Origin of the sequence: Flavobacterium salilacus subsp. salilacus (assembly GCF_004634195.1) — a bacterium.
In the GTDB taxonomy this organism is placed as follows: domain Bacteria; phylum Bacteroidota; class Bacteroidia; order Flavobacteriales; family Flavobacteriaceae; genus Flavobacterium; species Flavobacterium salilacus.
Window position 1 is genome coordinate 1 of sequence record NZ_SKBP01000008.1, and the last position, 115,343, is coordinate 115,343.

The window sequence follows — 115,343 nt, forward strand, 5'->3', positions numbered from 1 at the left end:
AGACCAATTATTAAAAGAGATAAAATTTATGAGGTTGATGAGATGAGAACATTCATCCAACGAAAGAGTAAACTTATCTGGATAGTATATGCTTTGGAGCGAACATCCAAGAATGTTATAAGTTTCTGTGTCGGAAAGAGAACAAATAAGACTTTACATGCTGTAATAAAAACGTTGGAATTATCTAAGGCAAAGAAAATTTATACTGATGGACTGAGGAATTATAAGTCACTTATTCCTATTGACCTCCATGCTGTTAAACCATTCGGTACAAATCGTATTGAGAGAAAGAACCTAACATTGCGGATTCACCTGAAAAGACTGAATCGCAGGACTATTTGTTTTTCAAGAAGTTTACTTGTTCTAAATGCCGTTTTAAAGATTTATTTCTGGGGTTAAAAAGAAAACTTATTGTATTCATTCTTTTTAGCAGTAATACCTAAAATAGTTGACACTATAGAAATTTATGTCAAAGGAGCGAAAAAAGGTAGAGATAATTTACATACAACTGTCAACTATATTATGAGGTATATGATAAACTAATACAAATCGACACAACAAATTTTTCTATAAAAAATTTTTCTTAATTATTGATTAAATTTCTGAAATAAAAAAGGTTTTAATCTTCATTTTTTAACTTTCGTTGACTAAATGTTGACTAAAACCTTTGTAAGATACTGCAAATTGGCAGTTTTTGTGACCCCGAAGGGATTCGAACCCCCAACCCTCAGAGCCGAAATCTGATATTCTATCCAGTTGAACTACGGAGCCAATTTAAATTTTATGAAGTTAGATGAATCTGATATTAATCGAATTATCCAAAAATCTAATAATCTATTATACCAACGATTTTTTTACTACTGTAGAAATAGTCTTGCCATCGGCTTTACCGGCAAGCTCTTTAGAGGCTATACCCATTACTCTGCCCATATCTGCCATACCGGAAAAACCGTTATCAGCAATAATTTTTTTCACTATTGCCTCAACTTCCGCTTCAGACAACTGCTCCGGCAGGAATTTTTCAATCACGGCAGCCTGTGCCAGTTCCGGTTCGGCAAGATCTTCCCGCCCCTGCTCAACATATATTGCAGCACTGTCTTTACGCTGTTTAACCAGTTTTTGCAGTAATTTTATTTCTTCTTCTTCAGAAATTTCTTCTTTAGCACCACTCTCAGTCTGTGCAAGTAATATGCCCGACTTTATGGCTCTTAATGCTTCAAGTGCCACAGTATCTTTTGCTCTCATGGCATCTTTCAGGGCGGTCATAATATCTGTCTGTAAGCTCATAGGGTACGGTTTTATAATTGTGCCAGCGAAGATAAAAAAATAACCCGAAAATAGCATTATATTTTCGGGTTAAGAATCAAGTTGAGTTAGTTAATCCACATTATCATGAAGGAACGAGTTGTTAGATCGTAACTGTAAATCATCGTTACTATCAGTTCCTAAAGAAAAACGTGATTTGCTGTTATCCGCGCGCGATTCATTTAAATCAATCCCCATTCGCTTATAGGCAGGCTCTTTTTCAATCTCATCAATTTTAGATGAATTGTTATGGAATTTATAATTAAACTCCTTCATTTTCTTCCTGCGCTCTTCGGCTCTTACACGAAGTGTTTCTTCTATAGTCATCTCCACCGGAGAAATTTCTTCATATCCCGATGAAGTTTTAACCCCCTCCGGTTGCTCTGTCTTTCTGAGTGTTAAATTCAATTCCTCACTCACAGGCTCTTCTGCTTTAGCCTCAGGTTTGGATTGTAATAACTCTTTTTCTTTTTCCAGATAATCCTCAAGCGAGTAACGTATTACTCCTGTTTGGTTTACCTCTGTAACAGGCACTACACGCACAGGCTCGTTTACTTTTATATCACGAGTTTCATCTGTAAGCTCAAAAAAGTGCTTTTCTTCCTGATTTGCTTTAGCAACTATCGGGGCAAAAGTAAACTGTATTTGTTCTTCTTTCTTTACAATTACAAATTCCGGGTCGTGCACCTCAATATCTCTTATATCTTTTACCACCTGTGGTTCAACCTCTGTTTTTGGCGAAACTATTTCAAAAAATACATCAAGTCCGTTGATGAACTCCGAAGACGGTATCTCATCCGTTTCCGTCTCCGCTTCAGGCTTTTTTTCGATTACTTCATCTTCAAGAGTGTAAACCACTTTTTCCTGCTCTGCAACAAGCTCTTCTTTAACCTCTTGCTTAGTATCTTCGGCAGCAGGAGCAGAAAAATCAAATGAGGATAATGATGATTTTTGTGATAAATCAGTTACCAGCTTTTGCTCTTCTTCAAGCGCATGGATAATTTTTTTAGGCTCGGTATTCACTATTTCATTTTGCTGCTCTGCATTAAACCCCGTAGCAATAATAGTAACTGCCACAGCTTCGCCTAAAGTTTCATCTTCACCCACACCCATAATAATGTTGGCATTAAAGCCTGCTTCTACCTGTATGTAGTCGTTAACTTCGCCTATCTCATCTATTGTAATCTCATTCGTACCCGAAACAATGAGCAACAATACATTTTTAGCGCCTGTTATCTTATTATCATTAAGCAGCGGAGAGTCGAGCGCACTTACAATGGCATCTTTTGCCCGGTTTTCTCCCGTAGCGGTAGCCGACCCCATTATAGCCGTACCACTGTTGGCAAGAACCGTTTTTGCATCTTTAAGGTCAATATTCTGAGTATAATGGTGCGTAATTACTTCGGCAATACCCCTTGAGGCTGTTGCCAATACTTCATCCGCTTTAGAAAAACCTGCCTTAAAGCCAAGGTTACCATATACCTCTCTTAATTTATTATTATTGATAACGATTAAAGAATCTACTTGTTTTCGTAATCTTTCTACTCCTGCTAACGCCTGCTCGGAGCGAACTTTGCCTTCAAACTGAAAGGGTATTGTAACGATACCAACGGTAAGGATGTCGCGCTCCTTAGAAAGCTGCGCAATTACCGGGGCAGCACCCGTACCGGTACCACCGCCCATACCTGCCGTGATAAATACCATTTTAGTATTCGTATCCAGCATTTTTTCGATATCTTCTATACTCTCCAATGCAGCCTGTTGTCCTACTTCAGGGTTAGCACCCGCACCAAGACCTTCGGTAAGGCTCACGCCAAGCTGTATTTTATTTGGCACAGGGCTGTTTTGCAACGCCTGAGAATCGGTATTACATATTATAAAATCAACACCTTTAATTCCCTGCTTAAACATGTGGTTTATTGCGTTGCTGCCGCCACCGCCTACACCAATTACTTTGATAACGTTTGACTGATTTTTTGGTAAATCAAACGAAATGCTTCCAAAATCTGAATTGCTCATCATATCCATCGGGTTTTTATTCTGCGTTATCTAAAAAATCTTTAATCTTATCTATATACTTATCGAAAAATGAACGTTTTACACGTTTTTCTGTCGATTCAGCCTTATTTATATCTCCTGCTGTTACCTCTTCAAGCCTTTCTTCTACCGCCGGCTCGTGCACCACATTCATTGCAGGCTGTGGAGCGGTTTTTTGTAGCTCTACCAAAGGTGTTGCGCTCTTAGTATTGTTACGAATACTGTTCATTACCAAACCTACTGCTGTAGCATATAACGGGCTTGATATCTCTTCGTCAGAGTTTCCGGCAAGGTGCTCGTTAGGATAGCCTATACGGGTGTCCATACCTGTAATATACTCTACCAGTTGCTTGATATGCTTTAACTGCGAGCCGCCACCGGTAAGCACTATGCCTGCTATCAGTTTTTTGCGGGGGTCTTCGTGTCCGTAGGCTTTTATCTCGGCAAACACCTGCTCTACAATTTCTACCACACGGGCATGTATTATTTTAGAAAGGTTTTTAAGTGATATTTCTTTTGGCTCACGCCCTCTCAGTCCGGGGATAGAAACAATTTCATTATCCTTATTTTCTCCCGGCCATGCCGAACCGAATTTCACTTTAAGCAACTCTGCCTGCTTTTCTATAATAGAGCAGCCTTCTTTAATATCTTCGGTTATTACATTACCGCCAAAAGGTATTACTGCCGTATGGCGGATGATACCGTCTTTAAAAATTGCCAAATCGGTAGTACCGCCACCTATATCAATAAGCGCTACACCGGCTTCTTTCTCCTCCTGGCTCAATACTGCATCTGCCGAAGCAAGCGGTTCAAGCGTAAGCCCCGAAAGGTCTAACCCTGAACTTTTAATGCACCTGCCCACGTTGCGTATGGATGACGCCTGCCCTACCACTACATGAAAGCTGGCTTCGAGCCTGCCGCCATACATACCTATGGGTTCTTTTATTTCGGTTTGCCCGTCTATTTTAAATTCCTGCGGCAATACGTGTATTATTTCTTCACCCGGCAACATTGCCAGTTTATGCACCTGATTGATAAGCAGGTCGATATCCTCCTCGCCTATTACCTCTTCAGGGTTATTTCTGCTGATGTAATCACTGTGCTGTATGCTGCGGATGTGTTGCCCGGCAATACCCACCACCACATCATTTATTTTATAGCCCGAATCGGCCTCGGCATCCTGTACCGCCTCTTGTATGGATTGGATAGTTTGGGTAATATTATTAACAACACCTCTTGCCACACCAAGGCTTTTGGATTTACCAACACCCAAAATTTCTAATTTCCCATATTCATTTTTCTTGCCTATCATCGCAACAATCTTAGTTGTCCCGATATCTAAACCTACTGCAATGCTGTCTTTTTCCATATCCTATTTTTTGGTGCACACAACCTGTTGTGTAAATTTCAGATTTATTGTTTTGTATTGCCCTATCACGCTGTCCTTAGAGGCATCTTGTACAAATGCCATATAGTTTTTAAGCTTTCTCTCTATATTAAACGGTACTCCAAACTCTATTTCATAGCTATAACTCCTGCTCCTCATTTTCAGGCTTCCGTTAGGATTCACTTGAATACCGATAATGTTTTTTTTTAAGAAATCATTGTTGTATAAATACAACAGGAGCTCTTGTAGCTTTTCATTTTCTATTTTATCAAGCTCCCCGGTTACCAGCGGTACGCGCGCTGTATAGCTTTCTGAGAGGGGCATTTGATCTCCATTACGATCTATGTAATATGATTGTGTCCCCCGATACACCCGTGCAATCGGCATTTTCTGCCTTATCACTGCCTTTAGTTTTCCGTCTATTGTGGCGTAAACCTCTGCCTTCTCAATCATTGGATTATCGTCAAGAGACTTTTCCAGCTTATTCAAATCTAATTTATCTTTCCGTACATCCGTAACGTTAGCATAATTTTGTATCAACAACTTATTAACTTTATCACGCGTGATAAAGTTCTCGGTTTCTTCAAATGTTATCCCTATTTCTTTTAGCCACCTTGTCTCATTTCGCTTTCCCGAAAAAGAGTAAAGGAATACTACCACAAGCAGTATGACTACAAGCCTTACGTTATTCCAATTAATTTTTTTCATGCAAAACTTTTTTAATTTCAGGTACTAATTCACCTATATCACCCGCGCCTATGGTAACAATTACCGAGGCATCGGTTTTTTTCAATAAAGGCAGTAAACCTGCCTTACTCACTAACTTTTTGTCAGGGTTCTCTATCATATCCAGCAACCATTGCGAGGTTACTCCTTCAATAGGCAACTCGCGCGCCGGATAAATATCCAAAAGCACTATATTTTCGAATGCCGAAAGGCTCTTGGCAAACCCTTCTGCAAAATCTCTTGTACGGCTGAAAAGGTGTGGCTGAAACACTGCCAACACTTTCTCATCGGGGTATAACTCGGTTACTGCCTGATGTACCGCATCTATCTCGGTAGGGTGGTGTGCATAATCGTCTATATACACCAATCCTTTTTCTTTTATCTGATATGAAAACCTGCGCTTCACTCCTTTAAATGATGCTAATGCTGCTGCTATAGCACTTGTTTCAACTCCGTAGGTGGCTGCCATAGCAAATGCCAGTAAGGCATTACTAAGGTTATGCCTGCCCGGAAGGGCAAATTTTACTTCTTTTACGGTTTCGGCTGGGGTTGTTATATCAAACACATACCAACCGTTTTGTATGCTTATATTGTTGGCAACAAATGTTGCATCATCCTCTATTCCTACCTGTACTGCCTGTAACGGAAGCCCTGTAGGTACAAAAAGGTGTTTTTTATTTTGAACTTTAGCCGCAAACTCCCTGAAAGAGTCTTCTATTGCTGCCGTATCGCCATATATATCCAAATGGTCGGCATCCATACTGGTTACACAGGCAATATTAGGGTGCAGGTGTAAAAAGGAACGGTCGAACTCATCTGCCTCTACTACCGTAACGGTTTTACCGCTACCGATAAGGTTAGAGTTATACCCTTCTACCACGCCGCCTAAAAATGCGGTAACATCTACCCCGCTTTCGTAGAGTATATGCCCCAGTATGCTGGATGTTGTGGTCTTACCATGTGTACCCGCTACTGCAAAGCAAAAAGTGCCTTTGGTAATAATACCCAGTACTTCGGCACGTTTTTTTATTTCGAAGCCATTATCAGTAAAATAATTCCACTGCAAGTGGTGCTTAGGCACTGCGGGTGTTACTACTACCAATGTTGCCCCCTTATCCAGAAAAGATGAACCTATAAGCTCTACCTTATCGTCAAAATGAACAGCGATGCCTTCTGCCTCCAGCGCGTTGGTAAGCTGCGTGGGGGTGCGGTCGTAACCGGCTACATTTTTGCCTATATGTTTAAAGTAGCGCGCTAAGGCACTCATGCCGATACCGCCAATTCCTATAAAATAGACATTATGTATGTTATCTAACTGCATATAGCTTTTTATTAGCTTCTTAGTTTCTAAGCCTCTTTAGTTACTTAGTCCCTCTAACTCCCCAAAGGGGAGAATTATTTAATTAATTTTACTATTTCGTCAACAATATCTTTTGTTGCATTGGGTTTGGCGAGTTTTTTTATATTCTCGCTTAACTTTTGCCTTTTTTCTTCATTTTTGAGTAAGTCTTCAAATACGGGTTGAAATTGTGTGTCTAACTGTGACTCTTTCAACAGCAATGCGCCTTCTTTGTCAACTATTGCCTGTGCGTTTTTCGTCTGGTGGTCTTCGGCAACATTGGGAGAGGGTATAAACACTACCGGTTTACCCACTATGCAAAGCTCTGAAACGGATGATGCTCCTGAACGGGATATTACTATATCGGCTGCTGCATATACCAAATCCATCCTGTCGATATACGAAAGTACCTGCACTCCTTCTTTTTCGCCGTAAGCTTGATATTCTTCAAAATACAGTTTACCGCATTGCCATAGTATCTGTATATCTTGTGCGAGGAGCCATGTAAGCTCTTTGGCTATAAGTTGGTTTATGCGTCTTGAACCCAGGCTGCCGCCTAATACTAATAAGGTCTTCTTTTCAGTATTAAGTCCGTAAGCCTGTATTGCCTCTTTACGTTTTTCTTGTACCGATATGAGGTCTTCCCGCACAGGGTTACCTGTTACTACAATCTTTTCTTTAGGGAAAAACTGTTCAAGCCCCTCATAGGCTACACATATCTTTTGTGCCTTTTTAGCCAGCCACCTGTTGGTAATGCCCGGATATGAATTTTGCTCCTGCAGTACCGCCGGTATGTTAAGCGAAGCTGCTGCCCTGAGCAACGGACCACTGGCAAAGCCTCCGGTACCTATAACCGCATCAGGCTTAAACTGTTTTACTATTTTGCGCGACTTTACAAGGCTGCTCATTAATTTCAGGGGAAACATAGCATTATCCAAAGTCAGCTTGCGCTGAATGCCTGCTATCCAAAGCCCTTTAATTTCATATCCTGCCTGTGGTACTTTTTGCATCTCCATTTTATCTTTTGCGCCTACAAAAAGTATTTCGCAATCAGGAAAACGATGCTTCAATTCATTTGCAATAGCAATAGCAGGATAGATATGCCCTCCTGTACCGCCACCACTTAATATGAATTTTTTATTGCTCATTTTCTACTATCTCTATTATCTTTTATCTCTCGTCTATTATCTATTTCCCCATTACAGCGTGCATGGGGTTCTTTGCTTTATCCTCTATACTGTAAGAAGGTTCTGCAATACCTGCAGCCTCTGCTTCCTCCTGCTGTCTTTCTCTCAGTATATGTTCGTCTATTATTTGTTTCAGGGCTGCTTCGCGTTCTTCTTTCTCTGCCAGTTCCTGCGCCACTTCTTCTTCTTTCTTGGTCACGCTTATAATGATTCCTATGGCTATACAGGTCATCCATACAGAGCTGCCTCCACTGCTTATCAGTGGCAACGTTTGCCCTGTTACAGGCAGTAGCTCTACCGCCACGCCCATATTAATAAGTGCCTGAAATATTATCGGGAAACCAAGCCCCACTATGAGCAGCTTACCGAACAGGCTCTTGGCTTTGTGTGCCGATACCAAAAACCTGAAGAACAGGATCAGGTAGAGGAACAGCACACCCAGCCCGCCCACTAATCCGTATTCTTCGACAATAATGGCGAAGATAAAATCGGATGATGATTGCGGGAGGAAGTTTTTTTGCACACTTTTACCGGGTCCTAAACCGTATATCTGCCCTGTGGCTATGGCTATTTTTGCTTTTTCTATCTGGTAATCATCTTCATTGGGTTCATCGGTAGTAAAGCGTTCTATACGGCTCATCCAGGTATCTACCCTGTTGGGCATTGCTTTTGGGAATGCCATGGCAAACAGTACAAACAGCGTTAGCCCTGTTACGCCTATACCTATTATCATGGCGAGATACCGCATGGGGTACTTGCCTACAAAAACCAGCATGCACACCATTGAAAATATGAGCGCTGCCGTAGAAAAGTTAGCCGGCAGTATAAGTGCCAGTATGATAAATACAGGTATCCACAGTTCTATAAACGATGACTTGAAGGTTACTTTTTTATCTTCTATCTTGGCAAGGTAGCGGGCTACATATACCATGAGTACTATCATTGCCAGTGCCGATGTTTGGAATGTAACTCCAATGAACGGGACTTTTATCCATCGGCTGGCATTGGCTCCGCCTATAACTGTTCCCTGGAAAAAGGTAAATACTAACAGTAACCCTACTATGGGCATTGCTATTTGCGATAATGCCCTGTAGTAATGATAGGGCACTTTGTGCACAAAGTAAATAAGTGCAAAACCAATAAATATATGAACAAGGTGTTTAACCAAATACCCAATGGTAGAGCCCTTACCTATTACATACACAAGATTGGTGCTTGCGCTGAAAACAGGCATGAACGATATAAGGGCCAGTAGTACTACAAACGACCAGATCCCTTTATCTCCCTTTAAGTTTTTGATTAATTCTTTCATTTTAACTTTAACTTATCTTTACTCCTTCGTTTTTTAGATCCTTCCTTCGTCAGGATGACAAAAAACAAAGTGCATAACTTTATAAATTTTGTACGGCAGCTTTAAACTGTCTGCCTCTGTCTTCATAACTTTCAAACAAATCGAAACTTGCACATGCCGGCGACAGTAATACTGTATCGCCTTTTTCGGCAATTCTCTGGGCTACTTTTACAGCCTCGCTCATGCTTGTAGTTTCTACCATTACATCTACCACATTGCCAAATGCATTGATGATTTTTTGGTTATCTACCCCAAGGCATATTATTGCCTTTACTTTTTCATTAACCAACTGCATCAGCTCGTCATAATCGTTGCCTTTATCTACCCCTCCTACAATCCATACGGTAGGTGTTGTCATGCTGTCCAGTGCAAAAAATGTGGCATTGGTGTTGGTAGCCTTACTATCATTAATATATTGTACATTTTGTATTTTAAGTACTTTTTCAAGGCGGTGTTCTACCCCCTGAAAGTTGGAAAGACTCTCTCTTATAGTTTGTTTCCTGATACGCATAAGCTGTGCAACCGCTGTTGCTGCCATGGCGTTCTTTACATTGTGCTTTCCTTCTAATGATAATTCGTTTATTGGCATTTTAAATTCCTCCTCTATTTTGCTTAAAATTGTGTTGTTTTCTATATATATTCCCTCTTTGTTATTGCCCGAAAGCGAAAAGGGTATTTTTTTTGCTTTAATTGTATTCTGTTCCAGCCATTTTGCTATTACCTCGTCATCGGCATCATATATCAGGTAATCCTCTTCTGTCTGGTTCATTGTTATCCTAAACTTTGCCGCTATATACAATTCATACTTATATTCATATCGGTCAAGATGATCGGGGCTTATATTGGTTATTACTGCGATATGCGGTTTATAGCTCTCTATACCGTCAAGCTGAAAACTGCTTAACTCCAGCACATAACTGTCGTGTTTGTTTTCGGCTACCTGCCAGGCAAAGCTTTTACCTATATTACCGGCAAGCCCCACGTGCAACCCGCCTTGTTTTAACAGATGATGCGTTAACATGGTAGTGGTTGTTTTACCATTACTGCCTGTAATGCCTATGGTTGTTACTGTGATGAGCTGTGATGCAAACTCTATTTCGGAGATTACAGGTACACCTTTTTCTTTCAGTAACTTTACTATGGGCGATTTATCCGGTATGCCCGGGCTTTTCATGACCACATCTGCATTCAGTATCAAGGCTTCGGTATGCTTCCCTTCTTCCCAATCCAGTTTATTAAGTGCAAGAACTTCTTTATAACTTTCTTTTATTTTTCCAAAATCGGATACAAAAACTTCATATCCTTTTTTTTTGCCGAGTATCGCAGTACCTACACCGCTTTCTCCGCCCCCCAGTACTACCAGTCTTTTTGCCATACTATCTTAGTTTTAATGATACCAACGAGAATATGGCAAGCATTATGGCTACAATCCAAAAACGGGCTACAATTTTACTTTCATGATACCCCTTTTTTTGGTAGTGATGGTGCAAAGGCGACATCAGGAAAATACGTCGTCCCTCGCCATATTTTTTCTTAGTATATTTAAAATAGCTTACCTGTACTACTACCGATAAATTTTCGGCAAGAAAAATACCGCACAATATGGGTATTAGTAACTCTTTGCGTACCGCTATTGCCAGCACTGCTATTATACCGCCTATGGTAAGGCTACCCGTATCGCCCATAAAAACGGAAGCGGGATAGGTGTTATACCAAAGGAATCCGACCAATGCTCCTACAAAAGCGGAGATGAATACCGTCATTTCTCCTGAATTGGGGATGTACATTATATTCAAATAATTAGAAAATATAATATTACCCGAAACGAAGGCGAATATACCCAACGTAAGTACTGCTATTGCCGAAGTTCCCGCAGCAAGCCCATCGATACCATCCGTAAGGTTAGCACCATTAGATACTGCCGTAATGATAAATATCACTATGGGGATAAATATCAGCCATGCAAAGTCTTTATAATTGTCGCCTGCCCACGAAAGCAAATCGGCATAATCAAATTCATTATTTTTAAAGAACGGAATAGTGGTAGCGGTCGATTTTTCCTCTGTAGGTATTGCCGAAACCATATCATGCTCCGGAGTGGTTGCATAAATATCTACTTTAGAGGTATCAGTACGCACTGTTACGGCAGGATGAAAATAGAGTACATAGCCCACTATAAGCCCCAGTCCTACCTGACCGATAACTTTAAACTTGCCTTTAAGCCCTTCTTTATCTTTTTTAAATTTCTTTATATAATCGTCTATAAAACCTATTGTTCCCATCCACAGGGTAGTAACTATAAGCAGCATTACATATACATTATCCAGCTTGGCAAGCAACAGTACCGGTATAAGGGTAGCTACTATAATAATAAGCCCGCCCATAGTTGGCGTACCTGCTTTTTGCGACTGTCCTTCAAGTCCTAAATCGCGCACTGTTTCGCCTATTTGCTGCCTGCGTAAAAAGTTGATTATCTTTTTACCAAAAACGGTAGAGATGAATAACGACAGCATAACCGCCATACCCGAACGGAATGTGATGTACTGAAAAACACCTGTGCCCGGGATATCTAATTGTTTATCTAAGTATTCAAATAAATAGTACAGCATATGCGATTATTTGTTTAGTTGCGCTAATAATTCTCTTACCGTCTCCATATCGTCAAAATGGGTACGAACCCCTTTTATTTCCTGATAGGTTTCATGCCCTTTTCCGGCTATGAGTATAATGTCGTTGGGTTTTGCAAGCTGGCAGGCTATTTTTATTGCCTGCTTTCTGTCCACAACAGCTATTGTTTTTTTATAATTCTGAGGTTCTACTCCTCTCTCCATATCTTCTATAATCAGCTCCGGCTCTTCACTTCTTGGGTTATCCGATGTAAAAATTGCCTGATCACTCATAGCTGATGCTATGTGTGCCATAATGGGTCGTTTGGTTTTGTCTCTGTCGCCTCCGCAACCTACTACTGTTATAAGCTGCTCGTTTCTGGTACGGATAGTTTCTATTGTTTTCAATACGTTTTCTAAAGCGTCCGGCGTATGGGCATAATCTACTATCGCTGTTATTTTGGTTTCAGAGATAATAAATTGAAATCGTCCTGAAACGCTTTCCAACTCACTCATCAGGCGTAATACTTCCTGACTTTCCAATCCTAAGTTTACCGCAGCACCATATATTGCCAATAGGTTATAGGCATTAAATGTTCCTATGAGTTTTACCCATACTTCCTGCTCATTTATTTTAAGTAACAACCCCGAAAGTTGATTTTCTAATATCTGGGCTTTGTAATCGGCATAGGTTCTTAGCGCATACGTCAGCTTTTTAGCCTTGGTATTTTGCAACATTACCAATCCGTTTTTATCATCTACATTTACTAATGCAAAGGCTGTTTTAGGCAATTCGTCAAAAAATATCTTCTTTACATTACGGTACTCTGCAAAGCTGTTATGGTAGTCCAAATGATCATGCGACAGGTTTGTAAATATACCTCCCGCAAACTCCAGTCCTGCCGTTCTGCTTTGGTGTATGCCATGCGAGCTTACTTCCATAAAGCAGTACTCTACCCCTTCCTGGGTCATTTCATGCAGGTACTTGTTTATAGTGAGCGAATCGGGTGTGGTGTGTGTTGCCTTATATTCGGTGTCTCCCACCATTACCTTTACGGTAGAAAGTAAGCCTGTTTTATAACCTGCATTTTTAAACAGTTGATGCAAAAGTGTGGCTATGGTTGTCTTACCATTAGTACCTGTTACGCCTACCAGTTTCAGGTTTTTAGAGGGTGTTCCGTAAAAATTGGATGCCATGAATGCTAATGCCCTGCCTGAGTTTTTAACCTGTACATAAGTAACGCTTGTACGCTCTGTTTCGGGCAATGTTTCGCATACTACGGCAACAGCGCCCTGGCTTACTGCTTTTTGTATATAATCGTGCCCGTCAGACTGCGTGCCTCTTACAGCGATAAAAACATCATTTTTACTTATAAGTCTGGAATCAAAAGCTATGGTATTTACGGTTATATCGGTTGAGCCTTTTACAGCCTCGATAGCAGTTTTATATAATATGTCTTTTAATACCATCACAACAATTCCAATATTATAGTTTGATTTTTTTTAAGGGGTTGCCCCGGCGGTATCGATTGCTTTTTTACTTTGCCGATGCCTGCAACGTGTACTTTAACCCCCAAATTTCCTAATAGTGCCACGGCATCCATGCCACTCATACCGGCAAGATTGGGCATAACATTTGTTTCTTTTTGAACTTTTTGGTAATAGGAGGCATATAATTGTTCCTGACCTTTTATTTCTTTATCCAATTTTTTTATCTGATTGGTAGAGGGTACATCGGTAAATATTTTTTGCGCTATTCTCTTAAATACCGGTCCTGATACATCGGCTCCGTAATACCCTTTTCGGATACTTGGCTTATGAATAACTACGATACAGGAGTATTGTGGTTCATCTGCCGGAAAATAGCCTACAAATGATGATGAATAATACATCTCGTCGCCTTTACCACCACCATAGTTTACCTGTGCCGTACCTGTTTTGCCTGCCATTGAAAAGTTTGGTGAGTATAATTTTGAGCCTGTTCCGCGCTTTACTACGTTTTCTAATACTCCTCTTACTTTATCTATGGTTTCCTGCGAGCATATCTGAGGTTTTATTACCTCTTTATCAAAATGTTTTATGGTTTTATTCCATTCTTTAATATCTTTTACAAACAGGGGCCTTACCATTTCGCCATCGTTTGCTATAGCATTATAAAATGCAAGTGTTTGTAATGGTGTCATTGAAACGCCATATCCAAAACCCATCCATGGCAGTGATAGTCTTGACCATTTTTTATCATCCGGATTTGGTATATAGGGCTTCCCTTCTCCTATGATGGAAACACCTAAAGGTTTATCCAGACCGAAGTTGCTAATGTGATTTACAAATGCTCTCGGATCGTCTTTATAATTATCATATACTGCCTGTACCAATACGGTATTGGATGAAACTTCAAAACCGCGCGCCAGTGATATCTTACCGTATCCTCCTTTTTTAGAGTCGCGCACTTTACGGTTAAAATACATTATCTCACCGCCATGCGAATCATATACCTGGCTGGTATCTACTTTTTTATCTTCCAGTAATGCAATAAGCCCTGCCAATTTGAAGGTTGAACCCGGCTCTTGCGACTCGCCTACGGCATAGTTTACGGTTTCGTAGTATGAACTGTCTTTGGCACGACCTAAGTTGGATATTGCTTTTACATAGCCTGTTTTGGTTTCCATAACTACTACACAACCATGATCGGCTTCATAGTATTCCAGTTGTTTCAGCAGGGCATGGTGTGCAATATCCTGTATATATACATCTATAGTCGATATTATATCATAACCATCTACGGGCTCTATTTCGTTATCATCGCTTATGGGTTTCCACTGGTTTTTGGCTATCTTTTGCATCATGCGTTTACCGTTTGTACCATTAAGATACTTGGCAAATGCTCCCTCTATACCTACTTCCAAATTTTCTCCTGAGTAGCTTAGCCTTTCATACCCTATGGTACGCTCGGCAATTTTGCCTATAGGATGCTCTCTTACTGTTTTCTGCTCGGTAATGATACCTCCTTTAAATGCACCCAACTCAAATAATGGGAAGTTCTTTATACGTATGTATTCCGTATAGCTTAATCCTTTTGTGATAAGTTGATACCTGTTTTTAATATTGCGGGCTTTGGTTAATTTATCGTAATAATAGGATGAGGGTTTGCCCAGCATTACCGATAGTGAATCGGCAAGAGCAGGAAGGTATTCATCAAAATCTTCTTTTTTTGGTGCAAGGGCGTCAAAGCGAATTGTATAATTGGGTATGGAAGTTGCCAGCAGGCTACCATCTGCCGAATATACATTGCCTCTGTTGGCAGGAATGGTAAAGTTGCGCACTGTGCGCTCGCGGGCAAGCTGACGATAATAGTCGCCCTCTACCCACTGAATATTGGTGAGTTTTACGGCAATAAGTATAGCCATCACAAAAATTGCGAAGGCTACCAGATATATTCTGTAAGATATTTTTTTATCTTCTACTGCCATAATTTACTAAATGTGCTTTTCTCTTCCTCTTTTATTACTTTTATCTTTTTAGGTGGTACCGATGAAGGGTATATCTCTCTTTGCTCCATCTTGCGCGCCACAGTCGATTCCATTTTAAGCTCCATCAGTTCAGAACGTCTGTCAACAAATTCAGAACGAAGTACTTTTACTTCATTTTTAAGTGCTTCAATGCGGTGTATCTTTTGTTCATAATTATGAGCGTTGGCTATCATGAGCATGGCTATTACTACCAAAAAAATGATGAAGCTCCAGTTTTTCATAGAACCTTCATCTACTAAATATTTTGCTTTTAACAGACCGTAAACCCCGCCTTTCATAATTATTTTTTTTCTGCTACTCGCAGCTTTGCACTTCTTGCTCTGTTATTTACAGCTATCTCATCATCTGTCGGAACTATCAGTTTTTCTATACTTTTAAAAGGCACTTCAAAATTTCCAAACATATCGCGCTCAGGCTCTCCTTCAAACATTCCGTTGCGCATATAGCGTTTTACTAATCTATCTTCAAGGGAATGATAAGATATTACACTAAGCCTGCCTCCGGGTTTGAGCACCTCCAACGATTGTAATAAAAATTCTTTAAGTGCTTCTATTTCCTGATTTACCTCTATACGGATAGCCTGGTACATTTGCGCCAATATCTTATTGCTCCTGTGTGCCGGAAGAAATCGGTTAAGGACTGTTTTAAACTCTTCAGAGTTTTTAATCTCTTTTTCTTTTCTTGCTGCAACAATAGTATTTGCTATTCCTCTTGCATTTTTAAGCTCTCCATAATCAAAGAACATTTTTTTCAACTGCTCTTCTTCATATCCGTTAATTACACTATAGGCGCTCACATCGTTTTTCTTACTCATGCGCATATCCAGCTCTGCTTCAAACCGGGTAGAAAAGCCTCGCTCGGCAACATCAAACTGGTGCGATGATACACCTAAATCTGCCAGTATGCCATCAACCTCGGTTACTCCGTGAAAACGCAGATACCTTTTTAAAAATCTGAAATTTTCAGGAATCAACACAAAACGTTCATCGTCTATTACATTAGCCTGCGCATCTTCATCCTGATCAAAAGCAAACAGCTTTCCGTTGGGTCCGAGCCTTTTTATAATCTCTCTTGAGTGACCGCCACCGCCAAAGGTTACATCCACATAAACACCATCGGGTTTTATAGCAAGCCCATCTACAGTTTCTTTCAACAAAACAGGGTTATGATATTCCATCACTATCATCATCATTTAAATTTCCCATCACTTCTTCAGCCAGATCTGCAAAATCAACAACTGAATCATCAATAGACTGTTCGTATTTTTCTTTATCCCATACCTCCACAATATTCACTGCGGAAGAAAGCACAATATCCTTATCAATAGCTGCAAAAGCGACAAGGTCTTTCGGTATCAACAGCCTACCGGCGGCATCTACCTCTATCATCTTTACACCGGCAGTAAACCGCCTGATGAAATCGTTGTTCTTTTTAACAAACCGATTCAGTTTGTTTATTTTTTGCATCATTTTTTCCCACTCTGCCATAGGGTATAATTCCAAACATGGCTGAAACACGGAACGCTTTAAAACAAACCCATTATCAATACCCGCAGACAATTGCTTCTTCAAGGGTGCAGGCATCATGAGCCTTCCCTTTGCATCTACCTTACATTCATATGTTCCTACAATGGTATTCAAGCAGTTAGATTTATTTTAACAACAAAGCAAATATATACATTATTTACCACTTTATTCCACTTTCTACCACATTGTTAATAAGTTTTACCACACTATTCCCACATTGTCTTGCATAGAGGTTACAGCGTTAATGTACAGGCTTTAAAAAATATTCAGGCTACCTGAAAAAGTGTTGAAAAATCACTACATTTTTGTATTAAAACCTGTTATAAAATGCATAATATTTAAAAGTTGTGCAAAAACAGTTAAACACGGCTTTGAAAACCTACTCAAAAAACTTATAAGCATCTATATACAAGACTTTTACAACCCAAATAGAACAAAAAAAGGATGCAAGCATACAAAACACGGTTTGTTAAACATTAAAATCATATATTTGTGCTTCCTGATATAGTTTACAAATCAAGATGCAAAGCACAAAAAAAGAGGGTAAGTACAGTTACTACGAAGCCGGAGAAGGTACACCCATAATAATTTTACATGGTTTGATGGGAGGACTTAGCAACTTTGACGGTGTTGCTGAATATTTCCCCAAATACGGCTACAAAGTAGTTATTCCTGAATTACCTATATATACTCAAAGCCTGTTGAAAACGAATGTGAAAGCATTTGCCAAATGGGTTAAAGATTTTATTACATACAAAGGTTTTGACAGAGTAATTCTGCTGGGTAACTCACTGGGTGGGCACATAGCGTTGTACCATACCAAAATGTATCCTGAAAAAATGCTGGGACTGATTATTACCGGAAGTTCCGGTTTGTATGAAAGTGCTATGGGCGACAGCTACCCGAGAAGGGGCGATTATGACTACATACAAAAAAAGGCGGAAGCTGTATTTTATGACCCTGCCATAGCTACAAAAGAAATTGTGGACGAGGTATATGCAATGGCTAATGACAGGCTGAAGCTGGTTAAAACGCTTACTATTGCCAAAAGCGCAATACGCCATAATATGGCTAAAGATTTGCCGAAAATGCATGTTCCTACCTGTATAATATGGGGCAAAAACGATACCGTTACCCCGCCTGACGTTGCTGAGGAATTTCATAAATTATTGCCCAACTCCAGCCTGTACTGGATAGATAAGTGCGGGCATGCCGCAATGATGGAGAACCCGGAGGAATTTAACATCCTGATGCATGAATGGTTAAAAAAAATGAATCTTACAGGAAGCACTGCCATACAAGAGAGCAAAAGAATGTAATGTGAATAAAACGGTGTACCAAAACACTGTTATTCCTGTATTACAACTATAAACATTTTATAATGAAAGTTAATACCGCTGATTTTATAATAAGCAATTCTGATGTTAGCAAATGTCCGAAAGAGCCATTGCCGGAGTATGCTTTTATAGGGCGGTCTAACGTGGGTAAATCATCCCTCATTAATATGCTTACGGGGCGTAACAGCCTTGCCAAAACATCTGCCAGACCCGGAAAAACTCAACTGATAAACCATTTTAAGATAAATGGCAATTGGTTCTTGGTCGATTTGCCGGGTTATGGTTATGCAAGAGTATCTAAAAAAACCAAAGAAACGTTCCAGAAATTCATTACCAATTATTTTGAAAAAAGAGAACAGTTAGTTTGCGCTTTTGTATTGATAGACATACGCCACGATGCCCAAAAGATAGACTTGGAGTTTATAAATTATTTAGGTGAGCAGGAAGTTCCGTTTTGTGTTGTATTTACAAAAGCCGACAAAATAAGCCCTCGAAAAATAGAAGAGCATGTGAGCGCCTATAGACAACAACTGCTTGAAAACAACTGGGAAGAAATGCCTCCTTATTTTGTAACCTCATCTACACATGGTACAGGGCGCGAGGAAGTTTTACAATATATTGACGATATAAATCAGGGTATATTTAAAAATCAAGGACTTATATAGCCAATTCTTTTTCCATAAAAAAGTTAGTAAATGTTTGCCCGTTATATACTACCTGCTGTTGCCTAACTATAGTATAGCCCCGCTTTAAAAAAAGGGTTGTGCAGTAATGGATGCCGCTACGGTTATTACAGCAAAATCTTTTTCTTTCGCATACTTTTCTATTGCAACAGCAATTTTTGTAGCTATACCCTGCCCCTGATGGTCTTTATGTACAAACAGATGGTCAAAATAACCAGTATCATCTATATCACCAAAACCACAAACTACACCATCGCACTCTGCTATAAGCGTATAATGCTGCGATAGCTTTATATCCCATTTTTCGACATCAATATACTCGGGAGCCCAAGCGTTAAGCTGCTCTTTAGTATAGTCTTTGGCATTAACAGTATGTATTGTTTCTCTAAATAGTGCTACAATATGGTGTATATCTTCGCTTTTGTAATTACGTAGTGTGATATTCATTATAAAAAATATTTTAAAAAAATTAACACTTCATTAACATTTTGTTTTTTAAAAAAGATATATTTTCGAATTAACTATAAAAATATATTAAACAAATGAAAAATTGGTCTGAAAATACATGGAGTTGTTTCTTCTGTTGTATTATGGTAATCGCATTTCTCATTTTTGTATCCCTAAACTAAGTTTTTGTTTCTATTCATCGTAAAATTTATTAAGTCTAAATTTTACGATGAATATAGTATTTTAATTAGTTATCCAATTAATGGATGATTCATTGATGATTATATATTTCTGTTATAATTTTATTCTTATTTATATAAATTAATTTTTTAACTAAAAATTCCATTCAATGAAAATTTTACCTTACTTCAGAAAATCTTTGTTCAGTGTACCCTTAGCTTTATTATTTCTGATTTTCTCATGCTCGAGTCCAAGTACCGACGAAACTGTTAATTATCAAACTGACAATAGTCTTAAACCGAAAACTTCTTCAAATCACTTTATTGGGTTTAGTCTATTAGACTATAAAGACTATCATTCTTTGGGATATATGAAACTCCAAAATGAAATTGTCTTATTCAACATTAACATTCAAGATGGTGTAACTCATGATGGAATTACCAAAATTGATGATATGAATGCAAAAGTGTCTAATATTAATGGAGGTAATTTTGATGCATATGTAAATCTGAAACAAGATTTAAATAAGAATACGACAATTGTTAGTACAACTATTGATGATTATTACAACAATGAACAGTTCACACATGAAATTGAGATTGATGGTCTTGCTGATATAAATACTTTTGTGAGAGATGGCTTTGATAATATTCAGCCTGACTATCAAACATTAGGAGTTCCATGTGTGGCATGCATTGCTATTAGCGCAATTGTAACAATAGCCACAGCTGCATATTGTGTTATACGACATGATACTGCTGCTGAAAACTGTTTGCAAGCCTATAATCTTTGTGTTAATTCAGGAGCTTCCTGCTCATATTCTTTTAATTCGAGTGTATGTGGAGGCACATGTACAATATTAGTAGTTGAAGAGTTAGACCTTTCATATGTGATGCCCTAATTAAATAATCTACTAAAAATAAAAAAGCGGCAGTTGCCGCTTTTTTATTTTTACTTCTCTTTTAGCTCAAGCTTCTCGGCAAAGTAATCGCAAAAATCTTTCATCGTGTCAGTCATTTTTTTGTCTCCTGTAGCCCGCTCAAAAGTATCAGCCATAGAAACCAGAGTTTGGTGAAAAAATATTTTCATTTCATCCACAGGCATATCCTTCGTCCATAAGTCTATACGCATACTCTCTTTCGCTTTACTGTCCCATACGGACAGCATTACAGCTTTGGACTCCTCATTTTCCACACCCCCGTCGCGAGCTGTCCAGTGCAGTTTTTCAGGCACTCTGTTTTCGTCAAGGGTTATATCAAGTTTTATTTCTGATGTTAGTTTCTTAGTATCCGGCATTATTTCTTGGGTTTGTATTTAGATTTTTCAAAAATGGTTTTAGCATCCGTTGCCAAAAGCTCCTGCAAAGTTACATTTTTATTATTTTCCGCATAGGCACGCACTATTTGCCAGCCGAGCCAACGTCCTAACCTTCCGGGTGACTCATTATCAAGCTCTAAATAAAATTTAGAAAAGGGCGCAGGGTTTATAAACCTTGCGGGTAGCTTCGGGTCAGTATCATACAGCATATTTTTTTCTACAAAATAACGCCACATTTCCGATTCGTTTTCTTGTGCCCATTGTAACTGTTTGGGCGTGTAGCCTATTTTATCGGCATCCGGTACATCGGGCAATAGCAAATCTTGCATATACAGTTCTTTACCAAAATATATCATTAGCGACAACAATGTTCTGTCACTTGGTGGTGCTACTTTGCCCGCAGCAAATGATGTTGTAACATCGGGCAGTATTTGCGAAGATGTAAACTGCTGTACCTGATATTTTGGCAAACCTTCATACAGGTAGTTGTCTTTACCCAAATACAGGCTAAGTGGTATCAATAAAAGACCATCTGCATATACTGCTTTGGTTTCTATATCATCAGATACTAATGTTACCACTTTAGACGTTTGAAAATCAGGATAATAATACTTTATATGCTTAAATAATTCTTCCAAATCTTTTTCAATCCCATCAACAGAGGGAAACTTTTTTTGTACCTCTTCATATAATTTTAACTGAAAAGGGTCGCGCATTTTGTTTATCCAAACTTCATCCTCATTTCCCTCAGGAAAAAGATATGGGTAGTCTTCTTTAAGCTGCGGAAGGTCATCCGGTGTACCGCCAAAAAACTTTTTATCAAAACGCTCCGCTGTAACTTTCTCAACAGGCACTTCGGCTATTTCGCTTTCCTTCTTGTCTTCATTTTTACAGGAAACAACAATTACCAAAGCGGTAATTACTAACACAAACTTCTTCATTTTTTGTACTATTATTTGTAATCTTATCAGGGTTGACTCCCTTTAATTTTTGTAATTTTATCACATTAATCGCGCAAATATACATCTCCTAATTTATAAATATATACATAATATGCATACCGATAACGGATTTAAAGCTGAGGCAATAAGCAATTATATTACAAACTGGTTACGCGACTACGCTTCTAACGCAAAAGTAAAAGGTTTTGTTGTAGGAATATCGGGGGGTATCGACTCTGCCGTTACCTCTACCCTTTGTGCCCAAACGGGTTTACCTACGCTTTGTATAGAAATGCCCATTCATCAGGTGCACAGCCATGTACAGCGCGCCAAAGAACATATAGCACAGCTTAAAAAGAAATACAGTAACGTATCGGAAACAGAGGCTGATCTTACCCCTGTTTTCGGAGCATTTTGCAAACAAGTACCGGAATCGGAAAATGAACACCTGAGCAATCTTACCCTTGCCAATACCCGCGCCAGGCTGAGAATGACAACTTTATATTATTTTGCAGGCATAAACAGTGCCTTAGTAGCGGGTACGGGTAATAAAGTTGAAGATTTTGGAGTTGGCTTTTTTACTAAGTATGGCGATGGCGGTGTAGATATAAGCCCGATTGCCGACCTGATGAAAAGCGAAGTAAGGGAGTTGGCAAAACATCTTGGTGTACCGCAAAGTATTATTGATGCGAAACCTACCGATGGGCTATTTGGCGACGACCGTACTGATGAAGACCAGCTTGGGGCGGGTTATGACGAGCTGGAGTGGGCGATGAAGGAAGTTGAAAAAGGTGCTAAAGCCGATGACTTTACAGGCAGGCAAAAAGAGGTTTTTATTATTTATAAAAGATTGAATACGATAAACCAGCATAAAATGAATCCTATACCGGTTTGCGAGATACCTGCTGATTTGAAATAAAATTCTTTCATTCACAATACTTTAAGATTTAATACAATTTTAATTACTAACTTTACTATTAAGTTTTTAACCAAAAAAATTGTAAGGATATGATTAAGATTTGCTTAGCAGATAACCATCCTGTTGTGCATCATGGGATGAAGTCCTATTTTAAAGAAAATTCAGATTTCAGTTTTGTTGGTATAGTAAACAATCTGGACAGCTTACTGGATATGCTCTCTAAAAAAATGATAGACACAGCTATTATAGACCTTGAGTTGGAGGGGCTTACCAGTATTAGTGCTTTAAAATCGCTCGTTGATGAATTTCCTGACACAAAAATAATACTGTTTACAAATCTTGCCGAGCAAATTTATGCTCCTAATGCTCTAAAAACAGGTGTATCGGGATACGTGCATAAAAGTGCAAAAATGGAGGTGTTGGAAAATGCCATCCGTAAGGTAAATGAAGGTGGTGTGGTGTATAGCGATGCCGTTAAAAAAAATATTGCATTGCTGAACAAAGGTAAAAAATCGGAAAGACTGTACCGCAAACTTTCATCGCGTGAAATTGAAGTACTGCGCTACCTGAGCGAAGGAAAGAAAAACAAAGAAATTGCCAAACTGCTGGACCTGAACGAAAAAACCATAAGTACTTATAAACTAAGATTACTCACTAAACTTCACGTTACCAACTTAGTAGATTTGGTTAACAAAGCAAAAACATTGGAAATAGTGTAACTTGCAATTACAACATATCGAGAAAATACTACTCTCGCCTTATAAGGCTAATAAAAAGAACTCCTTATCCTGCTTATCTTTCGGGACAGGTAGTTAATCAGCATATTATAATCTTTTACCGCCATTAATATTTCCATATTATCGGCTTCGGGGCTTACCTGTAGTTTAAGGTCTTGTATCAACTTGCCCAGCAGTAGCCAGCGCAGGTCTATAATATGCTCTGTGGCATAGGTGGCTACTGCCATCGATTTTTCTTTTACAGGTATCTGTTTCTTTTCTTCCCATTCATGCAAATGGTATTTTTCGTCCTGCATATAAATATCCGCTGCTACAGACTGCAATTCGGGCAACAAGGTATTCAGAAAAGCATCCACGCTAAACTCCTCATGTGACAGGTAATAATCTATTACAGCTTTATATAAATCCTTAAAAACGGGGTTGGTAAATTCTATTTCATCTTCCTGTAAGTTCAGGTAAATACGCTCATATACTTTAAAGGTTTTATGCTCCGTTTCTTCATACTCTTTGCCAAACTCATCATACTTAATATATACATCTTCAAAATCCTGTTCGGTACTGCCATATAGGAGCAATATCTCTATAATCTTGCGCTCCAGTACATCTTGTATGTTTATATTTTCGCGGGTTTGTTGCGCTCCTTCATCAACAGGCTGCATGGTTTGCGCCTTCTGTTGTTCCTTGAGCTTCTTACCTGCATCGGTTATATCCTTTTGTACCAACTGTGCCAGCGTACTTGCCAGCACCTGCTCGGATATATCCATAATACGGGCGCACTCCTGTATATATACCTCGCGTTGTATCCTGTCGGGTATCTTGGCAATACTGGTAACCATATCCCGAATAAGTCCTGCTTTTTTTACAGGGTCATTTTTAGCCTCATCTACCAGTAACGATGCTTTAAACTGTATGAAATCTTTAGCATTAGTAGCAAGATATGCCACTAACTCATCATGAGTGCTTTTTTTCGCAAAACTATCCGGGTCTTCCCCTTCGGGAAAGGTGCATACTTTTACATTCATACCCTCTTCCAATATCAGATCGATACCCCTGATGGAGGCACGCAAGCCCGCAGCATCGCCATCAAAAAGAACGGTTATATTTTTGGTAAGCCTGTTGATAAGGCGAATCTGGTCGGGTGTTAATGCCGTACCTGAAGATGCCACTACATTCTCTATCCCTGCCTGATGCATTTGTATTACGTCGGTATAACCTTCTACCAGGTAGCAATTATCTTGCTTGGCTATAGCCTGCTTGGCGTGGTATATACCATATAATACTTTACTCTTGTGGTAAATATCGCTTTCGGGCGAGTTGAGGTATTTCGCTGCTTTCTTATCATTGCCTAATATACGCCCCCCGAAACCAAGCACACGCCCCGACATGCTCTGGATTGGGAACATTACCCTACCCCGAAACCTGTCGATATGCCTGCCGTCTTCTTTTATAATAGTAAGTCCTGTTTTATCTAAAAATTCCTGTTTGTAACCTTTGCCCAACGCTTCTTTGGTAAAAGCATCCCACACTTCGGGGGAATATCCCAATCCGAATTTTTTAATCGTATCTCCTGTAAAGCCACGCTCTTTAAAGTAAGAATATCCTACTGCCTGCCCTTCATCGGTATTAAGCATGGTATTATGAAAATATTTCTGCGCAAATTCCGATACCAAGTACATACTTTCTTTCTCGTTCGCCTGTTCTTTGTCTTGGTCGGTCTGTTCCGTTTCCTCTATTTCTATATTGTATTTATTGGCAAGGTAACGGATGGCTTCGGGGTACGAAAAATGCTCATGCTCCATAAGAAAAGCCACAGCGTTGCCGCCTTTGCCCGAGCTAAAATCTTTCCATATTTGTTTTACGGGCGATACCATAAACGATGGCGACTTTTCGTTACTAAAGGGGCTTAACCCTTTTAGGTTACTGCCTGCCCGTTTGAGTTGTACAAAATCGCCGATAACCTCCTCTACACGGGCGGTTTCAAATACAGTATCTATAGTGTTTTTAGAAATCAAGACTTTCGGGATTTTGCCAACAGGATTAGCAAAGATACGTAGTTTGCGGGAAAAAAAATGATTTAATCGCCCCTCAAACCTTTGTTAGGATTACCCGCCAGATTATCAATAAGTCCGTTAAAAACAAAGTAATGAAATGGCAACACAGAGTACCAATACAACCTGCCCCAAAGTCCTTTGGGGCGAAACACGGCGCGTTGCTGTAGCCTGCCGTCTTCTATTTTAAACTCCAGCCAGGCTTCGCCCGGCAATTTCATTTCGGCATACAGCAGTAATCGTTTCTGTTCGCGGTCGGCAAGCAGCACACGCCAAAAATCGAGTGCATCGCCTGCCTGTATTTTAGATAAATGGGTGCGCCCCCTGCGAATGCCTGTGCCACCGAACATTTTATCGAGAAAGCCTCTTATGCGCCATAAAAAATTACCGTAATACCACCCTGTATTACCCCCCAGTGCCCAAATGCGGTTAAGTACCGCTTCGTCATCATCAATAATGCGGTGCTTTACGTCTTCTAAACAGCCATATTCGGGAATACTTACATAATTGGATAACTTGCCTTTAAAATGGCTGCTCACCATTGCATCTTTCCAACTGGAGGTAATACTGTCGTCTTCTATTTTGGTAAAGGCTTTTTCTACCGCTTCGCGATAGCTTATGGGTTTTACGTCTAAAAGTTCAGGTAGGTCGTTGGGTCTGCCCACAATTTCTATCTTCATACTATCTACAAGTGATACGGCAAGCTTGTAGGAAGTAGAGGTTACAAAATACAGCCAGTAGGATGACAAGCGCGGTGTCATTATAGGGAGTGTGCATATAAAACGCTTTAGCCTGCGAACACTGGCAAAAATGAGCAGCATTTGCTTATATGTGAGTATATCCGGACCGTATATATCATAATTTTTATTGTATAGCTCTTTTCTGCCTGCTGCTTTGGAGAGGTATGCCAATACATCGCGTATGGCTATGGGCTGCGACTTGGTATTGAGCCATCGGGGGGTTATCATTATGGGTAATTTTTCTACTAAATCACGAATGATTTCGAAAGATGCGCTACCGCTGCCTACAATGATACCGGCACGCAGGGTGGTAAGGGCATATTGCCCTGCCTCGAGTGTTTCTTCTACTTGTTTTCTGGATTGGAGGTGCTTGGAGAGCAAATCTTCGTTAACAATACCACTCAGATAAATTACCTGCTGAACCTGAGTAGCGCTGATGTATTTTTTAAAATTGGCGGCACAGGTAAGCTCCAGTTTTTCAAAATCTTCAGAGGCGGACATGGAGTGCATGAGGTAGTAGGCAACGTTAATATCCTGGGGGATGTTTACACTATCATCATACACTAAAAAATCAATTTCTATAAAACTGATAGCAGGGTGGTTTTTAAACTGATCGGGGATACGGCTAAGGTCGCGCACACAACACACAAGCTCATAATCTAATTCCAGCAAAAACGGTATGAGCCGTTTGCCTATATAACCTGTAGTACCTGTAACCAATACCTTCATTTACTGAATTTTAATTTAAATTTAAGAACAAAACAGTAAACAAATTGTTGAACATTTGTTATAAAAATTACAAATTGTTAACTGTTTTCTAACTCGCAGGGTTCTTCTTCCAGCTCTACCTCTATGGTATAATGCGAGAAAGGATATTGTTTAAGTATGGCTTTAATAGCATTTTTTATTTGTATTACCTGATTAAAGGATGTTGTGTTATTTACCCTGACGTGTGCTGCAAAAACGTGATGTTCTCCCTCCAGCGACCAGATGTGTACATGGTGTAATGAGAGTACGTTTTGCACCTGTAATATTTCACTTTTCAACTTTTCGGGGTCTATATCATAGGGGGTGCCCTGCAACATTATTACCAGTGTTTCTTTCATTCGTTTTATCACATTATACAAAATATATACGGTAATGCCCAGCGACAGTAAAGGGTCGAGATAGGGTGCATCTACAAACATCATTACTACAGAGGCTATCAGTACGGCAACCCAGCCCAATACATCTTCTATTAAATGTAAACTTACCACACGTTCGTTAAGCGTTTTACCATCGCTTAGCCTAAAGGCTGCATAACCGTTTACGGCAATGCCCACAATAGCAAACAGGAACATCCCCTCGGCATTAGGCTCTTCGGTACTCATTAATCGCTTTATGGCTTCGATAATAATATATACAGAACCGCCAATAAGTATTATACTATTGATAAACGCACCCATGAGGGAGAAACGGCTGTAGCCGAAAGTAAACTTGTTGTTGGGTTTCTTTTTGGAATGCTCGTTGAGATACCAAGACAACCCGAGCGAAAAACTGTCGCCCAAATCGTGCAAAGCATCTGAGAGTATTGCAACGCTGTTTACATACAGCCCGCCTACAATTTCCAATACGGTAAAACTAAGGTTCAGGAAAAAAGCAACTTTTAGGTTGTTTCCCGACTTGTTAGCATGATCATGAGAGTGGCTGTGCGACATAGTAATTTTTACTGTAAAAATAAGCAGAATTAGTCCTGATATACCTCCAATACAGGCAATGCTGTGTTATTAAAATCCCAAAAGGCAAGGTTTTCGGTAGCCGAACCATCTGTTGCTGTAGATCCGTTAAAAGCAATTAGCTCTGCGCCCCAATAACAAAAACCAATACCTTTGGGCACTTGTGTAGCTATTTGTTTTATTTGCTGCAAATATGCCTTTTGACCGGCAGTTGTGGGGGTATATTGTGGCAACAGTTGGTCTTCGCTGCCTATAATGTTGTTGGTATGGTCGTTCCATTCCAAAGTAAACGGATAGGCTGTTTCGGCAATAACCACATCCTTATTATATTGAGTAGTAAGCTGTGTCATGGTATTTTGAAATGCTGTAAGGTCTTTTCCGTGCCATATAGGATAATAGGACAGCCCTATTATATCATAATCCAGACTTGTTAAAGCGGAATAAAAGTTTTGTGCCCCCTCATATCCCGCATAGTGCAGTATTATTTTACAGTGGGCACTATTATCTCTCACTGCGCTAATACCTTTAGATAATAGGGTTGTAAACTGTGCTGTATTGGTAATACTACCTTCCGAGAAAAGAAAGCCACTATTAATTTCGTTTCCTATTTGTATATAATCGGGTTGTATTGCGGTTACTATTTGTGTGGTATAGTTATATACTTCTTGTTGTAATGTGGTAAAATCTGCATCCTGCCAAGCCATAGGCTTTGTCTGATTGCCCGGGTCTGCCCAAGTATCGGAATAGTGTACTGTGAGCCATACTTTCATTCCTTTACTTTTTACTTCATCGGCAAACGCTTTTACTTCTTCAAATCCTGAATGAGTGTTTTCGGGGTCTTTCCAAAGTCGTATTCTTATGGTGTTTACTCCTGCGTTTTTTAATGTAGTCAACATATCCTCAGGTTGCCCTGCGGCATTAAGAGTTACCGTGCCCGATTGCCGCACTTGCGGTGTTGAAGATGCATCGACACCCTTAATGAAAAAAGATTTATTAACCGTATCAGGTTGCTTTGCGTCATCTGATGAATTACAGGAAACAAATAATAAAAGTGTGAGTATAGGGCACAAATATTTTTTCATGATAAAAAAAGATGGTAACTATACTCTTTTTACACTCCCCAAGATTCAAGACCATAATTCTTAATCTTTAAGCGGCATTTTCTGCTATTAAATCTTTCAATGTCAAAACTCTCTAAGAAGTCAAATAATTCTTTTAGTTCTTCGAAGCTACAAAATTCTAATGCTTTTTTTAATATTCCTTTTTTCCCGCCGTAACAGGGACAAATATAATCGTAGTATTTTTTTGTATCTTGGTAATCAATAATTCTTATTTCCATATTATGAATGAATTTAGTGGTTATAAAAGACTAAAGGGTAAAATAATAACTGTTAGTCGTATTTTAATACTTCAAGATAGAAGTACTATCACAGAGTATATTCAAGGTAAGTTGATGAGCGTTGATGACGAAGGTATTGAGATTGAGCAATGTTTAAATATGTTGGATTATCTTAATAACGTTGAAACCCCAACTTCTATCAGAAAATTTGATTTTAGAGATGTTGATTTTGAAGGTAATTTTCCCGCATAAAAAACCTCAAAGTGTGGAACGCAGATTTAAAGTAAGTGAGGTAACGGTAAAAAGTAAATTCAGAGTTTAAAGGTAACTATAGTCTTTTTACACTAAACTCCTTATTAATTCGGCATTATAGAAACCATTTTCTTTTTTGTCAATATTTTTAAGTCTGAAATATCTTGTTTTGCGGGTTTTTATAAGAATGTTATCTATGTTTTTTATTTTTATTTTTTCGCCTGCCGTAAACATATATTTTATTCTCTCTAAATCGTAGAGATATTGTGATTGTGAATAACAATCTATCAAAATTTGGAAATTAATTACTTTACCCTTAAATGTGTTTGATTCTTTATTATAGGTGTAAACTCCGAACTTAGCTTCATTTGTCTTAGGGATAATATTATTTGTACTTGAAGGGTCAATTATTATTTCTGAGTTATTGCCTGTAAAAGATAAAGTTGTTTCGTTATTCTTAGAATACATAGAGCCTAAAACATCTATGTTTTTTAAGATGTTATATATATTTTCATTCAACGCATAATTTTCTCTTGCTTGCGAAGAGATATTAAACAACGATTCTGAGAAAAAGCCTGTTACAGGCAGATTGTCAACCGTTTTTATATCCCCAGCGTGCATATATGTTTTTGCATACACTTTTTCTAAAATAGTTTTAGTTGTTAAATCGTCAAAACTAAACTCAATGTCAAAATCTATTAACATCACATCAGGGATAGGATGTTGATGTTTAATCTCATCATCTTTACCTAAAAGCTGTGATAATTTATATGTCCCCCAAAAACCCCCTACTGCACATATACCAATCACTAAAAAGTAAAATACTGTCATCTTTAAATTTTTTCTGTTTATCATAATAAGCTATATTATAGGCAAATATAGCCAAATAAAAATCCCAACCGTTTATGATTGGGATGAGTAACTTATTATGGATTACACCAAATAGCTATATATGTATGTTAGTGCAATCTTTTTTAATTATCTATCTTTAAAATTCTTTGCCTTCAATAAAGCCTTATTAAACTCTGATAAAGGTTCTTGCTTTCTTCCTTTTTCAATATTTTCTATTGTCGCGGCTTTTTTATAGGACACTCCGTTGGAAACTTCGCTATCACTTCCAAACGGTAAAGTAATACTTTCTACTTCTGATAAATCTTCTTTTAAGTGAGAAGCAACACTATCTACATCGAAATACCATTCGTTGTTAAACTGTACTTTATTTACAGTCTGTTCATTTAGTAGTTTTTCTTTATCTATTTTCAGCATTCATTAAATCTTTGTACTTGGTTCTTTTATTTGAATTCAAAAGTAAGTAATTAAATCTTTCCCCTCCTTTATAATTTCGAGTGTTGTATCTGAATACAAACTCATCCACGTAACTTTGTAGGTGTTTCCTTTTTACACTATTATACATATCCCTTAAACTGTTCTTCATTATTTTCCACGAATTTTCGATTGTATTAGTATGGATTATAGAGCTGTCATAATCATGTTTATAGCCTTTATCCGAATGTTTTATTGTGTACTGATGATAATGTGTGCTTAACCCATTGTAACCTCTCCAATCGTCAGAAACTAATATACTTCCTCTTACAACATACTTTTTAATTACTGGTTGCATTACTTCGGCTGCTGTGTTTACAGTTACTATTGCGGTTAATTTTCCACCTCTCTCAATCATACCTGTTACCGCCGTTTTGTCTTTCCAGCTTCGTCCTTGACTGTTTTTTACCTTCTTATTGGCGTGTCTGAACTTATTTTTACCACCGTAAAAACTCTCATCACTTTCCACAATTAAGCCTTCCCCACCAATCTCATTATAGTTTTCTATGCCTAAACATTTTCTAATTCTCATTAAAAGATGCCATGCTGATTTTTGACTTATACCTCCTAAATCTTTGGGTAATTGTACAGATGAAATCCCTTTTTTATGGGAGATAACAAGATAAATTGCAGCAAACCATTTTGTTAGCGGTACTTTTGTATTATCAAACATTGTACCTGTCTTTACAGTAAAGTATTTACCTGTGTTTTTACACTTGTATTTACCTCCTTTACACTTATAAACCTTTGAAGTTTCATCAAAAGGGGAAACGGGAACACCTTGCCAGTACAGTTCCTCTAAATGAGTTATACATTTTTCTTCTGTTGAAAATTCCTGTATTACTTCTAAGAGGGAGTTAAAGTCTTTGTTAAACATCGCTTGGTAATTTTTCTTTCTCAAAAATAGAATATTTTTACACTTATTAATAAAATTTAGTGTTAAATAATTCTAATCTTTAGCGACTAACTTCAACAAATGTAAAGCATATAAGCGATGTTGTAAAAAGTATAAATTCTATTATTATCTTTAGAAATCTATTAGGTCTTTTACTTGGATATTTAAGGCTTTTGCCAGCTTGTAAAGGTTGGATATTGAGGTGCTTATTTCTCCGCGTTCAATCCTGCCAACTTGGTTTCTCGGTATGTTAGCATCGTAGGATAATGTAGCCTGTGATAATCCTTTTTCTTCTCGCAGCTTCTTTAACTTATCCCCTAAAAGTCTGAGTATCTCTGTGTTTTCTTCTTTCATCATGGGTAAAGTTGCACCCGTCTTGTAAAATAATTAGACACATATTTGTGTCATGTAAAGAATTTTTACAGATATTTGCTCTTATTAATTGTAAAATCAATCCATTATGAGAAAATTACTTTTGTTACCTCTTTTATTTTTAGTGTTTGCCTGCTCTGATGATGACAGTAATTCAACTGACGGCGGTTCATCTGCAACAGAAATAAACCCGCCTGAATGGGCGCAGGGTACATGGCTGTTTGTAAATAACATCAATAACATGGGTTTAAAATTTACAGTCGATGATGTATGTAATGTAAATTATTCTATTGCTACTTGTCACAAAGAAAATCTTGTTGCCTTTCAAAATGCAGGGGGTTTTACTAAGGTTGAAGAAACGGTTTTATCAACAGAATATATTGCTCACATCACTACGCAAGGTTCTGTCGTTACCTACCATGTAAAGAAAATATCTTCAACTCAAATTGAGTGGGTTTTAAGTGGTTCACAAACTCTGATTTTAACTAAGCAATAATTATGAAAACTTCTATTCTTTTATTTTTGCTATTATTGTGCGGACTGTTATCTTGTGAGCAGCGTTCAAAATCTACATATCCAATAAGTGAATCTAACGCTTATAGTATCTCCAAAAAGCAGTCATTGAATCCAATTCATTATTTTGCAGTGATAGCCAGTGATTTACCAAAGCGTGATAATATTCCAAGCGATATTTATATTTCCGATATTTCGACTACTAATGAAAAAATAACAAACGATTTTGAATATAAGTACTTGGATATTTATGAAAACTCGGTAAGGAAGGATGTAAATTTTATACTTAAAGGTGAAAAACCAAAATTTCTTTACAGAAGGCTTTTTACCTATAACAGCTATAAAACTGCAAGTCTGAGAAGGCAAGAAATTTTAAACGGTGATTATTTGTATTTGGAAATGCAAGAACCTCCAGCAAGAACAACATTAAATCATTAACATAAAGGGATACCTAAAAATAACGTGATGCAAGATTTACCTCTTTGGTTACAGATTATAATCGTTATTCCTCTTATATTTATAGGAGCGTATATAAGAAACTACATTTATAAAAACAAACATAAATTTTAAAACCAATATATTATGACTGAAGAAACAGATAGACTAATCCATTTAGGGGGAACGCAAAAATTACCTTTTGTATTACCCCCTCTTATAAAGGTTGAAAATACTAACATTAGTACCCACCTAAATGATATATTTAAACAATACAAGAAGGAGATACAAGAGGTATTCCCCAAAATTATATCTAACTTAGAATATCTATTATCAAGTGATGCGGTTATAAGTCAATTTAAAAAAGATTTATACGTGTTTTTTACCTCTCACCCTCAGATTGGAGAAAATAACTACGTCGATACTTACTTAAAAAATTCAAAAGAACTTGCACTTCTAATTTATCAAATTCGAGTGAAAGAATAGATTTATCGCTATATTTAAATTCGATTTCTACTCCTAATCTTTTTAGTTCTCTTACCATAAATTCCAACTCTAAACAAGTATCTATAACTACGGTTGCATTATATTCTCTTTTTTTCATATTTTCTATAAATTAATAAACCCTCTCTTTATTGAAAGGGTTTGGTTTTTAAATTAGTTTTTTGTTATATTTGGGAATGTAGTTTTATTCCGTACAAAGTATATTAAGCGAAAAAGTAAAAAAGACAAATGAACTATTTTTTCAAGTAACTTAATAAACGCCATATAGATGAAATTTACATTCAAGACCAAAGAGTTTAAATTTACTATTGAGGGCAAGCTGATTGTCATCTTAGTACTTCTTAAATCTCTTGGGTTTATTTAAAAAACAAGCGGGTGAAAGTCCCGCTATTTTGTTGGTGTAATTTAGTATATAGTTACCAAAAAGATATTGTAATAAAAATAGTGATTATATCTATTATATCTGAAACATTGTAAAAATAAAAAAAGTGCCCTCTTGCGAAAGCACTCTTTTCTTCAAAGTACAAAACTAACCCTTAATTTTTAATTGATATCAAATCGTATGCCAAGTGACAAATTATTTTGATCAATATCATTATTTTGGAAAATAGGCTGTAAATCATATTTTGCATACAAACTTATTTCTCCGTAGCCCACATAAGCGCTAACGCCATATACAAAATCGCTCACATTAAAATCACCTTTTTCTTTATCTTTTTGCCTGTTTCCGTTTTCTCTATATTTCAATATTTGTTTTTCTTTTACATTTACTCCGGCATAGCCCCCAAAACCTACCCTGAAACTATCGTGGGTGGGGTAATATACTTTATCATCAGTTGTACGTTTTTTAGTAAAATCAAGTTCGAGGTGTACAGGCACTACAAGATTTACATAACGCAGTCGAGACACTTTAAGATCAAGTCCTGAATCGGTAAGGTAAGTTTTGCCTCCCTCGGTCACAAATTTCTTATCATCATCGGGGCGAAGGTTGTTATATTGTAATGAAAGTCCGTACTTGGCATGAAGCAGGTTATTTTCTTTTAACAGCCTTGTGTTCCATGACACACCCCACTCATAAAAATCAGAACGCCATTTATAATTATCTGTATCTACCTCTCCGTCAACCACCACTCGGTTAACTCCAAGAGCGAATACAAATTGTGATGTAGTTCGTTTTGGTTCATATTTTTTTACAATGGTATCAGATTTAACACTCCTGTTATAGGTGAAAAGTCCGAAAGTATGACTAACGGATGATGATTCTACTTTACCATCTACTTTATCTTTTACCAGTTGTGTAAGTTTTTCTTCCTCTGCTGTTACTTTAATCTCAATGTTTTTTGCTCGTTTAGCGGCATACTCTCTTTTACGGGTATCAGCCTCCTCTTCGGATATTTCATTACTCTCAAGCATTTTGTTTACTTGCTCTACCTCCATTTTTAGAGAGTCTTTTTGCTGCTTGGTTATTTCCTCTATGTTTTTAGATATTTGATGTGCCCTTTCTTCAAAAGTTTGAGCATTTAATTTGGCTACGAGCAGGCATAGCGATGCCACTACATAAAAAATAATTGTTTTCATGTTTTAAGTATTTAATGTTTTTGATTAATGATTCTGCTGATAATTTCTATTGGCTACTGAAGTTTTTACCGCGTTGTAATTTTTAACGGCAGATTTTAGCACCCTGGTTCTGAAACTTTCATTAAGCTCCCCTTCTACAGACGAAAGCAGAGTGTTAGAATTTACTTTTATTTTAGACTTATTATTTTTTGATGCCGTTATACTTTTAGTTTCAGGTTGTTCTACTGATGCAAGCAATGCGTCAGGGTCTATAGTAATGCCTTGCTTCATTTTCTTTGTTATTACTTTCTCAGTAGTTGGCGTTACGGCAACTGCAATTTCTTCATATCCTGTCGAAGATGGTTTAAACTCCTCCTTGTTATTTGCTTCATTTTGAATAGTATGATAATCAGAGCTTTTTTCTTTTTTCGAGGGGGGCTGTGTTACTGTAGCTATAGCTTTTTGCTGTACTATGGGGCTATTTGTTACTGTACTTTCAACTCCAATAGTTAGTGCTTCTTTTGCTACAGGCTGCTGTTGTACTTCGGTTTCAACCGTGGTAGTAACCACAGGATCGTTGGTAATTATAGTATTGCCATTAGTATTTTTTTCCTGTTGTAACAAGAATGCCCCTACCGTAATAAAAGCTATAAATGAAGCTGCTATATACAACCACGCCCTTTTCTTTCGCGGTTTTTTCTCTTCGGCAACAGTAAGCATGGCATCCAACCTGTCCCATGCCTGCGCTGACGGCTGTATGGTTCGCCCCTCCAGTTTGCTTTTAAATTCCTGTTCTGTTTTATTCGGTTCCATTTTCATAATTCTTTAATTTGTTAACCTGCTCCCTGAGCATTTTTCTGGCATGCGACAGTTGCGATTTCGAAGTTCCCTCGCTAATGTCCAGCATTTTTGCAATTTCCTGATGTTTATATCCTTCTATTGCATAGAGGTTAAATATCATTTTATAGCCATCCGGCAGGCTGTCTATCAGGCTTTGGATATCTTCTACCGAAAAATGACTTTCTATATTGTTAAATCGGTCTTCCGTAAAAAACTCATCTTCCAGAAAGCTGACTTTTTTTTGTACCCGTAGGTAAGATATGCATTCATTAACCATTATCCGCCTTATCCAGCCTTCAAAACTGCCTTTGTGCTCAAACCTGGCAAGGTTGGTAAACACTTTCATAAAAGCCGTTATCATAATATCCTCTGCCTGATGCAAATCTTTTATATACTGCCTGCACACCCCAAGCATCTTGGGTGCATGTTGCGAATATAGCTGGTGCTGTGCATGCCTGTTGTTGGCAATGGCTTGCTTTATGATATCGCGTTCCTGTTGATGTAATTTTATTACTTTCAAAACTCACTTGTTAGTTGGTGTCGAAGTGTTTTGTACCGACTTCTATTAACATAGACGAAACTAAGTTAAAAATAGTTGCATCATTGGCAAAAAAATAGTTTAAATATATAAAACCAAATCATAACCTACTGAATAACAAAATAAAAACAGTCATAAAAAAAGCTGCTCCGTTAAGAGCAGCTTTAATCACACTATGATTATAACTATTTAATTTTTAATAAACTTCTGTGTTGCTACTTTACCTTCTATAACCGCATTTATTACATAAATACCGTTTTGAAGCTGTGCTACATTTACAGTAGTAGTATTAGCATTTGGAGTAACCTTCATTACTTCCTGACCTAACAGGTTGTGTATGGTAACTGTTTCTATAGTACCTGCGCTGCTAAGGTTTACTGCCTGTGTAGCAGGGTTAGGATACATAGTAAAGTTATTAAAAGCAAAAGTAGCTGCTGATGCTGTAGATGTAGTGTGGAAAAACACATTATCTATATACACCGTAGAGGTACCATTGCTTGAAAATATAAGCTGCGATATACGATCTGTGTTTACCAATCCTGTAAAATCGGATAACGGAATACTGTAGCTTAACCACTCGCCTTGTGCAGGAGCTTCATAAGTTATTTCATGCTCGGTATCATCACCTCCGCCAAAGGCAGCATCGGCACCAAAATCTACTAACTTAATTCTGAGTTGTGTAAAATCTGCCGACCATACATTAACATTAAAGAATTCCATGTTTGTTGCATCTATCTGTTCAGCTATAGTTTCTATACCTATAAAATTAAGGTTGGTATATTTCTTAGTATCATTACCTTGTATTTGTATATCTTCTAATCCTCCTGACGACCACTCGGTAAGCCAAGTATCAACAGTAACATCAGTATATACACCGCTAAACATTGATATTACCTGAGCTTCGGGTACAGTAGGATCGGGTGCGGCAACCATAGGTTCATCTATCACTACAACACTTTCATCACTAAAATACACGTTATCTATAAATACGGTAGAAGTACCGTTGCTCGAAATGATTAGCTGTGCCATATGATCTCTGTTTACTAATCCTGTAAAATCAGATAACGGTATGTTATACGTCAACCATTCTCCTTGTGCAGGAGCTGCATACGTAATTTCATGCTCGGTATCATCACCACCGCCAAAGGCAGCATCAGCTCCGAAATCTACCAGTTTAATTCTTAACTCTGTAAAGTCAGACGACCATGCATTGAAGTTAAAATGTGTCATATCAGTAGCATCTATCATTTGAGCTATAGTTTCGATACCTGCAAAGTTCAGGTTAGTATATTTCTTGGTATCGTTACCTTGTATCTGCACTTCTTCTAAAGCCGCTTGCGACCAAGATGTTAACCAGGTATCAACAGGAACATTTGTATATACACCGCTAAACATGGATATTACCTGTTCTTGCGGTAATGTTGGGTCAGGCGCGGCAACCATAGGCTCATCTATCACTACAACATCTCCATTACTAAAATAAACGTTATCTATATATATAGTAGAAGTACCGTTACTCGAAATGATTAGCTGTGCTATATGATCTCTGTTTACTAATCCTGTAAAATCAGACAGGGGAATATTATACGTCAACCACTCTCCTTGCGCAGGAGTTGCATACGTAATTTCATGCTCGGTATCATCACCACCGCCAAAAGCAGCATCGGCACCAAAATCTACCAGTTTAACTCGTAACTGAGTAAAGTCTGCTGACCATGCATTGAAGTTAAAATGTGTCATATCAGTAGCGTCTATCATTTGAGCTATAGTTTCGATACCTGCAAAGTTTACATTCACGTATTTCTTAGTATCATTACCTTGTATTTGCACTTCTTGCAGGCTTGCTGCCGACCAAGGTGTTAACCAGGTATCAACAGGAACATTTGTATAAACACCACTAAACATGGATATTACTTGCTCTTGCGGTAATGTCGGGTCGGGTGCGGCAACCATAGGCTCATCATCCATAACCTCCGCAATACCAAATGTGATATTATCAAAATAAGCTATTGTACCATAGGTTCTCGGGTTTCCTGAAAAATCAGGAAAAACAACAACCTGATCAAACGGCTCTGCAAAAAAACCAATTTGCGAAGAAAAGTCGAAGGTTAACTCTTCCCATTGATTAATAACGGTATTCGGTATTTTAATTTCCGGAAGCGCAGCTCCTGTAGGCGTTACCAGTTTAAGCCCTACATCGCTGATAACCGATTTATATACCATAATTTTTACCGTAGCATTATCGGCTGTCAAAACAAAATCTGCCATGCCCACATCATGTGATGTTTCGCATCCTGCCCAAGGCATACCTGTTTCGAGCACTGTATATTTTGCAACAGTTGGCGATGTGTTAATCCCTGACATATTAGGGTTTGCCACATATTCCAATGCAGGATTGGTGTCATTTTCAAAAATGTTCCAGGTGTAATCAAGACCGGCGCCACCGGTTTCAAAATTAATGTTATCCTGTGCATGAGTAATTACAGCAGCAAAAAGCAACGGTAATATGGAGTAAATTTTTTTCATATTTGTGATTTTAGGTTTACGAATGTTAAACTACAAATAAAAAAACACCCTTAATAAAAAGTACACAATACAAATACCATACAATAATGAAATATATAATTTTTAGACTAAAAAATTATCAAATAACCAATAAACACAAGAGTTTAAGATATACTTAACAACGTTTTAAAAAGTACCTACAACGTTGTTGTTGAGTTAATGTATAGGTAAAAAAAGGATATGTACAGTTGTATGAGAGGTAAAAAAATTATTTTTTACGTTCTATAACATAGTTAACCATCAACACCAGCGAATCTTTGTAGGGAGATGAAGGATAATCGGCTAAAAGCAGTAATGCTTCTTCACGAAATTGAGCCATTTTTTCTTCGGCATAAGTGAGCCCTCCGGCTTCCTTTACAAAAGCAATAACCTCTTTTACGCGCTTTTTATCTTTATTATGGTTTTTTACTGAATTGATAATCCACCTTTTTTTCTCCTTTGTGCAGTTATTAAGTGTATAAATAAGCGGAAGCGTCATTTTTTGCTCTTTAATATCAATACCGGTAGGCTTGCCAATGGCATCATCAGTATAATCAAAAAGATCATCTTTAATTTGGAATGCCATACCTATAAGTTCGCCAAAGCGGCGCATCTTCTCAGTATGTTCTCCTTCAGGAGCTACAGAGCAAGCCCCCAGTGCACAACAAGCCGCTATAAGCGTTGCAGTTTTCTGTCGGATTATTTCATAATAAATATCCTCAGTAATATCAAGCCTGCGTGCTTTTTCTATTTGCAAAAGTTCGCCTTCGCTCATTTCGCGCACTGCTACTGATATGATTCTCAACAAATCGAAATCGCCGTTATCTATAGAAAGTAATAACCCTTTAGATAAAAGATAGTCGCCTACCAATACCGCAATTTTATTTTTCCACAATGCATTTATAGAAAAAAATCCACGTCGCCGGTTACTGTCGTCCACAACATCGTCGTGCACCAGTGTTGCGGTATGTATCAGCTCTATTACCGAAGCTCCTCTGTAAGTACGCTCGTTTACCGTACCGTTGCTAATCATTTTGGCAGTAAGGAATACAAACATAGGGCGCATTTGCTTGCCCTTACGATTTACTATATAATAAGTAATACGGTTGAGCAACGCAACTTTGGAAGACATGGATTCGTGAAACTTTTTCTCGAAAAGTTCCATTTCACGAACTATAGGGTGTTTTATTTGTTCAACGATTTTCATGCGCCTCAAATGTACGGAAAATGGCTCATTGAGATAAGCGATGTTTAAATTTTATATATCAATTATGATATTAAAAAGCCACCCTATTGTGGGGCGGCTTCGTTTTTATTGGCAAGCTGCCCGCAGGCAGCATCTATATCTTTACCACGGCTGTGACGCACTTTTACTACAATATCATTGCGCTCTAATGCTTTTATATAATTATTTATCGCTTCGGTATCTGCCTGCTGAAATTCACCATCATCAATAGGGTTATACTCTATGAGGTTTACTTTACAGGGTACATATTTGCAAAACTTTACCAGTGCATCAATATCTTCCTTTCTGTCGTTAATGTCCTTCCAAACCACATATTCATAGGTAATACGGCTTTTGGTTTTACTGTACCAATATTCCAGCGACTCCCTTAAATCTTTTAAAGGAAAGTTTTCACTAAAAGGCATAATATGCGACCGTACCTCATCTATAGCCGAGTGCAGTGAAACGGCAAGTTTAAACTTAACCTCGTCATCAGCCAGTTTTTTTATCATTTTGGGTACTCCCGATGTAGAAACCGTAATACGCTTGGGCGACATACCCAAACCTTCGGGCGAGGTTATTTTGTCTATGGCTTTAATAACATTATTATAGTTCATAAGCGGTTCGCCCATACCCATAAAAACAATATTAGACAACGGTCTGTCGTGATACAAACGGCTTTCATTATCTATCGCAACGACCTGGTCGTATATCTCATCAGGGTTCAGGTTACGCATCCTTTTCAATCGTGCCGTAGCACAAAAGTTACAATCAAGACTGCACCCTACCTGGCTGGATACACAGGCGGTTGTTCTTGTTTCGGTAGGTATCAATACTGATTCTACAACAAGACCATCATGAAGGCGCACTGCATTTTTAACGGTGCCGTCGCTGCTCCTCTGCATCTGATCTACCCGTATATGGTTGATAACAAAGTTATCTTCCAGTAATTGACGGGTGGCTTTGGCTACATTGGTCATATCTGCAAAGCTATGTGCCCCTTTGTTCCAAAGCCACTCATAAACCTGATTGCCCCTAAATGCTTTATCGCCCTGAGCAACAAAAAAATCACGCAGTTGTTCTTTTGTAAGTGCCCTAATATCTTTCTTCTCCGTTTGCATGGCGCAAAGGTAGTAACTATTTACTAATTAATGCTGAGCGTGCTTTTACTCCTTAACAAGTTTAAAGTTAGCAGTCTTGCCATTAACATCTGTAACTTGAAGCATATAAATGCCATCGGCTGCCGATGATATGTCAAGTTTGCTTTCTCCTGCTGCAAACTTACCACCTGCTACTACCTGACCAAGCATGTTGTATAGCTGATAGTTTACAGCCAAAGTATCATCAACAATAACATTAAATATACCTGATGATGGGTTTGGATATACTTTAAAGGCATTTTTAAACGCCTGTTGTGTTACGGTAAGGTTGGAATCTAAAATAAAGGTAACCGATTCTGATGCTCCAAAATCCCCACCTTGTATTATAGTAATACCACCCACGGTAAGCGAGTAACTACCGTTACCTTCTGTACAACAAATACCATCACCAATAGTATCGGTTATGGTAAAGGTATAGCATCCACCGTCAAGGTTAAACAATTCGGTGTATGACTGGCTATCGTCATAACCTGAACCGCTGTACAGCACACTTCCGTTTTGGTTAGTAAGCTCCCATGAAGTTTCTTCGCCATACTCATCTGTCAATAAGGCAAACTCTACAACATCTTCCGGGTATGCATTTACACTAAATGTTTCAGTAGCAACATCATTGCCCGTGTTTTGGTCTGCCACTCCATTAGGCTGGCTTAGTGTAACGGTAAATGTATTTCCGCCATTTACAGGTGTCATAACAGGCAAGGTTATATCCTCACTTTGTCCTGTGGTCAAAGAGCCGATCCAGTTATATACTACAGGCTCATTATCATTTAATTGATAGGTTACCTCTACTGTATTAAGTTGGTTAGTTCCTTCATTGGTTATCTTTATCACAGGCGATATTACAGCGTTACAAGCATCATCTCCAAGACTTACAATAGTTACTTCTGCATCTGTAGTTACTGCTTGCGGATAATAATCTAATGTTACCGCATTTGTATTACCCGGGTCAAGCCATTCTTTAAGTCGTTGTATTGACGAAAAGCCCTGATCCCATGAAATAGCAAACCTTCCGTAAATATCTTCTCCTCCATTATCATTAGTACCGGCACAAGCAGCAGTACCCGCAAATAATTGTCCTATAATCCTTCCGTTATTATCAAATAAAGGCGAACCGGAAGATCCTCCCTCTGTCACACCCAAATCCCAATCATTAACTCGCCACATTTCTTTATCTTCAACAATAGTTTGTGCAGGCGGATTGTAATCTCTGCATGTCTTCATAATATCGCCTGACGGATGATGTATGCCAAAGGTTGAAGCTGGAGCTATATCACTCCTGTCCCATCCTGCCCATACAAGATCCCAACTATCCGGTAAGTTGGCGGTTATTTCAACAAGACAAAAATCAGATGCTTCACGTCTTGCCCTTAATGTGGCTCCACTTGCCGTTTGAAGAAAAGCTGTACTGTTAGCACTATTAGCATTACTGGCACAAACAGGGTTAGGGCTTATCCAGTTAAAACGGAATGCCCATTGTGAAGGGTTGGAATAACAGTGATTTGCCGTTAAAAAATAAGGTGTGCCATCGTTATTTGTATTATTTACCAAAGCACCGGAACAAAAGCCCGAACCGCCCACAACTATCATGGCTACAGCTTTTTTATTTATATCTTTTAGCGCCTGTATATCAGGAATAACACAATCTACATCATAATTACAAGCTCCCGAATCATTAAGGTCTTGTGTCGATTTTGCATAACTCTCACCGGTACGGTAGCCATGTATGAGTTTAAATATTTCCAGTTTACCCTGCCCGGCAACATCGGCAGGCTCGTAATACTCCAGCCATATATCTTCGCCTTCTACAAGCCAAGTTCCTAATACACGTTCTTCATTATTTTGTTTGGAATCGTAAGCTCCCAATAGATTTTTATGGTCGTTACTATACAAATAAAGTGTAGCACCTTTGGGCATATAGAAATCGCTGAATAAAAAGTTCATGGTTTTTGCCCCTTCAGAGTAAAAACGTATTCTCCATATTCTGCTTCCGTCAGGCAAGGTATGCCAGCTACCGCTGTTATCAAGGTTATAATCTACTATAAACTCATGCCCAAACCTCCATGGCATATCTTTTCTTCCTTCATTTGCTTTATCTTCTTCCTGTAATGCTTTCAAGTCAAAATCAGGCATATTTATAGGTTCAACCTGCTCTATATTCCGCAATTTCCAACTCTTTGGCTTACCCTCATTGGTAACCTGTGCCTGTGCTAAAATCCCAATTAAGAGAAAGTATAAAGTAATTTTAAATTTCATGATAATAATTTATAAAGGGGTAAATTTAATATTTTTTATAAAGAATACAGGTTGTAACATCAAATTATTACATTTATTGTATGAATTATTAACTTTACCTAAAAATTTACGATATGCACTTTATTTCAGAAGATATAGAAAACTACTCTGAACAACATAGCGAAAACGAACCGGAACTTTTAATGGAGCTCAATCGTGAAACGCATCAAAAGATATTACAGCCACGAATGCTGAGCGGGCATTTTCAGGGAAGGGTACTGAGCCTGCTGTCTAAGCTGGTAAACCCACTACACATACTGGAAATTGGCACCTACACGGGCTATGCCACCCTTTGCCTTGCCGAAGGGTTAAAAGAAAAAGGTACTATTGATACTATTGATATTAATGAGGAGTTATATGATTTTCAGAGAAAGTATTTTGACCGCTCGGCTTGGGGTGCACAAATAACCCAGCATTTAGGCGATGCTTTGGAAATTATACCGAAGCTCAATAAAAAATTCGATTTGGTTTTTATCGATGCAGATAAGGAAAATTATGTAAACTATTTTCATATGATTATACCGCTTATGAATAAAGGGGGTATTATACTAAGCGACAACGTGCTGTGGAGTGGGAAAGTACTTGAGCCTGCAAAAGCAAAAGACCTTAGTACTGAGGTATTAATTGAATATAATAAGCTCCTGAAAGATGACCCAAGGATAGAAACCGTATTACTACCCATTAGGGACGGGCTTACCGTAAGCAGGGTTGTTTAACCCTGTTTTGCCTGCGGAAAGTATTTGTTTCTTAAATAGCGATAAAGCTGTAATACTAAAGAAGCTGTAAGGATACCCCATATATAGCCCGAAAGAATATCTAATGGGTAGTGTAAGCCCAAGTAAATACGGGTGTAAGCAAACACCAAAGGCCATAAAAATATGCTGTATAGCCATTTGGACTGAATGTAAGGTTTTAATATTTTATACAGAAAAAATGCCGATGCCATAGTGTTGGAGGCGTGCCCTGAAAAGAAGCTAAACGAGCTTCTGCTTTGTACCACTCTTATTATACCTTCAAAATCCGGAGTTTTGCATGGTCTTAGCCTTTGAAAGTAATTTTTAAACAAGTTAGTGGTCTGGTCAGTCAGCGTTATTAATAACGCTATCATTATAATAGCGAGTAAGGCATGACGCCACCCCAGCTTTTTAAAAACAATATAAAATATAACTGCAAATAAGGGAATCCAGTTAAATTGCTTGGTTAGAAACAACCATACTCCATCCCAACGTTCCGAACCAAGACCGTTTAGGTAAACAAATACATCCTTATCAAGTTGCAGTAGCCAGTCCAGCATTATTTCATTCTTTTTACAGGTCCGGATACACTTTCAACGTCTTCCTTTATTTTATTAACCTCATCGGTCATTTCTTTGGAAACGTTATCGGCTCCTATATCATTAATGGTTTTTTTAATATCCTGTACTTCGGCACTTTTATGTATTTCGCTCTTAATATCATTGGTAGCGTTTTTAAGCTGCTGCATTCCTTTACCCAGCGTACGCGCCATTTCGGGCACTTTATCAGAACCGAAAAGCATGAGTACTACCAGTATAATGAAGAAAAGCTCTCCTCCTCCTATTCCAAACATAACTTAAAAATTTTAATACAAATGTATATATATTTACGGTGTTTTTCTGTTCCCGGACTTTAAGTTTTATCTGTATTTTAATTTTATTTAACGCTTAGCGCGCTATTTACCCTCCAAACTGATCAAATTTAGATTGTACCGCTTCGGCAGGCCATACATTATTGGTTACATCAATATCGGCTGTTTTTAGCTCAGGATCAACTATTATTTTTTTTATCGGTTTTTCGGTTGCAAACACACGTGTGGCGGTTTGGTTATTTTTTCGCCATATCTGTACAGGAAAATGGTGCATTTCGGATGTACCATCCTCAAACTGAAGCTCTACCAGTATGGGCATAAACATTCCGCCCGGCTTGTTGAATGTTACTTCATAAAAATACTTAGGCGTTTTTAGCTTGGCTCTTTCGGCAGGTGTAAATTTTTCCTTTACATAATCTTCCAGAACCTTACTATCATTTGTTTCAAAAGGCTTTTTTGTTTTTTTGCTTACGTCTGCCCCATCAGGAATCATATATACGTACTTCGCGTTTGCATCGGGCATAGTGCGGCGGCGTCTTCCTGTTTCCTGCGGAGTTTTATCCATTTCTTTGGGCTTTTCATCCGATACATAATACTGCTTTACATCGGCTATGCCTATATCTACATAGTCGGTACTGTAAAACCATCCGCGCCAAAACCAGTCTAAATCTACTGCCGAAGCATCTTCCATCGTTCTGAAAAAATCTTCAGGTGTAGGATGCTTAAACTTCCAACGGTTGGCGTAGGTTTTAAAAGCATAGTCGAACAGTTCTTTTCCCATTATGGTTTCCCTGAGAATGTTAAGCCCTGTGGCAGGCTTGGCATACGCGTTAGCACCAAACTCATGTATCGCTTCGGAGTTGGTCATTATAGGTTCTAAAAAATTCTGATCGCCACTCATATAAGGTACTATCTTGGCGGCAGGACCTCTGCGTGAGGGATAATTTTCCTGAAATTCCTGCTCGGTTAAATATTGCAGAAAAGTATTCAAGCCTTCATCCATCCATGTCCATTGGCGTTCGTCAGAATTTACAATCATGGGGAAAAAGTTATGCCCCACTTCGTGGATTATAACGCTCATCATGCCATACTTTAACTGCTCGCTGGTAAAACCATCTTTATCAGGACGACCATAGTTCCAGCATATCATGGGGTACTCCATACCTTGTGACTCGGCAGATACCGAAACGGCTTTAGGGTAAGGGTAATCAAATGTATATTTCGAATAGGTTTTTAATGTATGTGCCACTACCCTTGTAGAGTTCTCGCCCCACAACGGGTTACTCTCTTTAGGATAAATGGATATTGCCATTGCGGTTTTGCCTGAGAGCTGCACCGCCATAGCATCGTATATAAATTTTCTTGAGGTAGAGAAACCGAAATCGCGCACATTTTCTGCCTTAAATTTCCATGTTTTCTTTTTGGTGCTGTGGCTCTTTTCGGCTTGCACAGCCTCTTCCTGTGTTACTACCACAACAGGCTTGTCAAAACTTTTAGTTGCCTGCTCATATCGCTTTAGCTGTGCAGGTGTAAATACTTCCGCACGATTTGTCAACTCTCCCGTAGCTTCCATAATATGGTCGGCAGGAACAGTAATATTTACTTCAAAATTCCCGAATGGCAGGGCAAACTCACCTGAACCCCAAAACTGCATATTCTGCCAACCCTCAACATCATTATACACCGCCATACGGGGGTAAAACTGTGCTATAACATACAGGTTGTTGTTTTCTTCTTCAAAACGTTCGTAGCCGGAACGCCCGCCTACTACAAAGTAGTTATTAATGTTGTACCACCATTTTATGGAAAATATTATTTTTTCGCCGGGCTTTAGGGGCTGGGGCAAATTGATGCGCATCATGGTTTGATTGATGATGTAATCCATTGGTTTACCGGCAGCATCTTTTACATATTCTATTTTAAAACCTCCGTCAAATGCTTCCTCAAGATAGGTACGGCTAAAACCTTGTGCGCTATAGGTTGTACCCATATTTTCGCTATTGGCAAGCGGCGATTTGGAATCGGATGCTCTGCGGTTTTGGTCGAGTTGTACCCAAAGGTATTCTAATGCCTCAGGGGCATTATTATGATAGGTAATGGTTTCTGTACCATATAGCTTTGTGTTTTCGTCATCAAGCTCCACATCTATCTTATAATCCGCTTGCTGCTGGTAGTATGCGGGTCCGGGTGCACCCGATGCGGTACGGAACATATTGGGTGTTGCCATCTGGTGGTACATTTGACTAAACTTGTTATTATCGGTATGTCCGGGTTCGCGTGGGGTTTCCTGTGCCGTTACCTGTATTGTTGCCAGTAGCGATATGAAGTATCCTATTTTTCTCATTGTCAGTTTTAATATTCTAATATGCCTTCGGGCTTATCAAGCGTAAGCAAAAGGCTTTTTTTGTTATCGTTTATGTTAGTGTGTATCATGTTTTGCTGCTCTGCATACATATCAAACAGCGTGGTATTTTTTATATTTATTGTTGTTACGCCATCGGGCGTGGGTATGGTATAGTAGCATACCAACACATCATCTTCAATTTCTTTACCTAAGTATTTTATGGGTTGTACAGTGCCGTTTACTGTTACAGTTATTTTTTCGGCAAAATACATCTCGAGGTATTGTTTGGTTTCGGAAATTTCACGCGAAGTAGCGAGGTAAAACTTTTTATTGTACTTTTTCTCAAAAGCAAGTTCTAAATCATCTGTAAAAACACGGGAAGTCATTTGGATAACATTCTTTTCGGGAATATAATCCATTTGAAATATTGCTACATAAAATTTATGTACATCGGCAGCCGAAAGGCTGAATAGTATAAGTGTCAAGAAAATGAATCTGGCAATCTGCTTCATTTTCCAAAAATAGTAAAAGTTATTATTTTATACCTTTTTTTGTAAGGATTAGATGTTTATTAAAAAATATATGGATTAAAAGCTATTTTTAGCTGATTAATTTAAATTTATCACAAGATAGAAATAAGGTTTAGCATACTACTCTTTTGTGTCCATCATTTTATGATATTTTTCAGCCAATACATGCATTAAAAACTTTGCTTGCTTATCATTCTTAGCTTTAAGTGCTTCCGAAAATTCTGAATTCTCAACACAGTAATACAAAAAACCTTTTATGTACTCTTCGGGTATTTTATACTCAGCAGCAATTTGTGTTTCGCTTTCATACAGGTTGTTTGTCATTTCCAGCACCCGCTCTTTTCGTTCTGTTTCCAGTTCTTTTTTAAGCATCTTGGTACGCCCTGTTATGGCATTTATAATAGGGTCTAAAGGCAAAGCGCCACCCAAAGCCCCAAGAAAAAAAATAGGTTTAAACTCTCCTGCTGTTTTAAGCCTGCGTTCGGCAGGGGTATATTGCTTTTGGTCTTTAGGCACTAACCCTAACGACTCTTCATCAATAGCACCATATTTGTTAAGAACTACTTCATCTAACTGATAGGCTTGTAGGGTAACTGTAACCACAAAAGGCTTTTGTTTAAAAGCTTCTTGTTTTAGCACAAATTCGCGAGTTATTATACTCGGGCTGTAAAAAATAAGTTTATCACCCGCCTGCGCATCAATGCTAAAACTACCATCAACATTTGTTCGCGTTTCGGCACCTGCCGTAGCATTAATGACATATATATTGCTGATGGGGTTTTCGCCAACCATAACCTCGCCCTGCAATATATTTCTATCTTGCGATAGTAACGCAAAAGGTAAAAAGAGTACATAAAGTAACAGCCATTTATTCATCTTTCAATACTTTTAAATACTGTTCGGCAATACCATTCATAAGAAAACGCGCCTTACTTTTATTGTTATTTTTCAAGGCTTGAGAAAATTCAGGATTTTCAATGGCATAGTATAAAAACCCTTCTACATATTCTTTAGGTATTTTCATTTCCTCAATTATTTGTTCTTCCGTACATATATAGCGCAAATCGTCCAGCATTTGTTGCTTTCCCTCTGTTTCCATTTCTTTTTTAAGCATTTTGGTACGACCGCTTATAGCGTTTAACAATGGGTCGAGTAAACCGGTTGTTGCAGCAAACACTCTTCTTTCGGCAACGGTATATTGTTTTTGGTCTTTAGGCACAATACCGAGCGAAACCTCGTCTATAGACCTGTCTTTATCCATTACTACCTCATCCAATTCATAGGCTTGCATATTCACGGTTATCATCAGAGGCTGATTCTCAAACGATGCTTCTTTAAGTACAAATTCGCGATTTGTAATGTTCGGGCTGTATATTACCAGTGCATCGCCGGGCTGTGCCGAAATAGTAAAGTTTCCGGCAGCATCGGTTTTAGTTTCGATGCTTGCCGTAGTATTAATTACAAAAATATTGTTTAAGCCGGCATCGCCTACCATAACCCTGCCTTTGAGGGGGGAACGTTCCTGCGCGTTTATAATAAACGTACAAGTGATAAGGAGTACTATAAAGAAGAACTTTTTCAAGAAAGTATGTTTTTAATTGATTGATGATACAATATAAGACAAAGGATTAAAATTTAGTGTTAATTACTCCCTAAAAAACATATAGCCTGCCGCATCAAATCTTTGTAACTTTACCTTTTCTTATCCATACAACAAACGAATGAAGAAATTAATTATTGCAAGTACATCCACATTACACGGCGGCAGTTACTTAGATTATTTATTGCCTGTACTAAAAAAACATTTCGGAAATTGCTCTACATTACTGTTTGTGCCCTATGCCCGCCCCGGTGGGATAACCCATGAGGCATATACGGCAAAGGCTGTCGAAGTTTTTGCTAAGATAAACATTACTGTGAAAGGCATACACGAATATGAAAACCCTGTAATGGCAGTACAACAAGCCGAAGGTATTTTTACAGGGGGCGGCAATACTTTCCTGCTGGTAACGCAATTGTATAAAACAGGCACAATGGATGCCATTGAAAAAGCGGTGCAACATGGCACACCTTATTTGGGTACAAGTGCGGGAAGCAACATTTGCGGTCTTACCATGAATACTACTAATGATATGCCTATCGTTTATCCGCCCAGTTTCCGAACACTGGGGTTGATTCCTTTTAATATTAATCCGCATTACCTTGACCCGTTGCCGGACTCTACCCACATGGGCGAAACGCGCGAAACGCGTATTAAAGAGTTTCATCAGTTTAACACGCAGCCTGTATTGGGGCTGCGCGAAGGGAGCTGGCTGGAGGTACAAGGCAAGGCTATAACCCTGAAAGGTGAACTACAGGCAAGGCTTTTCCGACAAGGGCAGGAACCTGAAGAAATTGAAACTGGTACTGACTTATCTTGGTTGAAGTAATATAAGTGGAAATATTTTATATATTTAAGAAGTAAATCTTAATAAAGATAGTGATTATTGACAAGTCACTAACAATATTTTACAAAAAAATGGAAGATATTTATAAAATTATTGTTTCAGAAGATAAACTGAATGAAAGATTTAAATTATTAACTGAAAATGCATTATTTGACCCTGCGAAAAATATTATTAAAAACATATGCGACCTTATCGATGATAAAGATGGTAATTTTATAAAAGATTTTCAAAGTACAGGATTCGATGCAAGACTTTGGGAAATTTATTTATTTATATTTCTATACGAGAATCTATTTGAACTAATTAATGATTTCAACAGACCAGATTTTCACGTAAAAAAGAAAGAATATGATTTCTTCATAAAAGCAAGTTTATCGTCTGAAAAAAATGATGATAAATATTCAGAACAATATATAAAAAAAGCCGTTGAAAAAAATGATTTAGTTATACAAAAAAAACTAACAGACTACTACTCAATAAGATTAGGTAGCGTTCTATTTTCAAAACTAAATAAAAAATATTGGGAATTAGATTGGGTAAAAGGAAAACCCATAGTTTTAGCTATAACTCCATCACATAATTATATAGCAAAATTCTTACCTGATGCAAAAATAATGGAATATTTATATGGTGTAAATATAATATCCAAAGAAATAGGAGGAGAATTAATACATATTAAAAATGAGGTTGTTGAAGAGCATACACACGGAGAAAAAACAATCCCATCAAATTTCTTTTCACATCCAAACACCGAAAATATTAGTGCAATAATTTTCTCAAATAACTGCGACTTACATAAGTTTAATAGGATGGGATACGAACATAAATTATCCGAAAAGAATCTAATAATGATTCGCTCTGGATATAAATATGACGACAGTAAACCAAATGCAAAAGCAAAAGATTTTACATATCAGGTAGAAAAAGGAAAATCTACTGAAAATTGGAATGAAAGTTTAACAATTTTTCATAATCCAAATGCAAAAATACCATTAGATAAAGATCTATTTCATAACGTTCGACAATTATGGGTTAATGATAAAGGAGAGTTTGACGGTATAATGATGAAACATTTTGTGTATAATTCAATAACGGGAGTAAGCGAAATACTAGATAGATAGTATTGAGGTAGAATCAAAAATTCATCTCTAAACGAAGTAAAATATCTTCCATGACAATATTATTTTTTTCTTAAATAGGAGTGAAAATCTTTTATACATTTGGTGTAAAATATAAACAGCAACCGAACCAACATATACCTGATAAAGAGGGTTGTATTCGTGGAACTTAGTAGTGGTTATATTCAAGTTAGCCTACCCTTTTAAGCGGTGCGCAACAGATGGGAAACTGAATAGGAATATTTATTTTTAAAAGAATATGCACCAACCACAATTTGAACTTCCGTTTTTCACCAACCTGCTGATTCTGTTGGTGACAGCAAGAATTTTCGGAGAAATTTTTGAACGTTTTAAACAGCCTGCCATGATTGGGGAGATTACCGCAGGTATTGTTTTAGGACCAAGCGTGTTTAACCTGATACACAGAACTGAAGACCTTGAGGTAATTTCGGAGTTGGGGATTTTTCTGTTGGTAATTATTGCAGGACTGGAAATAAACATTGACGACATCCTGAAATCCTTAAAAGGCAAAAATATCCTCATTTCTCTAATGGCATTTTTCGTGCCTATATTTGGCGGTATCGCGGTTGGCTACCTATTTGAGCAGGATATTATGACAAGTGTATTTATAGGTTTGTGTATTGCTATTACCGCGCTTCCGGTAAGCATCAGGATATTAATGGACTTGGGTAAAATAAACTCCGAAGTGGGACAAAAAATCATTTCAATAGCAATATTTGATGATGTACTGGCACTTTCTATTTTAGGAGTTTTACTAAACATTCAGGACACCGATATGTCGCTTACATCTATAGTTAAAGCAAGTGCCGTTTCAATCCTCAAATTAATTATTTTTATCTCGCTTTTGAGTGTTGCTTATTTACTGATCAAAAAGGTTTTACGAAAAGGTAATTACATTCAGGAATCGCTTGATAAGCTTGTTTCATTATTAAAAAGCAAAGAGTCGTTATTTGCCTTGTTCTTTGCATTTGTCCTTTTGTTCTCGACCGTTACAGAGAACCTCGGGCTGCATTTTATTGTTGGGGCATTTTTTGCCGCTTTGCTCATAAGCGACTCCCTAATTGGTAAAAACAATTTGAAGGCTATTGAAACTACAACAAGCAGTATAGCCATGGGATTTTTAGCCCCGATATTTTTTGCAGGCATAGGGCTCGAGTTTAATGTTTTTTCAATCAGTAATATAGGGCTTTTAGTAACGGTAATTGCGGTTTCCTATTTATCAAAAATTGCAGGAGGGTACTTTGGCGGAACACTTGCCGGGCTCAGCAGGCAAGTTTCATTTACACTGGGCATAGGACTAAATGCACGGGGGATTATGGAACTTGTAATAGCAAACATTGCCTATCGAAATGGGCTTATAAGTACCGAAATTTTTTCAGTTTTAGTAATTATGGGTGTATTAACAACCTTAACTACTCCTTTATTATTGAAGCGTGCGTTTGGACGAATGGAATAATTTCTTTTGTAAATTTGCCAATTCCCACAGCTATGCCGGGTTCTTTCCGTCAACAAATAATTAAGCTATGATGCTAAAAAATAAAATCAATAGAAAACAAAAAACCCGAATCTTAATGATTCGGGTTTTAGCAGAGCGGAAGACGAGGCTCGAACTCGCGACAACCAGCTTGGAAGGCTGGAGCTCTACCAACTGAGCTACTTCCGCTTTTGTGGGTGCAAATATACATAATAACTTATTTTATTTGCAAACTTTTTATCGAAAATATTTACGCACGAAACAAAGAAGTTTCTTAAACTATTTATTACTAATTTCTTATCCCTTAAAAACAACAATGCAAACCATAAAAACAATACAATCAACCGAAACATACGCCGTAAGACAACCTGTTTTACGACCCGGACTGCCCGTAACATCGTGTGTTTTTCCGGGAGATGATGATAGTACCACAATACATTTCGGTATTTATGAAAAGGACAGCCTAATGGGAATAGTATCAGTATTCGAAAATCCGAATATACTATTCTCAGAAGAAAAACAATTTCAGATACGCGGTATGGCTATACTGCCCGAACATCAAAAAAAAGGATTGGGCGAAAAGCTTGTAAAAAAAGCGGAAGAATATGTAAATAACAAAGGCGGAGAACTACTATGGTTTAACGCCAGAGAAGTTGCCGTAGGTTTTTATAAAAAATCGGGCTACCGTACTATTGGTAACCCGTTTGATATTGAAGGTGTAGGCATACACTATGTGATGTACAAACAACTCTAAGTTATATTACGAAAGCAGTTTTGATGCCTGCAAGTATTTTTTTGTAGGGTGGTATATAAACAGGCACGATTTACCTGTAATAAGGTTTATAATTTCCTTATTTAAATGGTTAGGCAGCGCAGGGCAACCTAAACTCCTGCCCAGTCTTTTATAGTTAGTAATAAAATTTTCACTAACATAATCGGCAGCATGCATTACTATGGCACGGTCACGAGCATTATTATTAATACCCGCCTCAAGCCCGTCAAGACGAAGCGACTCACCATGCTTACCCTGATATATTTCGCCGGTAGCATAAAAACCAAGACTGCTTTTATTAGAGCTCGATTCGTTAGAAAATGCGGTGGCAAATTCGTTTCCGCTATTCCTGCCGTGTGCCACATAAGTGTTATATAACACCGTTTGTGTTGCCATATCAATTATCCATAAACGTTTATTATTAGACGATTTACTGAAATCGATAACGGTAAGTAAGTCCTTTTTTATTTTCCCCTGTTCTTTTAGTTTATTAAAACCATTCAACGCTTTGGCAAAGCAATTAAATTCAGGCAGGGTAAGCGAATTAACATTAAGATTATTATATACGTCCTTAGCCCGCACTACTTCATTTTCTACTGTTTTTACTTTTGCATCTAAAGCGGTAGGAGTAGCCGTTGGGGTAGTAACGGAAAACAATAAAAAGAAAATCGATGTAAAAAAGTTATTAATCATAGTTGTGTAATTGTCTGTATGATTTTAAAGGGCACTAAAATAGTAAAGGAAAACTTAACTCAAAACTATAATACTATTAAAATCAAATATTTAACATTTTCATATGTAACGGAAAAAAAATTTCGTTACTCACTCTCATTCAGAAACGTATAAAATTTACTACTATTGTATTCACTTAATAAAAAGTTAATTTTACACTTTCAGCCTATATAGTACAAACACCATACCAAAAAATTAATGAACTATTTAAAAATCAGTATATTAACTATTTTTTTATTGATTTCTTTCTACGCTTTAGCACAAAAAAAGACTACTACAGCCACAAGAATAAACGAAAAAATAACTGTTGATGGCAGGCTCGATGAAGAGGTATGGAAAACCGCACAAGAGGCTGCCGGATTTGTAATGTATGAACCCGATAACGGTAAAGCGGAAGAGCCCGAAAAAGGCACCATAGTAAAAGTACTATATGATGACGAAGCGGTATATTTTGGAGCAATACTGCACGATAATCCTGATAATATACTTCGTGAAATAGCTTTGCGTGATGACTTTAAAACCGCCGATCATTTTGGCGTATATATCAACGGTTATAACGACGGACAACAGGATTTCCGTTTTTTTGTGAGTGCTGCCGGTACGCAAATGGATTGCATTGCTACCCAAAACTACGAAGATTATTCGTGGGACGGTATATGGTACAGCAATGTAAAAATAACCGATGAAGGCTGGCTGGTAGAAATGAAAATACCCTATGCCGCCATTCGTTTTTCTGAGGAAGAGAAGCAATCATGGGGGCTTAACTTTTACAGAGAGGTACGCCAGCACCGCCAACTTTTTTTTTGGAACCCTGTAGATCGTAACATCGGTTCGGCTATTGTGCAAACAGGATTGCTTACAGGTATCGAAAATATTAAACCGCCTACCCGATTATTTTTTATCCCCTACTCATCCGTATATGTTTCTCAAAATGAAGATAATACCGAAACTACTTTTAAAGCGGGTATGGATATAAAATATGGTATTAATGACTCCTTTACGCTGGATGCTATTTTAGTACCTGATTTTGGGCAAACCGCTTTTGATGAAGTGGTGCTCAACCTGGGTCCTTTTGAACAACAATTTAACGAGAACAGACCTTTTTTTACCGAAGGCACTGATATATTTAATAAAGGTGATTTATTATACACCCGAAGGATAGGCGGACCGCCCTCTGAAAGTGCAACCCTTGCCGAGGACGAAGAAGTTATAGAAACACCCAGCACCGTAAACCTTATTAATGCGCTAAAAGTTTCGGGGCGTACCTCCAAAGGGCTGGGTATAGGGATAATGAATGCCGTAACCGAAAAAACCTATGCCACCGTGCGGAATACCACTACTGGCACTACCCGAAGGGAACTGGTAGAACCGCTTACTAACTATAGTGTAATAGTGCTCGACCAGCGTTTTCGTAAAAACTCATCCGTATCATTTGTAAATACCAATGTTACCCGAAATGAAAACTTCAGGGATGCCAATGTAAGCGCATTAGTATATAACCTAAACACAAGGGCTAATACCTATAACCTTTCGGGCGATTTTAAATACAGCACCATAAATGATGTGACTGATAATGAAGGATTCAGTTCCTATATCAACTTCGGTAAAACGAGTGGCAAATACCGTTACAGCGCATCGAGCTACTACGTGTCAAAAGATTTTGATATTAATGATATGGGTATCATTTTTACCACTAATTATTACAACTTCAATGGTAATGCAAGCTACCGTATCCTAAACCCAACAAAACACTACAACACATTTCAGGTAAATGGCAACCTGTATTCAGAATTTCATAACACTACCGGTAAACTACAAAGTGGTTATACAGAGATAAACGTAAATTCAACCACACGTAAAAACGACTATATAGGCTATGGCATACAAGTAAGCCCTTTAGATACCTACGATTTTTATGAACCCCGTGTATCCGGACGTTTTGTAAAAATCCCAAAAAGCATTTATACTTATGTTTACTTTTCATCAAACTATAACCGTAAATTTGCTATAGATGTACAGCCCGAAGTTTGGCTTAGTGACGAGGAGAACCGAAATTATTACGGCTTTTTGTTTAGTCCGCGCTACCGCTTTAACAACAGGCTGCAAATGATATACAGCTTTAATTACGGGCTGGACACCAACAATAAAGGGTGGGTGGTATTTGAGGAGGACGATATTATATTTACCCGCCGCGACAGAACCGTTATTACCAACAGCCTTTCGGGGAAATATTCCATAACCAATCAAATGACGGTAAATTTAACAGCACGGCACTACTGGACGTATGGAAAAAATCATGAATTTTTGACATTGCAAAATAATGGCATACTAACTGAAAATAGTACCTTTAGCGAAAATAGAGATTTTACATACAACAACTGGAATTTAGACCTTTCGTACACATGGTGGTTTGCTCCCGGCAGCCAAATATCATTTTTGTACCGAAACAATGCCGTAGGTAATTTTGAGTATGTAAACCGTAATTATACCAAGAATATTGAGCATCTGTTTACAAATAACCTTAACAGTATTTTTTCGATAAGCCTGCGCTATTATATCGATTTTAATACTGCTAAAAACTGGATTTAACACACTAAAATCATGAACAAAAAAGTAATTTTAATGATACTGGACGGCTGGGGAAAATCGCCCGACCCAAAAGTATCGGCAATAGACAATGCCAACACACCTTTTATCGACAGTCTTTACCAAAACTATCCCAGTGCATCACTACGGACGGATGGTCTTAACGTAGGGCTGCCCGAAGGACAAATGGGCAACAGCGAGGTGGGACACATGAACCTTGGAGCAGGGCGCATAGTATATCAGGATTTGGTAAAAATAAACCTTGCCGTACAGGAAAAAACACTTGCCAAAGAAAAAACACTTGCCGAGGCATTAGCCTACGCTAAAGTGAATAACAAAAAAGTACACTTGCTGGGCTTAGTTTCCGATGGCGGGGTACACTCGCACATTAACCACCTGAAAGGATTGGTAGATGCAACGCAGGAGTACATGCTGGACAAAGTATATATACATGCCTTTACCGATGGGCGTGATGTTGACCCGAAATCAGGAATAAACTTTATTGCCGATTTGGAAAATTATATAAAAGATACCAAAGTACAGCTTGCCTCTATAATAGGGCGTTACTATGCTATGGATCGCGACAAGCGTTGGGAACGCGTTAAACTTGCTTATGACCTTTTGGTTAACGGGCTGGGCATACCCTCTGTCAATGCCGTAAACAGCATACAGGAAAGCTATAATGAAGATGTTACCGATGAGTTCATCAAACCCATAGTAATGACTAATGACGGTACTAACCCAATAGCGATTATTGAGCCTGATGATGTGGTTATCTTTTTTAACTTCAGGACAGACAGGGGCAGACAGCTTACTGAGGTATTAACCCAGTTTGACGTACATGAGCAGAATATGCACAAAATGAATCTGTACTATGTTACCATGACTAACTATGACGACAGTTTTACAGGAATGCACGTTATTTATGACAAAGACAACCTTACCGAAACACTGGGCGAAATTGTGGCAAGGCATGGTAAAAAACAAATACGCATAGCCGAAACAGAGAAATACCCGCATGTTACGTTTTTCTTCTCAGGGGGTCGCGAAGAGCCTTTTGAGGGCGAAAAGCGTTTGTTATGCCCATCGCCAAAAGTAGCTACTTATGACCTGCAACCCGAAATGAGTGCTTATGAATTGAAAGATGCGCTGATACCGGAACTGCAAAAAGGCGAGGCAGACTTTGTATGCCTTAACTTTGCCAATGGCGACATGGTAGGACACACAGGAATAATGGAAGCCGCTATTAAAGCCTGCGAAGCAGTAGATGACTGTGCCAAACAAGTGATAGAAGCTGCGCTTGCCAATAACTATACCACTATAGTAATTGCCGACCATGGTAACTGCGAAACCATGATAAACCCCGATGGCAGCCCCAACACCGCACACACTACCAACCCCGTGCCGATTATACTGGTAGATAAAGAGCTAAAAACAATACATGATGGTGTACTGGGTGACATTGCGCCAACGATACTGCAACTTATGGGACTACCGCAACCCGAAGCCATGACAAGGCATTCGCTGTTGTAATAGCTAAAACCATACATAAAACAAAAAGGGACTGTCTCAAAAGTACTTAAACAAGCATTTTTGTCATTCTGACGAAGGAAGAATCTCTTATTTATCAAATGATTGAGATTCTTCACTCCATTACATTTCGTTCAGAATGACACTTTTAAGACAGCCCCTTTTTTCAAACAACCACTATTTAACAAATCTAAAAAACTCAACTTTTAAAAGCATTAAAATAATCGCGTGCTATAGCTTCCCTATGGTCAGGGTGCGCTATATGTATAAGTGCTTCGGCACGCTGCTTTAATGTTTTGCCATACAAATCGGCAATACCATATTCAGTAACAATATATTGCACATGAGAACGTGTGGTAACCACGCCGGCACCTTGTTTAAGGAAAGGCACAATACGGTTGTCGCCCCGTTTTGTTACCGATGGCAGTGCAATAATTGCCTTACCCCCGTCGCTAAGCGAAGCCCCGCGAATAAAATCCATTTGTCCGCCCACACCGGAGTACATCCTGCATCCTATAGAGTCGGCACAAACCTGCCCGGTCAAATCAACCTCGATAGCTGAATTGATAGCCACCATTTTTTTATTTTTTCGAATGTTCACGGTATCATTTACGAATGATGATTCGCGCATTTCGATAAACGGGTTATCATCCACAAAATCATACAGGCGTTTAGAGCCTATTAAAAATGTGGCAAGTGCCCTACCCCTAACCGTGCCTTTGTAATTGCAATTAATTACACCGCTCTCTATCAGGTCTATCACACCATCCGAAAACATCTCGGTATGCAAACCCAGATTTTTATGGTTTTTTAAGTTTGATAAAGCAGCATTGGGTATAGAGCCTATTCCCATTTGCAGCGTGCTTTCATCTTCTATTAACGATGCTACATGAGTGCCTATTTTGGCTTCCTGCTCGGTTATGGCATCAGGTGCATGCCCATAAACAGGCTCATCAACCTCAACCAGATAATTAATTTCCGATACATGTATAACGCCGTCGCCAAAGGTTCTTGGCATTTGCGGGTTTACCTGTGCCACTACATATTTAGAGTTTTCTATAGCGGCAACTGTTGCCTCTACCGATACCCCCAGCGAACAATATCCATGACTGTCGGGTGGCGAAACGTGTATAAAAGCCACATCAAGCGGTAGTACATTTTTACGGAATAGCCTTGGCAATTCACTCAAAAAAACGGGGGTGTACGAGCCGTTTCCGGCTGCCAGTGTATGCCTTACATTTTTTCCTATAAAAAAGGAGTTTACATGAAAACTCTCACTGAATTCAGGGTTCGCATAGGGTGCTTCGCCCTCTGTATGCAAATGGCAGACCTCTACATTTCTAAGCTCGGCAGCCCGCTCTGCCAAAGCTTTTGTTAAAACTGTTGGGGTTGCAGCAGCAGCCTGCACATACACCCTGTTGCCCGAATTAACTACTTGTACAGCTTGCGCCGCAGTAACATATTTACTCATACCTAAAAAATTTAATACAAAATTACAGCTTCTTACAAATACAAAACATGATATTTCTCAGGTAAAAGAGGTTGAACAGGTTATAATTAAAAGTTAAAATTTCAAAATTAATAGTTTTACTATTATATTTGCAGTAAATAATTTTAATTATGAAAACACTTCTTTCAAGTATTAAAATTCAGGTTAATGACAAAATTTATGTAAAAGACCCTGAAACTTCTATATTAGGCAGGAAAATCATTAAAGAGAGTATCTTGCTTATTGATGAGCTGGGTTTTGACAATTTTACTTTTAAAAAACTGGGAGAGCGAATCGGGTCAAACGAAAGCTCTCTATATCGCTATTTTGAGAACAAACATAAGCTTTTACTATATTTATCCTCTTGGTACTGGAGCTGGATGGAGTACAAACTTATTTTGGCAACCGCCAATGTAACTGACCCTTATGAAAAACTAATGAGGGCTATAACTATAGTAACCGAAAAAATTGAGGACGATGACAGCACGGATCATATAAACGAATCGATACTGAACAAAATAATTATTGCAGAGTTTACCAAAACCTTTCTTACCAAGGAGGTTGATGAGGAAAACCGTGAAGGTTTTTTTCTTATTTATAAAAGAGTAATAGGGCGTATTGTAAATATTGTAAAAGAGGTAAACCCCGATTACCCGTATGCCGAGAGCCTCGTTAGTACAACTATAGAGGGCGCATTGCATCAGCATTTTTTAAAAGATCATTTTAAAAGTATAACGAATTGTAACGAGCAAACCCGCCCTTGCGAATTTTTTATGCATTTGGTTAGCAACATTATAAAACAATAAACATCATGACACCATTACAACGATTTTACAACTTGCTGAAATTAGATAAAAAAGATGTTTATCAAATACTTTTTTATGCTGCCTTTGCAGGACTTATAAGTCTTTCTTTACCACTTGGCATTCAGGCTATTATCAACTTTATACAAAGCGGGCAGGTGAGTATATCATGGATAGTGCTTATTGTTGTAGTAACTGTAGGGGTAGCCTTTGGCGGTATCCTGTCGCTCATGCAGCTAAGGATTACGGAAAACTTACAACAAAAAATATTTGTGCGTTCCTCTTTTGAGTTTGCATGGCGTTTTCCCAAAATAAAACCTGATGAGTTGTACAACAGCTACCCGCCGGAGCTTGCCAATCGCTTTTTTGATACACTGTCCATTCAAAAAGGAGTATCAAAGCTCCTGCTCGATTTTTCTTCGGCGCTGCTGCAAATCAGCTTTGGTATTATCCTGCTTTCATTATACCATCCGTTTTTCATACTGTTTGGGTTAATGCTGTTGATATTATTATATTTTATCTTCAAATTCTCGTTTGCCACCGGACTGGATACCAGTATGAAAGAATCGAAGTTTAAATACAAAGTTGCCTACTGGATACAGGAAATAGCCCGAAACAGCAGTAGTTTTAAAAGGCAGCTTAATTTTGATTATGCTCTTACTAAAAATGATAATTTGGTGAGCGATTACATAAATTACAGAGAAAAACACTTCAATGTTATAAAAAAGCAGTTCTCCCAGCTAATCATCTTTAAGGTTATTATTACCGCAACATTACTATCCGTAGGGGGGTATCTGGTACTAAACCAGCAAATGAATATAGGGCAGTTTGTAGCTGCCGAAATTATCATCCTTTTGGTAATCAACTCTGTAGAAAAGATTATCATCGGGCTGGAAACATTTTATGATGTACTTACATCTATAGAAAAAATAGGAGGAGTAACTGATTTGGGAATAGAAGAACCTTCAAAAGTTAAAAATACCACTCCGCAAAAAAACATCACGCTGGAAATGGATAACATAAGGTATCGCTTTCCTGATTCGGATAAAGATGCGCTTAACAACATTTCGCTTTGCATAAACCCCGGCGAAAAAATATACATTAGCGGAAATAACGGTTCAGGGAAATCTACCTTGGTGCGTATGCTGGCAGGATATTTAAAACCGGATTATGGTTCACTTTATATTAACGATGGCAGGCTTAATAGAATAGATAAAGACCTTTATCGTTCGCAAACAGGGGTTATAATACAGGGCGAAAGTCCGTTTGAAGGAACAATACTGGAAAACATCACGTTTAACGACCCTACTATAACTCCCGAAACACTGCGTTGGGCCTTAGACAGTGTTCGGCTATCCTCTTTTATAAAAACATTACCGCAAGGGCTTGATACCCCCATATATCCTGACGGCAGGCAGTTATCAACATCCAATGCCCAAAAAATATTATTGGCAAGAAGCATTATTCATAAACCAAAAATATTATTTTTAGAAGACCCTACCGACAAGATGGACGAGCCTACGGCAAAAGCAATAATTGATTTCCTTTTTGCCGAAGAGCATGAATGGACTGTAATTGTATCGTCTGTAAACCATTATTGGAAATCGAGATGCAGCAGGCAGATAATAATGAATAACGGAGAAATTGTAGAAGACTTTAAACTATAAAATACTATGCTGAATATATCCGATAACAATCAAATACATATAAGTAGCGGAAAGTATACAACCGTAAACAACCTTGTAAACCGACCTCATTACAAGGTGTTGAACAAACTTATAGTTGTCGCATCCATCATAGGGGGCATAGCACTCTTCCTGCCCTGGACACAAAACATATCAGGCACAGGATCTGTAACAACCTTAAAGCCCGACCAACGTCCGCAAACCGTGCATAGTGTTATTGCAGGACGGATAGAAAAATGGTATGTACAGGAAGGCGATTTTGTAGAAAAAGGCGATACAATCATGTTTATATCGGAGATAAAAGACGAGTATTTCGATCCCAACCTTGTAGAAAACACAAAGCAGCAGGTAGATGCTAAAAAACTGGCTGTAAACTCATATGGCAGCAAAGTTGGCGCGCTGGAAATGCAGATGGGCTCGTTAGAGCGAGAAAAACAATTAAAATTAGAACAGGCGCAAAACAAAATAAGGCAGTCTGAACTAAAAGTAAAGAGCGACAGTATGGATCTCGAGGCGGTAAAAACACAGCTTCGCATAGCCGAAACACAATTTAAGCGAGCGCAACAACTTAACAAAGAAGGACTGAAACCGCTTACGGATGTGGAGGAAAAACGGTTGAAACTACAAGAATCGGAAGCAAAAATAATTACACAGGAAAATAAGTTACTTACTGCAAAAAACGAGCTTATTAATGCCAAAGTAGAAATTAACCGGCTGATAGCAGAATATGCCGAAAAAATATCCAAAGCCGATAGTGATAAATTTACCGCACTTAGTAACCAGTATGATACTGAAGCACAGGTAAACAAACTGGAAAACCAGTATGCAAACTACAGTATTCGTAACGGAATGTATTATATAAAAGCACCGCAATCCGGCTATGTAAACCGTGCGCTACAGGCAGGACTTGGAGAAAACCTAAAAGAAGGCACACCTATAGTGAGCATAATGCCCTCGGGCTATGATATTGCCGTAGAAAGCTATGTAGATCCTATGGATTTACCCCTCATCAGCAGAGGCGAAAAAGTAAGAGTTTGGTTTGACGGATGGCCTACTATAGTATTTTCGGGATGGCCGGGAATGTCCTATGGTACTTTTGGAGGGCGTATAGTAGCGATAGAAAACTTTATAAGCCCTAACGGAAAGTACAGAATATTAATAGCCCCTGATGAAGAAGAGCAAAAATGGCCTGAACAACTGAGCATAGGCGCAGGAGCACAAACCATAGCATTACTCGATACCGTACCCGTATGGTATGAAATATGGCGAACCCTAAACGGTTTCCCTCCCAACTATTATCAATCTAAAAACGGTAGCGAAAATACTAAAGACAAAAAGTAAAACAATGACGATAAAGAGCTATATATACTGCTTTTTACTATTTTTTTCATGCCTGACTATAGGGAACGCACAGGAGTTTGAAAGCAATATACTCACATTTAATGAGTATTTGGGTTATGTAAAAAAATACCACCCCATTGTAAAACAGGCAAACTTGGAGATAGACAAAGCACAGGCAGGGCTGATGCAGGCACGCGGAGGCTTTGACCCGAAGATAGAAGTAGATTATGACGAAAAAGAGTTTACCGATAAAGAATACTACTCAGTGCTAACCAGTAGTTTTAAAATACCCACTTGGTACGGCATAGAGGTAAAAGCAGGATTTGATAACAGCGAGGGCATCTACCTGAATCCGCAAAACACTACGCCAAATCAAGGGCTTACCTCTTTAGGCATTACTGTACCGCTGGGACAAGGGCTTTTTATAAACCAGCGTATGGCAGATGTAAGAACAGCTAAAATACAGTTACAGCTTAGTGATGCCGAGCGCAAGCTAAAGGCTGTTAATGTACTGTATGATGCCGCGGCAGCCTATTTTGACTGGAAAAAAAGCCATGACGAAACCCTGTTGTATGAAAATTATTTAACCTATGCCCGCACGCGTTACAATGGTGTGTTGCAACTGATAGAACAGGGCGACAAACCTGCTATAGACAGTGTAGAGGCAGGTATAACCGTAAAAAACAGAAGGCTGAATTTAGAAAACTCAAAATTAAAACTTGCCAAGGCAAAACTGAAGCTTGCCAATTATCTTTGGATTAATGATATACCTGTTGAACTGGAGGATGCCATAATACCCGAGGAGGACCTCATGGTAACCGTAAAAGAAACCTTAAAAACCAATAACCTTATTACCGAAACTACCCCTGTAGATAATCACCCAAAAATTACCTCGTTGCAAAATAAAGTAGCCATACTGGAGGTAGAGCGCAAGCTACAGGCAAACATGCTGCTCCCAAAAATAGATGTTGGGTACCATTACCTCTCAGAGCCGTCAAATTTTGACAATTACCGTTTTAACGACTATAAATTTGGAGTCAACTTTGCTTTTCCTATATTTCTAAGAAAAGAAAGAGGTAAGCTGAACTTGGCAAAACTGAAAATACAGGACACGCAACTGGAATTGAACAGCGAACGCTTAAATCTTAAAAATAAAATTGAGGCACAACAAACCGAGATTACTTCGCTGCAAAAGCAAAAAAATGTAATTGATGAGCTTGTAGAAAGCTACTCAACCATGTTGACTTCGGAAGAACGACTGTTCTCTTTTGGCGAAAGCTCGCTGTTTCTTATCAATACGCGCGAGAACAGATTGGTAAGCGCACGTATTGAGCAAATAGACATTGAAAACCGTTATCTGCTATCGAATGCCGAACTGTTTAAAATAATGGCGAACCCTGATTAAATAATTTTAAATAGTTACTTTTGCGGATTGAAAATTGATGCAATGAGTATAATAGCCAAAACACAAGAAGAAATAGAGTTAATGCGCGAAAGTGCGCTTATAGTTTCTAAAACACTTGGTATGATAGCCTCCGAAATAAAACCCGGTGTTACTACTTTAGAACTTGACAGAAAGGCGGAAGAGTTTATTCGCGATCATGGCGCAGTTCCCGGATTTAAAGGATTATACGGCTGCCCCTCTACCCTGCTCACGAGTGTTAACGAACAGGTAGTACATGGGTTACCCACCAGCCGACCTATTGAAGAAGGCGATATCGTATCGGTAGATTGCGGGGCTTTAAAAAATGAGTTTTATGGCGACCATGCCTACACTTTTGAAATAGGCGAAGTAGCAGAAGAAACACGTAAACTGCTACAAATAACTAAAGAATCTTTATATATAGGCATCCGCGAATTTAAAGCAGGCAACAGAGTAGAAGATGTAGGCTATGCAATTCAAAAACATACCGAAGCACATGGTTATGGCGTAGTGCGTGACCTTGTAGGACATGGTTTGGGACGCAAAATGCACGAAGAGCCTAACATGCCCAACTATGGCAAACGCGGCAGGGGCAAAAAGTTTATAGAAGGCATGGTAGTAGCTATAGAACCCATGATAAACATGGGAACCAAATATGTGAAAACCCTTAAAGACGGCTGGACTATAGTAACCCGCGACGGCAAACCAAGCGCCCACTTTGAACATGATGTGGCATTGATAAACGGTAAGCCGGAACTGCTTTCTACTTTTGCCTATGTATATCAGGCGTTGGGTATAACGAGCGATGAAGAAAATGAATTCAGAGCTGTGCCGCTTGTAATTTAAATATTTCAAGACACGAATAGCACCAATTATCACAAATGGCATCACTATTATATAAAAATGAGTCGTATAAGTTAATTGGCATTTGTATGGAGGTGCATACAATACTAGGTAAAGGTCATAGCGAAGTGGTATATGAAGATGCGCTACAGTATGAATTTTTAAAAAACGGAGTTCCTTTTGAAAGAGAGAAAAAATTCAATATTGAGTACAAGGACACAATACTCCCGCATTATTATTTCGCTGATTTTGTTGTCTTTGACAACATTATACTCGAAGTAAAAGCAATTGAAGTGCTTATAAATAGCCATATTAAACAAACGCTTAATTATTTAGCCGCTTCAAAACTCAATTTGGGAATTCTTGTTAATTTTGGAGAAGACAGTTTGGCGTATAAAAGAGTAATTTTATAATAAGTGAAAATCAGAGAAATTAGTGTCTAAAAAACTATTCAAATTCATACTTAATACCATACCAAGACCCCTGCTTATAAGGCTGAGCTATGTGGCGCGTCCTGTTTTGGCAGCAGCCTTAAAGGGCAGCACTTATACTGACCCTATAGACGGAAAGAGTTTTAAAAACTTTTTGCCTTATGGTTACGGGCATCAGCGTAATAATGTATTATCGCCCAGTACCCTTTCTTTAGAAAGACACAGGCTGTTGTGGTTGTATCTGCAAAATGAAACTGATTTTTTTACAGCTCCTAAAAAAGTATTGCACTTTGCTCCTGAACAGGCTTTTTACAAACGCTTTCGCAATCAGAAAAATCTGGATTATACTACTACCGACCTTAACTCACCTCTTGCCGACGTAAAAGCGGATATATGCAACCTGCCTTTTGAAGACAACAGTTATGACATGATATTGTGCAACCACGTGCTGGAACATATCCCTGATGATACCAAAGCCATGCAAGAGCTATACCGCGTGTTAAAACCGGGCGGCATGGGTATATTTCAAATCCCGCAAGACCTTAGTCGCGATGTTACTTTTGAAGACAACAGCATAACCGACGCTAAAGAACGCGCCCGTATTTTTGGGCAGTATGACCACGTGCGGGTATATGGTCGTGATTATTTTAATAAACTGCGTAGTACAGGCTTTAGGGTTGTGGAGGAAGATTATACAAAAAAAATCGCCCCAGCAGATGTGGAGCGATTTTGCCTCGCACAAGGCGAGATAATTCCTGTTTGTTTTAAAGATTAATTTTCTTCCGGCATCAAGATGCCGATTACTTTATCTTTTGTCAGGTATTTTTTGGCAACTGCCTGAAGGTCTTTAACCGTAAGAGCTGCAATTTTCTCCTCTTTTTTAAGGATTTCATCAGGGTTAGCACCTTTTATGTATGCATTTTGGAAACCATCTATCCAAAACTTGTTCTCTTTAAGGTCTTTCTTGTATTCCAGCATTTCTGCCTCTTTATACTTGGCAAGGTCTTTTTCCTCCGGCGCGTTGTCTATCATTTTTTGTAGCTCTCTTAGGGCTGATTCTGTAAGTTTTCCAGCATTTTCAGGTCCGCACGGGAAAGATATAGAGAAATAATAAGAACCATAAGGCACATTGCTCATGCCGCCTCTTGCCCCAACACCATATACTCCGCTTTCGTTTTCCCTTAGTTCTTCGGTTAATTTTATAGTTAACACTTCGCCAAGAGCCTCCATAGCAAGTGCTTCTTTAGCCGAGTAATTTGTATCTCCGCTAAATCTTATCACAACATTACTTTTAGGATCAGTACCTTTATTGATAACTTTTTTGTGCGAACCGCTTATTAACCTATAGCCAAGGTCTGTAGCCTTCTCTTTGGTTCCGGAAGACGGAAGGGATGCCAGATATTTAACCGAGTAATCTTCCATAGCTTTATCATCTATATTCCCTACAAAAAAGAACTCAAAATCGCCTGCATTGGCAAAACGTTCTTTATACTTATCATAGCAAAGCTTATAATCGGTTTCTGCCCATGATTTTTCGGTGGGAATTATACCGCTGTACCTTGGGTTATCTTGGTTAAGAAAAGCATATAGCTCCTGCGAAAAATAAAAGCTGGGGCTTGATGCCATATTTTCGTAAAACGACGATTGCTTTTTCTTATATCCCTCATAGGCTTCGGTATCATAATTCAGGTCAGTAAAATAGGCATGCACCATCTGGAACATATATTCCATGTCTTTGGGTGTACTGCTGCCCTGCATACCCTCTGTAACGTTGCTTATGTAAGGATATACGCTTGCTATTTTACCTGTCATGAATTTATTGATATCATTAAGGTCAAGCCCGCTAAATCCGGCTTCGGTAAGTGCACCTTCCGCCCACTGGGTTTTTTTGGCATCTTCATTACTAAAAAGGTTGCTTCCGCCAAAACTCACGGCTTTCATAAGCACTTCATCATTTTTAAAATCGGTTTTCTTGTAAGTAACCTTTGCCCCATTTGAAAGGTATAGCGTAGTGGTGCCCAGCGTGGCATTGTTCTCTTTTTTTACAATGCTGCCCGGCTTTACTTCTTTGCGCAACAGGCTTTCTGCTACAGGCTCGTCCTCATAAGGCTTTAAATCGTCATAGTTTTTGTTAATTACAGCCAGTACTTCCTGTTCGGTTGGTTTTACAACACCGTCTTTTTCAGGTCCTGTAAATATAACTACCCTGTTATCCTCTTTAATATATTTGTCGGTAAGCCCGTTCAGGTCTTCTACTTTTATTTGCGAAAGCAGTTCCTTAAAGGCTTCATATTCCCACTCAATACCCGGTGCGGGTACCTCTTCCAGGAAGTGTGCCTGATATTCGCTTACAAATCTTTCCGATTCAGTCTTGTCCCTGTCATTATAGCTTTTTTCAAGATAGGACAGCCAGTCGTTTTTGGCGCGTTCAAGTTCGCTTTCGCTAAAGCCATATTTTTTAGCACGCTCATTTTCTTCTACCAGTACTTTTAGGGCATCAAGCTGCTTGCCTTCTTGTGTCATGGCAAAAGACTGATAAGCTTCTTTAGTACGTGCCCATGTACCTCCATGATAGGTATAACCATAGGTAAACGGCGGATTGGGCGTATTGGTAAGTTCCTGTAGCCTGTTATTAAGCATGCTGGTAAAAAGACCTTCTTTAAGGTTTTGCTTATAATCCTCTATTGTTTTTATTTTTTTAGGATCGCCGTGGTCTTTATAAATAAGTCGCACCTGTGCAAAAGATGCTTCTTTATCACTTTCTACTGAAACAAAGGTCTGGTCGTGGTTTGGCACATCATAAACAGCGCGAGGTCTTTCGTTTTTAGGGTTTTTATAGGACGAGAAATGGTCTTTTATCTTCTTTTCCATTGCTGCCACATCTATATCTCCCACCACTATTACTGCCATAAGGTTTGGTCTGTACCAGTCTTTGTAAAAGCTCTTTATTTTGTCATAAGTAAAATTCTCAAGGATTTCCTTTTGCCCTATAGGCAGCCTGTCTGCATAATGCGATTTGTACATCATCTTAGGCATAAATTGTTTCATCATGCGTTTTTCAGCGCCAAGCCCAAGGCGGTACTCTTCCAGTACAACACCTCTTTCTTTATCTACTTCTTCGGGTGTTAGTACGGCATTAAATGCCCAATCTTCCAATACCTGAAAGCCTTTTTCCAGTTTTTCAGGATCATCTGACGGGATAGGAAGGAAATATACTGTTTCGTCAAAGCTGGTATAGGCATTAAGGTGCTGCCCGAACTTTACCCCTATGCTTTGCAGGTAATCTACCAGTTTGTTTTTAGGGAAACGCTTTGTACCGTTAAAGCACATATGTTCCATAAAGTGCGCCAGTCCTTGCTGGTCGTCATTTTCTAAAATAGAACCTGCATTTATTACAAGGCGTAAATCTACTTTATCTTCAGGTTTGTCATTTTTCCTGATGTAATAAGTAAGTCCGTTTTTTAATTTGCCTGTTTTTACATTTGGGTCAAACGGAATAGGGTCGCTTCCCTTTAGTTGCTGCGCACTTACAATAAACGGTGCAGACAACAGGAAAAGCCAGAGTTTTAGATTTTTCATGTTGATATGGTTAAAAATTGGTTGAAGTTAAAACTACAAAATTTGTTGTTTATTGTAAATTTAATGTGTTAATGCTCATAATATTTGATTGTTACAATACTTTGCAAATACAACATATAATTTATTTGCTATATTTACGTTCACGAAAATAAAATTTTGCTGTAATGATTAATCTTTTTTACCGGTCAGTTAAAGTAACACTGTTACTGCTAATGCCTTTTATAGTTGATGCGCAGGTGCAGCAGGAAATACCCCCTCCATACAATATAAAAACGGTTTCATTCAGGCAAAATAATGAAAATGTTTATCCGTACTTCAGGCTTGGAGAGGCTTTCCAGTTTACTTTTGACGATCTTTTTGGTAACGAGGCTAATTATTACTATTCGATTACCCATTGTAATTACAATTGGACTCCTTCGTCGCAACTTACGGTTAACGACTATATAGAGGGGTTTGATAACCAAAGAATCCAGATTTACGAGAATTCGTTTAACACGCTACAAATTTATTCACGCTATACACTTTCCATTCCTAATAAATTTACCCGACTGTTGCTTAGCGGAAATTATATGCTTAAAATACTAAACGAGGATCGCGAGGTAGTATTCAGTCGGAAATTTATAGTTTATGAAGATCAGGTGTCGGTACCCTTACAGGTAAAAAGGACAAGGAATATGGAGTATAGGGAAGAAAAGCACAACCTGGAATTTTCTGTAAAAACAAGCTCCTTTACTTTTCAGAGCCCGCTGCAAAATGTAAAAGTTGTTCTTTTCCAGAACGGAAGGTTTGATAATGCCATATATAACATTAAACCGCAATATACGATAGGCAACGACCTTATTTACAGGTATGATACGGAAACACAATTTTGGGCAGGCAACGAATATCTTTACTTTGATAACAAAGACATTCGTAACGCGGTAAACAATGTACTGCGAATAACCGCAGGCGAAATTTATAATAACATACTGTACACTAATGAGGCAAGAGCCAGCAGACCTTATACTTATTTTCCTGATGTAAACGGCAATTTTATAGTAAACAATGTAAGGCTTAACGTAACGGATATAAATCTTGAGGCTGACTATGCCTGGGTGTTTTTTAATTTGAGTGCTCCCGCTTATTTTGGTAAAGAAGATATATATGTATGCGGTATGTTTAACAACTATGCCAAAACAGACGAGTATAAAATGGAGTATAATGAGAAAACGGCAATGTATGAAAAAGCCATTATGATAAAACAGGGGTTTACTAACTATATGTATGTGGCTGCTGACAAGCGTGGCGTTATAAATGAAAAGGATGCAGTGGACGGAAACTTCTACCAAACAGAGAATGACTATAACATACTTGTTTATTACAGGATGAACGGCGAACGTTATGACAGGGTGATAGGTATGGGGTATGCAAATTCGGAAAACATTATCAACTAATGCTCAAAGAGTTAAAATAGTGTTACTGTTAATTTAATATTTGAAACATTACACAACACTATTTAATTTTGTACCTTTGGAAAAGCAAAATAAGCGTTTTTTATGGTATCACAAATAACAAGAGGTATTAAAATATCTGTTTCAACCAGTTTTGAAGGCACATACTTCAAAAACTACAGGATACAATTTGCCTTTAGCTACGAGATTACTATAGAGAACCAGAGTAAAGATTCTGTACAACTTAACACCCGCCACTGGGAAATATTCGACTCGCTTAACGATATCGAAATTGTAGATGGCGAAGGTGTTATCGGAAAAAAACCGGTACTTAAACCCGGCGAAAAGCATATTTATAACTCCGGTTGTTTATTAGCATCTCCTTTCGGGGCAATGCGCGGTTATTTTAACATGATTAACTTTACCTCTACCCGCTCTTTCAAAGTTATTGTGCCTACATTCAGGCTTAGTGCACCTTTTGCACTAAATTAACAATATCTTTATATTACACTCCTTTCATTAGTATATTTGCAATTACAGGAACAATAATTTCTTGTATATTTGCGATATCCTAATTTTTTTAATGTTTTAAAACACTATATACTATGCCAAAAGGAATTTATAATGTGCCGGACGCGTTTAACGAACCTGTATTATCATACGCCCCGGGAACTAAAGAAAGAGAGCAGGTACTTGCCGCTTTTAAAGAAATGTATGCCACTACTGTAGATGTACCTATGTACATAGGCAGTGAAGAGATACGCACCGGAAAAACCCAAACTATAAACCCTCCTTTTGACCATAAAAAAGTAGTGGGTACCTACCACGAAGCAGAGAAAAAACATGTGGAGCAGGCTATCGCTGCTGCGCTGGAAGCCCGTAAAAAATGGGCTGGCATGGCTTGGGAGCAACGAGCTGCTATTTTCCTGAAAGCTGCTGAACTTTTGGCAGGACCATACCGTGCAAAAATAAATGCCTCGACTATGATAGCGCAGGCTAAAACAGTGCACCAGGCAGAAATTGACGCTGCATGCGAATTTATAGACTTCCTTCGCTTTAATGTAGAGTTTATGACTCAGATTTATGCTGAGCAGCCTGTATCATCCGAAGGTATATGGAACAGAATGGAGCACCGCCCTTTGGAAGGTTTCATTTATGCCATAACACCGTTTAACTTTACAGCCATTGCAGGTAACTTGCCGGCATCACCCGCGTTAATGGGTAATGTGGTAGTATGGAAACCAAGCGCGAGCCAAGTATATAGCGCGAATGTGATAATGGAAGTATTTAAACTTGCCGGATTACCGGATGGTGTTATCAATATGGTACATGGCGACCCTGTTATGATAACCGATACTCTTATGGCAAGCCCCGATTTTGCAGGAGTGCATTATACAGGCTCTACAGCCGTATTTAACGGTATTTGGGCAAAGATAGGCGAAAATATGGGTAAAGGTATTTATAAAACCTACCCAAGAATTGTAGGAGAAACCGGTGGTAAAGATTTTGTACTGGCGCACCCGTCATCAATTCCTGCACAAGTTGCTACAGCCCTTTCACGTGGTGCTTTTGAATTTCAAGGACAAAAATGTTCGGCTGCCTCAAGAGCATATATTCCTAAATCTATATGGGGTGCTGTGAAGGAGCATTTAATAAACGACGTTAAGTCGATGAAAATGGGTTCTCCCGAAGATTTATCAAACTTCCTTTCGTCAGTTATCCATGAAGGCTCTTTTGATAAACTTGCAAAATATATTGATAATGCCAAAGGTGCTAAAGATGCCGAAATTATAGTAGGCGGTAATTATGATAAATCTGTAGGATACTTTATAGATGCTACGGTTATTGAAACGACCAACCCTCAGTATGAAACTATGTACACTGAACTTTTTGGCCCTGTACTTACCGTATATGTTTATGAAGATGATAAATGGGAAGAAACGCTTAAACTGGTTGACGAAACTTCTCCATACGCATTAACTGGTGCTATATTCAGCCAAGACCGCTATGCTATAGAGCAGGCTACTAAAGCATTGGTAAATTGTGCGGGTAACTTCTATATCAATGATAAGCCTACAGGCGCAGTAGTAGGTCAGCAGCCATTTGGTGGTGCTAGAGCATCGGGCACTAACGACAAGGCAGGCTCTATACTTAACTTGCTACGTTGGGTATCGCCAAGAACCATTAAAGAAACCTTTGTTCCGCCAACGGATTACAGATATCCTTTCTTAGGAGAATAATCATTGCGGGATAACAATACCATCTTAATAAATAAAAAACTCCTGCTTAGGCAGGAGTTTTTTTATATTCAGTTCAGGGATAAACCTGTATTATTTCAGAGTTATTATTTTTTATTTTTCAACTCTTTAAGAATTCTTTTTTCTAATTTCTTATCCATATCTTTCATTAGTTCATCAAGGGCACTTTCGCACATAGGCAATATTTTACTCGCATCCATTATAGGAATACCTTTAACCTTTACTACTGTTTGCTTAGAGTTTGCTCCTTCTCGTATTATAAATACTTTTTTACCGGCTTTGTCATATACCGCTATGCGCATTGTAGCTCTTATTTTAAGCAAACCTGTACTGCCTATACCAATGGCTGAGTTTACAAATTCAAAACTAAAGCTAACGTATATTGTTCTTTCTGCTTTATCTTTAAATATTTTAGCCATTCCTTCTTCATTTGCCTTACCAAGAGCGCCTTCATATATAGCTTTATAATTACCGTAGCTCAAAAGTCTGTCATTTTCCTGTGTCTCTACGCCTAAAGTGGTCGGAACAAAATTGATATATTCAGGATTACTTGTTACTTCATCTTCAGGAAGAAAATCATATTGAAAATCTTTTGCATACTTAGTAAAAAACTGCTCATGAAACTTGTTAAGCATTGGCTGTAAATTAAAATCAGGATCTTCACTAAGATTTAAGACCTTTTCTAATAAAACATCTGTACCCGGACCTGATATTTCTGAAAACCCAACAACTTTATTGGTGTAAAAACTTACTACCGCAGCTTTCTCTACTTGTGCTTGCACGTTTGTACTGATAAAATATAGTATCAATAAAAGACTAATTTGTTTTATTCTGTTCATGTTTTTTAGTTTTTGTTATATAACTTTTTAAACTCGCTCAAAGCTAAAGAAATACAACATACAATTGCTATATAATATGTAAACTTTTAGATAAAAAATCAAGCATCTGCCTCTGAGCGAGGTTTTAACATAGTAACAAGCATTATGCTTCCAATAATTCAGGAGGTAAAAAGCAGGTAATAGTAACATCTGAAAATTATAAAAAAGCTACACCTTATACTTCATCGCCAGGTGCACCACCTTTTTAGTATCAAAAAATTCATCTGAAAAATAATCCGAGAGATTATACAAAGTTACTTTCTGAAAAACTTCCAGCTCTTCAGTAAGGTCGCCCCCTTTCAGGTACAATATACCGTTGGGCAACTCATGGTTTTGCTCTTTTTTTACTTTACCCCTCACCCACTTTACAAAATCGGGCATGTTGGTTACGGCACGGCTCACAATAAAATCAAAATCTTCCGTTACATGCTCAGCACGTTTCTGTTCCGCTTTTACATTTTGTAAGCCCAGAGCATTAGCTACTTCCTGCACTACTTTTATCTTTTTGGCAATAACGTCTATCAGGTAAAATTTAGTTTCAGGATAAAGTATTGCCAGCGGTATTCCGGGAAAACCTCCTCCTGTACCCACATCCAGTACAGAGGCACCGGGGTTAAATGGCATGATTTTGGCAATACCCAGCGAATGCAACACATGCTTGGTGTATAAAGCATCTATATCCTTGCGTGATATTACGTTTATTTTCGCATTCCAATCTTTATATAATGCTTCAAGTTGTGCAAATTGCTGTAGTTGTGTTTCGGTAAGGTTTGGGAATTGCTTTATTATTTCGTCCATCATTTTTGACTTTTGACAAAAGTACACATTTCGGTAAAGAAATTTCGGATCAATTTTAGTGGTTGCAAACACATTAATAACTACCTTTGATAAATTATAGAATTTTTTGATTAACTATGAATATAACCCCTCCCGTTTTTTCTAAAAACGACTCCCTAAAATTTTTCAGAACACTAAATAAACGTGTAAATGAATACTTTAAAGAAAACAATATAAAAAAAACCGGTAACTGGAAACTGCATCTTAAAACCATTATCATGTTTACGGCGTTACTTGCGCCCTACTTTATATTGCTAACACTCAGCATACCCGTATGGGGGCAATTTTTGCTTACCATAGTAATGGGTATAGGCATGGCAGGCATAGGCATGAATGTAATGCACGATGCCAACCATGGTTCTTACTCTTCTAAATCATGGCTAAACCAAGTTATGGGCAGCAGCATGTATCTTTTGGCAGGCAATGTATATAACTGGCAGGTGCAGCACAATGTATTGCACCACACCTACACCAACATACACGGGCATGATGAGGATTTGGATGCAGGAAGAATAATACGCTTTACGCAAAACGCCAAATGGAGAAAGTTCCATAAGTTTCAGCACTACTATTCTATCTTTTTATATGGCTTATTAACGTTTAACTGGGCATTGACTACCGATATTAAGCAGATGAGAAATTATATTAAAAGAGGTCTTTCTTACGGAAAATTCAGTAGCCCCATAAAACACTGGACAGTGCTTGTAATAACAAAAATACTTTATGTAATAGTATGGTTTGCAATCCCGATACTGCTAGGTATAGTATGGTGGAAAGTATTTATAGGCTTTTTTGTAATGCACTATGTTGCAGGTTTAATATTAAGTATTGTTTTCCAGTTGGCACACGTAGTAGAGGAAACAGAAAACCCGGTACCTGATGAAAATGGCTTAATGGAGAATACCTGGGCTGTACACCAGTTATATACCACTGCAAATTTTGCCCACAAAAACAAAATTATAAACTGGTTTACAGGCGGGCTTAACCACCAGATAGAACACCACCTTTTTCCGCATATAAGCCACGTGCATTATACTAAAATTGCAGTAATTGTAAAGCAGACGGCACGCGAGTATAACCTACCCTACAATGAGTTCACTACCATGCGGGAAGCTGTGGCAGCTCACTTTAAACATTTGAAAGAACTGGGCATGAAACCGGCACTTAACTAAAATTAGAACATAAACCTCGACTACACAAATGAACGTGCTTTCTGACAGAATTAACAACCTATCTACATCACAAACCCTTGCTATGGCGGCAAAAGCCAGAGAATTAAAAGCACAGGGGAAAGATATTATCAGTTTAAGTTTGGGCGAACCCGATTTTAATACGCCTGACTTTATTAAAGAAGCAGCCAAAAAGGCAATTGACGAAAACTACAGCAGCTATACGCCTGTAGATGGTTACATAGAACTTAAAGAAGCCATTTGCCGAAAATTTAAAAGAGATAATAATCTTGAGTATAAACCATCGCAAATTGTAGTTTCTACAGGAGCAAAGCAATCATTATACAATATAGCTCAAGTAATGCTTAATGATGGCGACGAGGTTATACTGCCTGCCCCCTATTGGGTAAGCTATTTCGAAATTATAAAACTATCAGGCGGGGTGCCTGTAGTAGTACCCACATCTGTAGAAACGGATTTTAAAATGACTGCCGAACAACTGGAAGCAGCCATTACACCCAAAACAAAAATGATGTGGTTTAGCTCGCCTTGTAACCCAAGCGGTTCTATATACAGCGAAGCAGAACTTACAGCAATAGCCGAAGTGTTAAAAAAGCACGATATCTATGCGGTATCGGATGAAATATATGAACATATTAATTTCTCAGGTAATTTTTACAGTATAGGCTCAATACCGGGCATGATAGACCGAACTATTACCGTAAACGGAGTGGCAAAAGCATTTGCTATGACGGGATGGCGCATTGGCTACATAGGGGCACCGGAATTTATTGCCAAAGCCTGTACCAAAATACAAGGACAAGTAACCAGCGGAGCAAACAGTATTGCACAGCGTGCCACCATTGCAGCCGTAGATGCCGACCCGAAAGTACTAAGCCACATGGTTGAGGCTTTCCACAAACGTCGTGACCTTGTTATTAACCTGATGAACGATATACCGGGCTTTAAAAACAATGTTCCCGAAGGAGCTTTTTATGTATTTCCGGATGTTTCGGCTTACTTCGGTAAAACCATAAAAGGAATTGAAATTAAAAATGCCGACGATTTCTCAATGCTCCTTTTAGAACATGCCAATGTAGCTACCGTAACAGGTGAAGCATTCGGAAATCCGGATTGCATCCGTATATCCTATGCCACCAGCGAAGAACTGCTTACAGAGGCTTTACGCAGGATAAAAGAGGCTTTGGTTTAAAAACTACTAATTCCCCTCCTTTGGAGGGGTGCCCGTAGGGTGGGGTGGTAAAAAAAACATTCCTTAAAATAATACCCGGACTTTCAGCCACCCCTCTGATAAAGGAGAGTCATAACGAAGTATAGTTTATGGATAAAGAAATTTTAGCCCATATCAACAATAAACCTATATACAGGAACTTCCCTAAAAATCTTCCTTATAATCCTGATTTAAAAATAAGAGCTAAAAACTTACGCAAGGCAGGCAACTATCCCGAAGTTGTTTTTTGGCAACAGGTACACAAGAAAAAATTTCATAGTATTGATTTCGACAGGCAGCGTATCATCGGCAACTATATCGTTGACTTCTATGTAAAGACATTAGGGTTAATTATTGAAATAGATGGTTCAAGTCATAATGATAAAGTAGACTATGATGAAAAACGGGAACTATATCTTTTATCATTAGGTTTAAAAATCTATCGAGTATCAAGCCTACGAATACTACATGACTTAGAAAATGTAATGACTGAATTGGAAAATTTTATTACTGCAAATTTCGGATAATTAATGCTATTACCCTCCTTTGGAGGGGTACCCGTTAGGGTGGGGTGGTAAAGAAATTTTATTTATTACCCTTAAAATACCACCCCGACTTTCAGCCACCCAAATAACCGCCAAAAACTTTGTATTTTTGCCGTTCAAACAACAACACAATGAACAAAAAGATACTTTTATTAGGCTCCGGCGAGCTGGGTAAAGAATTTGTAATTGCTGCGCAACGCATAGGGCAAACCGTTATAGCAGTAGATAGTTATGAAAATGCTCCTGCCATGCAGGTAGCAAATGGGTATGAAGTAATTAATATGCTGGACGGTGATGCGCTGGATGCCATTGTTGCAAAACACCAACCCGATTTTATTGTTCCTGAAATAGAAGCGATACGTACTGAACGTTTTTACGATTATGAAAAGCAGGGTATAACCGTAGTACCATCGGCAAAGGCGGCTAACTTTACTATGAACCGTAAAGCCATTCGCGACCTTGCCGCTAAAGATTTAGGACTTCGCACTGCTAATTACCGCTATGCTACCTCGGCAGAGGAACTGCAAAAAGCCGTTGAGGAAGTGGGAATGCCCTGCGTGGTAAAACCCTTAATGTCGTCATCAGGCAAAGGGCAATCTACCATAAAAACTGAAAGTGATATTGAAAAAGCCTGGAACTACGCCGTACAGGGTTCGCGCGGTGATGTAGTAGAGGTAATAGTTGAAGCATTTGTAAATTTCCATTCAGAAATTACATTACTTACTGTTACACAAAATAACAACCCCACACTATTCTGTTCGCCTATAGGGCACAGGCAGGAACGTGGCGATTATCAGGAAAGCTGGCAGCCTGCAAAAGTATCGGATGCCGATATTGCCGAAGCTCAGGATATGGCGCGCAGAGTAACCGAAGCATTGGGCGGGGCAGGAATTTTTGGTGTAGAATTTTTCTTAACCGATGAAGGGGTATATTTCTCCGAACTATCGCCAAGACCGCATGATACAGGAATGGTAACCCTGGCGGGGACACAAAATTTTAATGAGTTTGAGCTGCACCTGCGTGCTATATTAAGCCTGCCTATAGCCGAGATTACTTTAGAAAAAGCCGGGGCAAGTGCTGTTATATTAGCTTCTGAAAACAGTAACAGTCCAAGCTACACAGGTTTTGATAAAATAGCAGCATTACCCAAAACAGACTTTAGGATATTTGGAAAGCCAACATCGCGCCCCTACCGCCGTATGGGGGTAGCTTTAACCTATGACACTTTAGACACTTCTATTGAAAGTGTAGTACAAAAAGCCAAGGAAGCCGCAGCTTTAGTTACAGTTTTAAGCTAAATTATTTTATAACAGGTATTTGTTTGTTGTTTCATAAAAAATATTATTTTTACCCGAAACACTAACAATCGATTATTATGAAAAAATCTTTTAACAAAAGAAATCCGTTAATGCTGTTTGTAGCATTATTATCTATGAGTATGTTCGTTTCTTGTTCCGAAAACGGCCCTGAAAAAGTTGCCAAAAATTTCCTTGAACTTACCAGTAAAGGTGAGTTTGAAAAAGCAAAAGAATATTGTGATGAAGATACTGCCGCTCTTTTGACTATGGCTGAATCATTGGGCGGAAAAATGAAAGAAGAAATGAAAGATAAAAATGTAGAAATTAAAATTCTTTCATCTGAAATTAATGAAGAAGGTAATAAGGCAACTGTAAAATATACTGAATCAACAGAGGGTGAAGAAAGTGCATCCGGTGAAAAATCTATCGATCTTGTAAAAATAGATGACGACTGGAAAGTGAGCATGGATAAAGAAGGTATGAAAAAAGAAGACGGCGGTATGATGCCGCCACCACCACCTGCTGATATGGAGACCATGGACAGTATAGAGAATGGTGATGTTATGGAAGAGGAAATGATACAGGAAGAAAGCGCAGAATAGTGCTGTAAATAAACTACTGTGATGTATATGAAAAAGCACTATCAAACGAAAAGAATATTCTTTTTTTTGATAATGCTTTTCTTTTTTTTATTTGGCGGGTATAAGCTGTTTTTCTATTTTGACCATCAATCTGAAATTAGTGAGCAATTAAAAAACAGAGAAGTAACCCGACTTACTAAGGATGAATTGTCCCTTATTAAAGAAGGCGATTTTATACTGCGCAGAGGTTTTGGTTTTTTTAGCGATTATGTTTCTAAAAACCTTAACGATGGTCCTGTAATAGATGTTACCCACGCAGGTATCATAACAAAACAAAATGATACGCTGTTTGTTATTCATTCGCTTTCATCTGACGTTAGCGCTATTGACGGTGTACAAAAACAGACATTAAGCGACTTTCTCCTATACTCTGCTCCACATAAAATTATTGTTACCCGGTTAAAAAATGCCGACAGTATATGCTGTAAAAATATTGCTGAAAGGGCTAATTATTATTTGGAGCGCAAAATTCCTTTCGACCATCATGGAAATTATGATGATGATAAAGAGTTGTATTGTACTGAAATGATATGGCAAATATTAGAAACAGATTTAAAAGTTGTACATCTGCCTACTGATACTGATGCCCGTAAAAAGCTTTTCTACTCTATGATGCCAATGTATAATACTAAATATTTTGATATTATCATCAATCAATATCAAGATACGCAATAGAAATAGTATTCTCTTCACCTTTTTTTCAAATTAAAATATCACTACCTCAAAAAAAGGGGCTTTTCTTTGTGAATTTGCAAAAAATGCAGCTTTACAACCTGTTGCAGGCGTATTTTGTAATTTTATAAAGATTTTTTTCTTCAATTAATATCTATTTTTGTAGTTATTACCTAAATAAAGCATGAATATTTTAGTTGTTGAAGATGAGCCAAACCTATTGTCGATAATCCGAAAAGGACTATCGGAAAAAAACTATGAGGTAAGTGCCGCACTTGATGGCACAACTGCAATGGACATGATAGGCAATAATAGTTTTGATGTTATTGTGCTCGATATAATGTTACCTGATATTAACGGTATCGAAATATGCAGAAAACTACGAAGCAGTCACAATTATACCCCCATACTTTTACTTACCGCATTGAGCACAACAGAAAACGTGGTGGCAGGGCTAAATGCGGGAGCTGATGACTATATGGCTAAACCTTTTAAGTTTACGGAACTTGAAGCCCGGATAAAGGCATTGGCTCGCAGAGCAGGACAAGTACAAAAACCCGCCGAAATAATTGAAATAGATGATCTTGTAATAGACAGACGGGCTAAAAAAGTGCAACGGAACGATCAAGAAATTCCTCTTACAGCAAAAGAGTTTAAATTGTTATATTATTTATCCAAAAACACAGGGATAACGCTTTCGCGCCAAAAAATACTTGACAATGTATGGAATATAAATTTTGATATGAATACAAATGTTGTGGATGTGTATATTAACTACCTGCGAAAAAAAATAGATAAACCTTATAATAAAAAACTGATACACACCATAAAAGGGCTGGGATATGTTATAAAACCATGAAGATAAAAACCAAAATAGCCATTACCTATGTTACCCTCTCGGTATTCAGCACCCTGTTATTATGCATAATAGTTTTTTATCTGTTCAAACAAAACAATCAATACTACTTTTTAAAAAGATTACAGGACAGGGCTAAAATAGTTGCCTCCATTCACTATCAGAATGACACTATTAAGGCAGAATATTATCGGGAGCTTAAAGCAAACGGGCTTGAGGAGCTTATTGATGAACACGAGTATGTATTAAAGGTAAATGGTAATCATAATTTCGAATATAATACCAAGTTGCAACTGCCTCCTGAATTTTATTCGGAAGTAATGAAAAATGGTAAAGGATGGCTGGAAGAAGATAACGAACATTTTTACGGGCAAATATTTGATGAGAACGGACAAAAGTATATGGTTATCATCAGTGCTTATGACAGGCGGGGCAATACCAGCAGTATTTATATTACGCGTATTATGCTCATCGGTACTGCATGCTTTGTAATTCTGGCTTACTTTTTAGGAAGGTTTTTTGCCAGAAGGGTTATCAATCCTGTATCGCAAATTACAGATGAGGTAAATCGCATCAGTGCTTCCAATCTTCACAACCGATTGTCATACAACAACAATACTGATGAGATTGCCAACCTTACGCGAACTTTTAATGATATGCTCGACCGATTGGAAACCTCTTTTGAGTTGCAGGCAAATTTTATAAACAACGCATCGCATGAACTAAAAACTCCTATTACCACCATTATAGCAGAGACTGAAATAGCATTGCTTAAAGAACGAAATCCTGTGGAATACATAGCTTCTCTCGAAAATATAAACAAACAGGCTAACCGATTGGGTAACCTTACCGAAAGTCTTTTAAAGCTTACCCAAACCGGGTATGATGGTAAAAAACAGGTACAGGATATTGTAAGGATAGATGAATTGCTTTTGGATGTAAAATGCGATCTTGACAGGTTGTACCCTAACAACAGGGTTACTATAAAACTTAATGATATACCCGAAGATGAGCACTTACTAATGCTGCCTTGTAACAGACCTCTTTTGGAGCTGGCAATAGGCAACATTATATCTAACGGGGTTAAATATTCTGATAACGAAGAGGTTTTTGTATCACTTTCCGCTAATCGGACAAAAATTAAAATTACCATAACTGATATCGGCATCGGGATACCTCCGGAAGATATTCCTTACCTTTACGAACCCTTCTTTCGGGGTAAAAAAGCATCGCAATATATCGGGTATGGCTTAGGTCTTCCGCTCGCAATGAAAATTATCCGTATGCACAATGGTGACCTTACCATTAAGTCTGAACCTGAAAAAGGTACTGTTGTTAATATTACTTTCAATAAAGAGCAATATTAAAAATTCTAATCCGAATTCTAATAAAATTCTAATTTTAAATTAAGCCCTCTCTAATGTGGAGGCAATTACTTTGTGGTACTAATTTTTTAAAAAGTATGTACCATGAAAAATATTTTAATACCTACTATACTGGAAGCTGATACTGTTTGCGCAGTTAAAACAGCCATAAGGCATACTGACAACAATAGTTGTTCCATAACCTTAATGCTGCTTCATGAAGTAACAGAGTGCTATTCCTCACTATATGTATTAAGCCATACCAAATCTACCATTACAAAAGCCCAAAACGAAGTGCTAAAAGAGTGCAGGGAACTGGTAAACGCTACCGAAAACTGCACATTAGCCCTGCATAACCAATACGGACTGTCGCGCCCGATATTAAAAAACCTTATCGAACACCTGTCGATAGATATAATACTACTTTGTGAATCGTATAAAACCGATCAAAACAAAATACATTGTTTTTGCAATAAACTACTGTTAAACAGTAAATATACCATATTACATCTTGGTACTCAGGTAAAAGAATCCCGTTTTAGTAAAGCCTTATACCTGCAAAATTCTTACAGCCCTTTGGGCGTACAGGAACTACAGGAAAAAATAAAAGGACGCTTTAAATTTCAAATCGTTAGCCAGGCAGAGATAGAAGAGCAGGAAAACGATAAAATTGCCGAAATGATTTTGAATGTAATCAATAAAAATGGCATTGATCTGGTAGTGCATACCAGAAAATCCAAACAAAAAATATCAGGAAAAAAGAATGATAAAAAACAGATAACCGATGTTATAGGGTTACCCGTATTATCATTTTGCGAAGAATCCGTATAAAAAATAAAAGTATGTTACTAAAGAAAAAAATACCCATGAAGTATGTATTGGGGAAAATTAAATACGAGTTAATACTCGTATTCCTCTATACTATTGCTTTCGAAATCACACACCACTATCAGAATGGGTTTGATATCGATATACCTATTGCCATTCCCACCATAATAGGTACTATTATATCGTTACTGCTTGCATTTAAAAGTAATCAGGCTTATGACAGATGGTGGGAAGCCCGGATAGTGTGGGGCGCTATTGTAAATGACTCCCGAACGCTGATAAGGCAGATAATTGCATTTTATGAAGACCCTGATTTTTCAGTTAAGGCAAGTGAGTTTAAAGAACGGTTTGCAAAAAGACAGGCAGCATGGTGTTACAGCCTTAGCCAATCTCTGCGTGAAAAAGATCCTTTAAAACCTATCAAAGGCTTAGTATCCGAAGAAGATTTTCGCTTTGTAAAAAACCATAAGCATGTACCCAATGCCCTGCTTATGCTACATGCCAAAGACCTGAAGGAAGGCAATAATGAAGGAAAGCTAAATCCTTACCAACAAGTAGAAATCGATAAAACCCTTACCCGCCTTTGTGATTCTATGGGTAAATGTGAGCGTATTAAAAACACGGTTTTCCCTACTACTTACAGTATGTACATCCGTTTTACTTTATGCCTGTTTATTATGCTTTTACCTTTTGGGCTGGCAGATTTTTTGGGCTGGTTGCAAATACCACTGGTAACTACTATAGCTGCGGCATTTTTTTTAATCGAAAAAATGGCTATACACCTTCAGGATCCGTTTGAAAACAGACCTACGGACACCCCGATGATAACAATATCATCTACGATAGAAAAAAACCTGTTACAAATGGTTAATGAGTATCGCGATGAATTTATTTCTGATGCTACAGCAGTAAGCGACAATGTTAAAAGTATAGAACCTGTAAATCATTCTTATTTCGTTTTGTAATTGTTTACTAATGTTTTAAACCGCCTTCATCCCCTTCTGTGAGCGTGTTTATAACTGAAAAAAGCTGCCTTAGGGCAGCTTTTTGTACTATTAAACCATTTGTTTATTTCTTATCTCCCAAGTTAAGATTATCAAACGTAGAAACGTTAATTACCTGCTCTGCATCAACATCAAAAGAAATACTTATGCTGTCGCCTGCTGCCGTTACCGGCAACTCATTGGAAAGTTGCGACGAACCTACAAATATTTTTGGTGAACCTTCAACGGTAAAGTAGTAAAAACTGTTACCGTTTTTAATATCACTCTGTATTCTCTGTACCACTGTGGCAAGTGTTTTCCTGTCACTAACGGCGTTCGGGTCAATACGGTTATCTGCCATATTATATACATTTTTAAAAGCCATCATGGTTTCATTCATCGTGTTACCCACACCCACTATGGTATAATCGCTAATAGCCACCATAGCATACATTTTTACAAGTCCGCCACCATCTTTTAAAGTCATAACATAGGTAGGAATATTGTTGATGGTATAAGGCACAGGCATTGAAGCAGTATAGCCTTTTTCCTGTACTTTACCCTCTGCCGATCGTTGCGCGGCATACTCGGTTGCACCGCTTTGGTGGTAGTAGGTTGTTTGTTTAGTACGGGTATCTACCAGTACAAACCCTACTGCGCTCTCATCCTTACCTACAGAGGTAAGCCCTGTGTACCAATAGGGTTTACCATCTTCGCCATATACCAGTGTAAGCCCTTCGGTAATTTGCAGTTTGTTTTCGTTGGCAAAATTCCAGTAACCGTGTACATATTCACCCCAGTCATTTAGCTGGTTTTCTATAAATTCCTGCGGTTGTATTCTATCCACCCAGTCAGGGGTTTCAGTTATGCTATACTCCTGTATTACTCCCGTTTGTGCATCCAAAACTACTGTACCGGTGGCATTGTTACCGCCAAAACCTACTTCTTTTTTGTATTTGGTTACTACCCAGTACGGGTTGCCTTCATCATCAATTTCAAAAGTATAATCTTCAAGTCCAGTAGTTGCATAACCGTTGAAATAAAGGTAACGCTCCATCTGGCTCATAAAAAAAGCCTCGCTTTGGTATTTAATTTTTAATGGTTTCCCGTTAAGGGATTGTACCAGCTTCACATCGCGCTCATTGGTAGCCGAAACCAGCACATAGCCATCTGTCCCCTCGCTGTTATTAAGCCATTTGAAAAAGCCCGTGTGCAACAGCGGAGCTACCCAGTATAGCTCATTGTTCACTTTTTGAATGGTAAAATGTCCTAACTCTGCTTTACTGCCCAAAGCAGGGTCTGACCCTAATATTTTCTCACCCAACAGGTAGGCAAGGTTTTCATCTACCACACGCACTTTATTTATTGCCAGTGGCGCAATGTGATTGGATATTTCTTTGCCGTCTTTTACCTCGCCAATAAGTCCTCTGTAAGCCTGACTGTGAAACATGGGAGAACTGGTAACCAATGGTACTAATGTAACATAGGCTATGAGTAAAAATACAACAAGCCATAAAAAACGATGTACCCGAGTAAATTTGAAGTTTGCTTTATTACTTTTAGCCTCTATACGCGTGGTAAGTAAAATTCCTGTAATGATGAGTAATAACAGGGCAAAAGGAAGCCCTATAAAACCATAGTTGAGAACAGGATGGGCAAAATAAAATATTATAAAAGCTAAAAAAGCAAGAATTATTACAGCTACAGATTTTTTCATAAATATTATTGTTTGCCTTATAGGTATATAAAGGTACGATAATGTTACATAAAAGCCTAAAAGTTGGTACTGCTGTAAAATTAGTTATTTTTGCTGTTGCAAACTAAACTGAAACAAATTATGAAAGCATATGTATTTCCCGGACAGGGAGCGCAGTTTACCGGAATGGGTAAAGATTTATATGAAAACTCTGCCGAAGCAAAAGAACTATTCGAGAAAGCTAACGAAATACTTGGCTTCCGTATTACCGATAGTATGTTTGAAGGTACTGCCGACGAACTGAAACAAACTAAAGTAACCCAGCCTGCTATATTTTTACACTCGGTTATCCTGGCAAAAACATTGGGCAACAATTTTAAGCCCGATATGGTAGCAGGGCACTCGTTAGGAGAATTTTCTGCGTTAGTAGCTGCCGGGGCACTTACTTTTGAAGATGGGTTAAAACTGGTTTCGCAACGTGCCATGGCAATGCAAAAAGCCTGCGAACTGGCGCCATCTACTATGGCTGCCGTTTTAGGTCTTGAAGATAATATTGTAGAAGAAATTTGCGAAAAAACACAAGGTATAGTCGTGGCTGCCAATTACAACTGCCCCGGGCAGTTAGTAATTTCGGGAGAAACCCCTGCGGTAGAGCGCGCCTGCGAAGCCCTGAAAATAGCAGGAGCAAAAAGAGCGTTACTTTTACCCGTTGGCGGTGCATTCCACTCACCCATGATGGAGCCTGCACGCGAGGAGCTGGCTGCTGCCATAGCGGCAACTACTTTCTCAGCGCCAATATGCCCTGTATATCAAAATGTACCGGCAACTGCGATAACCAACCCTGAGGAGATTAAGGAAAACCTGATTGTACAGCTTACCGCTCCCGTACGCTGGACACAAAGCGTGCAAAACATGATAGCCGACGGTGCTACCCTGTTTACCGAAGTAGGACCGGGTAATGTACTGCAAGGCTTAGTGAAAAAGATAAATAAAGACGCTGAGACGGCTTCGGCATCTTAAATTAAGTATAGAGTGGAAGTACTGATAACCGAAACGAAGGATTACGAATTATTAGCTACACTTAATAAAGAGGTGCAAGAGCTTCATTATACTCTATATCCTGATGTGTTTAAACCTTACAGCCAGGAAGATGTAACTTCGTTTTTTAAAGAAGTCCTAAATCAAAACAGTACAAAAGCATTTGTTGCCTATTCAGATAAAGAAATAGCCGGCTATATATTATTGTTTTTGAAAGAGCTGCCTGAAAATCCTTTTCAGTACTCCCAAAGGTTTATATTGATAGATCAGATGCTGGTTTGCGATAGTTACAGAAAAAAAGGGATTGGAAAACTCCTTTTGGAGAAAGCGGATGAAGTAGCCCAAGAAGCAGGTTTAAAAATTATCCGACTCAACCATTGGACTCTGAATAACGATGCCCGTAATTTTTTCGGCAAAAACGGATTTAGTTATTTTAATGAGCATATGTACAAAAACATCTAAAAACAGCAAACCCTGCATTAATGCAGGGTTTGCTGTTTTTATAAAGTAGGTATATTTTATTTTCCTCTCACTTTTTGTTCCCATTTCCATGCCGAAACCAGAGCATCTTCGAGTGTTAATGCTGCTTTCCAGCCCAATACATCATTAGCTTTGGTGGTATCGGCATAGGCCTCAGTTATGTCGCCCTCTCTCCTGTCAACAATTTTATAGTTTAGTTTTAAACCGCTTACTTTTTCAAAAGCATTAATAACTTCCAGTACCGAGTTACCTGTACCCGTTCCTAAATTAAACACCTCTACATTTTCAACATTCCTGTTATCAATCAGTCGTTTTAATGCAGTAACGTGGGCTTTGGCAAGATCTACTACATGAATGTAATCGCGGATGCAAGTTCCGTCAGGAGTTGGGTAATCATTACCGAAAACGGATAATTGTTCTCTCAATCCTATTGCGGTTTGTGTAATGAAAGGGATTAAGTTTTGTGGCGTACCTTTTGGGAGTTCTCCTATTTCAGTCGATTCATGTGCTCCTACGGGATTAAAATAGCGTAATAGTATAGCGTTGATACCGCTCACTTTTGCTACATCATTAATTATCTCCTCGCCTATTTGTTTGGTATTGCCATAAGGTGACATTGCGGTTTGTACCGGAGCATCTTCTGTTATCGGCATTTTTTCTGCCTGACCGTACACGGTACAAGAAGAACTGAATATGAAATGGGCTTTATCTTTCTTTTGTAATTCCTGTAAAAGATAAACCAGTGTTCCTAAATTATTTTCGTAATACAAAAGTGGGTTTTGTACACTCTCTCCTACTGCTTTTGAAGCGGCAAAATGTATTACTCCTGATATATCAGCATATTTTTTAAAGAATTCCTGAACTGATGCTTTGTCGCGAAGATCCATCTGTTCAAAGTCAGGCTTTTTGCCTGTAATTGCCATTATACCGTCAAGTACGTCAATAAATGAATTCGAAAGATCGTCTATCACTACTACTTCAAAACCTTCATTTTGTAGTTCGACTACAGTGTGTGAGCCTATAAATCCAAGCCCGCCGGTAACAAGTACTTTCATTAATTGGTAGTTTATTGGTTGGGGTTAAGTATAATTTGTTTTAAACGCTTAAAAACTCAAGAATAGTATCAGTTATAAACTTTATTTGCTCGTCATCCAACTCGGTATGCATTGGTAATGAAATTACTTCTTTTACCACTTGATTTGTCACTACAAAGTCTTCTTCATTATATTTAGCATCAGCATAGGCTTTTTGGCTGTGTAGTGGTATAGGGTAGTATATAGCGCACGGAATACCCTTTTCCTGTAAGTGCTTCAGTAATGCATTCCTGTCGGCGTTAAGCACACGTAATGTGTATTGATGAAACACATGGCTGTCGTCAGCTCCTTTTGTTAAAGGGGTTATTATATCGGCATGCCCCGCAAAGGCGGCATTATATTTATCTGCTGCTGCACGGCGGGCTTGGTTATATTCATCAAGCAAAGGCAGTTTTGCATTCAATACCGCAGCTTGTACGCTATCCAGTCTTGAGTTTACCCCCACCACATCATGATGGTAACGCTCGTACATACCATGGTTTACTATACCTCGCAATTTGTAGGCAAGTTCATCATCGTTGGTAAATATTGCTCCGCCATCGCCATAACATCCTAAATTTTTAGACGGAAAAAACGAAGTAGAAGCTACATGCCCCATAGTACCTGCTTTTTTCTTTGTGCCATCGGCATAAGTATAATTTGCACCTATAGCCTGTGCATTATCTTCTATTACATACAGGTTATGTTCTTCGGCAAGTGCCATAATATCTTCCATATCGGCTACCTGACCGAAAAGGTGTACCGGTACAATAGCTTTGGTTTTTGGTGTTATGGCATTACGAACAGCCTCTACCGAGATGTTGAACGTATCAGGCTCTACATCTACCAATACGGGGGTAAGTTGCAGTAGCGCAATAACCTCTACCGTGGCAGCAAAGGTAAAATCGGCGGTAATAATCTCATCACCCGGTTGTAAATCCAGTCCCATCATGGCTATTTGCAAAGCATCCGTGCCGTTGGCGCAGGGTATTACATGCTTTACATCAAGGTATTCTTCAAGATTTTTCTGAAATTTATGAACTTCGGGACCGTTAATATAGGCTGTGTTATCTAATACTTCCTGAATGGAAGCATTTACAGTATCTTTTATTTTATCATACTGACCTTTAAGGTCAACCATCTGTAGTTTTTTCATGTGCCTGAAACAATTATTGTGTAGTATAAAATTGTTAGTGCAAAAATAGGCAACTAAAGTGGTTGATACCTCATAAAAAACAAATGTTTTTTATAGTTTAAAGTTTCTGGAAACAGGTATTTGTTCCTTATTGGTTAGAATAATACCCTTTGAACTACTGGTTTCTATATAATTTGTATTCACAATATATGATCTGTGGCATTTTACAAAATTAGGCGGAAGCTCTTCGACTATTTCCGAAATTTTACCTCTTATAAATTGTTTTTTACCCTCAAACGGTATAAAATTGAGGTAATGGTCTTCCGATTTAATGTACATGAGGTTACCCAAATGTATTTTTACTTTATTCTTTAAAACAATATGTTCTTCTATAACAAGTTGTTTTACTTTTTCCAGTTGTTCAATGGTCTTTATATGTTCTGCCTCCATTCCTTCCTTCTCCATTTCTAATTTTTTGCGTTTATAATCTACTTTTTTCCATCTGATGAATGAGTATAGCGCCAGAAGAAATACAAAAAATAAAGCGATACTGTATATGAGTTTATGCCTATTGAAACTATCCACTATTTTTTGCAGCGTGGATATTTTCTTTTCTTTCTTTTCTACATCATACTTTACATAGCTCTCATACATTTTTACATTTTGCTCTCTGTCGTTTATACGTTCATCAATTTGTTTATACAGTTTTTCATACTTTCTCCGCCCTGCATCATTATTAAGCGAATCGTAGCTTGCTGCCAGTTGTTCGTATAATTTTCTGGAAGCTTTATCCTTGTAATAAGGCACTTCATCATTAGCTTTTATAAAATAGGGTATTGCTTTGCGGTAATTACCTTCAAAAAAATACGAATTTGCATAGTTGTGGTAGTACCCGTATTTCTCGTAGGCATCGTTTATCGTATAGATATAAATTTTTGATTTATCGAGATAATAACGTGCAGAATCATGCTCCTGCATAGTGTTTTTTAATGACCCGATGTTGGAATATAATTTTGCTTTTATTAAATCATTATCCGTTTTACCGGCATACTGCAATGCTTCTCTGAATAATAAATAAGCACTATTCAGAAATTTACCATCACCTGTTTCATCATATTTAAAATAGTCGTTCTTAGCTAATTCAGCAATGGCATAGGCTTTATGCAATGGCGAGTTAATACTGTCGGCATACTGCTGATATTCCTCAAAAAGGCTATTTCCATAATAATCATAATGCTCTTGAGAAGCTATTGTTTTATGCGCCTCAAGCGCGATTTGTTTTGCCAAATGGACTTCGCCCAGCTTTTCAAACGCTTTTTTTGAGGTTATAAAGTAGTTAAACGCGACTTCTTCCTGGTTTAGGTATGCATGGCATTTACCCAGTATATAATAATTTTTTGCTGCTTCATGAGGTGAAACAGAAGTAACCCGGGCAAGACTATCAATTGCCTTGCCGGGATTATCAACTATAGCTTTAGTAATAAAACTGTCTATTTGCTGCCCATAGCTAATGGTGCAGAGAAAGAATACTACTATTACTTGTTTTTTAAACACTTATTGCTTTAGTTTTAGAGTTAATACACCGCCGTCTTTGGTATAGCGGGGCATTTCATAAAGATAACCATTTGATGAAGCTTTACTTTCTACCTTTTTCTTCTTTGATTTCGATTTGTTTATTAACTCATCAACAATACAACTTGAATTTACTTGACGATTTGAATTCTCATTATTCCAGATGGAGTTAAAATTATTAAATTCTTCTGTAGTAACATCCGGTTTATATTTGAATGTATCTAAATATCTTATAAAATAATCTTCCATTTCTGTAAACCTGTTTACATCTTCTTCATTTAATATCATTATTCTTATTTTATCATTATCATTCCAATTCAAAAAATTTAGATGGTTAAGTGTCTCTTTTATCGAAATTTGAGGAGAATTACCATTAACAGGGGTATCATCACATATTCGAGAATCCCCAGTATGATAATAACTAAAAGCAAGCCCCCTAAAACCGCTAATTTCTACAACATAACTATTGCCCGTATATGTAAATTGGGAATCGGAAACTCTTAATTTTAAGTCAACCTCGATATGCTTTTTATTCTGACTTAATATTAAATCTCCATCAGCAGCAGGAATTATTACTTCAGCCTTTTCTTTTGTCTTGACATTTTTTGTTTCTTTATCTGTTTTCATAATTGTTTGATTTTAAAATTAGTAAATATTTGTTTTTAGTTTTATTTAAGGTTCAGAAAGTTATTATTAATTACTCAAGAATTGAAACCCCACCATTATTTTATCATTAACCAGTTGGTTGTAATTCGAAAATGCTTTTGTTATAACTGTAAATCGGAGTGTACTACTGATGGTAACACCAAACATAGCCCTGCCTAATAGAATAGGTTTCTTAAAACCGGAATCAATCCCAAAACGGTCTTTAAAATCATCCGATACTATCATCAAACCGTATTCAGCATTAACAAAAAAGTTAAATTTTTTGTTATCCGAAGCCTTACTGCCGTAAAAGGAAGCATACAGCATACCCCTCGCATCTGAAGCATTAACATTACTACCTACGCCATCAATATCAGCAGATATTTTGGCATTGAATGCAGGAAACATGAACCATGTATCTCTCTTACGAGCATATACCGGAAGTTGCCCCATCAAATAAAAATTGCCTCCACCGTTTGCAACCCGTAACAACTCCTGTTTATTAGTATCTGTTTCCTGTTGATCGCTCGTTGTTTCTTCATTATCTGAAGTTGCGGTCACCACAGACCCAAATGACAAACGTACACGTCCCATATAATCACTAATCAATTCTGATTGTACAATGGTGCTTTTATCTGTATAAAGTAAACTGATACTGTTGGCAAAACTTGTTTCATCATCTTCGCCTATGATATTAGCTTTGTTATCGCCGCTTACAAAGCCTGATATGTCGGATTCATAATTTTCTTTTATACTCGGTATTTGTGCATACATAATACCGATACAAAACAACATAAAAAGGGTAATTTTTGTTCTCATAATTTTTAGGTTTATAGCCCGGCATAGCCGGGCATTATTTTTTAGTTTACCGGACACAGTTTACCATAACCCCACTTAAGGAAAAACCTCAAGATTGCTTTTGCTACTTTTTCAAGCACAATACCTCCCGGTAGAAAACGACTTAAAAATTCTATAATTTTTTCTAAGATTTCTTCAGCAGAAGAAGCTGCGTTTAATACCTTACATAAAAAAGCAAGCACCCTGCGCCAAATATTACCCCCAGCCAAAGAAGCTGAAAAATTATTGGCTCTGTCTGCTATCATGGTAGCCGATTTTTTATAATACAGCGGAGATACCGCATCAGCAGCCATAAGATAGTTATCAGCAAGAAGTTTCTCTATTTCATCTTCTTTTAAAACCTCTTCCTTTTCGTATGTTTCTAAAATGTTTTTTTTAAAGGCATTGTAATCAATTTCCTCTAAATTTAAATTCTGTAAGTACATAATTGGTATATTTTTTCGCCTACTCTTTGTTACCGTTTTCGGCTTCCCGGCATAGTATAATTTCGTTGGAATTCCGATTCAAAGTTGCTGTATATCAAACCCATAAAAAAATAAATGTCGTGAATTGCATGAAAAATACCGTGAATTGTAAATACAACAAGTATTTATAACCCAGCAAAAGTCTGTCAGGTAATTTGTATTAAAAAGAAAGGCAAAAAAATTTGCTGTATTTTAGCACCTCAATACTATCATTATGTTTTTTCTGTATAATTTACTTATTCACATAGTAGCTCCTATCCTAAAGATAACCGCGCTTTTCAACCCGAAAATGAGGCTGTTTGTTTCGGGCAGGAAAACCGTTTTCAGTACGCTTGCCGAAAAAATTCAACCTGCTGATAAAGTAATATGGTTTCACGCGGCATCACTGGGCGAATATGAGCAGGGATTGCCCATAATGGAGAAAATAAAAGAAAAGTACCCCCACCATAAAATACTGGTTACGTTCTTTTCCCCATCAGGGTATGAGGTGCGAAAAAACACCAAAGATGCCGATGCAGTAGTGTATTTACCGCTCGACACCAAAGCCAACGCCAAAAAGTTTATGGATTTGGCACACCCCGAACTGGTTTTCTTTATCAAGTATGAATTTTGGGCAAATTATCTTAATGAAATAAAAAAGAGGAACATTGAAGCCTACCTTATATCAGGACTTTTCAGGGAAAACCAACTATTTTTTAAGTGGTACGGCGGGTTTTACCGCAATGCCCTAAAAGCGTTCAACCACCTGTTTGTGCAGTATGAAAGCTCTAAAAAACTATTGCAGGGCATTGGTTTCAGTAATGTAACCGTGAGTGGCGATACCCGTTACGACCGCGTGAGCCGGATATTGGAAAGGGATAATACCCTGCCGTTTATTGAAGAGTTTATAAACGGAAAAACCACCATAGTGTTTGGCAGTTCATGGCAAAAAGACGAAGCGATGTTTACTGATTTTATTAATAAGTCGGGAGAGGTAAAATTCATTATCGCCCCGCATACCATTGGCGAAAGCCATATTAATGATTTGCAAAATGCCATTACCAAAAAAACGGTTCTGTTTACCGAAATGGAAGGTAAAAACCTTGCCGACTATGATGTATTTATTGTAAACACCATAGGTATATTGGGCAAAATATACAGCTATGCCGATGCCGCCTACGTGGGTGGCGGTTTTGGCACGGCAGGGCTGCACAACATACTCGAACCTGCTGCTTTTGGCATACCCATAGTTATAGGGCCTAACCACCAAAGGTTTCCCGAAGCGGTGGCATTGGTGCAAATGGGTGGCTGTATTGTAGTAAACAACAAGCCGGAAATGGAAGAAACCCTGAGCCTTTTAGCCTATGATGAAGTGTACCGTACTGAGAAAGGGCACATAGCCGGAACATTCGTTAGCATGAACCGAGGGGCGGTTAACACCATAATGAACAAAATAGAAAGCTAATGGAAAACTTTAAACCCATAGCACAACAGGATATTGAGGTGGTAGTAACCATGATGGAGGAATTTTACGGTATTGACAATTATCCTATCAATATTGAAAAATCGAAAAACTTACTGAAAGAATTTATCCTGAACGATATGCTGGGCAGTGGCTGGCTGATATTACATGAAGGACAAACGGTGGGCTACGTTATCCTTACATTTGTTTTCAGTTTTGAATATGGCGGGCGCATTGTAATACTCGACGAGCTTTACATCCGCAAAAATGAGCGGGGGCTGGGCTTAGGCAGTAAAACACTTGATTTTATTCATGCGCAGGCTAAACTGCTGGGAATAAAAATAATTTACCTTGAAATTGAAGACCACAATGAGGCTGCACGCCAACTATACCTTTCTAAAAACTATACGCTTCATCATCGCGGTTCAATGAAACTGGTGGTAAAATAGTCGTGACGTTTTTAAAGTCGAAAGTTAGAAAGTGAAAAAGATTGCTTCGCTCTGCTCGCAATGACAAAATCGTAATATCATTCTGAACGTAATGAAGGAATCTCCTTTAAAGACTTTATAAACTTTCGACTTTATGACTTTAAAAACTGTTATTGAGGCATCAAACCCGTAGTAATCGCAATTCTGTTCCAGCCGTTAATGGCTATAATACCCATAAGCACCTGAGCCGTGTATTTTTCGCCCAACAGGTTTACAGCATTATTATATACCGCATCCGATACGTGGTTTTGCGAAATATTGGTTACCGCTTCGGTTAAGGCTAAAATAGCTCTTTCTTCTTCCGTAAAAAGAGTGGTATCGCGCCATGCGTTTAAAACATAAATACGCTGTTCGGTTTCGCCGTTTTTACGGGCATCTTTAGTGTGCATGTCAAGGCAAAAAGCACAACCGTTTATTTGCGAAGCCCTAATCTTGATAAGCTCTTTGTGTGTTTTGGTAATTTCGCTTCCTGCAAAATAATTTTCGAATGCCATCATGGCTTTATAAGCCTGTGGTTCTGCTTCGTTAAGTTTAAATCGTGATTCCATTTTTATTATGTTTTTTGTTATTATTTACATGACAAATTTCCGCCATGCACCTCACAAAAAACTTAAAGTAGTTTAAGAAAGACTGCTCCGCTCGCAGCGACAGTATATTTTGTCATTCCGAGCATAGCGAAGGAATCTTTTTCTCTTTATGACTTTATAAACTTTCAACTTTATGACTTTCAAACTTTCGACTTTAAGACTACTATCAGTCTTTTTTCGCCCGAAGCATACTCAAAAACTCAGGGGTAATGCCCAAAAAGGAAGCCAGCATATATTGGGGTACGCGCTGTACAAAATCGGGATATTTATCGCGCATCATTTTGTATTGCTCCTCGCCTGTCAAATTAAAAACATAATGAATACGGGTAAGCTGTGCCGAATAGGCACGTTCCAGCACCTGCCTGAAATACCGTTCCAACTGCGGTATTTTTTCAAAAAGCACTTCTTCGGCTTCTTTGTTTAGTACTACTACGGTAGAGGGTTCAACAGCCTGTACGTAAAACCCCGAAGGCTTACCGCTTTTCAGTCCGGCATAGTCGGTTATCCACCAGTCCTCAATACCAAACTGAATTACCTGCTCTGCGCCTTTAGTGGTTATCAAATACAGCCGGAAACAGCCTTTTGCTACAAAATAGTTTGCCTTGCATATTTCGCCAGCCTGTAGCAAATGCTCTTTCTTTTTTACTTCCCGTACTTCGAGCAACGAAGCAAGCAAGGCTTCTTCCTCCGGGTCTAGAGGAACAAATCGGCGAATATGGGAAAGGATTTCGGAAAACATAAAATACGTATTTAATACTACTATAGTGCCGAAATCCTTACTCGGTTGACTTTTACCTTCTCGACTGCTTCACAATTCATAACTTTTTCATCGAAAATCACAATATTATTTCCTATAGTATGAAGTGAACTTCTAAATTTTATACCACTAGCCCCTGTATATATTTTTATAAACTCACAAATAAATTGTGTTGGTATATAATCTAATTCAGTATCATACCTTCTCATAGGTCTTGACAAATCTGTACTAATTTTCTGTTTTAGCAATGTCGCTTTTATCCTTTCAGTCACTCGAGAAGGATGAAAAATAGTAGAATTTTCTGTAAAGTCAGCAATAATAAGTTTTTCCTTATTAGTTGTAAAAATACCAATTGACACTTCATCTAAATATGAAGCCCTTATTTCATATAGAACTGTTTCTTTTGTGTCACTTAAATATAAAAAAGGTATTCCTAAAGGATTTGCTCTTCCTGCTGACGATATGTGCTTAGGAGGGCAAAACATATCTTTTACTTCAAATGGATTTTGAGAACTTGAATGATGCAATCTAGCTCTATATAACTTAGTATCCTTATTTATAATTATTTGACTATTGAAAAAACCGTCCCACCCTAATTCATCAGTTATATAATTAATATCTGTAAAATATCTCCTCTCCCATTTTAGCTGTTCTTTAAGACTATCCCAATAAGATATATTTTCTATAATATCTTCCCTAAAATCCACTAATTCATCCGCATTGCTAATTTCTACATCAATATTATCTATTAAATAATTCAATACTTTATCGGCAGACTCGAGAGAAGAGAAAAGACCCCAATTTCCTTGAAGTGTTGACTTTAAAGAGTTTCCATTCTCTTTAATCTGAAAATTTTCAAATAATTCTCGGAAAAATTCAAAAAGTTCTGATATAGGGATAACTTCATTTGATGTAGAACCACAGAAATCACATTTATCTGTGATTGCTTGGGAAATTATAAACCCTACGAGTTCTCTATCAGAAAAACAATTCTTGCAAACATTAAGGGGCATACTCCTATAATAAATAGTTATTTACAACGTTCAAATGATTCTTTATAGATATTTTCTTTACAGTACCCAAACCTGGATATCTCCCTTCATCTAAATAATTTCTCAATTCTGTAACCGCAGTATTAGATATACCCTCAATATCACAAAAGGCTATTGCTTTTTCTGCTGCTTCTCTAAACTTTCCTTGTACGTTTGCTATCGAATCATTTGTATCCGATGTAAAATGTCGAATCCAAATTTGATTATCTTTATTTTCATTTAGATAAGTAAAATGTATTACAACCGCTCTTGGAGTACTACCTCCATCTATATACTCGCTAGGTAATGTTGTAAAGTCAGAGAAACCTTGATAACCCTCCTCTTTATAATAAAGATGCTCTTCAGTAAACTTATGGGCTGGAATATCTAAAAAATCAGAATTTTTTACTTGTTTTTCAAATACATCATCCAAACGGATGTAATTCTTATTTAGTGTTCTTAAATATCTATCCAGAGACCTAAATCTAGAAGGGTCGAACAACATTATATGAGTAACAAATTCTTCACCACATAAATCTCTAAACCTATCATCTTCAACAAAATTATCATAACATATAACCATACAGTTATTTAAATTATACTCTTCTACCATATCCTTTATATATTGTGAATTCTGTTTGTAATGAAAGGCAGGGAGAAATCTAGACTCTTCTAAACCATCTAGATAATCTAAATAATGTTCTGTGTCTCCTAAATGTTCTCCCACTATTGGATTTATAATTAAAAAAGTATCTAATCCTTTCTCTACAAATATCTTATTTGCAATATCAAGATTGTTAAATGTCTCTTTAACTGGTTCTATAACTGGAGTTATATACCCCTGCAGAATATTTTCTATAGCTAATTCTCTAAGTGAAATTAATTCGAATTGGCGGGCTCTTAAATAAGGATAATACATTTAGTAATTAATTTGTTGTTTTAGATTGGTAAATAATTCTTGCTTTTGTACTTTATTAAGATTTAATGACAGACATATCTGATTAAATTGCCTTGTTTCTTTACGGGAAAAATTATTTTGTTTTTTTCTTGATTTCATCAAATCAATAAACAATCTATTCAACTCAAAACCAGGTATTTCAGATATTAATTTTTTACAAATATCAAACTTATTAAAATCATTAACTTTAGGTAAATAACCATAATAATTTTCTACCAAATTCAAATATTCTGAAGTATGAAGAATCTCCATTATAGCACTATGATTTAAGAAATGATTTTTATAAGAATTACGAATTAATTCAAACTCTTTTTTGTCCTCATCATAAACTATAATTCCTACTTCATCATCAATGTTCAAATACTTAAACAATTTCAATTTTGGCACTATTAAATAGACTTCGTTGAATACTTTTTTATACTCAATCAATTGCTTGCTCAATCTATACTCTTTATCAAGAATTGTTTTAATTTCGAAAACCTTAGATGTCCCATTAAACATAACTAAATCTGCAATAGCTTTCCCCAAACGAAATTCATTATAAATTGCAGATTGCTGACAATTACCAACCTCTTTTATTAACCATTGATTTAAGAATTCATTCTTATAAACATATTCATTTGGATAATGAGTTTCAAGAACTTTATAAGCATATTTTAAGTAATCTAAGTAATTTAGTTTCTTTATAGACTCTCTATTATCATATCTTTTAATTTTTAGATTTAAAGAATTAAAATCATTATCAAATAAGCGACTAACTTCACTTCTAGAAAAAAGCATCGAATAATCTCTCAATTGATTTAAAGGATATGATTTCTTTATATACATTTTGTTTTTTTACAAAATTACAAAATAAAAACCTTCCTGTTCTTATACATCAAATCAACAAAATTTTATTCTAATTAAACCCCGTAAAATTACCTGTTTTCTCCCCGTTCCAAAATTTCCTATCTTGCACCCACTAACTCAAGTATCATGAACAAACTATTACGCGTACTCGTATTACTGCTTTTTATACCTGCCTTTGCACAACAGGGTGGTATGTGGATTCCTTCGCTGCTGAAAGGAATGAACGAAAAAGAAATGAAAAGCCTCGGCATGAAAATGTCAGCTTCCGACATTTATGATGTCAACCATTCCAGCCTGAAAGATGCTGTTCCGCACTTTAACGGTGGTTGTACTTCGGAGGTTATCTCGTCAAAAGGACTCTTGCTTACCAACCACCACTGTGGTTATGGCGAAATTCAGGCACACTCTACTATAGACCACGACTACCTTACGGATGGTTTTTGGGCTATGACTATGGAAGAAGAACTGCCCAACCCCGATATGGAAGTCACTTTTATAGTGCGAATAGAGGATGTTACCAACAAAATACTGGAAGGCGTAAGCACCCTGAAAAGCGAAGAGGACAAACAGAAAAAAATTCAGGATAACATTGCCCAAGTCACAAAATCGTCGCCTAAAGAGTCGTATCAGGAAAACAAAATCCGTACGTTTTATGAAGGCAACCAATACATGCTTTTTGTAACCGAAACCTATAAAGATGTCCGTTTGGTGGGTGCACCGCCATCATCCATCGGTAAGTTCGGTTCCGATACCGACAACTGGGTTTGGCCACGCCACACAGGCGATTTTTCGCTGTTCCGTATCTATGCCGATAAAAACAACCGCCCCGCCGAATATGCTAAAGACAACGTGCCTTATACGCCAAAGCACTTTTTCCCCATTTCGCTGGGCGGTGTAAAAGAAGATGATTTTACATTGGTATTCGGCTATCCGGGACGTACACAGGAGTACCTGCCTGCCGTTGCCGTACAACAGATAGTAGCTGTACTGAACCCTGCTAAAATAGAGGTGCGTGATGCTGCACTAAAGGTAACCGATGGCTTTATGCGTAAAGACAAGCAAATAAAAATACAGTATGCCTCTAAATATGCAGGTATTGCCAACTACTGGAAAAAATGGATAGGCGAAACGCAGGGGCTTACCAAAACCAACGCCGTAGCCGTTAAAAAGGCTTTTGAGAAAGATTTTGTTGCCAAAGCTAAAAAAGCAGGCAAAATGGATGAGTACGGCAACCTGTTTAAAGATTTCGACACGTATTATGCCGAGATAGAGCCGTATCAGTTAAGCAGGGATTATTTTATAGAAGTTGCCCTGCGTAATACCGAGCTTTTAACTATTGGTTACAGGCTGTACCAACTGGAGCAGGTATATAACGCTCGTGGCGAGCAATCGTTTACCGACAGGAAAAATAACACTATACAGTCGCTGGAAGGTGTTTATAAAGACTACAGCAAGCAGGTAGATGAAAAAGTTTTTGAACAGCTTATTGCGTTGTATTCGCAAAAATCGCCAAGGCAGTTTCTGCCCGATATGCTGAAAGACATTAACCCGCAGGAGCTTACCCAAAAGGTTTACGGTAACTCCAAACTGACATCCTACAACGGAGTAAAGGAATTGCTGACTGCCGGCAACGACCCGCAGGAAATAATCAAAGCCCTGAATGCCGACCCGGGTTACCAGGTAATAAAAGCAATGGCAAACGCCTATATTGAAAACGTGAGCCCAAAATATGAAGAGCTAACCCTGAAACTGGATGCCCTGCAACGCAGCTACATGAAAGGCATACTGGAACTAAGCCCGAAAGAAGCCCGTATTTTTCCGGATGCTAACAGTACCATGCGCGTAACATATGGTAAAGTAAAAGGCTACGAGCCGAGAGATGCGGTTTACTACGAACCTGTAACCTACCTTGACGGTGTTATGGAAAAATATGTACCCGGCGATTATGAGTTTGACGTTCCGCAGAAGCTGATTGAGCTGTACAACAAAAAAGATTTTGGTGCGTATGGCGAAAACGGCAAAATGCCCGTATGCTTTATAGGAACTAACCACACCACGGGCGGTAATTCAGGCAGCCCTGCCATAGATGCCAAAGGAAACCTTATCGGGCTAAACTTTGACCGCGTTTGGGAAGGGACTATGAGCGATATTTATTATGACCCTGCCATTTGCCGTAATATTATGGTAGATATTCGTTATGTGCTGTTTATCATTGATAAATATGCCGGAGATAAGCGTCTTATCGATGAAATGGAACTGGTAAATGTGAGAAAAAAATAACCCGGTAAATAAGTGGATAAACAGGCTGTAAAGTACAATTTACGACTTGCAAAGAAGATTTATGAACAGGCAAACTGTCGGTTACAAAAAAATAGTGCGAAAAACAGTCAATTTTACATAGTAATGTGCTGTTTTTCAGCAGTAGAAGATTTTTAAAAAATTTATCAATAAATATTTTGGGATATTAAAAAATTTATATCTTTGCTCCGAATTAATAATTAACCTTTATAATTTAGTAAGATGAAAAAAGTTGTTTTAAGCATGGCTCTAGTTGCTATGATGAGTGTTTCTTTCGTATCATGTAAAGAGAAAGCTGCTGAAGCTGAAACTGAAGAAGTAGTAACTGAAGAAGTTGCTCCTGTAGAAGAAGAAGTTGCTCCTGTTGAGGCTGATACTATGCAAGCTGACACTATGCACGCTGAAACTCCAGAAGTTGAGCACGCTCACTAATAACTAGCCAGTTAAAGTATTTAAAAGCTCCGCAATGCGGGGCTTTTTTGTTTATATTTGATTATCTGATTTTATGCTTCCCCGAATAATACTCAATAATTACTTTAATGAATAACAAACAACATTGGGAAACGGTTTATAAAACTAAACAACCTAACGAGGTTAGCTGGACACAGGATGTACCCCATACCTCTTTACGATTTATAGAAAACTTTACTGTATCTAAGGATGCCAACATTATAGATATTGGCGGAGGCGATAGTAATTTAGTTGATCATTTACTCGATTTGGGCTACAGTAATATTACCGTACTCGATATTTCGGAAAAAGCACTGGAAAGAGCTAAAGAGCGACTTGGCGACAAAGCCAAAAACGTAACATGGATTGCATGCGATATTACCAAATATAAACCTGAGGTAAACTATGCTGTTTGGCACGACAGGGCAACGTTTCATTTCCTCACTTCACAAGAACAGACAGATGCTTATCGGGATATTGTAAATAATTGCGTTAAGGGGTATATGATTATCGGGACATTCTCAGATAAAGGACCTAAAAAGTGCAGCGGACTGGACATTACCCAATATACCGAAGTAAGTTTAGAAACGCTTTTTACAGATAATTTTGAAAAATTAAGCTGTTTAGAACAAGAGCATATAACGCCTTTCGGCACTACACAGAATTTTTTATTTTGTAGTTTTAGGAAGAAATAGAAAAGGCGATACCAATGCATCGCCCTTTGTTTGTGAAGTAAAGCATATAATTTATTCGCCCATATAGGTTAGTGTTTTCCACATGGTATCAATAAGCTCTTTACTGGTTTTAGAATATTCTTCGGTAGCTATCATGGTTAAAATAAGAATGCCCTCATCCCTGCTCCCTATGGAGGCAACCTCATAAATACTGGTATCGCCTTTATACGTCAATACAGCTTTGCCAACCTTGATTTCCCTTCCGGACTTTAGTTTGGTTACATAGTCTTCCCGGCGCATTTCATAGCCATAATCAACACTCTCTTTAACAACCTCGTTCAACATAAGTTCGTTAAGCATTTCAGGGTTAATACCATCATATTTCTGAATAATAAAACCCGATCCTTCGGCAGTCATTACCATAACTTGCGAAATTCCGTCTTCAAGGTCAACTTTTGAGGTTTTAAAATCTTTACTGTATTTAAAACTGAAAAGATCATCATTATAAGTCAGCGTATCTTTAGAAAAAACTTTAAAAGTAACCGCTTTACCGCCTACAGAAGTTTCATAATTACGATCAAGAGCTATAGGCATTACTTTACCGTTAATCTCAATTAAATAATCTTCTTGGGCACTAACAGTAAAAGAAATGAAAAGCAAGAAGCAGAAAAATGGTAGTTTTAATTTCATAACAAGCGTTGTGTAAATTGTTAAAGCCCAAATATAAAGCAAAAGATATTAACACTACTTTAACTAAACATCAAAAAGTTAAAATCTAAAGGCATAAAAAAAGCCCCGATAAATATCGGGGCTTATAACTCTGTACTCAAGGCGGGACTTGAACCCGCACGGGCATTACTGCCCACTGGATTTTAAGTCCAGCGTGTCTACCAATTCCACCACTCGAGCATAACAGGTAGTGTTAGAGCGAAAAACGGGATTCGAACCCGCGACCTCAACCTTGGCAAGGTTGCGCTCTACCAACTGAGCTATTTTCGCATTATATCAAGTACCGCTGTTTATTTCAGTATTGCGAGTGCAAATGTAGCACATTTATTTATTTTTGCAAGGCTTTTTATAAAAATTTTCAACCAAATAAGATAACTTTCTGATAACGTTAACCTTAAATAATAAACATCTTTCACACCATTACTACTGCTGTAATCACAATTGTAATTTACGAAGCATAGCAGGGTGAAACTACTTTGTAAGCATACGTTTTATCTCGTTCAGTTTCATCAAAGCCTCTACAGGGGTAAGGGTATTAATATCGAGGTTTACTATCTCCTCTTTTATTTCTTCCAGTAACGGGTCGTCAAGATTAAAAAAGCTCAATTGCAATTCGTCTTTGGCAGCTTCTTTTATAGTACCCAGTGCTTCGCCGGAATGGTCTTTTTCCAGCTTTTTGAGCATTTTTTGTGCTTTCTGTATTACCGTTTGTGGCATTCCCGCCATTTTAGCCACATGAATACCAAAACTGTGCGCCGAACCGCCTTTTACCAGCTTACGGATGAACAACACCGTATCTTTCAGTTCTTTTACTGATACATTGTAGTTTTGGATGCGTTCAAAAATATCCTGCATCTCGTTTAACTCATGGTAATGCGTTGCAAAAAGCGTTTTGGGCTGTGCAGGATGTTCATGTAAAAACTCGGCTATTGCCCAAGCAATCGATATACCGTCATACGTACTGGTACCCCGCCCTATCTCATCGAGCAGTATCAGGCTGCGGTCAGATATATTATTCAGAATGCTTGCCGTTTCGTTCATTTCGACCATAAATGTCGATTCACCCATCGAGATATTATCAGAAGCTCCTACCCTTGTAAAAATTTTATCTACCGTACCCATACGCACGCTCTCGGCAGGCACAAAGCTCCCCATCTGCGCCAACAGCACTATAAGAGCCGTTTGCCGTAATATTGCCGACTTACCCGACATATTGGGTCCGGTAATCATTATTATCTGCTGCGAAGCCCTATCCAAATAAACATTGTTGGTAATGTAAGGCGTACCCACAGGCAATTGCTTTTCTATTACAGGGTGACGCCCCTCTTTAATATCCAGCTCAAAACTATCATCTATTTCGGGGCATACATACTTGTTTTCTATTGCCAGTTGTGCAAATGACATGAGGCAATCTACCTGTGCTATTAAACTCGCATTGAGCTGTACGGGCTTTATATACGTAGCTATCCACACCACCAGTTGGTCAAACAATTGCGTTTCCAGTTGGTGTATCTTTTCCTCTGCACCTAATATCTTGGTTTCATACTCCTTTAGTTCTTCGGTAATGTAACGTTCGGCATTTACCAACGTTTGTTTACGTATCCACTCCGCAGGCACTTTGTCTTTATGCGTGTTGCGCACTTCTATATAATACCCGAAAACATTATTAAAAGCTATTTTAAGCGAAGTAATGCCCGTCCGTTCGGCTTCCCTCTTTTCGATACCTTCCAAAAATTCTTTGCCTGAATAGGCTATACTGCGCAGTTCGTCCAGTTCGGGATGTATCCCTTTTGCAATAGCATTACCCTTATTTATCGATACGGGAGCATCAGCGTTAAGCGTTTCTTTTATCTTTTCGCGAAGCAAGTCGCAACTGTGCAGGCTGTCGCCAATGGCTTTCAGCGCATCGTTCTTACTTTCCAGAGCCAGTTGTTTTATTGGGATAATCGCATCCAGCGAATCTTTCAGGTTCACCACCTCGCGGGGCGATACCTTGCCCGTAGCAATTTTGGAGATAAGCCTTTCCAAATCGCTTATCTGTTTTACCTGCTGCTGTATTTTTTGTAATACGGTGTTGTTTTCTTTCAAGTAAGCCACTACCTCATGGCGCGCCCTTACTTTATTGGCATCCTTTAACGGAAGTGCCAGCCAGCGTTTCAGCAGCCTGCCACCCATAGGCGAGAGCGTCCTGTCGATAACATCCAGCAAAGTAACCGCATTATGGTTATTGCTATGGTATAATTCAAGATTACGAATGGTAAAACGATCCATCCACACATAAGCATCTTCAGCTATACGCTGAATTGTTGTTATATGTTGTACTTTGTTATGTTGTGTTTCGGACAGGTAGTATAACACCGCCCCAGAGGCGATTACTCCCTCCTGTAAATCTTCTATACCAAAACCTTTCAGTGAGTTTGTCCCAAAATGAGTTGTCAGGCTCTCAAAAGCATAATCTTCTTTATATACCCAGTCTTCCAGATAGAATGCATGATAATCTTCGCCAAAGGTTTCGCGGAAATTGGTTTTTTCATTTTTAGCAACTAATACTTCGCTGGGGCTGAAGTTTTGCAGCAATTTGTCGATATACTCTTCGTTACCCTGCGCGGTAAGGAACTCACCTGTTGATACATCCAGAAAAGAAATACCCAGATTTTTTCGCCCGAAATATACCGATGCCAAAAAGTTATTTGATTTGGATTGCAGTACCTCATCGTTCATAGACACCCCGGGCGTAACCAGTTCGGTAACACCGCGCTTCACAATAGTTTTGGTCATCTTGGGGTCTTCAAGCTGGTCGCATATTGCCACACGCAATCCTGCTTTTACCAGTTTGGGCAAATAGGTATTTAACGAATGGTGCGGAAACCCTGCCAATGCGGTTTCTGTTTCGCTGCCTGCACCGCGCTTGGTAAGTACTATGCCCAGTATTCCGGCTGCCCTTACGGCATCTTCGCCAAAGGTTTCATAAAAATCGCCCACTCGAAACAACAGGCAGGCATCAGGATACTTTGCCTTTATGGTGTTGTACTGTTTCATCAACGGGGTTTCTTTTCCTTTTTTTTCTTTAGCTGCCAAGAGAATACTTTTATGAGTTACTAAGAAGCGAATTTAATCAAAATACCAAAAACTAAACACCGATGTTTGTAATTGGTGGATAAGTAAACCGGATAGATTGTTTATTTTTGCTTTTTACCGATTTTATACCATGAGAAAACTCGAAAACAGCGAACTGGACAGGAAAAGTGTTGAAGATTTTAAAAAGGCAGAGAAAACGCCGCTTATTATACTATTAGACAACATCAGGAGCCTGCATAATATAGGCTCAGTATTCCGTACGGCAGATGCTTTCCTTGTAGAGAAAATATACCTGTGCGGTATTACGGCAGTACCGCCCAATAAAGAAATTCATAAAACAGCCCTGGGCGCAACCGAAACCGTTGCTTGGGAATACAACAACGATGTTCTGGAAGTTATCACATCACTCCAAAAAGAGGGCGTGGATGTATGGGCGGTGGAGCAGGTAGAAGATGCTGTTTTCTTAAACGACTTTATACCCGAAGAAGGTAAAAAGTATGCCATTATTTTTGGGAACGAGGTAAAAGGAGTGTCGCAAAAAGCCATTGAGTTATGCAGTGGCAGTATCGAAATACCGCAATTAGGGACTAAACATTCCCTCAACATATCCGTAAGTACAGGTATAGTTGTATGGGATATCTTCCAAAAAAACTATACAAAACACAAGGTATAGGCATAATTGGCTATATTTATGCATTGCGTTTTTTATATTTACGAAATGAATAATTTTAATCAGCCTTTTTTAAGAATAAATAATTTAAAGCAATGCTTTTTTACAGTATTGTTTTTTATATCGTTATCGCCCGGTATTAAGGCGCAAAATAATGATGCCCCTGTATTAACGGCAACAGGAAACCAGATATATTGCCCCGGCGGAAGCCTTAACATTACAACTGCTTTTACTATTACTGATACCGATGATACCGCTACCGAGGCTATTTATATACAAATATCGTCAGGATATCAAAACGGGCAGGATGTACTTACCCTTACAGGAACACACCCCGGTATTACAAGTTCATGGAATGCAACTTCGGCTAAATTGAGTATAACAGGAACTACAGGGCAGGATGTGTCTTATACTAATCTTATTGCTGCTGTAGAAGATGTAGTTTATGCTAATACTGCTCTTAACCCGATACCCGGCACAAGAACCTTTTCTATAACCGTTGGGCAAGCCAACTATCTCGAATCTACCAATCATTATTACCTCTATATCCCTCAGCAGGGCATACACTGGAATGCTGCCAGAGTTGCTGCGGAGGCATCAACCTATTACGGATTGCAAGGTTATCTTGCCACCATATTATCTGAAGATGAAGCGCAGCTTATAGGCGAACAGGCATTAGGCACAGGCTGGATAGGCGGTACCGATGAAGCTACTGAAGGCGTATGGAAATGGGTTACAGGTCCTGAGGCAGGTACTACTTTTTGGAACGGAGGACCTAACGGCAGCACCCCAAATTATGAATTTTGGAATAATGGCGAGCCTAATAATCAGAATAATGAAGATTATGCTCATATTACTGCACCCGGCGTAGGAATACAAGGCTCATGGAATGACCTGCCTATGGCAGGCGGTCCGAATGAATATGCTCCTCAGGGTTATATAGTAGAATATGGCGGTATGCCCGGCGACCCTATATTACAGATATCGGCTGCCACAACTATAACCATTCTGGAAATTACCAGCACAGGATCGAGCGCAGCATGCGGGAGTGGTCCTGTAACACTGTTAGCCGGCGCGGGAGTTAATGATGTGTACTGGTACACCGCAGCAACAGGAGGCACACCCGTACATACAGGCACCAGCTATACTACTCCTGCCATTACCGCTACTACTACATACTATGTATCTGCTTATGATGAAACGTGTACCACCGCCACACGAACACCCGTTGTTGCTACCATATACCCGTTACCCACCGTTACTTCAGGAGCAACACCGCCTGCTATTTGCGGTTCGGGGACAGCAACGTTGCAGGCAACAGCATCTAACGGAACAATAAACTGGTATAATGCCGCAACAGGCGGTAACCTTGTAGGAACGGGCAACACTATTACCAGTCCGGTTATAAACAATACCACAACTTTCTATGCCGAAGCGGTAAACAGTAACAACTGCCCGTCGGCAACACGAACAGCAATAACCATAACAGTAACACCACTGCCCACTATAACCACCATAACTACCCCGCCCGCATTGTGCGGTTCGGGTACGGCACCGCTTAGCGCAACGCCATCAGCAGGCTCAATAAACTGGTACAATGCTGCAACAGGCGGTACTCTTATAGGATCGGGCAATACTATTACAAGCCCCTCTGTAACGGGTACGACAACTTTTTATGCCGAAGCTATTAATAATGGCTGCATATCTGCAAACCGTACCCCTATTACGGTAACGGTAAACCCATTGCCCACCATTACAGCTACATCACCTGTTAACCTGTGTGTGGAAGGCACAGTAACACTTACCGCTACGCCCTCAACAGGTACTGTTAACTGGTACAACCAGGCTATAGGAGGCACAGCCCTGGCAACAGGAAGCAACACTTTTACAACTCCGTTTATCAATACGAATACTACCTATTATGCCGAAGCAGTTAGCAATAATGGTTGTATATCGGCAACGCGCGCTGCTGTTGTTGTAAATGTTGTACCCTTGCCCACTGTTACGGCAACATCGCCTATAGCTTTGTGTGCAGGAGATACGGCAACACTCGAAGCACAAACCACTGCCGGAACGGTTAATTGGTACACACAGCCCAGTGGCGGTACTCCGGCAGGGACAGGAACGCCTTTTACTACTCCTGTACTTACCACATCTGTAACTTATTATGCCGAAGCGGTTAGCAGCGAAGGCTGCGCATCAGCCGGTCGGGCTGCGGTAACTATCAACGTTAGCCCCTATCCTACCATAAGCGCTACAATACCCGATACTATTTGCGGTGGAGGCAGTGTTACACTACAGGCAACTCCATCGGTAGGTATCATCAACTGGTATGATGCCGCAACGGGCGGAAACCTTATAGGGACAGGAAACAGTATAGCAAGCCCTGTTATAAATGCTACCACAACTTTTTATGCGGAAGCCGTAAATAACGATTGCCTTTCGGAAAATCGCGTAGCGGTTACCGTAACCGTAAACCCATTACCTACCATTACGGTAACAGCTCCCGAAGTACAACTTTGTCAAGAAGGCGTTGCCATACTGGAAGCAACAGCATCTGACGGGGTAATCAACTGGTATGCTGATGAAACGGGAGGCTCGCTACTATTTAGCGGTAATGAATTTGAAACACCTTTTTTAACCGAAAGCACTACCTATTATGCGGAAGCGGTTAGCATTGCTAACTGTGTTTCGGCAGAACGCACTGCGGTAACGGTAGTAATAACACCCTTACCTACCTTAACTGCTGATGTTGATGTAACAACCTGCTTTGACAACCCAACACTATTAGAAGCCACACCATCGGCAGGAACAATAAACTGGTACACCGATGCAACAGGGGGTACGCCTATAGCCACAGGTACAGCATTTACCACACCGGCACTAACGGAAGATGCTGTATATTATGCCGAAGCAGTGCATAACGGTTGCCCATCGGCAGTACGAACGGCAATAAATATAACTGTAGTACCGCTACCCGAGGCGGGTGCTGATGAGGCTGTCCTGTTTTGTGAGAATGACACGGAACTGTTGGATGCCGAAATTGATGATGATGTAACTTACTTATGGGATACCGGTGAAACCACACCCCGAATTACCATTGACGAGGCAGGAACTTATACAGTAACAATTACCAACGCTTCGGGATGTACTGATTCGCAAACTTTTACCGCCGGTATTATTCTTGCTCCCGATATTACTGTTGTACAAGTGAACAATACAGACGAGGCTACCATTATTATGGAAGATAATACACAAGATTATGAATATTCGCATGACGGTGTAAATTATCAATCGTCGCCTGTATTTCGAGATTTGAAAGATGGTACATATATGGCTTTTGCCCGTTCACTTAACGGATGTGGTATCGATACAAAAACATTCAGGGTATTACTGGTACAAAAATATTTTACTCCTAATAACGATGGTATTAACGACGCCTTTACCATAGCCGGTATGGCAACCGCCTATCCGCAGGCGACGGTAACGGTGTTTGACCGTTACGGCAAAATAATTATAGGACTAAACCGATATAATCGTGAATGGGACGGTACTTATAACGGCAATAAGCTCCCTGCAACGGACTATTGGTATATTATAAAACTAAACAGTACAAGCCCTGAAATTAAAGGGCACGTCAGCCTTGTACGCTAACTAATTGCTTTATCAATTCTTGCAATTCGGCAGGAGTATTTGCGGTATAATCAGGTGGTGTTTGGGTTATTGCTTCGGCTGAATCATAGCCCCAGCTTACCCAAACTACAGGTATATTACATTTGCGGCACGCTACAATATCGCGGGCTTCATCGCCTATATAGATTACTTCTTCCCATTGCAGGTTTTTATCCTTTAATAACTTTCGAAGTAATACATCTTTACCAAAAACTTTACTCGAAGTATATATTTCGGGAATGGCAACACCCTGCATTTCGAAAAAAGACTTAATGTTTTTCTTTGCATTGGTAGAAACGATACAATAAGCATAACCCTCAGTATCAAGGGTGTTTAACAATGGCTTCATCCCTTCATTACACTGCAATCGCCCTACCGAAGCATGAAACTTTTTTATTAACGTATTGGCAATAAAAGGAATTTTGTATAATGGTATGCCTAAATAGTGACAACGTTCTTTTATGCTCAAGCTGCGCAGGTAGTGTATGTTTTCAGAATCAAGAAGTTTATAACCTTTTTGGGTTGCCAACTCGTTATACAACTCAAAAAATATAGCTTTCGAGTCAACCAGTGTACCGTCAAAATCGAACAGTATCAATTTTGCTTTCATGTTATACTTGCTTTAACCTTGCCTGTATCCGGTCGAGAATCCAGATGTAATCTTCCTGATTCTTTACAAAATCTTTGTCAGACACATCTATTACCAAAACATTCAATGCAGGTTGGGCATTGATATAATCAAGATACCCCCTGTTTATCTTTTCAAGATATTCGGGTTTAATATCCTGCTCATAATCGCGCCCGCGTTCTTGTATTTGTTGCAGTAGCCGTTCGGTATTTTGGTACAAATACACATACAAGTCGGGCTTAGGCATCTCTTTATAAATGATATCAAACAACTTGCGGTACAGTCTGTACTCATCTTCGTTAAGGGTAACCTTAGAGAAGATAAGTGATTTGAAGATATGATAATCAGCAACTACAAAGTCGCGGAACAGGTCGAACTGTGCCAAATCATCGGAAAGCTGATGGTAACGATCGGCAAGGAAAGCCATCTCCAACGAAAAAGCATAGCGATTCTGGTCTTTATAAAACTTGGGCAGGAACGGGTTATCGGCAAAACGCTCCAGTACCAGCTTGGCATTAAAATCTTCGGCAATTTTACCCGAAAGGGTTGTTTTTCCTGCACCTATATTCCCTTCTATGGCAATGTAATTAAGGCTTTCAGGATTGTATTCCTGTAATGGCGAGGGTATTGTTGCCACTTTTACGCAAGGGCTGCCGTCCGGTGAGGCAGCTATAAGCTCTGCAATAGTTTTATGCATCCAGGGGTGTTCCCAGCGCGGGTTTATATCACGTAGCGGGTATAGTACAAAATTTCTTTCGTGCATGCGGGGGTGTGGTACCGCAAGGTTTTCTGTAGCCACAACCTCATCATTAAATGCTACAATATCTATATCGATAACGCGGGCAAGATATCCTGCGCTTTTCTGCCTTACACGTCCTGCGCCTTCCTCTGCCGCCAGTAATGCTTCGAGTAATACCTGCGGTGTTTTGCAGGTATGTACCAAAACGGCACAGTTGTAAAAATCATCGCTTTCAAAACCCCAGGCAGGGGTTTCATATACCGCCGAAACTTTTACTACAGTGGCAATATGATTATGGATGTATTGCACACACGAGGCAAGATGCTGCTGCCTGTCGCCCTGATTACTGCCTATGGATAAAATTGCCTGATTTTGAAACTTCATAAGAGATGCAAAGTAAATAAAACAATTTTAAATGCAGTACAGATATGTGGGCTGGTGTTAATAAATTTTAGCGATATAGGTAATTACAACAATGGCTGTAACATAATATGTATTTTTGCTACATATACTTAAAATTTAAATCGTATTTATATGCAGTTTTTAAAAAATGTACTGTCAACAGTAGTAGGGCTTTTCCTGTTTTGTCTTTTGTTTTTATTAGTCATTATTGTTATTGGTGTTGCCGCAGGCAGCGGTAGTGATGATGTGGTTAAGGTAAAAGAAAACTCAGTTATAGAGCTTGATATCAGCGAAGTAACCAATGATTATGCAGGTACTTTTTACAGTGATGAGTTCAGCTTCCTGAATTCTGAACCTACAGACGGTCTTTCGGATGTACTAAAGGCTATTGATGCCGCACAAGAGGATAATAAAATAAAAGGCATCACATTAACCAACAGCACCACTGCACTGGGTATGGCACAAAATAAAGCCCTGAGAGATAAACTGGAAGATTTTAAAAAATCAGGGAAATTTGTAGTTGCCTATTCTGACACGTATAGCCAAGCAGATTATTACCTGAACTCGGTAGCCGATACTATTTATTTAAACCCCGTGGGCGAGATGGAGTTTAAAGGATTATCATCCGAAGTAATGTTCTTTAAAGACTTACAGGAAAAAACAGGCATCAAGATGGAGGTTATCCGTCATGGTAAGTTTAAAGCTGCCGTAGAGCCTTTCCTGAGTAATGAAATGAGCCCTGAAAACAGAGAACAGATAAGCACACTGCTAAACTCTGTGTGGAACACCATAGCCTCAGAGATTGCCGAAAGCCGTAACATACCTCTGGACAGCATTAACAGTATTGCCGAAAACCTTTCGGCACGTACGCCCGATATGGCAAAAGCAAGCAAACTTATCGATAAAATAGGTTATATAGATGAGTTTCACAACGGCATACGTCATGCACTTAAAATAAAAAAAGACGACGAAATTAATACTGTGGATATACTGGACTATGTAGAGGCTAATAAATTTAAAGATTTGCTATCGGACGCGAAAGATAAAATTGCTGTTGTATATGCACAGGGCGAAATAGGCAGCGGTAAAGGCAACCTTACCACCATTGGCGAAATAAGCATGCGCAAAGCCCTGAAAGCAGCAGCCGATGATGAGAATGTAAAAGCTATAGTACTGCGTGTGGACTCTCCCGGTGGCAGCGCACTTACGTCTGACCTGATATGGAGGGATATAGAGCTTGCCAAAAAGAAAAAGCCGGTCGTAGTATCTATGGGTAACCTTGCCGCATCGGGAGGTTATTATATATCCTGCAATGCAAACAGAATTTTTACCGAACCTACT

107 protein-coding genes and 4 tRNA genes (1 of these 111 running past the window's edge) are annotated in these 115,343 nt (G+C 38.4%); 47 read left to right on the forward strand and 64 right to left on the reverse strand.

The features are described from left to right. On the forward strand, positions 1 to 399 hold a 399-nt coding region (locus tag E0W68_RS10130; protein ID WP_255508587.1), incomplete at its 5' end, for an IS1 family transposase. A gap of 298 nt (positions 400 to 697) precedes the next feature. Here E0W68_RS10130 and E0W68_RS10135 read toward each other — a convergent pair. The 15 genes from E0W68_RS10135 to mraZ form a co-directional block, all read right to left on the reverse strand. Further along, positions 698 to 771: transfer RNA gene (locus tag E0W68_RS10135), tRNA-Arg, on the reverse strand. 66 nt (positions 772 to 837) lie between these two features. Further along, complete coding sequence (locus E0W68_RS10140) at positions 838 to 1,287, reverse strand: GatB/YqeY domain-containing protein (RefSeq protein WP_135219318.1); 450 nt, start codon at positions 1,285 to 1,287, stop codon at positions 838 to 840. Between the two features lie 90 nt (positions 1,288 to 1,377). Next, positions 1,378 to 3,327: a cell division protein FtsZ gene (ftsZ, locus tag E0W68_RS10145; protein ID WP_135219319.1), complete on the reverse strand. Its 1,950-nt coding sequence runs from the start codon at positions 3,325 to 3,327 to the stop codon at positions 1,378 to 1,380. Between the two features lie 13 nt (positions 3,328 to 3,340). Beyond that, the gene (gene ftsA, locus E0W68_RS10150) at positions 3,341 to 4,711 is read right to left on the reverse strand and encodes a cell division protein FtsA (RefSeq protein WP_135219320.1); all 1,371 of its coding nucleotides are present in this window, start codon (positions 4,709 to 4,711) and stop codon (positions 3,341 to 3,343) included. 3 nt (positions 4,712 to 4,714) lie between these two features. Next, positions 4,715 to 5,437 carry a cell division protein FtsQ/DivIB gene (locus E0W68_RS10155; protein ID WP_135219321.1) on the reverse strand — a complete coding sequence of 241 codons (723 nt, stop codon included), beginning with the start codon at positions 5,435 to 5,437 and terminating at the stop codon, positions 4,715 to 4,717. Beyond that, complete coding sequence (murC, locus tag E0W68_RS10160; protein WP_135219322.1) at positions 5,424 to 6,776, reverse strand: UDP-N-acetylmuramate--L-alanine ligase; 1,353 nt, start codon at positions 6,774 to 6,776, stop codon at positions 5,424 to 5,426. Before murC ends, E0W68_RS10155 begins: the two co-directional genes overlap by 14 nt. A 74-nt stretch (positions 6,777 to 6,850) precedes the next feature. Then, entirely contained in the window at positions 6,851 to 7,942 is a 1,092-nt protein-coding gene (gene murG, locus E0W68_RS10165; protein WP_135219323.1) for an undecaprenyldiphospho-muramoylpentapeptide beta-N-acetylglucosaminyltransferase, read from the reverse strand. A gap of 40 nt (positions 7,943 to 7,982) precedes the next feature. Beyond that, positions 7,983 to 9,293, reverse strand: a complete 1,311-nt coding sequence (locus E0W68_RS10170; RefSeq protein WP_135219324.1) for an FtsW/RodA/SpoVE family cell cycle protein — start codon at positions 9,291 to 9,293, stop codon at positions 7,983 to 7,985. A gap of 79 nt (positions 9,294 to 9,372) precedes the next feature. Beyond that, positions 9,373 to 10,707, reverse strand: coding sequence for a UDP-N-acetylmuramoyl-L-alanine--D-glutamate ligase (gene murD, locus E0W68_RS10175; protein ID WP_135219325.1), 1,335 nt, complete (start codon positions 10,705 to 10,707; stop codon positions 9,373 to 9,375). Position 10,708: 1 nt separating this feature from the next. Then, complete coding sequence (mraY, locus tag E0W68_RS10180; protein ID WP_135219326.1) at positions 10,709 to 11,941, reverse strand: phospho-N-acetylmuramoyl-pentapeptide-transferase; 1,233 nt, start codon at positions 11,939 to 11,941, stop codon at positions 10,709 to 10,711. A 6-nt stretch (positions 11,942 to 11,947) separates the two neighbouring features. Further along, the gene (locus E0W68_RS10185; protein ID WP_162845825.1) at positions 11,948 to 13,411 is read right to left on the reverse strand and encodes a UDP-N-acetylmuramoyl-L-alanyl-D-glutamate--2,6-diaminopimelate ligase; all 1,464 of its coding nucleotides are present in this window, start codon (positions 13,409 to 13,411) and stop codon (positions 11,948 to 11,950) included. Next, positions 13,408 to 15,408 carry a penicillin-binding protein gene (locus tag E0W68_RS10190; RefSeq protein ID WP_135219327.1) on the reverse strand — a complete coding sequence of 667 codons (2,001 nt, stop codon included), beginning with the start codon at positions 15,406 to 15,408 and terminating at the stop codon, positions 13,408 to 13,410. The genes E0W68_RS10185 and E0W68_RS10190 overlap by 4 nt, the downstream gene beginning before the upstream one ends. Further along, positions 15,399 to 15,746, reverse strand: coding sequence for an FtsL-like putative cell division protein (locus E0W68_RS10195; RefSeq protein WP_135219328.1), 348 nt, complete (start codon positions 15,744 to 15,746; stop codon positions 15,399 to 15,401). Before E0W68_RS10195 ends, E0W68_RS10190 begins: the two co-directional genes overlap by 10 nt. Before the next feature lie 2 nt (positions 15,747 to 15,748). Next, a complete protein-coding gene (gene rsmH, locus E0W68_RS10200; protein ID WP_192824565.1) occupies positions 15,749 to 16,657 on the reverse strand; it encodes a 16S rRNA (cytosine(1402)-N(4))-methyltransferase RsmH in 909 nt (302 codons plus the stop codon). Beyond that, positions 16,632 to 17,108 carry a division/cell wall cluster transcriptional repressor MraZ gene (gene mraZ / locus E0W68_RS10205; RefSeq protein ID WP_135219330.1) on the reverse strand — a complete coding sequence of 159 codons (477 nt, stop codon included), beginning with the start codon at positions 17,106 to 17,108 and terminating at the stop codon, positions 16,632 to 16,634. The genes rsmH and mraZ overlap by 26 nt, the downstream gene beginning before the upstream one ends. A 407-nt stretch (positions 17,109 to 17,515) precedes the next feature. On the opposite strand from mraZ, the gene E0W68_RS10210 reads away from it, so the two are divergent. Then, on the forward strand, positions 17,516 to 18,313 hold the full coding sequence (locus E0W68_RS10210; protein WP_135219331.1) for an alpha/beta fold hydrolase: 798 nt from the start codon (positions 17,516 to 17,518) through the stop codon (positions 18,311 to 18,313). A gap of 62 nt (positions 18,314 to 18,375) precedes the next feature. Continuing rightward, on the forward strand, positions 18,376 to 18,996 hold the full coding sequence (gene yihA, locus E0W68_RS10215) for a ribosome biogenesis GTP-binding protein YihA/YsxC (RefSeq protein ID WP_135219332.1): 621 nt from the start codon (positions 18,376 to 18,378) through the stop codon (positions 18,994 to 18,996). A gap of 84 nt (positions 18,997 to 19,080) precedes the next feature. On the opposite strand, the gene E0W68_RS10220 is transcribed toward yihA, so the two are convergent. Further along, the gene (locus E0W68_RS10220) at positions 19,081 to 19,461 is read right to left on the reverse strand and encodes a GNAT family N-acetyltransferase (RefSeq protein ID WP_205435333.1); all 381 of its coding nucleotides are present in this window, start codon (positions 19,459 to 19,461) and stop codon (positions 19,081 to 19,083) included. Positions 19,462 to 19,810: 349 nt separating this feature from the next. Between E0W68_RS10220 and E0W68_RS10225 the strand changes: the two genes are divergently transcribed. Next, positions 19,811 to 20,542, forward strand: a complete 732-nt coding sequence (locus E0W68_RS10225) for a hypothetical protein (RefSeq protein ID WP_135219333.1) — start codon at positions 19,811 to 19,813, stop codon at positions 20,540 to 20,542. A gap of 50 nt (positions 20,543 to 20,592) precedes the next feature. Here the strand turns inward: E0W68_RS10225 and gldC are convergent, their stop codons facing one another. Then, positions 20,593 to 20,937 (reverse strand): gliding motility protein GldC, encoded by a 345-nt coding sequence (gene gldC, locus E0W68_RS10230; RefSeq protein WP_135219334.1) that lies wholly within the window; start codon positions 20,935 to 20,937, stop codon positions 20,593 to 20,595. Continuing rightward, entirely contained in the window at positions 20,937 to 21,899 is a 963-nt protein-coding gene (gene gldB, locus E0W68_RS10235) for a gliding motility lipoprotein GldB (protein ID WP_135219335.1), read from the reverse strand. Before gldB ends, gldC begins: the two co-directional genes overlap by 1 nt. Positions 21,900 to 22,011: 112 nt before the next feature. Between gldB and nadE the strand changes: the two genes are divergently transcribed. Both nadE and E0W68_RS10245 read left to right on the forward strand, forming a co-directional pair. After that, a complete protein-coding gene (nadE, locus tag E0W68_RS10240; RefSeq protein WP_135219336.1) occupies positions 22,012 to 22,818 on the forward strand; it encodes an NAD(+) synthase in 807 nt (268 codons plus the stop codon). An 89-nt stretch (positions 22,819 to 22,907) separates the two neighbouring features. After that, the gene (locus E0W68_RS10245) at positions 22,908 to 23,537 is read left to right on the forward strand and encodes a LuxR C-terminal-related transcriptional regulator (protein ID WP_135219337.1); all 630 of its coding nucleotides are present in this window, start codon (positions 22,908 to 22,910) and stop codon (positions 23,535 to 23,537) included. 47 nt (positions 23,538 to 23,584) lie between these two features. Here the strand turns inward: E0W68_RS10245 and dnaG are convergent, their stop codons facing one another. The 5 genes from dnaG to E0W68_RS10270 all read right to left on the reverse strand — a co-directional run bounded on the left by dnaG (position 23,585) and on the right by E0W68_RS10270 (position 29,397). Further along, positions 23,585 to 25,567 carry a DNA primase gene (gene dnaG / locus E0W68_RS10250; protein WP_135219338.1) on the reverse strand — a complete coding sequence of 661 codons (1,983 nt, stop codon included), beginning with the start codon at positions 25,565 to 25,567 and terminating at the stop codon, positions 23,585 to 23,587. 62 nt (positions 25,568 to 25,629) lie between these two features. Next, positions 25,630 to 27,072 carry an SDR family oxidoreductase gene (locus tag E0W68_RS10255; protein WP_135219339.1) on the reverse strand — a complete coding sequence of 481 codons (1,443 nt, stop codon included), beginning with the start codon at positions 27,070 to 27,072 and terminating at the stop codon, positions 25,630 to 25,632. Positions 27,073 to 27,149: 77 nt separating this feature from the next. Further along, positions 27,150 to 28,040 (reverse strand): cation diffusion facilitator family transporter, encoded by an 891-nt coding sequence (locus tag E0W68_RS10260; RefSeq protein ID WP_135219340.1) that lies wholly within the window; start codon positions 28,038 to 28,040, stop codon positions 27,150 to 27,152. Positions 28,041 to 28,069: 29 nt separating this feature from the next. Further along, positions 28,070 to 29,140 (reverse strand): glycoside hydrolase family 53 protein, encoded by a 1,071-nt coding sequence (locus tag E0W68_RS10265; protein ID WP_135219341.1) that lies wholly within the window; start codon positions 29,138 to 29,140, stop codon positions 28,070 to 28,072. A gap of 29 nt (positions 29,141 to 29,169) precedes the next feature. Next, the gene (locus tag E0W68_RS10270) at positions 29,170 to 29,397 is read right to left on the reverse strand and encodes a hypothetical protein (protein WP_135219342.1); all 228 of its coding nucleotides are present in this window, start codon (positions 29,395 to 29,397) and stop codon (positions 29,170 to 29,172) included. Positions 29,398 to 29,400: 3 nt separating this feature from the next. Here E0W68_RS10270 and E0W68_RS10275 point away from each other — a divergent pair, with 3 nt between their 5' ends. After that, positions 29,401 to 29,649, forward strand: a complete 249-nt coding sequence (locus tag E0W68_RS10275) for a hypothetical protein (RefSeq protein ID WP_135219343.1) — start codon at positions 29,401 to 29,403, stop codon at positions 29,647 to 29,649. 87 nt (positions 29,650 to 29,736) lie between these two features. Here the strand turns inward: E0W68_RS10275 and E0W68_RS10280 are convergent, their stop codons facing one another. From E0W68_RS10280 to E0W68_RS10295, 4 genes are all read right to left on the reverse strand, one after another. After that, complete coding sequence (locus E0W68_RS10280; RefSeq protein ID WP_162845826.1) at positions 29,737 to 30,480, reverse strand: hypothetical protein; 744 nt, start codon at positions 30,478 to 30,480, stop codon at positions 29,737 to 29,739. A gap of 147 nt (positions 30,481 to 30,627) precedes the next feature. Then, positions 30,628 to 30,915 (reverse strand): hypothetical protein, encoded by a 288-nt coding sequence (locus E0W68_RS10285; protein ID WP_135219345.1) that lies wholly within the window; start codon positions 30,913 to 30,915, stop codon positions 30,628 to 30,630. Continuing rightward, on the reverse strand, positions 30,899 to 31,849 hold the full coding sequence (locus E0W68_RS10290) for an IS1595 family transposase (protein ID WP_135219346.1): 951 nt from the start codon (positions 31,847 to 31,849) through the stop codon (positions 30,899 to 30,901). Before E0W68_RS10290 ends, E0W68_RS10285 begins: the two co-directional genes overlap by 17 nt. A 150-nt stretch (positions 31,850 to 31,999) precedes the next feature. Continuing rightward, on the reverse strand, positions 32,000 to 32,224 hold the full coding sequence (locus E0W68_RS10295; protein WP_135219347.1) for a helix-turn-helix domain-containing protein: 225 nt from the start codon (positions 32,222 to 32,224) through the stop codon (positions 32,000 to 32,002). A 103-nt stretch (positions 32,225 to 32,327) separates the two neighbouring features. Between E0W68_RS10295 and E0W68_RS10300 the strand changes: the two genes are divergently transcribed. The 3 genes from E0W68_RS10300 (at position 32,328) to E0W68_RS10310 (ending at position 33,673) form a co-directional block, all read left to right on the forward strand. Beyond that, entirely contained in the window at positions 32,328 to 32,735 is a 408-nt protein-coding gene (locus E0W68_RS10300; protein WP_135219348.1) for a hypothetical protein, read from the forward strand. A gap of 2 nt (positions 32,736 to 32,737) precedes the next feature. Next, positions 32,738 to 33,190 (forward strand): hypothetical protein, encoded by a 453-nt coding sequence (locus E0W68_RS10305; RefSeq protein ID WP_135219349.1) that lies wholly within the window; start codon positions 32,738 to 32,740, stop codon positions 33,188 to 33,190. A 144-nt stretch (positions 33,191 to 33,334) separates the two neighbouring features. Next, on the forward strand, positions 33,335 to 33,673 hold the full coding sequence (locus E0W68_RS10310) for a hypothetical protein (RefSeq protein ID WP_135219350.1): 339 nt from the start codon (positions 33,335 to 33,337) through the stop codon (positions 33,671 to 33,673). Between the two features lie 561 nt (positions 33,674 to 34,234). Here the strand turns inward: E0W68_RS10310 and E0W68_RS10315 are convergent. From E0W68_RS10315 to E0W68_RS10345, 7 genes are all read right to left on the reverse strand, one after another. Continuing rightward, positions 34,235 to 35,269, reverse strand: coding sequence for a hypothetical protein (locus E0W68_RS10315; RefSeq protein WP_135219351.1), 1,035 nt, complete (start codon positions 35,267 to 35,269; stop codon positions 34,235 to 34,237). 24 nt (positions 35,270 to 35,293) lie between these two features. After that, complete coding sequence (locus E0W68_RS10320; RefSeq protein WP_135219352.1) at positions 35,294 to 36,067, reverse strand: hypothetical protein; 774 nt, start codon at positions 36,065 to 36,067, stop codon at positions 35,294 to 35,296. Then, positions 36,048 to 36,608: an RNA polymerase sigma factor gene (locus tag E0W68_RS10325; RefSeq protein ID WP_135219353.1), complete on the reverse strand. Its 561-nt coding sequence runs from the start codon at positions 36,606 to 36,608 to the stop codon at positions 36,048 to 36,050. The genes E0W68_RS10320 and E0W68_RS10325 overlap by 20 nt, the downstream gene beginning before the upstream one ends. A gap of 207 nt (positions 36,609 to 36,815) precedes the next feature. Continuing rightward, on the reverse strand, positions 36,816 to 39,152 hold the full coding sequence (locus E0W68_RS10330; protein WP_135219354.1) for a T9SS type A sorting domain-containing protein: 2,337 nt from the start codon (positions 39,150 to 39,152) through the stop codon (positions 36,816 to 36,818). Positions 39,153 to 39,399: 247 nt separating this feature from the next. Beyond that, on the reverse strand, positions 39,400 to 40,377 hold the full coding sequence (locus E0W68_RS10335) for a polyprenyl synthetase family protein (RefSeq protein WP_135219355.1): 978 nt from the start codon (positions 40,375 to 40,377) through the stop codon (positions 39,400 to 39,402). Positions 40,378 to 40,460: 83 nt separating this feature from the next. Then, positions 40,461 to 41,516: a 23S rRNA (adenine(2503)-C(2))-methyltransferase RlmN gene (gene rlmN, locus E0W68_RS10340; protein WP_135219356.1), complete on the reverse strand. Its 1,056-nt coding sequence runs from the start codon at positions 41,514 to 41,516 to the stop codon at positions 40,461 to 40,463. Between the two features lie 45 nt (positions 41,517 to 41,561). Continuing rightward, the gene (locus tag E0W68_RS10345) at positions 41,562 to 43,808 is read right to left on the reverse strand and encodes a T9SS type A sorting domain-containing protein (protein ID WP_135219357.1); all 2,247 of its coding nucleotides are present in this window, start codon (positions 43,806 to 43,808) and stop codon (positions 41,562 to 41,564) included. A 113-nt stretch (positions 43,809 to 43,921) separates the two neighbouring features. Here E0W68_RS10345 and E0W68_RS10350 point away from each other — a divergent pair, with 113 nt between their 5' ends. Continuing rightward, positions 43,922 to 44,563, forward strand: a complete 642-nt coding sequence (locus E0W68_RS10350; RefSeq protein ID WP_135219358.1) for an O-methyltransferase — start codon at positions 43,922 to 43,924, stop codon at positions 44,561 to 44,563. Here the strand turns inward: E0W68_RS10350 and E0W68_RS10355 are convergent. The 6 genes from E0W68_RS10355 to E0W68_RS10380 all read right to left on the reverse strand — a co-directional run bounded on the left by E0W68_RS10355 (position 44,560) and on the right by E0W68_RS10380 (position 49,908). Next, complete coding sequence (locus E0W68_RS10355; protein ID WP_135219359.1) at positions 44,560 to 45,141, reverse strand: phosphatase PAP2 family protein; 582 nt, start codon at positions 45,139 to 45,141, stop codon at positions 44,560 to 44,562. The genes E0W68_RS10350 and E0W68_RS10355 overlap by 4 nt on opposite strands. Next, positions 45,141 to 45,434 carry a Sec-independent protein translocase subunit TatA/TatB gene (locus tag E0W68_RS10360; RefSeq protein WP_135219360.1) on the reverse strand — a complete coding sequence of 98 codons (294 nt, stop codon included), beginning with the start codon at positions 45,432 to 45,434 and terminating at the stop codon, positions 45,141 to 45,143. Before E0W68_RS10360 ends, E0W68_RS10355 begins: the two co-directional genes overlap by 1 nt. A gap of 106 nt (positions 45,435 to 45,540) precedes the next feature. Beyond that, the gene (locus tag E0W68_RS10365; RefSeq protein ID WP_135219361.1) at positions 45,541 to 47,796 is read right to left on the reverse strand and encodes a M1 family metallopeptidase; all 2,256 of its coding nucleotides are present in this window, start codon (positions 47,794 to 47,796) and stop codon (positions 45,541 to 45,543) included. A gap of 8 nt (positions 47,797 to 47,804) precedes the next feature. Beyond that, the gene (locus tag E0W68_RS10370) at positions 47,805 to 48,308 is read right to left on the reverse strand and encodes a DUF6702 family protein (RefSeq protein ID WP_135219362.1); all 504 of its coding nucleotides are present in this window, start codon (positions 48,306 to 48,308) and stop codon (positions 47,805 to 47,807) included. A gap of 138 nt (positions 48,309 to 48,446) precedes the next feature. Continuing rightward, positions 48,447 to 49,202 (reverse strand): hypothetical protein, encoded by a 756-nt coding sequence (locus E0W68_RS10375; protein ID WP_135219363.1) that lies wholly within the window; start codon positions 49,200 to 49,202, stop codon positions 48,447 to 48,449. Then, on the reverse strand, positions 49,195 to 49,908 hold the full coding sequence (locus E0W68_RS10380) for a hypothetical protein (protein WP_135219364.1): 714 nt from the start codon (positions 49,906 to 49,908) through the stop codon (positions 49,195 to 49,197). Before E0W68_RS10380 ends, E0W68_RS10375 begins: the two co-directional genes overlap by 8 nt. Before the next feature lie 139 nt (positions 49,909 to 50,047). Between E0W68_RS10380 and pepE the strand changes: the two genes are divergently transcribed. The 3 genes from pepE (at position 50,048) to E0W68_RS10395 (ending at position 53,368) form a co-directional block, all read left to right on the forward strand. Further along, positions 50,048 to 50,755: a dipeptidase PepE gene (pepE, locus tag E0W68_RS10385; protein WP_135219365.1), complete on the forward strand. Its 708-nt coding sequence runs from the start codon at positions 50,048 to 50,050 to the stop codon at positions 50,753 to 50,755. Positions 50,756 to 50,844: 89 nt separating this feature from the next. Next, complete coding sequence (locus E0W68_RS10390; protein WP_135219366.1) at positions 50,845 to 51,894, forward strand: hypothetical protein; 1,050 nt, start codon at positions 50,845 to 50,847, stop codon at positions 51,892 to 51,894. 256 nt (positions 51,895 to 52,150) lie between these two features. Further along, a complete protein-coding gene (locus tag E0W68_RS10395) occupies positions 52,151 to 53,368 on the forward strand; it encodes a cation:proton antiporter (protein ID WP_135219367.1) in 1,218 nt (405 codons plus the stop codon). Positions 53,369 to 53,502: 134 nt separating this feature from the next. Here the strand turns inward: E0W68_RS10395 and E0W68_RS10400 are convergent. Beyond that, a tRNA-Gly gene (locus E0W68_RS10400) sits at positions 53,503 to 53,575 on the reverse strand. A gap of 127 nt (positions 53,576 to 53,702) precedes the next feature. On the opposite strand from E0W68_RS10400, the gene E0W68_RS10405 reads away from it, so the two are divergent. Next, positions 53,703 to 54,140: a GNAT family N-acetyltransferase gene (locus E0W68_RS10405; RefSeq protein WP_135219368.1), complete on the forward strand. Its 438-nt coding sequence runs from the start codon at positions 53,703 to 53,705 to the stop codon at positions 54,138 to 54,140. A gap of 6 nt (positions 54,141 to 54,146) precedes the next feature. Here the strand turns inward: E0W68_RS10405 and E0W68_RS10410 are convergent, their stop codons facing one another. Continuing rightward, positions 54,147 to 54,851: a murein L,D-transpeptidase catalytic domain family protein gene (locus E0W68_RS10410; RefSeq protein WP_135219369.1), complete on the reverse strand. Its 705-nt coding sequence runs from the start codon at positions 54,849 to 54,851 to the stop codon at positions 54,147 to 54,149. A 237-nt stretch (positions 54,852 to 55,088) separates the two neighbouring features. On the opposite strand from E0W68_RS10410, the gene E0W68_RS10415 reads away from it, so the two are divergent. After that, positions 55,089 to 57,479 (forward strand): DUF5916 domain-containing protein, encoded by a 2,391-nt coding sequence (locus tag E0W68_RS10415; protein ID WP_135219370.1) that lies wholly within the window; start codon positions 55,089 to 55,091, stop codon positions 57,477 to 57,479. Positions 57,480 to 57,491: 12 nt separating this feature from the next. Beyond that, positions 57,492 to 59,009 (forward strand): 2,3-bisphosphoglycerate-independent phosphoglycerate mutase, encoded by a 1,518-nt coding sequence (gene gpmI, locus E0W68_RS10420; protein ID WP_135219371.1) that lies wholly within the window; start codon positions 57,492 to 57,494, stop codon positions 59,007 to 59,009. Between the two features lie 196 nt (positions 59,010 to 59,205). On the opposite strand, the gene E0W68_RS10425 is transcribed toward gpmI, so the two are convergent. Next, complete coding sequence (locus E0W68_RS10425; RefSeq protein ID WP_135219372.1) at positions 59,206 to 60,477, reverse strand: acetyl-CoA hydrolase/transferase family protein; 1,272 nt, start codon at positions 60,475 to 60,477, stop codon at positions 59,206 to 59,208. A 149-nt stretch (positions 60,478 to 60,626) separates the two neighbouring features. On the opposite strand from E0W68_RS10425, the gene E0W68_RS10430 reads away from it, so the two are divergent. From E0W68_RS10430 to E0W68_RS10460, 7 genes are read left to right on the forward strand one after another with little or no spacing between them, the layout of a single operon-like run. After that, positions 60,627 to 61,301 (forward strand): TetR/AcrR family transcriptional regulator, encoded by a 675-nt coding sequence (locus E0W68_RS10430; protein WP_135219373.1) that lies wholly within the window; start codon positions 60,627 to 60,629, stop codon positions 61,299 to 61,301. Between the two features lie 5 nt (positions 61,302 to 61,306). Continuing rightward, on the forward strand, positions 61,307 to 62,965 hold the full coding sequence (locus tag E0W68_RS10435; protein ID WP_135219374.1) for a peptidase domain-containing ABC transporter: 1,659 nt from the start codon (positions 61,307 to 61,309) through the stop codon (positions 62,963 to 62,965). Between the two features lie 6 nt (positions 62,966 to 62,971). After that, positions 62,972 to 64,324, forward strand: a complete 1,353-nt coding sequence (locus tag E0W68_RS10440; protein ID WP_135219375.1) for an HlyD family secretion protein — start codon at positions 62,972 to 62,974, stop codon at positions 64,322 to 64,324. A 4-nt stretch (positions 64,325 to 64,328) separates the two neighbouring features. Next, positions 64,329 to 65,729, forward strand: a complete 1,401-nt coding sequence (locus E0W68_RS10445; protein ID WP_135219376.1) for a TolC family protein — start codon at positions 64,329 to 64,331, stop codon at positions 65,727 to 65,729. A 42-nt stretch (positions 65,730 to 65,771) separates the two neighbouring features. Further along, positions 65,772 to 66,593, forward strand: coding sequence for a type I methionyl aminopeptidase (gene map, locus E0W68_RS10450; protein ID WP_135219377.1), 822 nt, complete (start codon positions 65,772 to 65,774; stop codon positions 66,591 to 66,593). 35 nt (positions 66,594 to 66,628) lie between these two features. Continuing rightward, entirely contained in the window at positions 66,629 to 67,003 is a 375-nt protein-coding gene (locus tag E0W68_RS10455) for a GxxExxY protein (protein ID WP_135219378.1), read from the forward strand. A gap of 22 nt (positions 67,004 to 67,025) precedes the next feature. Continuing rightward, on the forward strand, positions 67,026 to 67,796 hold the full coding sequence (locus E0W68_RS10460) for a class I SAM-dependent methyltransferase (RefSeq protein WP_135219379.1): 771 nt from the start codon (positions 67,026 to 67,028) through the stop codon (positions 67,794 to 67,796). On the opposite strand, the gene E0W68_RS10465 is transcribed toward E0W68_RS10460, so the two are convergent. Then, complete coding sequence (locus E0W68_RS10465; RefSeq protein ID WP_135219380.1) at positions 67,793 to 70,600, reverse strand: M16 family metallopeptidase; 2,808 nt, start codon at positions 70,598 to 70,600, stop codon at positions 67,793 to 67,795. The genes E0W68_RS10460 and E0W68_RS10465 overlap by 4 nt on opposite strands. 164 nt (positions 70,601 to 70,764) lie before the next feature. On the opposite strand from E0W68_RS10465, the gene E0W68_RS10470 reads away from it, so the two are divergent. The 3 genes from E0W68_RS10470 to pruA all read left to right on the forward strand — a co-directional run bounded on the left by E0W68_RS10470 (position 70,765) and on the right by pruA (position 74,270). After that, entirely contained in the window at positions 70,765 to 72,033 is a 1,269-nt protein-coding gene (locus E0W68_RS10470) for a type IX secretion system plug protein (RefSeq protein WP_135219381.1), read from the forward strand. A gap of 102 nt (positions 72,034 to 72,135) precedes the next feature. Beyond that, complete coding sequence (apaG, locus tag E0W68_RS10475; RefSeq protein WP_135219382.1) at positions 72,136 to 72,522, forward strand: Co2+/Mg2+ efflux protein ApaG; 387 nt, start codon at positions 72,136 to 72,138, stop codon at positions 72,520 to 72,522. 113 nt (positions 72,523 to 72,635) lie between these two features. Further along, on the forward strand, positions 72,636 to 74,270 hold the full coding sequence (gene pruA, locus E0W68_RS10480) for an L-glutamate gamma-semialdehyde dehydrogenase (RefSeq protein ID WP_135219383.1): 1,635 nt from the start codon (positions 72,636 to 72,638) through the stop codon (positions 74,268 to 74,270). 104 nt (positions 74,271 to 74,374) lie between these two features. Here pruA and E0W68_RS10485 read toward each other — a convergent pair whose 3' ends face one another. Together E0W68_RS10485 and rsmG are read right to left on the reverse strand one after the other, a co-directional pair. Continuing rightward, positions 74,375 to 75,127 (reverse strand): hypothetical protein, encoded by a 753-nt coding sequence (locus E0W68_RS10485; RefSeq protein WP_135219384.1) that lies wholly within the window; start codon positions 75,125 to 75,127, stop codon positions 74,375 to 74,377. Between the two features lie 207 nt (positions 75,128 to 75,334). After that, positions 75,335 to 75,964 carry a 16S rRNA (guanine(527)-N(7))-methyltransferase RsmG gene (rsmG, locus tag E0W68_RS10490; protein ID WP_135219442.1) on the reverse strand — a complete coding sequence of 210 codons (630 nt, stop codon included), beginning with the start codon at positions 75,962 to 75,964 and terminating at the stop codon, positions 75,335 to 75,337. Between the two features lie 116 nt (positions 75,965 to 76,080). On the opposite strand from rsmG, the gene E0W68_RS10495 reads away from it, so the two are divergent. The 10 genes from E0W68_RS10495 to E0W68_RS10540 all read left to right on the forward strand — a co-directional run bounded on the left by E0W68_RS10495 (position 76,081) and on the right by E0W68_RS10540 (position 85,572). After that, on the forward strand, positions 76,081 to 77,175 hold the full coding sequence (locus E0W68_RS10495; RefSeq protein WP_135219385.1) for a fatty acid desaturase family protein: 1,095 nt from the start codon (positions 76,081 to 76,083) through the stop codon (positions 77,173 to 77,175). 28 nt (positions 77,176 to 77,203) lie between these two features. Then, entirely contained in the window at positions 77,204 to 78,385 is a 1,182-nt protein-coding gene (locus E0W68_RS10500; protein ID WP_135219386.1) for a pyridoxal phosphate-dependent aminotransferase, read from the forward strand. 128 nt (positions 78,386 to 78,513) lie between these two features. After that, on the forward strand, positions 78,514 to 78,930 hold the full coding sequence (locus E0W68_RS10505; protein WP_135219387.1) for an endonuclease domain-containing protein: 417 nt from the start codon (positions 78,514 to 78,516) through the stop codon (positions 78,928 to 78,930). 149 nt (positions 78,931 to 79,079) lie between these two features. Then, the gene (purT, locus tag E0W68_RS10510) at positions 79,080 to 80,246 is read left to right on the forward strand and encodes a formate-dependent phosphoribosylglycinamide formyltransferase (RefSeq protein WP_135219388.1); all 1,167 of its coding nucleotides are present in this window, start codon (positions 79,080 to 79,082) and stop codon (positions 80,244 to 80,246) included. 77 nt (positions 80,247 to 80,323) lie between these two features. Further along, positions 80,324 to 80,848: a DUF4878 domain-containing protein gene (locus E0W68_RS10515; RefSeq protein WP_135219389.1), complete on the forward strand. Its 525-nt coding sequence runs from the start codon at positions 80,324 to 80,326 to the stop codon at positions 80,846 to 80,848. A gap of 27 nt (positions 80,849 to 80,875) precedes the next feature. Next, the gene (locus E0W68_RS10520) at positions 80,876 to 81,562 is read left to right on the forward strand and encodes a YiiX/YebB-like N1pC/P60 family cysteine hydrolase (protein WP_135219390.1); all 687 of its coding nucleotides are present in this window, start codon (positions 80,876 to 80,878) and stop codon (positions 81,560 to 81,562) included. 181 nt (positions 81,563 to 81,743) lie between these two features. After that, positions 81,744 to 82,418, forward strand: coding sequence for a response regulator transcription factor (locus E0W68_RS10525; protein WP_135219391.1), 675 nt, complete (start codon positions 81,744 to 81,746; stop codon positions 82,416 to 82,418). Continuing rightward, the gene (locus E0W68_RS10530; protein WP_135219392.1) at positions 82,415 to 83,782 is read left to right on the forward strand and encodes a HAMP domain-containing sensor histidine kinase; all 1,368 of its coding nucleotides are present in this window, start codon (positions 82,415 to 82,417) and stop codon (positions 83,780 to 83,782) included. The genes E0W68_RS10525 and E0W68_RS10530 overlap by 4 nt, the downstream gene beginning before the upstream one ends. A 102-nt stretch (positions 83,783 to 83,884) precedes the next feature. Then, a complete protein-coding gene (locus E0W68_RS10535; protein WP_135219393.1) occupies positions 83,885 to 84,610 on the forward strand; it encodes a hypothetical protein in 726 nt (241 codons plus the stop codon). Between the two features lie 11 nt (positions 84,611 to 84,621). Further along, positions 84,622 to 85,572 (forward strand): bestrophin family protein, encoded by a 951-nt coding sequence (locus tag E0W68_RS10540; RefSeq protein WP_135219394.1) that lies wholly within the window; start codon positions 84,622 to 84,624, stop codon positions 85,570 to 85,572. Positions 85,573 to 85,675: 103 nt separating this feature from the next. Here the strand turns inward: E0W68_RS10540 and E0W68_RS10545 are convergent, their stop codons facing one another. Continuing rightward, positions 85,676 to 87,307: a hypothetical protein gene (locus E0W68_RS10545; protein ID WP_135219395.1), complete on the reverse strand. Its 1,632-nt coding sequence runs from the start codon at positions 87,305 to 87,307 to the stop codon at positions 85,676 to 85,678. Between the two features lie 120 nt (positions 87,308 to 87,427). Here E0W68_RS10545 and fabD point away from each other — a divergent pair, with 120 nt between their 5' ends. Together fabD and E0W68_RS10555 are read left to right on the forward strand one after the other, a co-directional pair. Beyond that, complete coding sequence (gene fabD / locus E0W68_RS10550; RefSeq protein ID WP_135219396.1) at positions 87,428 to 88,306, forward strand: ACP S-malonyltransferase; 879 nt, start codon at positions 87,428 to 87,430, stop codon at positions 88,304 to 88,306. A gap of 12 nt (positions 88,307 to 88,318) precedes the next feature. Then, the gene (locus E0W68_RS10555) at positions 88,319 to 88,786 is read left to right on the forward strand and encodes a GNAT family N-acetyltransferase (RefSeq protein ID WP_162845827.1); all 468 of its coding nucleotides are present in this window, start codon (positions 88,319 to 88,321) and stop codon (positions 88,784 to 88,786) included. A 56-nt stretch (positions 88,787 to 88,842) separates the two neighbouring features. On the opposite strand, the gene galE is transcribed toward E0W68_RS10555, so the two are convergent. The 6 genes from galE to E0W68_RS10585 all read right to left on the reverse strand — a co-directional run bounded on the left by galE (position 88,843) and on the right by E0W68_RS10585 (position 94,512). Next, the gene (gene galE / locus E0W68_RS10560) at positions 88,843 to 89,859 is read right to left on the reverse strand and encodes a UDP-glucose 4-epimerase GalE (protein ID WP_135219398.1); all 1,017 of its coding nucleotides are present in this window, start codon (positions 89,857 to 89,859) and stop codon (positions 88,843 to 88,845) included. A gap of 40 nt (positions 89,860 to 89,899) precedes the next feature. Beyond that, positions 89,900 to 91,033 carry a DegT/DnrJ/EryC1/StrS family aminotransferase gene (locus E0W68_RS10565; protein WP_135219399.1) on the reverse strand — a complete coding sequence of 378 codons (1,134 nt, stop codon included), beginning with the start codon at positions 91,031 to 91,033 and terminating at the stop codon, positions 89,900 to 89,902. 90 nt (positions 91,034 to 91,123) lie between these two features. After that, positions 91,124 to 92,566 (reverse strand): LytTR family transcriptional regulator, encoded by a 1,443-nt coding sequence (locus tag E0W68_RS10570; protein ID WP_135219400.1) that lies wholly within the window; start codon positions 92,564 to 92,566, stop codon positions 91,124 to 91,126. Next, positions 92,567 to 93,211, reverse strand: a complete 645-nt coding sequence (locus E0W68_RS10575) for a hypothetical protein (RefSeq protein ID WP_135219401.1) — start codon at positions 93,209 to 93,211, stop codon at positions 92,567 to 92,569. It abuts the gene before it with no gap. Between the two features lie 66 nt (positions 93,212 to 93,277). Next, entirely contained in the window at positions 93,278 to 94,048 is a 771-nt protein-coding gene (locus E0W68_RS10580) for a hypothetical protein (RefSeq protein WP_135219402.1), read from the reverse strand. Between the two features lie 41 nt (positions 94,049 to 94,089). After that, positions 94,090 to 94,512 (reverse strand): hypothetical protein, encoded by a 423-nt coding sequence (locus tag E0W68_RS10585; protein WP_135219403.1) that lies wholly within the window; start codon positions 94,510 to 94,512, stop codon positions 94,090 to 94,092. 253 nt (positions 94,513 to 94,765) lie between these two features. On the opposite strand from E0W68_RS10585, the gene E0W68_RS10590 reads away from it, so the two are divergent. After that, the gene (locus tag E0W68_RS10590; protein WP_135219404.1) at positions 94,766 to 95,995 is read left to right on the forward strand and encodes a 3-deoxy-D-manno-octulosonic acid transferase; all 1,230 of its coding nucleotides are present in this window, start codon (positions 94,766 to 94,768) and stop codon (positions 95,993 to 95,995) included. Continuing rightward, positions 95,995 to 96,441, forward strand: coding sequence for a GNAT family N-acetyltransferase (locus E0W68_RS10595; RefSeq protein ID WP_225990367.1), 447 nt, complete (start codon positions 95,995 to 95,997; stop codon positions 96,439 to 96,441). Before E0W68_RS10590 ends, E0W68_RS10595 begins: the two co-directional genes overlap by 1 nt. 149 nt (positions 96,442 to 96,590) lie before the next feature. Here the strand turns inward: E0W68_RS10595 and E0W68_RS10600 are convergent, their stop codons facing one another. From E0W68_RS10600 to E0W68_RS10620, 5 genes are all read right to left on the reverse strand, one after another. Further along, entirely contained in the window at positions 96,591 to 97,028 is a 438-nt protein-coding gene (locus E0W68_RS10600) for a carboxymuconolactone decarboxylase family protein (protein ID WP_135219405.1), read from the reverse strand. 205 nt (positions 97,029 to 97,233) lie between these two features. After that, complete coding sequence (locus E0W68_RS10605; protein ID WP_135219406.1) at positions 97,234 to 97,806, reverse strand: Crp/Fnr family transcriptional regulator; 573 nt, start codon at positions 97,804 to 97,806, stop codon at positions 97,234 to 97,236. Positions 97,807 to 97,826: 20 nt separating this feature from the next. Further along, the gene (locus E0W68_RS10610) at positions 97,827 to 98,837 is read right to left on the reverse strand and encodes an RES domain-containing protein (RefSeq protein WP_135219407.1); all 1,011 of its coding nucleotides are present in this window, start codon (positions 98,835 to 98,837) and stop codon (positions 97,827 to 97,829) included. Positions 98,838 to 98,841: 4 nt separating this feature from the next. Next, positions 98,842 to 99,774 (reverse strand): sce7725 family protein, encoded by a 933-nt coding sequence (locus E0W68_RS10615; protein ID WP_135219408.1) that lies wholly within the window; start codon positions 99,772 to 99,774, stop codon positions 98,842 to 98,844. Then, on the reverse strand, positions 99,775 to 100,641 hold the full coding sequence (locus E0W68_RS10620; RefSeq protein ID WP_135219409.1) for a sce7726 family protein: 867 nt from the start codon (positions 100,639 to 100,641) through the stop codon (positions 99,775 to 99,777). A gap of 147 nt (positions 100,642 to 100,788) precedes the next feature. Here E0W68_RS10620 and E0W68_RS10625 point away from each other — a divergent pair, with 147 nt between their 5' ends. The 3 genes from E0W68_RS10625 to E0W68_RS10635 all read left to right on the forward strand — a co-directional run bounded on the left by E0W68_RS10625 (position 100,789) and on the right by E0W68_RS10635 (position 104,105). Further along, a complete protein-coding gene (locus E0W68_RS10625; protein ID WP_135219410.1) occupies positions 100,789 to 102,942 on the forward strand; it encodes a S46 family peptidase in 2,154 nt (717 codons plus the stop codon). 240 nt (positions 102,943 to 103,182) lie between these two features. After that, positions 103,183 to 103,392: a hypothetical protein gene (locus E0W68_RS13855; RefSeq protein ID WP_162845824.1), complete on the forward strand. Its 210-nt coding sequence runs from the start codon at positions 103,183 to 103,185 to the stop codon at positions 103,390 to 103,392. 107 nt (positions 103,393 to 103,499) lie between these two features. Continuing rightward, positions 103,500 to 104,105, forward strand: coding sequence for a class I SAM-dependent methyltransferase (locus E0W68_RS10635; protein WP_135219412.1), 606 nt, complete (start codon positions 103,500 to 103,502; stop codon positions 104,103 to 104,105). A gap of 51 nt (positions 104,106 to 104,156) precedes the next feature. Here the strand turns inward: E0W68_RS10635 and E0W68_RS10640 are convergent, their stop codons facing one another. From E0W68_RS10640 to mutS, 4 genes are all read right to left on the reverse strand, one after another. Then, entirely contained in the window at positions 104,157 to 104,774 is a 618-nt protein-coding gene (locus E0W68_RS10640; RefSeq protein ID WP_135219413.1) for a hypothetical protein, read from the reverse strand. Between the two features lie 133 nt (positions 104,775 to 104,907). Beyond that, a tRNA-Leu gene (locus tag E0W68_RS10645) sits at positions 104,908 to 104,993 on the reverse strand. A gap of 17 nt (positions 104,994 to 105,010) precedes the next feature. Beyond that, positions 105,011 to 105,083, reverse strand: a tRNA-Gly gene (locus tag E0W68_RS10650). Between the two features lie 201 nt (positions 105,084 to 105,284). Next, complete coding sequence (gene mutS, locus E0W68_RS10655) at positions 105,285 to 107,891, reverse strand: DNA mismatch repair protein MutS (RefSeq protein ID WP_162845828.1); 2,607 nt, start codon at positions 107,889 to 107,891, stop codon at positions 105,285 to 105,287. Positions 107,892 to 108,021: 130 nt separating this feature from the next. Between mutS and E0W68_RS10660 the strand changes: the two genes are divergently transcribed. Both E0W68_RS10660 and E0W68_RS10665 read left to right on the forward strand, forming a co-directional pair. Then, positions 108,022 to 108,564 carry an RNA methyltransferase gene (locus tag E0W68_RS10660; protein ID WP_135219414.1) on the forward strand — a complete coding sequence of 181 codons (543 nt, stop codon included), beginning with the start codon at positions 108,022 to 108,024 and terminating at the stop codon, positions 108,562 to 108,564. A gap of 45 nt (positions 108,565 to 108,609) precedes the next feature. Next, the gene (locus E0W68_RS10665) at positions 108,610 to 112,215 is read left to right on the forward strand and encodes an Ig-like domain-containing protein (RefSeq protein WP_162845829.1); all 3,606 of its coding nucleotides are present in this window, start codon (positions 108,610 to 108,612) and stop codon (positions 112,213 to 112,215) included. Here E0W68_RS10665 and E0W68_RS10670 read toward each other — a convergent pair. Both E0W68_RS10670 and folK read right to left on the reverse strand, forming a co-directional pair. Continuing rightward, the gene (locus tag E0W68_RS10670) at positions 112,199 to 112,843 is read right to left on the reverse strand and encodes an HAD hydrolase-like protein (RefSeq protein ID WP_135219416.1); all 645 of its coding nucleotides are present in this window, start codon (positions 112,841 to 112,843) and stop codon (positions 112,199 to 112,201) included. The genes E0W68_RS10665 and E0W68_RS10670 overlap by 17 nt on opposite strands. Before the next feature lies 1 nt (position 112,844). After that, positions 112,845 to 113,984: a 2-amino-4-hydroxy-6-hydroxymethyldihydropteridine diphosphokinase gene (folK, locus tag E0W68_RS10675; RefSeq protein ID WP_135219417.1), complete on the reverse strand. Its 1,140-nt coding sequence runs from the start codon at positions 113,982 to 113,984 to the stop codon at positions 112,845 to 112,847. Positions 113,985 to 114,134: 150 nt separating this feature from the next. On the opposite strand from folK, the gene sppA reads away from it, so the two are divergent. Then, positions 114,135 to 115,343 carry the 5' portion of a signal peptide peptidase SppA gene (sppA, locus tag E0W68_RS10680; RefSeq protein WP_135219418.1) on the forward strand. It continues 564 nt past the right edge of the window, so the window shows 1,209 of its 1,773 coding nt (coding positions 1-1,209); the start codon lies at positions 114,135 to 114,137; the stop codon falls past the right edge of the window.

Coding starts and splice junctions, on each gene's coding strand:
- E0W68_RS10140 (WP_135219318.1), bottom strand. CDS start 1,287: ATGAGCTTACAGACAGATATTATGACCGCCCTGAAAGATGCCATGAGA.
- ftsZ (WP_135219319.1), bottom strand. CDS start 3,327: ATGATGAGCAATTCAGATTTTGGAAGCATTTCGTTTGATTTACCAAAA.
- ftsA (WP_135219320.1), bottom strand. CDS start 4,711: ATGGAAAAAGACAGCATTGCAGTAGGTTTAGATATCGGGACAACTAAG.
- E0W68_RS10155 (WP_135219321.1), bottom strand. CDS start 5,437: ATGAAAAAAATTAATTGGAATAACGTAAGGCTTGTAGTCATACTGCTT.
- murC (WP_135219322.1), bottom strand. CDS start 6,776: ATGCAGTTAGATAACATACATAATGTCTATTTTATAGGAATTGGCGGT.
- murG (WP_135219323.1), bottom strand. CDS start 7,942: ATGAGCAATAAAAAATTCATATTAAGTGGTGGCGGTACAGGAGGGCAT.
- E0W68_RS10170 (WP_135219324.1), bottom strand. CDS start 9,293: ATGAAAGAATTAATCAAAAACTTAAAGGGAGATAAAGGGATCTGGTCG.
- murD (WP_135219325.1), bottom strand. CDS start 10,707: ATGGCAAAAAGACTGGTAGTACTGGGGGGCGGAGAAAGCGGTGTAGGT.
- mraY (WP_135219326.1), bottom strand. CDS start 11,941: ATGCTGTACTATTTATTTGAATACTTAGATAAACAATTAGATATCCCG.
- E0W68_RS10190 (WP_135219327.1), bottom strand. CDS start 15,408: ATGGCAGTAGAAGATAAAAAAATATCTTACAGAATATATCTGGTAGCC.
- E0W68_RS10195 (WP_135219328.1), bottom strand. CDS start 15,746: ATGAAAGGCGGGGTTTACGGTCTGTTAAAAGCAAAATATTTAGTAGAT.
- rsmH (WP_192824565.1), bottom strand. CDS start 16,657: ATGATGATAGTGATGGAATATCATAACCCTGTTTTGTTGAAAGAAACT.
- E0W68_RS10210 (WP_135219331.1), top strand. CDS start 17,516: ATGCAAAGCACAAAAAAAGAGGGTAAGTACAGTTACTACGAAGCCGGA.
- yihA (WP_135219332.1), top strand. CDS start 18,376: ATGAAAGTTAATACCGCTGATTTTATAATAAGCAATTCTGATGTTAGC.
- E0W68_RS10220 (WP_205435333.1), bottom strand. CDS start 19,461: ATGAATATCACACTACGTAATTACAAAAGCGAAGATATACACCATATT.
- E0W68_RS10225 (WP_135219333.1), top strand. CDS start 19,811: ATGAAAATTTTACCTTACTTCAGAAAATCTTTGTTCAGTGTACCCTTA.
- gldC (WP_135219334.1), bottom strand. CDS start 20,937: ATGCCGGATACTAAGAAACTAACATCAGAAATAAAACTTGATATAACC.
- gldB (WP_135219335.1), bottom strand. CDS start 21,899: ATGAAGAAGTTTGTGTTAGTAATTACCGCTTTGGTAATTGTTGTTTCC.
- nadE (WP_135219336.1), top strand. CDS start 22,012: ATGCATACCGATAACGGATTTAAAGCTGAGGCAATAAGCAATTATATT.
- E0W68_RS10245 (WP_135219337.1), top strand. CDS start 22,908: ATGATTAAGATTTGCTTAGCAGATAACCATCCTGTTGTGCATCATGGG.
- E0W68_RS10255 (WP_135219339.1), bottom strand. CDS start 27,072: ATGAAGGTATTGGTTACAGGTACTACAGGTTATATAGGCAAACGGCTC.
- E0W68_RS10260 (WP_135219340.1), bottom strand. CDS start 28,040: ATGTCGCACAGCCACTCTCATGATCATGCTAACAAGTCGGGAAACAAC.
- E0W68_RS10265 (WP_135219341.1), bottom strand. CDS start 29,140: ATGAAAAAATATTTGTGCCCTATACTCACACTTTTATTATTTGTTTCC.
- E0W68_RS10270 (WP_135219342.1), bottom strand. CDS start 29,397: ATGGAAATAAGAATTATTGATTACCAAGATACAAAAAAATACTACGAT.
- E0W68_RS10275 (WP_135219343.1), top strand. CDS start 29,401: ATGAATGAATTTAGTGGTTATAAAAGACTAAAGGGTAAAATAATAACT.
- E0W68_RS10280 (WP_162845826.1), bottom strand. CDS start 30,480: ATGACAGTATTTTACTTTTTAGTGATTGGTATATGTGCAGTAGGGGGT.
- E0W68_RS10285 (WP_135219345.1), bottom strand. CDS start 30,915: ATGCTGAAAATAGATAAAGAAAAACTACTAAATGAACAGACTGTAAAT.
- E0W68_RS10290 (WP_135219346.1), bottom strand. CDS start 31,849: ATGTTTAACAAAGACTTTAACTCCCTCTTAGAAGTAATACAGGAATTT.
- E0W68_RS10295 (WP_135219347.1), bottom strand. CDS start 32,224: ATGATGAAAGAAGAAAACACAGAGATACTCAGACTTTTAGGGGATAAG.
- E0W68_RS10300 (WP_135219348.1), top strand. CDS start 32,328: ATGAGAAAATTACTTTTGTTACCTCTTTTATTTTTAGTGTTTGCCTGC.
- E0W68_RS10305 (WP_135219349.1), top strand. CDS start 32,738: ATGAAAACTTCTATTCTTTTATTTTTGCTATTATTGTGCGGACTGTTA.
- E0W68_RS10310 (WP_135219350.1), top strand. CDS start 33,335: ATGACTGAAGAAACAGATAGACTAATCCATTTAGGGGGAACGCAAAAA.
- E0W68_RS10315 (WP_135219351.1), bottom strand. CDS start 35,269: ATGAAAACAATTATTTTTTATGTAGTGGCATCGCTATGCCTGCTCGTA.
- E0W68_RS10320 (WP_135219352.1), bottom strand. CDS start 36,067: ATGAAAATGGAACCGAATAAAACAGAACAGGAATTTAAAAGCAAACTG.
- E0W68_RS10330 (WP_135219354.1), bottom strand. CDS start 39,152: ATGAAAAAAATTTACTCCATATTACCGTTGCTTTTTGCTGCTGTAATT.
- E0W68_RS10335 (WP_135219355.1), bottom strand. CDS start 40,377: ATGAAAATCGTTGAACAAATAAAACACCCTATAGTTCGTGAAATGGAA.
- rlmN (WP_135219356.1), bottom strand. CDS start 41,516: ATGCAAACGGAGAAGAAAGATATTAGGGCACTTACAAAAGAACAACTG.
- E0W68_RS10345 (WP_135219357.1), bottom strand. CDS start 43,808: ATGAAATTTAAAATTACTTTATACTTTCTCTTAATTGGGATTTTAGCA.
- E0W68_RS10350 (WP_135219358.1), top strand. CDS start 43,922: ATGCACTTTATTTCAGAAGATATAGAAAACTACTCTGAACAACATAGC.
- E0W68_RS10355 (WP_135219359.1), bottom strand. CDS start 45,141: ATGCTGGACTGGCTACTGCAACTTGATAAGGATGTATTTGTTTACCTA.
- E0W68_RS10360 (WP_135219360.1), bottom strand. CDS start 45,434: ATGTTTGGAATAGGAGGAGGAGAGCTTTTCTTCATTATACTGGTAGTA.
- E0W68_RS10365 (WP_135219361.1), bottom strand. CDS start 47,796: ATGAGAAAAATAGGATACTTCATATCGCTACTGGCAACAATACAGGTA.
- E0W68_RS10370 (WP_135219362.1), bottom strand. CDS start 48,308: ATGAAGCAGATTGCCAGATTCATTTTCTTGACACTTATACTATTCAGC.
- E0W68_RS10375 (WP_135219363.1), bottom strand. CDS start 49,202: ATGAATAAATGGCTGTTACTTTATGTACTCTTTTTACCTTTTGCGTTA.
- pepE (WP_135219365.1), top strand. CDS start 50,048: ATGAAGAAATTAATTATTGCAAGTACATCCACATTACACGGCGGCAGT.
- E0W68_RS10390 (WP_135219366.1), top strand. CDS start 50,845: ATGGAAGATATTTATAAAATTATTGTTTCAGAAGATAAACTGAATGAA.
- E0W68_RS10395 (WP_135219367.1), top strand. CDS start 52,151: ATGCACCAACCACAATTTGAACTTCCGTTTTTCACCAACCTGCTGATT.
- E0W68_RS10405 (WP_135219368.1), top strand. CDS start 53,703: ATGCAAACCATAAAAACAATACAATCAACCGAAACATACGCCGTAAGA.
- E0W68_RS10410 (WP_135219369.1), bottom strand. CDS start 54,851: ATGATTAATAACTTTTTTACATCGATTTTCTTTTTATTGTTTTCCGTT.
- E0W68_RS10415 (WP_135219370.1), top strand. CDS start 55,089: ATGAACTATTTAAAAATCAGTATATTAACTATTTTTTTATTGATTTCT.
- gpmI (WP_135219371.1), top strand. CDS start 57,492: ATGAACAAAAAAGTAATTTTAATGATACTGGACGGCTGGGGAAAATCG.
- E0W68_RS10425 (WP_135219372.1), bottom strand. CDS start 60,477: ATGAGTAAATATGTTACTGCGGCGCAAGCTGTACAAGTAGTTAATTCG.
- E0W68_RS10430 (WP_135219373.1), top strand. CDS start 60,627: ATGAAAACACTTCTTTCAAGTATTAAAATTCAGGTTAATGACAAAATT.
- E0W68_RS10435 (WP_135219374.1), top strand. CDS start 61,307: ATGACACCATTACAACGATTTTACAACTTGCTGAAATTAGATAAAAAA.
- E0W68_RS10440 (WP_135219375.1), top strand. CDS start 62,972: ATGCTGAATATATCCGATAACAATCAAATACATATAAGTAGCGGAAAG.
- E0W68_RS10445 (WP_135219376.1), top strand. CDS start 64,329: ATGACGATAAAGAGCTATATATACTGCTTTTTACTATTTTTTTCATGC.
- map (WP_135219377.1), top strand. CDS start 65,772: ATGAGTATAATAGCCAAAACACAAGAAGAAATAGAGTTAATGCGCGAA.
- E0W68_RS10455 (WP_135219378.1), top strand. CDS start 66,629: ATGGCATCACTATTATATAAAAATGAGTCGTATAAGTTAATTGGCATT.
- E0W68_RS10465 (WP_135219380.1), bottom strand. CDS start 70,600: ATGAAAAATCTAAAACTCTGGCTTTTCCTGTTGTCTGCACCGTTTATT.
- E0W68_RS10470 (WP_135219381.1), top strand. CDS start 70,765: ATGATTAATCTTTTTTACCGGTCAGTTAAAGTAACACTGTTACTGCTA.
- apaG (WP_135219382.1), top strand. CDS start 72,136: ATGGTATCACAAATAACAAGAGGTATTAAAATATCTGTTTCAACCAGT.
- pruA (WP_135219383.1), top strand. CDS start 72,636: ATGCCAAAAGGAATTTATAATGTGCCGGACGCGTTTAACGAACCTGTA.
- E0W68_RS10485 (WP_135219384.1), bottom strand. CDS start 75,127: ATGAACAGAATAAAACAAATTAGTCTTTTATTGATACTATATTTTATC.
- rsmG (WP_135219442.1), bottom strand. CDS start 75,964: ATGGACGAAATAATAAAGCAATTCCCAAACCTTACCGAAACACAACTA.
- E0W68_RS10495 (WP_135219385.1), top strand. CDS start 76,081: ATGAATATAACCCCTCCCGTTTTTTCTAAAAACGACTCCCTAAAATTT.
- E0W68_RS10500 (WP_135219386.1), top strand. CDS start 77,204: ATGAACGTGCTTTCTGACAGAATTAACAACCTATCTACATCACAAACC.
- E0W68_RS10505 (WP_135219387.1), top strand. CDS start 78,514: ATGGATAAAGAAATTTTAGCCCATATCAACAATAAACCTATATACAGG.
- purT (WP_135219388.1), top strand. CDS start 79,080: ATGAACAAAAAGATACTTTTATTAGGCTCCGGCGAGCTGGGTAAAGAA.
- E0W68_RS10515 (WP_135219389.1), top strand. CDS start 80,324: ATGAAAAAATCTTTTAACAAAAGAAATCCGTTAATGCTGTTTGTAGCA.
- E0W68_RS10520 (WP_135219390.1), top strand. CDS start 80,876: ATGAAAAAGCACTATCAAACGAAAAGAATATTCTTTTTTTTGATAATG.
- E0W68_RS10525 (WP_135219391.1), top strand. CDS start 81,744: ATGAATATTTTAGTTGTTGAAGATGAGCCAAACCTATTGTCGATAATC.
- E0W68_RS10530 (WP_135219392.1), top strand. CDS start 82,415: ATGAAGATAAAAACCAAAATAGCCATTACCTATGTTACCCTCTCGGTA.
- E0W68_RS10535 (WP_135219393.1), top strand. CDS start 83,885: ATGAAAAATATTTTAATACCTACTATACTGGAAGCTGATACTGTTTGC.
- E0W68_RS10540 (WP_135219394.1), top strand. CDS start 84,622: ATGTTACTAAAGAAAAAAATACCCATGAAGTATGTATTGGGGAAAATT.
- E0W68_RS10545 (WP_135219395.1), bottom strand. CDS start 87,307: ATGAAAAAATCTGTAGCTGTAATAATTCTTGCTTTTTTAGCTTTTATA.
- fabD (WP_135219396.1), top strand. CDS start 87,428: ATGAAAGCATATGTATTTCCCGGACAGGGAGCGCAGTTTACCGGAATG.
- galE (WP_135219398.1), bottom strand. CDS start 89,859: ATGAAAGTACTTGTTACCGGCGGGCTTGGATTTATAGGCTCACACACT.
- E0W68_RS10565 (WP_135219399.1), bottom strand. CDS start 91,033: ATGAAAAAACTACAGATGGTTGACCTTAAAGGTCAGTATGATAAAATA.
- E0W68_RS10575 (WP_135219401.1), bottom strand. CDS start 93,211: ATGAAAACAGATAAAGAAACAAAAAATGTCAAGACAAAAGAAAAGGCT.
- E0W68_RS10580 (WP_135219402.1), bottom strand. CDS start 94,048: ATGAGAACAAAAATTACCCTTTTTATGTTGTTTTGTATCGGTATTATG.
- E0W68_RS10585 (WP_135219403.1), bottom strand. CDS start 94,512: ATGTACTTACAGAATTTAAATTTAGAGGAAATTGATTACAATGCCTTT.
- E0W68_RS10590 (WP_135219404.1), top strand. CDS start 94,766: ATGTTTTTTCTGTATAATTTACTTATTCACATAGTAGCTCCTATCCTA.
- E0W68_RS10595 (WP_225990367.1), top strand. CDS start 95,995: ATGGAAAACTTTAAACCCATAGCACAACAGGATATTGAGGTGGTAGTA.
- E0W68_RS10600 (WP_135219405.1), bottom strand. CDS start 97,028: ATGGAATCACGATTTAAACTTAACGAAGCAGAACCACAGGCTTATAAA.
- E0W68_RS10605 (WP_135219406.1), bottom strand. CDS start 97,806: ATGTTTTCCGAAATCCTTTCCCATATTCGCCGATTTGTTCCTCTAGAC.
- E0W68_RS10610 (WP_135219407.1), bottom strand. CDS start 98,837: ATGCCCCTTAATGTTTGCAAGAATTGTTTTTCTGATAGAGAACTCGTA.
- E0W68_RS10615 (WP_135219408.1), bottom strand. CDS start 99,774: ATGTATTATCCTTATTTAAGAGCCCGCCAATTCGAATTAATTTCACTT.
- E0W68_RS10620 (WP_135219409.1), bottom strand. CDS start 100,641: ATGTATATAAAGAAATCATATCCTTTAAATCAATTGAGAGATTATTCG.
- E0W68_RS10625 (WP_135219410.1), top strand. CDS start 100,789: ATGAACAAACTATTACGCGTACTCGTATTACTGCTTTTTATACCTGCC.
- E0W68_RS13855 (WP_162845824.1), top strand. CDS start 103,183: ATGAAAAAAGTTGTTTTAAGCATGGCTCTAGTTGCTATGATGAGTGTT.
- E0W68_RS10635 (WP_135219412.1), top strand. CDS start 103,500: ATGAATAACAAACAACATTGGGAAACGGTTTATAAAACTAAACAACCT.
- E0W68_RS10640 (WP_135219413.1), bottom strand. CDS start 104,774: ATGAAATTAAAACTACCATTTTTCTGCTTCTTGCTTTTCATTTCTTTT.
- E0W68_RS10660 (WP_135219414.1), top strand. CDS start 108,022: ATGAGAAAACTCGAAAACAGCGAACTGGACAGGAAAAGTGTTGAAGAT.
- E0W68_RS10665 (WP_162845829.1), top strand. CDS start 108,610: ATGAATAATTTTAATCAGCCTTTTTTAAGAATAAATAATTTAAAGCAA.
- E0W68_RS10670 (WP_135219416.1), bottom strand. CDS start 112,843: ATGAAAGCAAAATTGATACTGTTCGATTTTGACGGTACACTGGTTGAC.
- folK (WP_135219417.1), bottom strand. CDS start 113,984: ATGAAGTTTCAAAATCAGGCAATTTTATCCATAGGCAGTAATCAGGGC.